Origin of the sequence: Stenotrophomonas sp. BIGb0135, from assembly GCF_024810105.1 — a bacterium.
GTDB classification, from domain to species: domain Bacteria; phylum Pseudomonadota; class Gammaproteobacteria; order Xanthomonadales; family Xanthomonadaceae; genus Stenotrophomonas; species Stenotrophomonas maltophilia_AB.
The window spans coordinates 1-113,231 of sequence record NZ_JANUDX010000010.1 but is presented as its reverse complement, the minus strand read 5'-3'; the positions used below and the strand labels follow the sequence as shown (position 1 = coordinate 113,231).

The following is a 113,231-nucleotide window of genomic DNA, read 5'->3' as shown; positions in this document are numbered from 1 at the left end:
CGCGATCGGCTGGCGGAACATCACCTGGTCCACCGACAGGGTGACCACGTAGCGGCCGGCATAGCGGCTGGCGCAGGCGTAGGCGACCTGGTCGAGCAGGCGCAGCACCGCCCCGCCGTGGACCTTGCCGGAGAAATTGGCCATCTCCGGCGACATCAGCACGGTCATGGACAGCTGGTTGGATTTGAATTCGGGCATGGGGGGAGTGTAGCGCCGGTAGGGCTGCAGGGAGACCCGACCGTTGGTCGGCTGGACGCACGCGACGGCCGACGCCAACCTGGGCTGATGCCAAAACGACGCCGGGCCGCGAAAGCGGTCCGTCCTGTTTTCTTCGATCATTGCCGCGCTGCGCGCGGCAAGCCGACCAACGGTCGGCTCTACCGGTAAGAGAAGGGCCGCCTTCGCGGCCGCGCCGCGATGGTGCCGATGCGCCGTGCAGGGGAAAGCATCGCCATGCGCCGTGGTGTTGCCGCCCAAACGACGATGGGCCGCCTTCGCGGCCGCGCCGCGATGGTGCCGATGCGCCGTGCAGGGGAACGCATCGCCATGCGCCGTGGTGTTGCCGCCCAAACGACGATGGGCCGCCTTCGCGGCCGCGCCGCGATGGTGCCGATGCGTCGTGCAGGGGAACGCATCACCATGCGCCGTTATGTTGCCGCCCAAACGACGATGGGCCGCTTTCGCGGCCCATCGGCTTTTCCGATCATTGCCAACCGGTAAGAACATGGGCCGCTTTCGCGGCCCATGTGTCTTATTTCAGCTTCGCATCCGCACGCAGGGCGGCGGCGCGATCGGTCTTCTCCCAGGAGAAGGCGGTCGCGTTGACGGTTTCGCCGGAACCGTTGAGGTAGCTGAAGTCCTTCGGCTTGCGGCCGAAGTGACCGTAGGCGGCGGTCTGCTGGTACATCGGGTGGATCAGGTCCAGCATCTTGATGATGCCGTACGGGCGCAGGTCGAAATGCTTGCGGATCAGCTTTTCGATCTTGTCATCGCTGATCTTGCCGGTGCCGAAGGTGGTGACCGAGATCGAGGTCGGCTCGGCCACGCCGATGGCGTAGGAGACCTGCACTTCGCAACGGTCGGCCAGGCCGGCCGCCACGACGTTCTTGGCGACGTAGCGCGCCGCGTAGGCAGCCGAACGGTCGACCTTGGACGGATCCTTGCCCGAGAACGCGCCACCACCGTGACGGGCCCAGCCGCCGTAGGTGTCGACGATGATCTTGCGGCCGGTCAGGCCGCAGTCGCCCACCGGGCCACCGATCTCGAACTTGCCGGTCGGGTTGATGTGGAACTTGGTGCCCTTGTGCAGCCACTTGGCCGGCAGCACCGGCTTGATGATCTCTTCGCGGACGGCCTCGATGAGGTCCTTCTGCTTCACGCCCGGGGCGTGCTGGGTGGAAAGCACCACCGCGTCGATGGCCGAGACCGCGCCGTTTTCATAGCGCAGGGTGACCTGGCTCTTGGCATCCGGGCGCAGCCAGGACAGCGGCGAGTTCTTCTTCTTGCGGATCTTGGCCTGCTGCTCGACCAGGCGGTGCGACAGGTGGATCGCGGCCGGCATGTAGCTGTCGGTCTCGTTGGTGGCATAGCCGAACATCAGGCCCTGGTCGCCAGCGCCCATTTCTTCGGGCTTCTTGCGGTCAACGCCCTGGGCGATGTGCGGGGACTGCTTGCCGATCAGGTTCAACACGCCGCAGGTGGCGCCGTCGAAGCCGACGTCGGAGCTGTCGTAGCCGATGTCCAGGATCACCTTGCGGGTCAAGGCCTCCAGGTCGATCCAGGCGCTGGTGGTGATTTCACCGGCCACGATCGCCACGCCGGTCTTGACCATGGTCTCGCAGGCAACGCGGGCGCGCTGGTCCTGGGCAAGGATCGCGTCCAGCACCGCATCGGAGATCTGGTCGGCAATCTTGTCCGGATGGCCTTCGGAGACCGATTCGGAGGTGAACAGGTAGCTGGACATCAGGCGTAATATCCTTTGATTCGGATGGAAAGATGGGCGCGAATGATACACGGCAACCCGCGCCGTTGCATTGTGCGCCAGCGCGAGTTGCCCGTGGTTAAGCCCGCGTGCCCGTCGCAGGGCCCGATGTGACGGGATTGGGGGCCAGGGTCACCGCCCAGTGTTCCACCAGCGTGACACTGGTCCGGCCAGCCGGGGCCGGCGAGCGTCATCGCGCTGTCGCCAAACCGCCATCGCCCTGCCTTGCCAGGCGCGCAGGCTTCGGCGCATCCGGGCGCCCGGCCCGGGGGAGCACGCCATGCAGCCGCCTGAGCAGCGCAATGCAGGACCGCGTGCCATGCACGCGGTGACCCGACTGTCGCCGTACCGCCGCGCCGTATTCCTGTCCGATGTGCACCTGGGCTCGCGCCACTGCCACGCCACCGAACTGGCGCGGTTCCTGGCCGACCTGCGCTGCGAACGCCTGTACCTGGTGGGCGACATCATCGACCTGTGGTGGATGGCGCACCGCCGGGCGAGCTGGCAACCGGCCCACAGCGAGGTGATCCAGGCCCTGCACGCACTGCGCGGCGCCGGCACCGAGATCATCTACATCCCCGGCAACCACGATGCATCGCTGCGCCAGGTATGCGGGCTGGTGCTGCCGGCCATGCAGGTACGCCGCCGTGCCATCCACGTCACCGCCGACGGGCGCCGGCTGCTGGTCGCCCACGGCGACGACTACGACGGCGTCACCCATTTCGGTGGCCTGCAGGAGCGGTTCGGCGACTGGCTGTATTACCGCATCCTCACCGGCAACCACCTGCTCAATGCCGTGCGGCGCCGGCTCGGGCGCCGGTACTGGTCGTTGTCGGCATTCCTCAAGAAGCGCAGCAGTGCCGCCGAGCGCTACATCGAGCGCTTCGTCCAGGCCGGGCTGGAGGATGTCCGCCGGCGTGGCCTGGATGGGATCGTCTGCGGGCACATCCATCGTGCCGCGCTGGTCGAGCGGGACGGGCTGGTCTACGCCAACGACGGCGACTGGGTGGAGAGCCTCACCGCGCTGGTCGAAGATCCCGATGGCCGCCTGCGGCTGCTCGACCACGGCGGTCGCACGCGGGTGGAGCTTCCGCCCGCGGTCGCCCGCGTGCCGCGCGCGGCCTGAGCGCGCCGCATCGCGCCTGCGCGGCTGCTAGCATCGGCCGATGGACTCCTTTACCCAGATCGTACTGGGCGGCGCTGTCGCCGCCGCCATCGCCCCGGCCGGCCACCGCCGCGCCGCCCTGCTGGCCGGTGCCGCACTTGGCACCCTGCCGGACCTGGACGCCCTGCTGCTCGGCTTCACCACCACCGATCCGTTGGCCCTGATGACCGAGCACCGCAGCTATAGCCACTCCCTGCTGGTGCTGCCCTGGGTCGCGGCACTGATCTGGTGGCTGTTCAAGCGGTTCGGCCATGGCCGGGTCGCGCAGGCGCCGGCGCGCTGGTTCTGGGCGATCCTGCTGGCCCTGGTCACCCACCCGCTGCTGGATGCCTTCACCGTGTACGGCACCCAGCTGTGGTGGCCGTTCACGCCCCCGCCGACCATGTGGTCCAGCGTCTTCATCATCGATCCGCTGTACACCGTGTGGCTGCTGCTGGCCTGCGTGGTGGCCTGGGTCGCCCGCGCGCGCCCGCTGGCGCAGAAGGCGCTGGTGGCCGGGCTGGTGCTCAGCTCCGGCTACCTGGGCTGGTCGCTGCTGGCCAAGCACACGGTCGAGCGCGACGCCGACCGCGCGCTGGCGGCGATGGGCCTGGGCGATGCGCCGCGGTTTTCGGTGGCCACCCCGTTCAACACGCTGCTGTGGCAGGTGGTGGCGATGACCCCCAGTGGCTATGTGATCGGCGAGCGCTCGCTGGTCGCCGATGACGGCCCGATGACCTTCGAGGGGCATCCGTCCAATGTGCAGGCCCTGCGCCAGGCGGCCGCGCTGCCGGCGGTGCAGCGGCTGGCGTGGTTCAACCGCGGCTTCATGCGCGCGCAGGTCGTGCAGGGCCAGTTGCAGCTCAGCGACCTGCGCATGGGGCTGGAACCGGACTACACCTTCACCTTCGCGGTGGCCCGGGCCGAGGGCGAGGGCTGGGTGGCGATCACGCCGCTTCAGCTGCGCCCAGCGTATGAAGGCGCGCAGGGCAGGGCGACACTGAAGCGCCGGTTCGCGGGACTGTGGCAGCGCATCTGGCACGCCCCGACCGCCACCGGGGTGATCGCACCGAAGGCAGGGCTGACGGAGGCACCGTGACCGAACGGTTCGAGATGGAGATCAATGGCACGCGTTATACGCGGCTGGCCGATGTGCCGCCGGAGTACCGCGCGTTGCTGGTGCACCTGGACCCGGCGCGGTCGGCCGAGCAGCCGGCGGTTCCGCTGCGCGAGATCCTGCACAAGGCCAAGGCGCAGCCTGATCGGGCGCGCCGGCAGCAGGTGGCGCTGGAGGCGCTGGCCAAGGTCGATCCTGCGCGGGCGCGGCGCCTGCAGAACACGCTCACCGAGCGCATCCAGCGGCCGGCGACCGGTACGCTGGAAGTGGGCACGCCGCCGAGCGCCCGCCCTCGCGACGCCGCCCGCCACAGCGCCGCCGGCATGACCGTGGCGCCGGGGGATCGCGGCGGGCTGGGGCTCTGGGTGGTGCTGGCGGGCGTGGTGGTCGCCACCGTCGTCGCCTGGATCATGCGCTAGCGGCGCAACCTCGCGCCCGCGTCTTCAATACACCGTCGCGCGTGCCTGCACGAAGGAGAAGAAGAACACCGCGTTGGGGTCGTTCTGCACCAGGCTGAACTCGCGACGCATGCCGTCCACGGTGTCCTGGTCGACCAGGCCCGCCTCCAGCAACGCATCGACCGCCGACAGCAGCAGCTGCTCCCAGAACGCGATCATGGTCTTGCGCCGGGCCGGCTCGCGGTTGTCCAGGTGGATGGTCTTGATCTCGGTGTGCACGTCGCGGAAGCCACCGGCCAGCAGCAGGTTGCCCAGCTTGGCGCCGACGAACGGGTCGCCGCCGTGGTCGTACTGGAAGTCGTTGAACGCCATCCAGTAGCGCCAGATGTGCGGCGAGTACGGATCGAGCAGGAACGAGGCGTTCATCACCTCGGTGATGTACACCGGCGAGCCCGGGGCCAGCACCCGGCGCACTTCGCTGAGTACGCGCGCCGGCGACGGCACGTGTTCCAGCACCCAGCAAAGGAAGGCCGAGTCGAACTGGCGCGCGCCGAACGGCAGGTCGCCGGCATCGGCCTGCAGCAGGGCGTAGCGCTCGCTGCACCAGGGGGTTTTTTCCAGGTTGCCGCGCGCGGTATCCAGCTGGGCCTGGCTCAGGTCCACCCCGGTGACATGCAGCTCGGGGAAGCGGCGCAGCAGGATCTCCGTCTGCGCACCCACGCCACTGCCCACCTCCAGCAGGCGCTGGGCACCGCTGTAGTCGATGCCACTGAAAATGCTCGATTCGAACAGGCGGGCCTGGGTCACCAGCCGGTGCTGCTCGGTACTGGAGAACCCATGCAGGTAGGTCGGGGCGGCGATCGGCGGGGTCATGGCAGTGGACTCAGGCAGCAGAGGACAGCGGCACGCCAGCGGCGAGCGCGTTGAAATAGTCGGTGGTCAGGGCGATCTGGCTGGCGGCATCGTCGGCGCGGTTGACCACCGCGCGGAAGGCCGCGTTTTCGGGGCGGTCCTTGGCGTACCAGCCCAGGTGCTTGCGCGCGATGCGCACGCCCTGCGGCTCGCCGTAGAAGTCGTGCAGCGCGTGCAGGTGGCCGAGCAGGATGTCGCGCACCTCCTGCAGCGACGGCGGCGCCAGCAGCGTGCCGGTGGCCAGGTAGTGCGCCACCTCGCGGAAGATCCACGGGCGTCCCTGCGCGGCACGGCCGATCATCACCGCGTCCACGCCGGTGACCGCCAGCACGTGGGCGGCCTTCTGCGGCGAGTCGATATCGCCATTGGCCAGCACGGGGATGCGCAGTGCCGCCTTGATCGCGGCGATGGTCTCGTACTCGGCCTGGCCGGTGTAGTGCTGGTCGCGGGTGCGCCCATGCACGGCGAGTGCGGCGATCCCGCTGTCCTCGGCGATGTGGGCGATGCGCGGGCCGTTGCGATGGTCGCAGTCCCAGCCGGTGCGGATCTTCAGCGTGACCGGTACATCCACCGCCGCGACCACGGCGCTGAGGATGCGGGCGACGAGGTCCTCATCGCGCATCAGCGCCGAGCCGGCCCAGGCGTTGCACACCTTCTTGGCTGGGCAGCCCATGTTGATGTCGATGATCTGCGCGCCATGATCGACGTTGTAGCGCGCCGCCTCGGCCAACTGCTGCGGCTCGGTGCCGGCGATCTGCACGCTGATCGGGTCCGGCTCACCGGCATGGTCCATGCGGTGCAGGGATTTGCGCGTGTTCCAGAAGCGCGGGTCGGAGATGGTCATCTCCGAGGCGGCCAGGCCCGCGCCCAGCCGCTTGCACAGCAGCCGGAAGGGCTTGTCGGTGACGCCGGCCATCGGCGCCAGCACCACGTTGGGCTGGATGTTGTAGGGGCCAATCTGCATGGGCGCATTGTAGAGCGCGCCGGCCGTGCCCAACGCGCGGGCGGGCACCCTGTTCAGGCCGATCCGGAAGGGCCTGATGCGCTACGGTCATGAGCATATGCTTGACCCTTGGTTCCACCGCCCCCAGTGACCGGGGATGCTGGGCAGTTGGCTGAGGGCCCGGTCGTGGTCAAGGCGCCGGGCCGCAGGCATAGGCCAGCACGGCCAGGTGCCGCCGTGGGTCCAGCCCGAGCAGGTCGAGTACGGCGGCATCCTCGAAGGAGCCGATCGCGCAGCCGGCGGCCTTCATCGCCGCCACTTCCTGCCCCAGCGCCCCCAGCCAGACCCCCGCCTCGATCAACACGAAGCGGCCACCGCGTTCACCGTACTTGGCCAGCGTGCCCGCCGGCTCGGCGATCAGGAACAGCACCGCCGCCGGCCGCTCCGGCCAGTCCACGCCGAGCAGCGTGGACAGCGCCGGCCACGCCGGGCACGGCGCCACCGGCACCAGGGCGTGTGCGAGCGGGTCGTACCAGTGGATGCCCTGCGCCGGGGTGGGCGCATCGTCGCTGGCGTACAGCGCGGCATAGGCCTGGATCGGGTACTTGGCCCCACCGGACGGCAGGCGCCGGGTGTCGCTGGCACCGGGGCGTGCGCGCAGCGGGGCCAGCACGCGCCCCAGCTCCTGCGCGCCCCAGCGTGCGTCCCCGAAACGGCGGCCACTGTGGCGCTGCGCCAGGGCGTCATCGGGGTGGACCGGGTCCGGCAGGGCGATGCCGCCGGCCGCATGCAACGGCCGCGGCGGCGAGCCAGCGCGTGCGGCATCGTCGGCGATGCGCGCGCGCATCACCTCGGCGCGCGCAGGGTTGAGTTCGCCGTTGTGCCAGAACAGATGGAACAACGGGGCATCCTGCCAGGGGGAAGGCGGTGACGGCATGCGGTCCTCGGGCATCAGCCCAATGGATGCGGGAAGGGATTGGGAAACGCACCGCCGTGCGGCACGCCGGGATAACGCCAGGCCACGTCCTGGCACCGGCCACCGAGGAACGGCGCGCGCTCGTCGGCATGCAGGCCACTGAGCTGTGGCGACAGCACCCGCATCACCCGCAATCCCGCCGCGGCCACGTCGGCGGTGGTCAACTCGCGGTAGTACAGCGCGATGCCGGCATGGCCGAGCCGCCGCCGCAGCGCATCCAGCTCGGCGATCGCGCGCTGCGCCGGCGGGCGCAGCGCGGCGTCGGGCGGCGGCAGGGTCAACGGGCTGGCGCCTGCATCCCGCAGCAGCGGCAGCTGCGGCCACAGGTCCGGGCGCAGGGTGTAGAACGCGGCATGTTCGTCGAAGCTGCGCAGCGCTGCCGGGTCGCGCGGCAGCCGGGCACTTTCGCGGCCACACAGATGCGCGGCGAAGGTCAGCGACTGCTGCCATTCCAGCAGCGCCTTGTGCAGCGCCTCGCCCGGATCGGCGCGGCAGGCGATGCCGAGTACATTGCGTGGGCGGCCGTCGAACGGGATGCCACCGGCGACCGCGATGACCGGGTGCGGGTTCCACTGCTGGGTCAGGTCGAAGGCCTGCAGTTCGCCACCGCGCGCGCTTGCGTGGGCATGCCATGGCGCCGGCAGGGCGATCCTCCGGCCGGCCACGCCATTGAGCCAGGTCACCGCCAGCGCATCGCGCTCGAGCAACTCCTGGGCGGCGCGCAGCAGCGCCAGCCACGCGCCATCACGGCCATCCCGCCAGGCGGCCAGCCCACTGGAGGTCGACGGCAGCCGCGCCTGGCCCCTGCGCGGCCCCAGTCCCACCAGTTCCTGCGGCACCCAAACCACCCGGTTGTCATCCAGCGCATGCACCGCGGCGAACAGATCGTCATCGCGTTCGGGCATCGGCCACGGAAAGCCGGGCGTCGCGCGTTGGTGTGCCGAGAACAGGGCGAACGTCGCTTCGTCCAGGCGTTGCGCGGGCGTCAGCGCATCACGGCGACGCACCTCGAGGCCCACCTGCGCCGCCGCCAGCCGCTCCAGCGCCTCGGCGACCGCGCCATCGGCGGCTGCATCGGCGTCCAGCGCGACCGCGCCTGACACCCCTTGCCAGGGGTTGGCCGGGTCGGCCGGGGTGGCGGCATTGTGGACCCGGCGTCCCTCGAACAACGGGCCGGTGTCATCACAGGGGTTGGCGTCGATCGCCTGCGCCGGGCGGACCAGCCCACAGCGCGGACGCGCCGCGCCATGCAGCAGGTGCGACGACAGCGTGGGGGTTTCCGGGTCCGCCGCGTCGGCGGCGGAGCGGCTCATTTCAAGACGCTCAGCCAGAGCATCATCTCGGCCGCGCCGACCACGAACAGGCCCAGCAGCAGCGCGATGCCGATGCCGATGCCGCGCCCGAGCGAACGCCCCGAGCGCTCGTAGATGAGTGCGTAGATCCCGACATACACCCCGACCGCGACGAACAGGCCGAATATCGGGTTGGCGATGCCCATGAAGAGGCCACCGCCGGCCGCCGCCAGCGGCAAGGCGAACAGCCCCAGCAGCACCCGGCTGGTGCGGCTCATCCCGGCTGCCGGCACTACATGGGCGGCGCTGTCGGAAAGGTCCGGATGCGCGGTGCTGGACGGGTCCGGCTGCGATCGAGGTTGCGGGGTGTCGTGGTCGGTGCCTGTCGGGGTGTCGACGGCGACGACCGGGGCGTGTGCGTCACTGCCGGCGGCCGCGGGCACAACCGGTTGCAGCCCGCCGAGCACCACCGCCGACAGCACCGAAGTGCCGAGCAGGGTGACGATGCAGGAACTGCAGGTGGTCGAGGTCGAGCCGCCGCCTGCCGCGGCAAGGTCCTGGCGCGAAGCACTGGCGTCGAACTGGTTGGGCAGGCGATACATACGGTCACTCCATTGACCGAGGCGGAAACGCCCGGCGCGTGGGCCACAGTATCACGGGCGCACGGCGTCCCAGGGCAACGACAGCGGCGCTGGCAAGGGTGCGTCGCCGCGCTGGCAGGCCGGGCACCACGGCAGCCGCAGCACCCGGTCGCGCTCGCCATGCAGGCGATGCAGGTCCAGCCAGACGGTGCGTTCGAAGTAGCCCAGCAACAGCTGGGGTTGATCCAGCAACGGCGCGACCAGTGCCGCGATCCGTGCCGGTTTCGCCGCGACCGCCGGCATCGCCGGCACTGCCGCCTCGCCCCATCGGCGCAGCACCCGGTTGCCCAGGCAATACACACAGGCACTCTGGCCCGGCACCACATAGGGCCCCAGCGCGAGCGTGTGGTGATAGCTCAGGTCCAGCAGCAGGTGCGGTTGGGTCGGCATCTGCGTGCGGTACCGGGTCAAGGCCGCTTCCCAGCCAAGCCCATGCCGGACCAGCACCAGCAGGTCGGCATCGGCGACGGCATCGACGCGCTGCAGCGCCGCGCCACCCTGCTGGTCGAACGCGTCGGCCAGGCCGGGCAGGGGATCGCCGAGCCAGTCCAGTGCATAGCGCCGCACCGCGGGCACTGCCTGCAACGGCACCAGCACGCCGAGGCGGATCAACTGGCGGACCGCGGAGCCGCAGTCGGCATCGTCCTGCAGGATCGCCAGGGTGTCGTCCTGCCAATGGCCGAGGATCCGCTCGACGGCTGTCGGCGTATCGGCCTCGTCGACCACGTACAGCTCGTCCGCGCCACCGGACACCAGCAACAGCTGACGCTGCGCATGGGTCTGCGAAAACAGGGCCCAGGCCGGATTGCGCGTCCAGCGCGGTTCGTCCGCCTGCGCCACTGCGTGTTCGGGACTGCCTGCTGCTGCCACTGCGTACGGTCCGTGTATCGGTTGAAACCCAAGAATAACGGCAAACAGGCGCGCCACGTTCTGCTACGGTGCGCGCGTGCGCACACTGCCTGTTGCCAACGTTCCGGTCACCCCGCCGCCCTGGCGCGAGGCGTTGCTGTGGATGCTGCTGCTCGGCGCGATGTTCATCCATGGCTACAGCTGGACCAACCAGTGGGCGGCAAGCCAGGCCCAGACCCATACCCTGCATGGTCGCTGGGATGATGCGATCCCGTTCTGGGCGTGGACCATCTGGCCCTACCTGGCGTTGAACCTGTTGTACCCGCTGACGTTCTTCATCTGCCCGACCCGGTCGGCTTTGCGCCGCCACGCGGTGGCCATCGCCCTGGTGCAGGCCGGCTGCATGCTTGCCTTCGTGTGCTGGCCAACCGGCAATATCCGTCACCTGCCGCAGCCGGACGGCGCCAGTGGATTGCTGTTCGCCCAGCTGCGCGCGTTCGAGGCGCCGTTCAACATGGCGCCGTCGCTGCATGCCGCGGTACTGGTGCTGGTCTGGCAGGCCTGGCGGCAGGTGCTGCGGACGGAGGCGGCGGCGCTGCGCTGGCTGTGGCACGGCGCCTGTGGCCTGATCCTGCTGTCGACCGTGACCACCTGGCAGCACGATCTGCTGGACGTGCTTGCGGGACTGTTGCTCGGTGCGCTGGCGGGGTGGATCGCGCGATCCGTGTGCAGGCCGCGCCGGCCAGTCGGCTGAGCTGCGCGGACGGCGATGAAGCAAAAAAAAGGCCAGCGCGAACGCTGGCCTCGCTATCCACGACGGTGACGCTTACTTGTTCTCGACATCACCCGGGGTGAAGTGCGGCATCGCCACGGCGGCGCCTTCCTTCTCGGTGGAGCGGCCCGCGAACTGGTTGGCAAAGCGCACGTGACGGATGAAGGCCGCCTCGCCGTCCTGCGCGATCGAGGCGCACAGCGCGCCGTTGAACGCGTCGCCGGCACCGGTGGTGTCCAGCACCTGTACCTGTTCGGCACCCACGCGGTAGTACGGCTGGGTGTCGCCGCGCAGGTTTTCCTCGGCATGCGAAACGAACACACCCACCGACCCCAGCGTGACCACCACCGTGCCGTTGCCGACCAGCTTGCGGCACAGCGCATGCAGGCTGGCACCGTCCAGGGCGGCGACGTCGTTGGCGTCCACGCGCTCACCGACATGGCGGCCGAGCAGGGCGGCGAACTCGGTCTCGTTCGGGGTCAGCACGTCGGCCAGCTTGAGCAGGCCGATGCTGGAGGGGGCGTCGGCCGGGGCGGCATTGAGCACGGTGGTGGCACCGGCCTCGCGGGCCAGCGCCAGCGCCGCTTCGATGGTTTCCACCGGGGACTCCAACTGCGCCAGCACCACCTTGGCGCGGCCCAGCAGCGCGCGCTGGGCCTGCACGAAGTCCAGGCTGAGCGCCGCGTTGGCACCGGGGCCGATCACGATCGTGTTGCGACCGCGGGCGTCCACGTAGATGCCGCCGGTGCCGGTCGGCTCGCTGCTGGCCTCGGCGGTCAGGGCGAAACCGTCCTGCTCGGCCAGGCCACGCGCCATCGCACCGCCGGCGTCGTCGCCGAGCGCGCACAGGAAGGTGGTCGCCGCACCGGCGCGGCGGGCAGCCACGGCCTGGTTGAAGCCCTTGCCGCCGGGGCCGGTGCTGTAGCGCCCGGCGATGGTCGCACCCGGGGCCGGGAGCGACTCGCAACGCCAGACATGATCCACGTTGAAGGAACCGACTACGACGACACTGCTACTCATAAAGACTGTTTCTCAAAGAACGGATATCAGCTGAAATGCGTCAGCACGCCGGCAATGGTCGCCGTCATGAAGGTGGCGATGGTACCGCCGAGCACGGCGCGCAGGCCGAACTTGGCCAGATCGTGGCGACGCTCGGGGGCCAGGCCACCAATACCACCGATCTGGATCGCGATGGAGCTGAAGTTGGCAAAACCGCACAGCGCGTAGGTCGCGACCAGGCGGCCTTCCTCGGACAGGGACACCCCCGGCACCTGGCCGTTGACGATCTCCGACAGCTTGGAATACGCCACGAACTCGTTGATGACCACCTTCTGGCCGATCAGCGAGCCCACGGTGTTGGCGTCGGCCCACGGGGTGCCGATCACCCAGGCGATCGGGGCCAGCACATAGCCGAAGATGGTCGACAGGTCGGTCGGGCGACCAATCATCGCCTGCAGGCCGCTTACTTCGCCCAGCCAGGTCAGCGGGGCGTTGAGCAGGGCGATCAGGGCGATGAAGGCCAGCAGCATCGCGCCGATGTTCAGCGCCAGCTTGAGGCCGTCGCCGGCGCCGGCGGCCGCCGCGTCGATGATGTTGCTGGAGGTCTTTTCCACTTCCATCTTGACCGTGCCGCGGGTCAGCGGGGTACCGGTCTCGGGCACCAGCAGCTTGGCCACCACCAGGGTCGCCGGCGCGGCCATGATGCTGGCCGCCAGCAGGTGCTTGGCGTAGAAGGCCTTCTGCACCGGGTCGTCGCCGCCGAGCATGCCCACGTAGGCAGCCAGCACGCCGCCGGCGATGTGCGCCATGCCGCCGATCATCATGGTGATCAGCTCGGACTGGGTCATCTTGGCGATGTACGGGCGCACCGTCAGCGGCGCCTCGGTCTGGCCGATGAACACACTGGCGCAGACGCTGGTGGTTTCCGCGCCGGACACGCGCATCACCTTGGTGATCGCCCAGGCCATGCCGCGCACGATCCCCTGCATCACGTTGAGGTGGTACATGACCCCCATCAACGCCGAGAAGAAGATGATCGTCGGCAGCACCTGGAAGGCGAAGATGAAACCGAACTTGCTGGTGTCCATCAGGCTGCCGAAGATGAAGGTCGAGCCGGCGTTGACGAACTCCAGGATCTTGACGAAGCCCTTGCCCAGCGCATCGAACACGTCGCGGCCACCGGGCACCAGCAGCACCACCGCGGCGAACGCGATCTGCAGGGCGATGCCGGTCACCACCAGGCGCCAGTCCACGGCGCGCTTGTTGTTCGAGAACAGCCAGGCGATGCCGATCAGCACTGCCAACCCGAACAGGCCGAAGCCAATCCTGCCCAAACCATCGACCATGAGACTTCCCTTGGGGCGCCGCGAAAAACGGGAAGCCTATAGCGGTGGCAGGGTCCGGGCAAGGAAAAGCAGCGTCCAGGTACCCATCGGCCGTGATCGGGCAAGTATCCACAAGGGTTCGCGCGGTCCAGCCGGCTACACTGACGGGCATCGTTCCGGCCCGGATGCGGGCCTGCAGCAGAGGAGAACCCCCATGCACTACCGGCGTCTTGGATCCACCGGCCTGAAGCTGTCGGCCTTGTCCTTCGGGGCCTGGGTCACCTTTGGCGACCAGATCGGCCGCGATGAGGCCCGCAACCTGATCGCCAGCGCCTGGGACCATGGCATCACCTTCTTCGACAATGCCGAAGGCTATGCGCGCGGCCGCGCCGAGCAGGTCATGGGCGATGTGATCGCCGACCTGCGCCTGCCCCGCGATGGCTTCTGCGTATCCAGCAAGGTGTTCTTCGGCGCCGTCGACGATCCGCGCCCCACCCAGCACGGGTTGTCGCGCAAGCATGTCACCGATGCCTGCCATGCCGCCCTCAAGCGGCTGCGGGTGGACTATCTGGACCTCTACTATTGCCACCGCCCGGATCCGGACACGCCCATCGCCGAGACCGTGCAGGCCATGGACACCCTGATCCGCCAGGGCAAGGTGCTGTACTGGGGCACGTCGGAATGGTCGGCCGCGCAGATCCAGGAAGCGGTGGCCATCGCCCGTGCCCAGCACCTGCACCTGCCCTCGATGGAGCAGCCGCAGTACAACCTGCTGCACCGCGAGCGGGTGGAGCGCGAGTACGCGTCGCTGTATGCCGACCCGGGCCTGGGCACCACGATCTGGTCGCCGCTGGCCTCTGGCCTGCTGACCGGCAAGTACAACGACGGCGTGGACGCGCAGTCGCGGCTCGGCCAGGGCCAGCTGGGCTGGCTCAAGGACCAGGTGCTGGGCGACCCGTCCGGCAACCGCCTCGACACCGTGCGACGCTACACCGCCCTGGCCGCCAGCCTCGGCGTGTCGCCGGCACAGCTGGCAATCGCCTGGTGCCTGCGCAACCCCAACGTCTCCAGCGTCATCCTCGGCGCAAGCCGGGTGGGGCAGCTGGAAGAGAACCTGGGCGCGCTGGACCTGCTTGAGCAGGTCGATGACGCCACGTGGCAGCAGGTCGACGCGATTTTCGCCTGACCGAAGGGGAGGGGGTGGACTGGGACCGGAACTGGAACTGGAACGGGAACGGGAACGGGTAGAGCCGAGCCATGCTCGGCTGCATGCCCCCCAGTCCCCCAGATCCCTCAGCCCCGCAACCCGGCAGCTCGGCAACCGGCAACCCGGTAATCCGGTAATCCGGTAATCCCGGCCATCCCGGCCCCGCAGCCGAGCATGGCTCGGCTCTACCGGGCGAGGGGTGTAGAGCCGAGCCATGCTCGGCTGCATGCCCCACAGACCCCCAGATCCCTCAGCCCCGCACCTCGGCAACCCGGTAATCGGCAACCCGGTAATCGGCAATCCGGTAATCCCGGCCCCGCAGCCGAGCATGGCTCGGCTCTACCGAGCGAGGGGTAGAGCCGAGCCATGCTCGGCTGCATGCCCCACAGTCCCCCAGATCCGTCCGCCCCACGCCTCGGCAACCCGGCAACCCGGTAATCGGCAATCCCGGTAATCGGCAATCCCGGCAACCCCGGCAATCCCGGCAATCCCGGCAATCCCGGCAATCCCGCCGCCGCAGCCGAGCATGGCTCGGCTCTACCGGGCGATCGGTGCTGCCTTCGCTGGCTTTTGATTGATGGCATCAATCGGAATAACGAAATCCATCATCAATTCCATCATTGAAGTTGAGAATGGTTGTTGATTGTCAACTGAGAATCATTATCATTTAAGTCGTCCCTCGCACGAGTCCAGACGATGAACACTCAAGCTGCTGTACTGCTGCGCCCCGAAACGCTGACCCTCCGCGACCGTCCGGTCCGCGTGGTCCCGCCCGAAGAAGTGATCGACAGCGAAGCCCTGCTCAAGGGCCGCCGCGAAATCCTGATCCAGCACGGCGACCGCTTCTATCGCCTGCGCCATACCAGCAACGACAAGCTGATCCTGACCAAGTAACGGCGCTGCCTCCCCCACGGGCGGGCCTGCCGTCGCGCCGCCGCGCGACCGCTGCCGTCCCGGGCCCCGCCTCGGTCCACCGCTCTCTCCCCCTCGACACGTCGCCGGCGACTTCGGTCCTCGACGCCGGTCGGGGGTCTCCTTCCGCGCCCAGCCGATCCCCGCCCCCCTCATGAAGATCCGTCCGAACGCCCTGAGCGCCGCCTTGTGGCTGGCGCTGCCCATGGCTGCCAGTGCCGCTGCCTCCGCCGCACCCGATGCCGCGCCCGACGCGCGCGAGTTCGACCGCGTGCAGGTCACCGCCACCCGCACCGAGCGCGCGCTCAGCGACGTGGCCGCCACCGTCGATGTGATCGACCGCGAGCAGCTCGACGATCACCTGGTGCGCGACATCAAGGACCTGGTCCGCTATGAGCCGGGCATTTCGGTCACCAGCAGCCCGGCCCGCTTCGGCTTGGGCGGCTTCCGCATCCGTGGCCTGGACGCCAACCGCGTGCTGATCCAGACCGACGGCATCGCCATGCCGAAGGCCTTCGCGATCGGCAGCTTCTCCGATGCCAACCGCAACTTCACCGACCTGGAGACGCTCAAGCGGGTCGAGATCGTGCGTGGCCCGGCCAGCGCCCTGTACGGCTCGGACGCGCTCGGGGGCGTGGTCGCCTTCGTCACCAAGGACCCGGCCGATTACCTCAGGGACGGCAAGGACAGCTACGTCGGCCTGAAATTCGGGTACGACGGCCAGTGGAAGGGCCTGTACGGCGGCGCCACCACCGCCTTCGGCGGCGAACGCTGGAGCGGCATGGTCAACATCAACCACCGCCAGGGCCAGGAAACCGAGAGCAACGGCGACGTGCGCAGCACCAACAGCACCCGCACCGCCGCCAACCCGCAGGACCGCGATGGCCGCAGCCTGCTCGGCAAGCTGGTCTTCGCGCCCAGCGAGGACCAGCGCTTCAAGCTGACCGTGGAAGGCAACGAAGACAGCGTGGACACCAACGTGTTGTCCTCGGTCGCGCCGACCACCGCGGCGCCGCCGTCGGCCACGACCACCACCGCGATGAAGGCGCACGACCACCAGACCCGCGCCCGCGTGTCGTTTGCCCACCAGATGGACAACCTCGGCCAGGCCTTCGCCGATGACCTGTCCTGGCAGATCTATCGCCAGGACAGCGAGACCACCCAGCGCACCGTCGAAGATCGTGGCCGCGGCGCGACCGCCAGCCTGCGCGATCGCACGTTCAACTTCGACCAGCGCGTGTACGGCCTGCAGGCCGTGCTGCACAAGGGCCTGCAGACCGGCACGGTCGAGCATGACCTGACCTACGGCGTCGAAGGCACCTGGACCGACACCCGGCAGAAGCGCGACGGTTACCAGGTATCGGCCAACGGCACGGTCAGCAGGACGATCCTGCCCGACACCTTCCCGGTCCGCGATTTCCCGATCAGCAAGACCACCGAGCTGGGCCTGTACGTGCAGGATGAAATGCGCTTCGCCGACGGCCGCGTGTCGCTGGTGCCGGGCGTGCGCGTGGACCACTACGAACTGCGCCCGGACGTGGACGGGATCTTCGGCACCGACAATCCGGGCGTGGCCGTGTCCGACCTGACCAAGACCAGCGTGTCGCCGAAGCTGGGCATGGTGTGGCGCTTCGCCGACCAGTGGTCGCTGTTCGCCGGGTACGCACACGGGTTCCGGTCGCCGCCGTACAACGACGTCAACCTGGGTTTCACCAACGTGATGTTCGGCTACACCGCCATCCCCAACCCGGACCTCAAGCCGGAAACCAGCGACGGCCTGGAACTGGGCGTGCGCTTCAGCAGCCCGGCCGCCTACGTCAGCGTGAGCGGCTACTACAACGACTACAAGGACTTCATCGAGTCCCAGCGCCAGGTCGGCATCAACAGCCAGGGCCTGATCGTGTTCCAGTCGCAGAACGTGGCCGATGCGGAGATCTACGGTGCAGAGCTGAAGGCCGGCGTGGATGTCGGCCAGCTGAGCAGCGCGCTGGAAGGCTGGTCGTTGAACAGCGCGGTGGCCTGGTCGCGGGGCCAGAACAAGACCGAGGACGTGCCGCTGGAGTCGATCGACCCGCTGCGCGCCACCGTCGGCATCGCCTTTGATCGCGACACCTGGGGCGTGGAACTGGCCGGCACCTTCGCCAGGCGCAAGGACCGCCTGCCGCCGGCTGTCGGTGCCAGCGCACCGTTCGCCCCGGCCGGTTACGGCGTGCTGGACCTGATGGCGCACTGGGAATTCGCCCCGGGCGCGAAGCTCAACGTGGGCGTATTCAACCTCGCCGACCGCACCTACATCGATTACTCGGCGATCACCACGGCGCTGGCCACCAACAGCACCGTGATCGACCGCTTCACCAACCCCGGCCGCACCGTGTCGGCCAATCTCTCCGTGAGCTGGTAGCCCTATGAGCCGCGCCCTGTCCGCATTGCGATCGACCGACCCGGCAGTATTTCCCGGTCGCCTTCCCACCGCGCGGCAGCTGGCGTCCCTGGGCACCGTGCTGTGCCTGTACCGCCCGGACAGCAGTGAACTGGGCGGCTGGAAACACGCCGTCTCCGCGCACGCCTGCCAGGGCATGGACAGCGAAGGCATCCGCGAGAGCCTGTGCTTCGCCGACGCGCGCGGCCGTTGCTGCTGGCGGCTGTACCTGCTGCCCGACAGCGATTTCCTGGCCTGGGACCGCCTGGTCTCGGCCTTCCCCGCGCGGCCGGAACCGGTCAACGACGGCGGCGTGGCCGAACGCCTGTGGCGCCGCCTGGCCACGCGCCTGGGCGCCGAACCGTGGCGGATGTGCGCCTTGCGGCTGCACGCAGGCGATGGCCAGGGGTTGTCGGCCAGCCTGGCCGCGTTGTCCTCGCTGGGGGCCAGTGCCGCGCGCCGCATCGCCCACGTCGAGGGCGCCGACGGCGAGCTGTGGATCGACGACTGCTGCTGCGCCTCGGCGGCACGCCTTGCGCCGCTGCGGCGTGATCCCACCGAGGCGCCGTGGGTGCGGTTGTGATCGGCCCCGGGATTCTTGATCGGCCAGCGATGGCCAGAACGTTCTGCACGCCACTCCTGAAGGAAACCAGATGACATTCCAGACCGCCAGCGTAGCGATCCTGCTTGCCAGCAGTGCGGCCGCCTACGCCCAGCCCTCCACGGTGCAGCGCGACCACGACAGCATCCTGGCGATGAAGGGGGAATACGTGGTCGATTTCGCCTTCGACGAAACCGTCCTGCTCAAGCCGGGTTACGAGCGTGCGCCGGCCGTGCGCAGCGGTGGCAACGAGGTGGTGATCGTGGTCGAGGACACGCCCACGCGCGTGGTGCTGCAGCACCTGCTGGTGGATGCCAAGAGCGGCCACGTCACCAAGCATTGGCGACAGGACTGGGTCTACCAGGCACCGAGCCGCTTCGAGTTCAGCGCCGACCAGACCTGGCAGGTGCGCGCCATCCCGGCCGCGGTCAATGCCGGCGCGTGGACCCAGTGCGTGTATGAAGTAAGCGACGCGCCGCGCTACTGCGGCACCGGCAAGTGGGCCTACGACCATGGCGTGGCCACCTGGACCAGCGACCTGAGCTGGCGCCCGCTGCCGCGTCGCGAGTACACCCGGCGCAGCGACTACAACGCGCTGGCGGTGATCAACCGGCACACCCTCACGCCCAACGGCTGGACCCACGAGCAGTTCAACACCAAGATCCTGCGCAATGCCGACGGCAGCCAGCAGGAAATCGCCCGCGAGTTCGGCTTCAACGATTACAACACAACCACCGAGGTCGACTTCAAACCCGCCTACGACTACTGGGCGGCAACGTCGGGCTACTGGGCCAAGGTGCGCCAGCGCTGGGACGGTTTCCTCGGCCAGGCCCCGGGCGTACACCTGAAGACCAAGCTGGACGGCATGGCGATGATCATCCCGTTGTTCACCCAGGCCCAGGACATCCAGGACGGCAAGCCGGTCAAGGACGCGAAGATCGACGCGGTGTTCAAAGAGTGGGTGGAGAAGGCGCCCGCCGACCCCGCCCGGTAGAGCCGAGCCACGCTCGGCTGCCAAAGCTGCAGGCCCGGTAGAGCCGAGCCATGCTCGGCTATCAAAGCTGCAGGCCGGGTAGAGCCGAGCCATGCTCGGCTGCTCTTCCTCGATCACCGCCGTAGCATCCGGCGAAAGAGGAACGTTGCTGCCGAGCATGGCTCGGCACTACCGAATCCGACGCACCCGCGCCCCACCGCATGGCTCGGCACCACCGCATCCGACGCACCCGCGACCCTTCGCGTGGCTCGGCCCTACCGAATCTGCAGGCCGGGTAGAGCCGAGCCATGCTCGGCTGCTCTTCCTCGATCACCGCCGTAGCGTCCGATGACAAAGGAACGTTGCTGCCGAGCATGGCTCGGCACTACCGAATCCGACGCACCCGCGCCCCACCGCGTGGGTCGGCACCACCGCATCCGATGCACCCGCGACCCACCGCGTGGGTCGGCCCGACGGAATCTGCAGGCCGGGTAGAGCCGAGCCATGCTCGGCTGCTCTTCCTCGATCACCGCCGTAGCGTCCGGCGAAAGAGGAACGTTGCTGCCGAGCATGGCTCGGCACTACCGAATCCGATGCACCCGCGACCCACCGCGTGGCTCGGCACCACCGCATCCGATGCACCCGCGCCCCACCGCATGGCTCGGCACCACCGCCTCCGACGCACCCGCGCCCCACCGCATGGCTCGGCCCTACCAAATCTGCAGGCCGGGTAGAGCCGAGCCATGCTCGGCTGCTCTTCCTCGATCACCGCCGTAGCATCCGGCGGAAGAGGAATGTTGCTGCCGAGCATGGCTCGGCACTACCGCATCCGATGCACCCGCGCCCCACCGCATGGCTCGGCCCGACGGAATCTGCAGGTCGGGTAGAGCCGAGCCATGCTCGGCTGCTCTTCCTCGATCACCGCCGTAGCGTCCGGCGACAGAGGAACGTTGCTGCCGAGCATGGCTCGGCACTACCGACGCTGACGCCCCGGCGCGCATCGCCCTCACACCTCGCGCAGTGCCAACGCCGGCGGCGTATGCAGGATGCGCCGCGTGCCCCACCAGCCGGCCAGCATGCTCAATGCAATCCCGATCGCGCCGCCGGCCAGCAACGGCGCCCACGGTGGGCTCAGCGTCAGCTCGAACACCTGCCGGGCCACCACGCTGCCCAACAGCGCCGCCGTGCCCACCGCCAGCAAGGCCGACAGCAGTCCCAGCGCACCGAACTCCACCAGCACCGCCCCGCGCAGCTGGGTGCGCGTGGCGCCCAGCGTGCGCAGCACCGCGCTGTCGTAACGGCGCTCGCCGGCGGTGGCCTGCAGCGCGGCCAACAGCACCAGCACGCCGGCGAGCAGGCTGAAGCCCATCACCAGCTGCACCGCCTGGGTCACCCGGTCGACCACCTCGCGCACCCGCTGCAGGATGCCGTCGATATCCAGCAGCGAGATGTTGGGCTGGTCGCGGGTCAGCGCCGCCAGCTGCGGTGCCTGCGCGCGCGGCAGGTGGAAGGCGGTGATCAGGTTGTACGGCGCATCACCCACCGCGCCTTCGTTGAGCAGCAGGAAGAAGTTGACCCGGAACGAATCCCAGTCGGCCTTGCGGATGCTGGTCACGGTGAAGCTGCGTTGCTGGTCGCCCATCTGCAGGGTCACCGTGTCGCCCAGCTTCATGCCGTAGCGCTCGGCCCAACCCTGTTCGATCGAGGCCTCCGCCGCGGTGCTGTCGGGCGTCCAGTAGCGACCGCTCAACAGGGTATTGGCCGGTGGGAAGTCATGCCGCCAGGAGAAATTGACCGGGCGGTTGGCGTCATCGTCATCGTTGCTGTTGTCTTCGCGTTGCTGGCGTTGCGGCGGACGGTCGTTGACCGCGAGCAGGCGCCCGGTGCTGAACGGCTCGATGCCCGGGGCCACCACCCCCAGCCCCTGCAGGGTGTTCAGCACCGTCGCGCGCTGCTCGGGCTGGATGTTCATCAGGAAGTAATTGGGCGTGTCCACCGGCAAGCGGTCGCGCCACTGCGCGAGCAGGCCCGGGCCGATCACCGACAGCAGCAACAGCGCGCACAGCGACAGCGACAGGCCCACCAGCTGCATCACCGCCAGCCCACGGCGGCGCGTAAGCGCGGCCAGGCCCAGCTTCCAGCGCCCGCGCAGGCGCGGTTGCAGGCCGCGCAGCAGCCACAGCAGCAGCGCGCCCAACGCCCCGGCCAGGGCCGCCAACGCGGCCAACCCGCCCAGCACCCAGGCCGCCAGCTTCACGTCGCCGGTGGCCTGCACGGTCAGCGCCACCGTGGCGGCCAGTGCGGCCAGGTAGACCAGCAGCGAGCTGGGCGGCATCGCCGCGAAACTGCGGTTGAGCACGCGCATCGGCGGTACCCGGCGCAGGCGCAACAGGGGCGGCAGGCCAAAGCCCAGCAGCAGGACCAGGCCGATCCCGGCGCCGGTCAGGGCCGGGGTGGCCTGCGGTAGCGGCAGCCGGTTGGGGATCAACCCGCCCAGTGCCTGCACCAGCCCGGCCTGGGCAGCCATGCCCAGCCCGATCCCGACCAGGCAGGCCGGCACCGCCAGCATGACCAGTTGCAGGGCCATCGCACTGAGGATGTCGCGCTGGCGTGCGCCCAGGCAGCGCAGGATGGCCACCTGGTCGATCCGGCGCAGGGCGAAGCGGTTGGCGGCCAGCGCGGTGGCCACGCCGGCCAGCAGCACCGCCAGCAGCGCCGCCAGCGACAGGAAGCGCCCGGCCAGGTCGAACGCACCGCGCACCCCACGCTGGGTGTCGGCGATGCCGACGATGCGGTAGCCCTTGGCCTGCGGTGCCAGCCACGCGCGGAAGTCGGCGATCGCGGCCGGTGGGCCGGCGAACATCATCCGGTAGGAGGCGCGGCTGCCCGGTCCGAGCAGGCCGGCCGCGTCGACGTCGGCGCGGTTGACCAGCAGCGGCGGCGACAACTGCATCAGCTCGCCGGAGGTATCCGGCTCGGCCTGCAGCACCCGGGTGACGGTGAGGCGGCCGGCACCGAACTCCAGCGCATCGCCCACCTTCAGGCCCAGCGCCTGCATCAGCCGGGGATCGGCATAGGCCTGGCCGGCGGGAGGCGTGGTCGCAGCCTCGGTGGCTCCCCCCTGCAGGCTGCGGTTCACCAGCAGCTGGCCACGCAGCGGGTAGCCTGCGCTGACCGCCTTGATGTTGGCCATCTGGCTGGCATCGCCATGGAACAGCACGCTGGGGAAGCTGACCATGCGCGTGTTGGCCAGCCCGCGTTCGCGCGCGGCCTCGGCGAAGGCGGCCGGGATGTCGTCGCGCGCGTTGAGCCCCAGGTCGCCGCCGAGCATCTCCGCGGCGCTGCCGGTCAAGGCCAGGGTGACCCGGTTGACCAGCGTGCCGACCGCGGTCATCACCGCCACGCCGAGCACCAGCGCGGCGAAGACGGTCAGCAGGTCACCGGCCAGGAACTCGCGGCGCAGCGCCCGCGCGGCATGCTTGACGACATTCATGCGGGCACGCCGGACGGGCTGTCGACCAGCCGGCCGCCGTCGAGGCGATAGACGCGCTCGCAGCGCTGCGCCAGGCGCAGGTCGTGGGTCACCAGCACCAGGGTGGTATCGCTGGTGGCGTTGAGCGCGAACAGCAGGTCGCTGATCTGCTGGCCGGTGGCCTGGTCCAGGCTCCCGGTGGGCTCATCGGCGAACAGGATCCGCGGCCGCGCCACGAACGCCCGCGCCAGGGCCACGCGCTGCTGTTCGCCGCCGGACAACTGGCGCGGGTAGTGGCGTGCCCGGTGGGTCAGCCCGACCTGCTCCAGCACCTCGCGCACCCGCGCCGGGTCCTCGCGCCCGGCCAGTTCCAGCGGCAGGGCGATGTTTTCTTCGGCGGTCAGCGCCGGCAGCAGGTGGAAGCTCTGGAACACGAAGCCCACCTCGCGCGCGCGCAGCTGGGCGCGCGCTTCCTCGTCGAGCGTGTTGAGGTCGGCCCCGGCCAGGGAGATCTGCCCGCGGCTGGGCAGGTCCAGTCCGGCCAGCAGGCCGAGCAGGGTGGTCTTGCCCGACCCGGAGGCACCGACGATGGCAATGCTCTCTCCTTCATGGACGGTCATGCCGATGTTGTCCAGTATGTGGACTTCACCCTCCGGGCCACGCGCGGATTTGCCCACATCCAGGGCGGCGATGGCGACGGGAGCGCTGCGGGGGGACGGGCTGTCGATGAGGATTCTCCAATGTACGCAACGATAGGGAAGGGACGCGCGGCCGCGATGGTGTGGCTGCTGGCATGGTTGCTGCTGGCGCCGGTGCTGGCCTGTGCCAAAGGTGCCGACACGCGCGCGGCGGTGCTGGTGGTGGGGGACAGCCTCAGTGCCGCCCACAATATCCCGGCCGAATCGGGCTGGGTGAACCTGCTTCAGCAGCGGGTTAAGCAACAGGTCAAGCCGGTGCCGACCATCGTCAACGCCAGCATCAGCGGCGAGACCAGCGCCGGGGCGCTGACCCGCCTGCCGGCGCTGCTGGCCAGGCACCAGCCCTCGGTGGTGGTGATCGAACTGGGGGGCAACGATGCGCTGCGCGGGCTCAACCCGGCGCAGTTGCGCGGCAACCTGGAAAAGATGATCGTGGCCAGCCAGAAGGCCGGGGCCAAGGTCCTGCTGCTGGGCATCGACGTGCCGCCGAACTACGGCCCGGCCTATCGCCAGCGCCTGAAGGAGGTGTATGCCGGGCTGGCCAGCCAGTACAAGGTGGCGCTGCTGCCGTTCTTGTTGGACGGGGTGGCGTTGCAGCCGGCGCTGATGCAGTCCGACGGCCTGCACCCCACCGCGGCGGCCCAGCCGAAGGTGCTGGACAACGTCTGGCCGCACCTAAAGCCCCTGCTCTGATCCGCGATTCGATTCCATGTGAGCTACTTCACACCGCCTCCACCGCCGATACGGCATGTTTCACAAAGCTGAAGAAAGAGGGAATCCCATGCGTCAGACAAAGGAGACCTCCGGCCTCGTGCTGGTGGTCGAGGACAACCGCAATATCTCCGAGATGATCGGCGAGTATCTGGAAGGCCGCGGGTTCGAGGTCGATTACGCCCAGGACGGGCTGGACGGCTATCGGCTGGCGGCGGAGAACAGTTATGACGTGGTGGTGCTGGACCTGATGCTGCCGCGACTGGACGGCATCGAAGTCTGCCGCCGGCTGCGCAATGACGCCCGCAAGTCGACCCCGGTGCTGATGCTGACCGCGCGCGACACGCTGGACGACAAGCTGACCGGCCTGGGCTTCGGCGCCGACGATTACCTGACCAAGCCGTTCGCGATCCAGGAGCTGGAGGCACGCCTGCGTGCGCTGATCCGCCGCGAGCGTCGCCAGGTCGGGTCGGAAGTGCTCAAGGTCGCCGACCTGGTGCTCGACCCGGTGAGCATGCGGGCCACCCGCGCCGGCACCGAGCTGCAGCTGTCGCCGATCGGCCTGCGCCTGTTGACGATCCTGATGCGCGAATCGCCGCGCGTGGTGACCCGCCAGGAAATCGAGCGCGAGATCTGGGGCAACGGGTTGCCGGATTCGGACACCCTGCGCAGCCATCTGTACAACCTGCGCAAAATCATCGACAAGCCGTTCGACCGTCCGCTGCTGCACACCGTGCAGAGTGCCGGCTACCGCATTGCCGATATCGCCCAGCCGATGAGCTGACGCGGATCCTCGTGGCAGGCGCATGAGCGGAGGGGTCCTGCGGGGCCCCGATCGAGACGACGGCCCGGCCCCTGCCGGGTCGTTGTCGTTTTTTGCACGATGGAATCACGGCGCGCTTTCCTATAATCGCCGCGAACCGCTCTGGATCCCGTAATGCCGCACGGTCTGCCGCGCAAGATACGCATCGTCTTCATCCTCCAAGCCGTGCTGGCCAGCCTGGGCATCCTGCTGGGCGCCTGGCTGGTGTCGCTGGTGATCAAGCACAGCCTGGTCAGCAGCGCGCTGAAGGAAGAGGCGGCGTACTACTGGCAGCTTTACGATGCCTCGCCGATGCAGCCGCCGCCGAACACGCAGAACATCCGCGGCTACCTGCTGGAGACCGGGCGCTCGCCGTTGAACCTGCCGGCCAACCTGCGCGCGCTGCCGCCGGGCTTCCATGAACTGAAGGCCGACGATCAGCTGGTGCTGGTGGATGCACGCCCGGAGGGGCGCTTGTACCTGGTGTTCCTGCGCTCGCGCGCAGAGATGCTGGCGTTCTGGTTCGGCATCGTGCCGGTGCTGCTGACCTTGCTGGCGGTGTACGGGGTCACGTGGATCACTTACCGGGCGTCGAAGCGGTTGGTGTCGCCGGTGAACTGGCTGGCGCGGCGGGTGTCGCGCTGGAACCCGGGGCATCCGGAGGCGTCCGACCTGGCCCCGGACAAGCTGCCGGCGGACATGCAGGGCGAGACCCGGCAGTTGGCGGCGGCGCTGCATTCGCTGGCCACCCGGGTGACCGCGCACGTGGCGCGCGAGCGCAACTTCACCCGCGATGCGAGCCACGAACTGCGCACGCCGCTGACGGTGATCCGGGTGGCCAGCGACATGGCGCTGGGCGATCACGAGTTGTCGCCGCGGCTGCAGCGCAGCCTCAACCGCATCCAGCGCGCGGGCCGGGACATGGAAGCGGTGATCGATGCGTTCCTGATCCTGGCGCGCGAGGCGGACGTGGAGCCGCAGGTCGAGCTGTTCGACGTCAACGAGATCGTGCGCTACGAGGTGGACAACGCACGCGAGCTGATGGCGGGGCGGCCGGTGGAGATTTTCCTGCACAGCGTGGGCCCGGTGCAGTTGCATGCGCCGCCGCGGGTGCTGCAGGTGGTGGTGAGCAATCTGCTGCGCAATGCCTGCAGCTACACCGACGAGGGGCGCATCGACGTGGATGTGCTGGAGGACCGCGTGGTGGTGCGCGATACGGGGATCGGCATGTCGGCCGAGGCGTTGAGCCGGGCGTTCGAGCCGTTCTACCGGGCCGAGCCGACGCGGCCGCAGGGCACGGGGCTGGGGTTGTCGATCGTGCGGCGGTTGTGCGACCGGTTCGGCTGGAAGGTAAGTCTGGACAGCGCGCTGGGGCAGGGCACGCAGGCGGCTGTGTTGTACCGGTAGGGAGAGCGTCAGGGCCACGGCGGAGGGTTCTGGCCGGGGGCCGCGGCCTCACCCACCCCGGCCACCCCTCGGCAAACCCGCGTCCGCCGTTGCCTCAATCGCACGTCACCTTCGGCGCCAACGCCTTCCGCCAGATCGCATACCCCTCTGGCGTCATGTGCAGCATGTCCTCGCGGAACAGCGCCGCGCGCGGCTGCGCATCGCTGCCCAGCATCGGCGTGTAGATATCCGTGTAGCCCGTGTTCGGCAGCGTGGCCAGCGCCGCCTTGATCATCGCGTTGGCCTCGTTGATCGCCGGCAGCAGGTTCGCGCGCGACGGACTGGGCTTGATCGAGATGTACTCCACCGTCGTCTCCGGCAGGTCGCGGTGCACCCGCTGCACGAACGCCAGCACATCGTCGCGCACCTGCACCGCGCTGCGGCCGCTGTTGAGATCGTTGTCGCCCGCGTAGAAGAACACCTTGCACGGCGCGTACGGCACCACGATCTGGCCCGCATACCAGGTGCTGTCACGCACCTCCGAACCGCCGAAGCCGCGGTTGAACACCGGCTGGCCGGGGAAGTCGGTGGCCAGCGTGTCCCACATCCGGATTGACGAACTGCCGATGAACTCGATGCCGCCGCGCGGTGGCGGGCTGGCTGCGTCGGCCTTGGCGAAGGCCGCCATGTCCTGCGCCCAGGCCACGTTGGATACCTGGGCCGGCACGTGCGGTGCGGGCGGCGGGGACAGGGCGGCGGCGGGCAGGGTGGCGCCCAGCGCCAGGGCCAGCAACAGGGGGCGGGTGCAGCGGTAACGCATCGGCAGGCTCCTCGGCTTGGCGCCATGTGCGGCGCCCGGATGGGGTGACGCCCCATCATAGAAGCTGCCACCGCCGCCTGCTTTACCCGCCGTGGCGGGCGCCCGGCGCTGCCCACCGGGCCCATTACCACGCCCGCCCGCCCGGCGCCTTCGACGATCCCCCGGCGGGCTTGTGGCAAAATGACGGATTGCCTGCCCATTCAGCCATGCCCATGACCCCTCGTCGCGCGCTGTTCCCCTCGTCCCGGCCCGCGCCGCAGCACGGAGCGTGCGTCCGTGGCTGATGAAATCGGGCACATGCCGCGCGGCCCCAAGCGCATCTTCAAGGCCGCGGTGTGGTCCTGGCAGGGCCTGCGGGCGGCCTGGCTGCATGAATCCTCGTTCCGCCTGGAGGTCTACCTGCTGGTGGTGCTGGCCCCGCTGGCGCTGTGGCTGGGCCAGACCCCGGTCGAGCGCGCGCTGATGATCGGCTCGATGCTGCTGGTGCTGGCCATGGAACTGGCCAACTCGGCCATCGAAGCGGTGATCGAACGCTATGGCAGCGAGTTCCACGAGATGGCTGGCCGCGCCAAGGACATGGGCTCGGCGGCGGTGTTCGTGCTGATGATGAATGTCCTGCTGTGCTGGGCCCTGGTCCTGCTGCCACGCCTTTTCTGAGCTGCCCCCGGCTCATTTCCCCTTGTAAGGATCCCCGTCCATGTCCCTTGAGTTGCTGTCCGACCCGAATGTCTGGTTGACCCTGTTCACGCTGAGCGCCCTGGAAATCGTGCTCGGCATCGACAACCTGGTCTTCATTTCCATCGCCGTGAGCAAGCTGCCCGAAGCGCGCCGTCCGTTCGCGCGCAAGCTCGGCATCGCGGTGGCCTGCATCACCCGCATCGCCCTGCTGGTGTCGCTGGCCTACCTGGCGCACATGGAAGCCAACCTGTTCACCGTGGCCGGCATCGGCATCTCCATCCGCGACCTGGTGCTGATCCTCGGCGGCCTGTTCCTGATCATCAAGGGCAGCATGGAAATCCGCGAGCTGATCACCGGCGGCGAAGACGAAGACCCCACCACCACCAAGGCCTCGGCGGTGTTCGGCATGGTGATCGCGCAGATCGCGGTGATCGACATCGTGTTCTCGCTGGATTCGGTGATCACCGCCGTCGGCATCGCCGACCACGTGCCGGTCATGGTCGCCGCGATCCTGCTGTCGGTCGCGGTCATGCTGCTGGCGGCCAACCCGCTGGGCCGCTTCATCGACGCCAACCCCACCGTGAAGATGCTGGCCCTGGCCTTCATCCTGCTGATCGGCGCGGTGCTGATCCTGGACGGCCTGGGCGTGCACGTGCCCAAGCCCTACATCTACGCCGCGATGGGCTTCTCGGTGCTGGTGGAATGGCTGAACCTGCTGATGCGCCGCCGCGCCGTCGAACACCACGTGCCGGGTGCCGGCAACTGGTAAGCGGAAGCGGCATCGCAGACGCGCTGTCGCCCCCGCGTTACTGCGCACACCACAGGCCCCTTTCAGCATCACCCAGGCCCCCGCCGCGTCGCGGCAGCCCCCTTGCCCAGGGGGCCCAGGTGGTAACGCGGGCTTTACCGCAAACGTGGCATGCTCCGGGTCCCGTCCATCGAGATCCGGAGCCGGCCATGCGATCGTTCTCCCGTTTGTTGCTGCTGGCCGTGCTGGCCTCCCTGCTGTCCGGTTGCGGCTACAACGCCATCCAGCAGAAGGATGAGCAGGTCAAGGCCGGTTGGGCCGAGGTGCTCAACCAGTACAAGCGCCGCGCCGACCTCATCCCCAACCTGGTGCAGACCGTGGAAGGCTATGCCAATCAGGAACGCCAGGTGCTCACCGACGTGACCAACGCGCGTTCGCGGGTCGGCCAGATCAACGTCAACGCCGATGACGCCGAATCGCTCAAGCAGTTCCAGCAGGCCCAGGGCGAACTGAGCGGGGCGCTGTCGCGGTTGCTGGTGGTCACCGAGAACTACCCGAACCTGAAGTCCGACCAGGGCTTCCGCGACCTGCAGGCACAGCTGGAAGGCACCGAGAACCGCATCACCGTCGCGCGTGGCCGCTACATCCAGATGGTGCAGGACTACAACACCTACATCCGTTCCTTCCCGACGCTGGTGACCGCGAAGATCTTCGGCTATGCGGTCAAGCCTAACTTCACCGTCGAGAACGAAGCGCAGATTTCACAGCCGCCGGCGGTGAAGTTCGGGTCGCAGGCACCGGCGCCGCAGCAGCAGCCGCAGCCCGCCCCGGCGCAGTGACCCGGTGAACATGCACCTGCTGCGTTCCGTGCTGCTGCTGTGCCTGTGCCTGGCGATGCCGGCCTGGGCGCAGACCGACGCGGCGATCCCCGCGCTGACCTCGCCGGTGGTCGATACCACCGGCACCCTGGACGCGGCGCAGCGCCAGGCATTGGAGGCCCAGGCGCTGGCGTTGCAGCAGCGCAAGGGCAGCCAGCTGCAGATTCTGATGGTGCCCAGCACCGCGCCGGAGACGATCGAGCAGTACACCCAGCGGGTGTTCGAGCAGTGGCAGATCGGACGCAAGGGGGTCGATGACGGTGTCCTGCTGGTGGTCGCCAAGGACGACCGGCGGGTTCGCATCGAGCCGGGCTACGGCCTGGAAGGCGCCATCCCCGATGCGATCGCCAACCGGGTCATCCAGGAATACCTGGCGCCGCGCTTCCGCGCCAACGATTACGCCGGTGGCCTGGCCGATGCCAGCGCCGCGCTGGTCAAGCTGATCGATGGCGAGGCGCTGCCTGCGCCGGTCAGCACGCATCGCGACGCCGCCCCGGCGGGCGGCAACTGGACGATGGCGCTGGGCATCGGGCTGTTCGCCGGCATGTTCCTGCGCGGCGTGCTGGGCTGGCTGCCGCGCCCGCTGCGCGCGCTGTTGAGCGGTGCCGGTGCGGGCCTGGCTGCATTCCTGTTCACCTCGCTGGTGGTCGCCAGTGGCGCGGCTGCCGTGGTGGGCCTGCTGGTAGGGCTGACGTCGGCCGGCCGCGGCGGCGCGTTCGCCCGAAGTGGCGGTTGGGGCGGCGGTGGGTGGGGCGGTGGCGGTTGGGGTGGTGGCGGAGGCGGAGGTTTCGGCGGCGGAGGCGGCTGGGGCGGTGGGGGTGGACGTTCGGGAGGCGGTGGCGCCTCGGGAGGCTGGTGATGCGTTGGTGGCGCCATCTCTTCTCACCGTCGGTCCGCCGCACCTTCCCGCCGGCACGGCTCCAGGCCATCACCGAGGCCATCACTGCCGGCGAGCGTCGCCACGGCGGCCAGGTGATGTTCGCGGTGGAAGCGGACCTGCCACTGGCCGCGCTGTGGCAGCGGGTCAGCCCCCGCCAGCGCGCCGAACATGCCTTCGCCCAGCTGCGCACCTGGGACACCGAGCGCAACAACGGGGTGCTGGTCTACCTGCTGCTGGCCGACCATGCCATCGAGCTGGTCGCCGACCGCGGCCTGCGCGGCAAGGTGGGGGAGGCGCAGTGGGCGGACATCTGCGCCCACATGCAGCAGCGGCTGCACGACGGTGCGTTGCAGGACGCGGTGCTGCTGGCCATCGAGGAAGTCTCCGACCTGCTGGCCGGGCACTATCCGCCCGTCCCGGGGTCCAAGGCCGATGACCTGCCCGATACGCCCCAACTGCTGGGTTGAGGCCGGGCTTAGAATACCCGCTGACCTGCAAGGCATCGCCCATGATCTATCTCCACGACATCGACCCTATCGCCCTTTCGCTCGGGCCGATCAAGGTGCATTGGTACGGCATCATGTATCTGCTCGGCTTCACCGCCGCCTGGTGGCTGGGGCGCAAGCGGATCGCCGCCGGGCGCCTGCCGGGGGTGGATGCCAACGGTTTCTCCGACCTGCTGTTCTACGCCATGCTCGGCGTGGTCGTGGGCGGTCGCGTGGGCTACATGCTGTTCTATGCGCTGTCGGACTTCCTGCACAACCCGCTGATCCTGTTCAAGGTCTGGGATGGCGGCATGAGCTTCCACGGCGGCCTGCTCGGCGTGCTGTTCGCCTCGTGGTACTGGTCGCGCAAGCACCGCCTGCACCTGTTCGACACCATCGATTTCATGGCCCCGCTGGTGCCGCTGGGGCTGGGGTTCGGCCGCATCGGCAACTTCATCGGCGCCGAACTGTGGGGCAAGTACACCGACGGCACCTGGGGCGTGGTGTTTCCCAGCGGCCTGCCGGAGCCGCTCACCCAGCTGGACATGACCATGCTGCGGGCGCAGTTCGCCACCGGCGCGCTCAACGAATACGCCCGCCATCCCTCGCAGCTGTATGAAGCGCTGCTGGAAGGCCTGGTCATGTTCGTGGTGCTGTGGACGGTGTCGGCCAAGCCGCGCCACCGCTATGTCATCGCTGGCTTGTTCGCGTTGATGTACGGCGCGTTCCGCTTCGCGGTGGAGTTCGTGCGCATGCCCGACAACGGCCTCTACGTCGCCTTCGGCTGGCTGACCAAGGGCCAGCTGCTGAGCCTGCCGCTGATCGCCTTCGGCCTGGTGCTGCTGGCGTTGTCGCGCCGCGCCCCGGTGCTGCAGCCGGTGCTGCCGGCGCAGCCCGCCGGAGCCCGCGCATGAAACCCTACCTGGACCTGCTGCAGCACGTGCTGGACCACGGCACGGATAAATCCGACCGCACCGGTACGGGCACCCGCAGCGTGTTCGGCTGGCAGATGCGCTTCAACCTCGGTGACGGCTTCCCGCTGGTCACCACCAAGAAGCTGCACCTGCGCTCGATCATCCATGAGCTGCTGTGGTTCCTGAAGGGCGATACCAACATCGGCTACCTCAAGGACCACCAGGTGCGGATCTGGGACGAGTGGGCCGATGCCAACGGCGACCTCGGCCCGATCTACGGCAAGCAGTGGCGCAGCTGGGCCACTGCAGACGGCGGCAGCATCGACCAGATGCAGTGGCTGGTGGAGGAGATCAAGCGCAACCCGGACTCGCGGCGGCTGGTGGTCAGTGCCTGGAACGTGGGGGAGCTGTCGCAGATGGCGTTGATGCCGTGCCACAACCTGTTCCAGTTCTACGTGGTCGACGGCAAGCTCAGCTGCCAGCTCTACCAGCGCAGCGGCGACATCTTCCTCGGCGTGCCGTTCAACATCGCCAGCTACGCGCTGCTCACCCACATGGTGGCGCAGGCCACCGGGCTGGGCGTGGGCGATTTCGTGCATACCCTCGGCGATGCGCACCTGTACTCGAATCATGTCGAGCAGGCCCGCGAGCAGCTCGCCCGTGAACCGCGCGCGCTGCCCACCCTGTGGTTGAACCCGGACGTGACCGATCTGTTCGGGTTCCAGTTCGATGACATCCGCATCGACGGCTACGATCCGCATCCGGCGATCAAGGCGCCGGTGGCGGTGTGAGCGCGATGAAGCTGTCGCTGATCGCCGCGCTCGACCACGACCATGGCATCGGCCATGACAACCAGCTGCCGTGGCAGCTGCCGGACGACCTCAAGCGCTTCAAGGCGCTGACCCTGGGCAAGCCGATCCTGATGGGACGCAGGACGGCCGAGTCGCTCGGCCGCGCGCTGCCCGGACGGCCCAACCTGGTGCTGACCCGCAGCGGGCAGGTGCCGTTCGCGGGCATGCAGGCGGTGGCGTCGATCGAACAGGCGCTGCAGTACGCCCGCGAGGCCGGCGCGGACGAGTTGTGCGTGATCGGCGGGGGCGAGATCTACCGGCTGGCGATGGCGCAGGCCACCGACCTGCACCTGACCTGGGTGGATACCACCGTGCAGGCCGACACCCACTTCCCGCCAGTGGCAATGGAGCAGTGGATCGAGGTCGCACGCGAACACCACCCCGCCGATGCGCGGCATGCGCTGGCGTTCGACTTCGTGGATTACCGCCGGCGCTGAGTGCGATGGCGGTGCGGGCTCAACCCCGCGGTTTGATCGCCAGCAGGGCAAGCGAGGCGGCCACCCGGGCCGGATCGGCGCCCTGTTGCAGCGCCTGGCGCAGGCAGGCCTGGTCCTGCGCGCCCAGCGCGGCGTGTTGCTGCAGCCCGGCGGCCGGGTCACGCGCGGGCGCCTGCAGCAGGGCCGACGGTTCGGCAAAGCGCTCGAACCACGGCAACAGGATGGTCGTCACGTAGCGCGCCAGGTCGGCATGGCATCGCGCCTCGCCGTCTCCGGAGGCCACGTTGAAGCGCAGGTGGAAGCGTGCATCACGCAGCACCAGCAGCGCATCGCGGGTGTCCGGACCGTTCAGGGCCAGCGCGGGGAAGTCGCTGTCCAGCACCCGGATGCCGGCCTGGAGCTGGATCTCGACCGTGTTGCGGATGCGTGCGCGGCCCGCGCCGTCGCGCTGTACGAAGACGAACGCGGCGGTATCGGCACGGCGCTGCACCCAGAGCGTCTTGCGGGTGCGCTCGAAGCCGGCGGGCGCCAGCAGCGCATCCACGCCGGCGTGGGCGCGTGCCAGCGCCGCGTTGACGTCGCCAAGGGAAGCCAGTTCGGGCATGCGGTTGCGTCCTTGCGGTTGCCGGCGCTCAGGCGGGCGGCCGGTAGTGGCCGATGATGGGGTGGGCGAACAGCAGGTCTTCTTCCTGCGTGCCGCGGGCGATGTTGTGCAGGATCAGCGGGGTGCCGTCGCCGCGCCGGCGGTCGGAGACGATGCCCACGTGCAGCAGGCCGCTGCCGGTGAGTTTCCAGGCCACGATATCGCCGGCGGCGAAGTCGGCCGGGTGCGCGGAGGCCGGTTGCTGCCAGCCCTGCCGCTCGAACCAGCGCATCAGGTTGGGGACGCGACGATGGTCGATGTTGCGGTCCGGCCGCGACAGGCCCCATAGCGCCGGGTAGGCATTGAAATGCCCACGCATGTCTTCGTGGATGCGCTGTTGCAGGTCCAGGCCCTGGCTGCGCAGGGCGCGCACGATCACGTCGGTGCACACGCCGCGGTCGAGCGCGACATCACCCCCGGGGTAGGCCAGCACGGTATACGCCGGGTCGTAGCGCAGGGTCTGCCCGACCTGGCTGCGCGCGGCGGCCACCAACGGGGGCGAGGGAAGGGCGGCGGCGCGCGTGACCGGGAGTGCCGCAGCGGGGCCGGTGGCCACCGCCGGGTCCGGCGCGCGTTGGCAGGCGATGCCCATGCTGGCCACAAGCGCCACGAGCAGCCAGCGCGCCGTCGCCGTCATGCGGGCGTGGGGGTGCTTCCGCCGTTGTCGCCGGCCGGCTCGGGGGCACGGCGCGGCTGCGGGTTGCGCGGTCCACGGTCGCGGCGCTGGCCTTGGCCCTGGCGCGGCGGCCGGGCGCTGCCCTCGCCCTCGGTGGCGGGGCGTCGCGCCGGCGGGCGCGGCGGCGTGACCGGCCGGGGCACGTCACGGCCGGGCACCTGCACCACGCGCAGTTCCTCGGTATCCAGCTGCAGCGCGGTCAGCTTGCCGCCCCAGACCGCGCCGGTGTCGATCGCGTGCACGCCCTGGGTGATGGTCAGCCCCAACGCGGACCAGTGGCCGCACACGATCTTCAGGTCGCGCTCGGCGCGGCCGGGCACTTCGAACCACGGGTACAGCCCCTGTTCCTGGGTGCCCGGTGTGCCCTTGTCCTCGATGCCGATCCGGCCACGCGGGGTGCAGTAACGCATGCGCGTGAACAGGTTGATGATCGCGCGCGAGCGGTCGTAGCCGGACAGCCCCGGCGACCAGCTTGGCTTGTCGCCGTACATGTTGCGGAACAGCTTGCGATAGCCGCTGCCGTGCAACTGCACCTCCACCTCGCGCGCATGCTTCTCGGCGAGCTGGGTGGTCCACTTGGGCGCCAGGCCGGCGTGGATCATCATCCAGCCCAGGTCGCGGTCGATATGCAGCAGCTTCTGCAGGCGCAGCCACTCCAGCAGCTCGTCGCGGTCCTCGGCCTGCACGATGCGCAGCAGGTCCGGGTTGACCTTGCGCTGCTCTTCCTCGGTGCGCGCACCGACGGCCAGCAGGCTCAGGTCGTGGTTGCCCAGCACCACCACGCTGCTCTCGCGCAACGAATGGACCAGGCGCAGGGTTTCCAGGGACTGGCCACCGCGGTTGACCAGGTCGCCGCAGAACCACAGCGTGTCCGCCGCCGGGTCGAAGCGGATTTTTTCCAGCAACCGCTGGGTGACGTCGTAGCAGCCCTGCAGGTCGCCGATGGCCCAGACACTCATGCGCGCGCCTCCATCAGTGCAGTGTGCGTGGAACGGTCAACACGAACGGCGCGATCGGTGCGGCGAACTCGGTGCCATCGTCGGCCACCATGTCGTAGTGCCCCTGCATCGTGCCGTGTTCGGTTTCCAGCATGACACCGGAGGTGTAACGGAAGTCTTCACCCGGGCGCAGTCGCGGCTGCTCGCCGATCACCCCGTCACCGTCCACATGTTCCGTGCGTCCATTGGCATCGGTGATGCGCCAGTGGCGCGCCACCAGGCGTGCAGCGACACGGCCGCCATTGTGGATGCGGATCGTGTAGGCGAACGCATAGCGCCCGTCCTCCGGCGTGGACTGGTCGTCGAGGAAACGCGGAGCGACCTCGACCGAGATCGCGTAGTGTGCAGCGTCGTTCATGCAGGCAGTTTAGAGAATGTCGTGCAGTTTGAGGTGAGCGCGCCCATCGATGACGCGCCCACGGCTGGGAATTCAGGCAGTTCTGCGTGCCAGCGGCCGGTCAAGGCCGCGTGGCGCGGCGTTCATCCCTGCGCCGGCGCATCGCCGTCGAGGCGGGGCACGTTGGCCAGTGCGATGAACTGCGCCACCTCCAACTGCTCGGCGCGCGCATCGCTGCGCACGCCGGCGGCCTCGAACTGCTCGGGCGTGCACACCCCGTTCAAGGCATTGCGCAGGGTCTTGCGGCGCTGGCCGAAGGCGGCCCGGACCACGTCGGCGAAACGCCTGCGGTCCACGATGCCGACCGTGGCCGGGTCGCGCGGGATCAACCGCACCACGGCCGAATCGACCTTCGGCGGCGGCCGGAAGGCGCCCGGCGGCACCACGAACAGCGCGGTGACCTTGCAGAACGCCTGCAGCATCACGCTCAGTCGGCCATAGACCTTGCTGCCCGGATCGGCGGCCATGCGGTCGACGACTTCCTTCTGCAGCATGAAGTGCATGTCGGTGATCACCGAGGCGTGGTCCAGCGCGTGGAACAGGATCGGCGAGGAGATGTTGTAGGGCAGGTTGCCGACCAGCCGGATCCGGCCGCCGGCGGCGAGTTCGGTGAAGTCCACCTGCAGCACGTCGCGGTGGATGATGGTCATCTCGCCCAGCGGCTCGGCGGCGGCGGCCAGCGGGCCGACCAGGTCGCGGTCGAACTCGATCACGGTCAGGCGCGGATGGCGGCGCAGCAGCGGCAGGGTGATGGCACCCTGGCCCGGGCCGATCTCGACCAGGCGGTCGTCGTCCTTCGGGTTGACCGCCAGCACGATCCTGTCGATATAGGTGCGGTCGGCCAGGAAGTGCTGGCCGAGCTGCTTTTTGGCCGGTCCGGTGAACCCGGCGGCGGAAGAAGAATACGGTGAAGTCATGGCACCAGTGTACGTTGCCGCGCCAGCCGGGCACACAGGCCGGTGGCAGCGAAGAGGCTGGACGGGTCGGCGACGCCGCGGCCGGCCAGGTCCAGCGCGGTGCCATGGTCGACCGCCACGCGCGGGTAGGGCAGGCCCAGGGTGATGTTGACCGCCTGCTCGAACCCGCTGTACTTGAGCACCGGCAGGCCCTGGTCGTGGTACATGGCCAGCACCGCGTCAACGCCGGCCAGCCTGGCCGGCAGGAAGGCGGTATCGGCCGGCAGCGGCCCGACCAGGTCCATGCCTTGCCCGCGCAGGCGGTCCAGCAGCGGAATGATCAGGTCCAGTTCTTCGCGGCCCAGGTGGCCGTCTTCGCCGGCATGGGGATTGAGCCCGAGCACGGCGATGCGTGGGGCGGCGATGCCGAACTGGCGCTGCATGGCGCTGTGCACGGTCCCCAGGGTGTGCGCCAGGCCCTCGGCGGTGATCGCGTCGGCGACGGCGCGCAACGGCAGGTGGGTGGTGGCCAGGGCCACCCGCACGATGTCGTTGGCCAGCATCATCACCACCGCCACCCCGGCTTGGTCGGCCAGCAGTTCGGTGGTGCCGCTGTAGGCGATCCCGCCCTGGTTGATGACGGCCTTGTGCACCGGCCCGGTCACCACCCCGTCCAGCTCGCCGGACAGGCAGGCCTGGCCGGCCTGCAACAGCGCGCCGATCACGGCGCCGGCGTTGGCCGGGTCCGCTTCGCCGAACCGGGAGGGGCGGGCATTGGGCACCGCGCGCAATCGCAGATCGCCCGGCTGGCGGGCGATGGCATCTTCAGGCAGGAGCTGCAGGGGCAGCGACAGCGCCGCGGCGGCGGCGTGCAGGGTATCGGGGTCGGCGAAAGCGAGCAGCCGGCAATCGGTGCGCGGCTGCTGGGCCAGGCGGACGCAGAGTTCAGGGCCGATCCCGGCGGGCTCGCCCGGTACCAGAGCGAGCTGCGGGATCATCGGCCAGACCTCAGGACTGCGGCGGCGGGGTGGTGGAGGTAGCGCCGTCGGCGTTGTCGGCGCCGGTGCGCAGATTCACATAGGCTTCGCCGCGCAGTTCCTGCAGGAAGCGGTTGTACTCTTCTTCCAGCTTGCGACGACCGATGGTCTCGCGGATCTGGGCGCGCTGGTTGTCGGTGGTGGCATCGGTCTGGCGCGTGGCAACGCGCTGCACGATGTGCCAGCCGGCATCGGTGCGGAACGGCTGGCTGACGCCGCCGTCGGCCACGCCGCTGACCTGCTTGCCGAAGTCCGGACCGAACGCGTCGGCCGGGAACCAGCCCAGATCGCCGCCCTGGCCCTTGCTGTTGGTGTCCTCGGAGGATTCCTTGGCCACTTCCTGGAAGTCGGCGCCGCCGGCGATGCGGGCACGCAGGGTGTCGATCTTGGCCTTGGCCGCGGCGTTGTCCTGCTGGTCGGTGACGCGCACCAGGATATGGCGGCCGTGGTACTCGGTGATGCTCTGGCCACCGGCGGCGGCGCTGGCATCGCGCACTTCCACCAGCTTGAGCAGCTGGAAGCCACTCGGGCCACGGATCGGGCCGACCACGTCGCCGGCCTTCATCTTGGTCATCATCTGCGCGAACGCGTTGGGGATTTCATCCAGCGAACGCCAGCCCAGGTCGCCGCCTTCCAGCGCGTTGGGGCTGTCGGAGTAGCGCACCGCGGCAGCGTTGAAGTCCAGCTCGTTCTTGTCCAGCAGTGCCTTGACGCCATCGGCCTTCTTCTGGCCGGTGCTGATCTGGTCAGCGGTGGCGCCTTCGGGCAGGGCGATCAGGATGTGCGCCAGGTGGTACTGGTTGCCCACGGTGGCCTGCTGCTTCAGCGCGGCATCCACTTCGCCCTCGCTGACGCTGATGCGGCTCTGCGCGAAGCTCTGGCGCAGGCGCTGCACGGTGATTTCATCGCGCACCGAGGCACGGAAATCGTTGAAATCGATGCCGTCGCGCGCCAGCCGCTGGCGCAGGGCGTCCAGGTTGGACCCGTTCTGCTGGGCGATCGTGTTCAGGGCCTGGTTGAGCTCCTGGTCACCGACCTTGATCCCGCTGCTCTCGGCGCGGGCCACCTGCAGCTTGACCAGCACCAGGCGCTCGAGCACCTGGCGGCTGAGTACCTCATCCGGCGGCAGCTGGTTCTCGCGGCCGGCGTACTGCGCCTTGATGTTCTGGATCGCGCGGTCCAGTTCGCTCTGCAGCACGACGTCCTCATCGACGATGGCGGCAATGCGATCCAGCGGCTGGCTCTGCTGCGCCAGCACCTGCAGCGGTGCGGAGACGGTGGACACCGCCAGCAGGGAAGCGAGTAGAACGGGAAGGGTCTTGGTCATGGGATCAGGTTCGGATCGTAGTCGTCGCGGTCAGCCCCGGTATTGCTGGGCGGCACGAGATAGAGGTCGTCTCGGTAGTAGCCGAGAATAGCACGGCGCAAGGTGCGGTCCGTGTTCTGGCCGATGGAGCTCAGGCCCTTGAGCACGAACTCGATCTGGAAGGAATTGTTCAGGTCTCCCTCGCGGTTGCGCACGTAGCGGCGGGCAATCGCGCGGACGGCCAGGCAGCAGCTGTCCCACTGCACGCCACCGATGATTTCCAGCGGCTTCTTGTCTTCGATGGAGTAGTAGTAGCGCCCCACCAGGCTCCAGCGCGGGCTCAGCGGGTACAGGAAGGACAGGTCGGCCTGCTTGAGCAGGTCGGTCCCATCGGGGTTGAGGCGGTGGCGGTAGGTGATGTTGACGATGCCGTCGTTGGACATCAGGTAGCGCGCACGCACGCTGGCCAGGTCCTCGCGCTTGTACTTGGGGTCCCACTGGTAGGTGGCGCCCAGGTTCCAGCGGTCGTTGATGGCGTAATTGGCATCGGCGATCCAGGCCGACTTGCCCTGTTCCACCGGCGACTGCGCGTTGTTGATGGTCACCCGCGAGTCGTCGAAGTACAGGATCTGGCCGATGCTGCCCGAGAAACGCTCCTTGCCGGTGGTCTGGTCGATGAAGCGGGTGCTCAGCGCCATGGTCAGCTGGTTGGCATCGTTCTGGCGGTCCGCGCCGGTATAGCGCGAATCGCGGAACAGCTGGCCCCAGCTGAAGGTGAAGTCGCGGGTATCGAAGATCGGCAGGTCGCTCTGGTCGCGATAGGGCGTGCGCAGGTAGAACAGGCGCGGCTCCAGCGTATGCAGGAACGACTTGCCGCCGATGGTGGTTTCGCGGTCGAAGAACATGCCCGCGTCCAGGCTGGCGATCGGCATGCTGCGGCTGGGCGAGGTGTTGCCGCGCAGCTGCTCCGGGGTGGCGTTGGCGATTTCCTCGGCAGTCATGTTCTGCAGGCGGATCTGGTCAGCCAGCCCACGGTCCAGTTCATAGCCGGTGTAGCGGTAGGCCAGGGTCGGGGTGACATACCAGGCCGCGCCACTGAAGGGCATGGACACATACGGTTTGATGTCCAGTCGCGAGCCACCGAACATCTCGGTGCGGGTCCCGTCGCGCACGTACTCGCCGTCGGCATCGACGATCTTGCCGTTGATGTCCTTGTGGGTGAAGCGCACGGCCTCGGCGTACACGCCGGTTTCCAGCCACGGCAGGACCGGCTTGTCCCAGGTGAAGAAGGCGCGCGGCTGGCGCGCGTAGGGCAGCGCGGCTTCGGTCAGGGTGTAGTCGGTCAGCTGCCAGTAGTCGGCCATCAGGCCGCCGGTCCAGTTTTCCCCGGTGCCGTAGATGCCCACCTGGCTCTGCAGGTTGGACGCGGTCACCCCGAGCAGGCGGTTGGCGAAGTCTTCGGTGTAGCGCTCGTCACTGACCCAGGCCAGGTTGGCGCGGGCCTGCCAGTGCGAATTGAGGTTGTGGTAGCCGCCGAACTCGAACTGGCCACGATCGCGATCGCGCAGCTTGTCGTTGGGCAGGTAGCTGGTTTCCAGCTCGCCGCGGCCACCGTCGTACAGATAGCGGAACTCGTTGGTCAACATCAGGCCGCGCTTGCTCATGTAGCGCGGGGTCAGGGTGTCGTCGTAGTTCGGCGCCAGGTTGAAGTAGATCGGCTGGGCATAGTCGAAGCCGTTGCGGCCGGACAGGCCGATCTGCGGGTAGAGCAGGCCGGTCTGGCGACGGTCGTCGATCGGGAACTTGAAGTACGGCGCCCACAGCACCGGCACGTTGCCGATCCGCAGCACCGCGTTGCGCGCGGTACCGAAGCCTTCGTCGTTGTCCACTTCGATCTGCGGCGCGGTCAGCTTCCAGACCGGCTGGGACGGGTCGCAGGTGGTGTAGGTGGAGCGGTGCATCTGCCCCACCGCGCCCTGCAGGTCGACCGATTCGGCCACGCCGTTGCCGCGGCGGGACACCAGCTGGTACTGGATGTCGCTGATCTTGTGGGTGTCCGCGTCCTGGTTGCCTTCGGCGCGCTTGGCCACCATCCGGATCGAGGAGTCCTGGTAGCGGACATTGCCCTCGGCGATGTAGTTGCCGCTCTCGGTGTCGAAGCTCAGGTGGTCGGTGCCCAGGAACTGGTCGCCGCGTTTGATCGCGACATTGCCCTGGTACTGCGGCACCGTGGTGGTGCCGAACAGCTGGTCCCCCTCGATGTCGGTGTCCTGCTGGTCGCGGGTGGCGGCAGCAGCCTTGTCGGCTTTGGGCGCATCGTCAAAGACTGGCAGGACGTCGGTGGCTGGGCACAGGCCCCAGTTCACCGGTTTGTCGTCGGCCAGGGCCGGCAGGCAGATGGCGATGCTCAGGGGGAGAGGCAGCAGGCGGAGGGCTCGGCGCACGCGGTAGTCGGATTCGGGCGAAAACGGATCGTAGCTTGCCCCATCCCTTGCATAGGGGCAATGAAGGCCTTGCCCGGGAAGAGGTTCAGGTTCATGCGCGGCCACCCACCGCGCCGTGGCTCAGCGCAGTTGGCCGACGTGGGCCACCGCGCATTCGGCCAGCGCCTGCAGGTCGTAACCGCCCTCCAGCATCGACACCACCCGGCCGCCGCCATGCCGGCGCACGAGGCCCCGCAGCTCGGCGGTGATCCAGGCGAAATCCTCGGTCTCCAGCATCAGGTCGGCCTGCGGATCGCGCAGATGTGCGTCGAACCCAGCCGAGATCAGCAGCAGCTGCGGGCGGAAGTCGTCGATGGCCGGCAGCATCTCGTCGGCCCAGGTGTTGCGGAAGCGGAAGCCGCCACTGCCGGGCGGCAGCAGGATGTTCATCAGGTTGCCCGCGCCGCGGTCGCGGCGCAGGCCCGAGTTCGGGAACAGCCCGGCCTGGTGGGTGCTGTAGTACGCCACGCCGGGGTCGGCCATGAAGATGTCCTGGGTGCCGTTGCCGTGGTGCACGTCGAAATCGACGATGGCAATGCGCTCCAGGCCATAGCGGTCGCGCGCATAGGCGGCGGCCACGGCGATGTTGTTGAACAGGCAGAAGCCCATCGCGGTGCTGGCCGTGGCGTGGTGGCCGGGCGGTCGCACCGCGCAGAACGCCACCGGGTCGTCACCGAGCATCACCGCATCCACGGCGGCCACGCCCGCGCCGGCGGCATGCAGGGCGGCACTGGCCGAGCCGGGCGAGGTCAGGGTGTCCATGTCGATCAGGCGCAGCGCATCGGTCTGCGGCTTGAGCACCAGGTCGATCAGTTCGCTGTCGTGGACCCGGGCCAGCTCGCCGAGCTTGGCCGCCGGCGCCTGGCGCCAGTCCAGCAGGTCGGGGAAGGCGGCCTGCAGCGCATCGAGCACCACCTGCAGGCGCTGCGGGGATTCAGGGTGGCCACGGCCGGGATCGTGTTGCAGACAGGCAGGGTGGGTGAAAACCAGCATGCGGGCAGGGGTTCCGGTGGGGTGGCAGGGCCGCTCAGGCGTGGCGGCGTTCGTGCCGCCACAGCACCTCGCCGTGGCCATCGGCCCGGGCCAGGACGCGGGCCAGCACGAACAGCAGGTCCGAGAGCCGGTTGAGGTAACCGATCGCCTCGGCGCGGACCGGCTCCAGCCGCGCCAGCGTCACCGTCTCGCGCTCGGCGCGGCGGACGATGGTGCGGGCCAGGTGGCAGCGGGCGGCCGCCTCGCCGCCGGCGGGCAGGATGAACTCCTTGAGCACCGGTAGATCGGCGTTGTACTGGTCCAGTTGGCGTTCCAGAGCCGTCACGTCGGCGGCCTGGATGGCGGCATGGCCGGGAATGCAGAGCTCGCCGCCGAGGTCGAACAGCTGGTGCTGCACGGTGGTGAGCAGGGCGCGCACGTCCTCGGGCAGGGTGACCGCCAGCAGCACGCCAAGCGCCGAGTTGGCCTCGTCCACGGTGCCGTACGCGTTGACCCGGGCCGCATCCTTGGGCACACGGCTGCCATCGCCCAGGCCGGTGCTGCCGTCATCGCCGGTGCGGGTATAGATGCGCGAAAGCCGGTTGCCCATGGCCGTGCGGACTCAGTGCAGTGCGTCGTGGCGGGCCTGCAGCAACTTGCCCACCTGCTCGGTGGCCAGTTGCATCGCCGCGGCCAGGCCGACATATATCGCCGCGGTACGCAGATAGGGCACGAACCAGTCACTGTAGTTCTTCAGCCAGCCGGCGACGCTCGGCTCGGCGACGCTGTCGCTGCTCCAGTAGAAGCCGCCCTGCGCGAACAGGTGGCACACCGCCACCGCCGCGACCAGCAGCACGCCCTTGCCCAGGGTGCCCCAGTTCGCGCCGTGATAGCCCTGGCCCAGCAGCATGCCGCCGGCCCACAGCGAGAAATACGCCGGCAGCAGCATCCAGGTGCCGGGCGAGACACAGTAATGCTGCAGGTACTGCTGCCCGCTGCTGCGGATCACCAGCACGTCGACCACGATCGCCAGCACCATCAGCAGCGGAAACGCCCAGCGGGTCCAGCTGCGCAGGTAGAAGCCGCCGATGAAGAACACGGCCCAGGACGCATCCGGGATCGCCATGAAATGGTTGACGCGGGTCGCAGCCATCAGCAGCGCGAGCACGGACAGGACGAAGGCGCGGTGGGCGGTGGTGGTCATGGTTGCCACGGGAAGGGGTTCAGCGTTCATTCTAGCGCCTGCTGCGGCAGGCCGCCGCACCCGCCCGCCACGGCCAACCGCTTATCATGGGCGGCATGAGTGAACGACATGATGTAGTGATCGTGGGCGGCGGGTTGGTCGGGGCCAGCCTGGCCATCGCGCTGGACCGCGCCGGGCGCGACGTCGGGCTGGTGGAAGCCACCCCGGCGGGCACGCTGCCGGCGGTGTTCGACCAGCGCAACCTCAGCTTCGCCGCGGCCACGGTCAACGCACTGACCGCCTTGGGCGTGATGCAGCTGCTGGCCACGGCCCCCGGTGCGATCCACCGCATCCATGTCAGCCGCGCCGGCGATTTCGGCCGCGTGCAGATGGACGCCGCGCAGTACCAGCGGCCGTGGTTCGGCCAGGTGGTGGTGGCGCGCGACTTCGGCAACGCGCTGGAAACCCGCCTGCAGGCGCTGGCCGGGCTGACCCGCTACCGTCCGGCGCGGTTCGTGCGCCTGGGCGATACGATCGACGGCTACCGCCAGGTGGTCATCGCCGATGAACACGGCGAGCGTTGCCTGCTGGCGCGCCTGGTGGTGGGCGCCGACGGCACCCGCAGCGGCGTGCGCGATGCGCTGGGCATCGCGGTGGACGAGCACGACTTCCTGCAGACCCTGTTCGTGGCCCGCGTGCGCAGTGCGCGCGCGCCGGATGGCACCGCCTACGAGCGTTTCACCGATACCGGCCCGACGGCGCTGCTGCCGCGTGGCGACCGCCACTATGGCGTGGTCCATGGCGTGGCCCGCGACGAGGCCGATGCGGTGCAGGCGCTGGACGAGACGGCATGGCTGCAGCGCCTGCAGGACGCGATCGGCTGGCGTGCCGGGCGTTTGCTGGACAGCGGGCCGCGCAGTGCCTATCCGCTGGTGCAGGTGCTCGCCCAGGCGCTGGTCGGCGAGCGCGCGGTGCTGCTCGGCAATGCCGCGCAGACCATCCACCCCCTGGGTGCACAAGGCTTCAACCTGGGCCTGCGCGATGCGCTGACCCTGGCCGAGCTGGTGGCCGCCGCGCAGGACCCGGGCAGCGACGCGCTGCTGCAGGCCCACGTGGCGCGCCGCAGCGAAGACCGCGAGCAGACCATTGCCTTCTCCGGCGGCCTGGCCCGGCTGACCAGCAACCCGGCGCCGCTGATGCGGCCGCTGCGCAGCCTCGGCCTGCTGGCCGCGCAGGCCACGCCGATGCAATCGATACTGGTCGGCGGCGCGATGGGCTTCCGTGGGCAGGTGCCCGCGCTGTGCCGTGGAGCCGGCGCATGAGCCGGCGCGCGCGCGATGTGATCGTGGTCGGTGGCGGCGTGGTCGGTGCGGCCTGCGCGCTGGCACTGGCCGATGCGGGGCTGGATGTCACCCTCGTCGAGGGGCGCGAACCGACGCCGTGGCAACCCCAACAAGCCGACCTGCGCGTCTACGCATTCGCCCCGGACAACGCGCAGTTGCTGGCCGCGCTCGGGGTGTGGCCGGCGGTCACCGCCGCGCGGGCCTGCGCCTACCGGCGCATGCGCGTGTGGGATGCGGCAGGCGGGGAGGAGCTGCGCTTCGACGCCGATACCCTCGGCCGCGAGCAGTTGGGCTGGATCGTGGAGAACGACCTGCTGGTGGACCGGCTGTGGGCCGCGTTGCCGGCGGCCGGCGTGCACCTGTGCTGTCCGGCGCGGGTCGAGGCGCTGGAGCAGGACGCCGATGGCGTGCGCCTGCGCCTGGACGATGGCCGGCGGCTGGAGGCTGGGCTGGCGATCGCTGCCGATGGCGCCGAGTCCACCCTGCGCCAGTTGGCTGGCCTGGCCGTCACGCGCCAGGACTACGGCCAGCGTGGCGTGGTCGCCTACGTGGACAGCGAGAAAGACAACGAAGCCACGGCATGGCAGCGGTTCCTGGTGACCGGGCCGCTGGCGGTGCTGCCGATCGGGCCGCGCCGCAGCTCGATCGTGTGGACCCTGCCCGATGCCGAAGCCGAGCGCGTGCTGGCATTGGACGAGGCGGCCTTCGGTCGCGAGCTGACCCTCGCCTTTGCCGGTCGCCTGGGCGCGATGACCCTGGCATCCAGGCGCGCCGCATTTCCCCTGCGTCGGCAGCTGGCCAGCGGCTACGTGGCCGGCCGTGTGCTGGCGCTGGGCGATGCCGCCCACGTGGTGCACCCGTTGGCCGGGCAGGGGGTCAACCTCGGCCTGCGCGATGTCGCTGCGCTACGGACGATGGTGCTGGCCGCGCAGCAGCGCCGGCAGGACTGGATGTCGCCGCATCGGCTGCAGCGCTGGGCCCGCGAGCGCCGCAGCGAAAACACCGTGGCTGCGTACAGCTTCGATGCGATCAACACGGTCTTCTCCAACGACGAGATGCACCTGACCCTGGCCCGCGGCCGCGTGCTGGGCTGCGCGGGCAAGCTGCCTCCGCTGGTATCGATGTTCTGGAAGCGCGCCGCCGGGGTGTAGTGCCGGGCGGTGCCCGGCGCCTTCAATCCACCAGCCAACCGGCCAGGTCGGCCCGATCCAGCCTGCCGCGCCGCTTCACGTCGAGCGCGGTGAACTCATCGGCCAGCGCCGGGTTGGCCTGGGCCTCGGCGCGGCTGATGACGCCATCGCCGTCCACGTCCAGCGCACTGAACGCAAACCGGTAGTGCCCGACCACGCTTACCGGCTGCACCGAGCGCACCGTCACCTGCGCTTCGCCCGCGGCGGCGGGCAGGGTCACCTGGTCGGTGACGCGGCCTTCCGACAGCGCCTGCGTGCGCACGCTGGCCGGAACCTCGCGGAGCGGTTCGCTGATCGCTGGCGAGGGCGTGTGAACCTGTGCCGTGGCGAAGACCGGTAGCAGGCACAGCAGCAGGACCGGGGCAGGGCGACGTCGCATGGACACTCCGTTCTTTGACGTGGGGGGAGCGCCGGGCATGGCCCGGCGCTGCCGGTGTGGTGCGTGGATCAGCGCAGCGGCGAGGCCAGCACCGTGATTTCTTCGCGGTCGTGGTACAGCTGCTTGGCACGCAGCACCAGCGGCTTGCCGGCCTGTTCCTGGAACAGGTCCAGGCACAGGCGGGTTTCGTCCCAGCGCTTCTTCATCGGCAATTTGAGATTGAAGATCGCATGCTTGCACCAGCCCTCGCGGAACCAGGTGGCCATGCGCTCGGCCACGCGACGCGGCTGTTCGACCATGTCGCAGACCATCCAGTCCAGCGGCGTCTCCGGCTGCCAATGGAAGCCATCGGCACGCAGGTGCTCGACCAGTCCCGTCTCCAGCACGTGCTCGCGCAGCGGGCCGTTGTCCACGCTGATCACCCGCAGGTGCTGGCGGGTCAACACCCAGGTCCAGCCGCCGGGGGCGGCGCCAAGGTCGGCCGCGCGCATGCCCGGCTTGACCAGCAGTTCGCGCTCGTCCGGGGTCAGCAGGGTCAGCAGGGCCTCATCCAGCTTCAATGCCGAGCGCGATGGCGCGTCGGGCAGCAGCTTCAGGCGCGGAATGCCCAGGGCCCAGGGCGCGCTGTCGCGGGTATCGGCCACGCAGACGAAGGCGTGGCGGCCACCGACGAACACGATGTGCAGGCGCGGCAGCGCGGTGTTGGGCTTGTCGGTGAGCAGCCCGGCCTTGCGCAGCGCCGGGCGCAGCGCATTGCCGAACGCGCGGGCCAGGCCGGCCAGTGGCTTGCCTTCGTCCGAATCGGGGTGCTCCACCCACATGTCACCGAAGCGTTGCTGGCCCTGCAGCGCGGCGACGATCGGGGTGATCCGGTCGGCCGCATCCAGCTGCGGCAGTTCGGCCAGTACCACCATCTTCTGGCGGGCGAAGATCAACGAACGCCACGGCAGCGCCTTGGACAGCGCGGCGCCTTCCTCCGTGGCGAACAGCACGTAGCCATCGTTGCGCTGGGTGCGTGCGTAACCGGCGATGCCGGCATAGGCGGCACGCTCGGTCAGCTCACCGGCCAGTTCCGGCTCGAAGCCCTGGCGGCAGAGACATAGCAGGCCGGTCATGCGCGTGCGCCCGAGGCGCGGCGGTCAGTAATGCGCACCGTTGGTCTCCCCGTAACGGCGCAGCACCGCGCGCGCTGCATCGCGCTCGATGTCGCGCACGACCTCGATGCCGCGCGCGTTGAGTTCACCGATCCAGTCGGTCGGCAGCGGGCCTTCGTCGAACGGCGTGAGTTCTTCCACGTCCTGTGCACTGGCCCCGATCAGCAGGCGGTCGATGCCGGCCCAGATGGTGGCGCCATAGCACTGGCAGCAGGGCTGGGAGGACGTGGCCAGGGTGATCGGGCTCAGCACATCGTTCAGGCGCGGGGTCTGCAGGCGCTGCTGGGCCAGCATGTAGGCCATGTTTTCGGCATGCGCCAGCGACGTGGTGTGCGGGACCACGCGGTTGACGCCGGCGGCGATGATGCGGTCGTCCGGGCCGAACACCACCGCGCCGAACGGGCCGCCGGTCTGCGCCTCGACATTCAGGCGCGACAGCTCGATCGCCAGCGCGACCTTGTCGGCATCACCGGGATAGGCACGGCCGAGGTCGACATGGTCGTGGATCCAGGCGGGCAGGGTGAGATGGACTTGCGCGTACAGCATCGGGGCGTAAACCTCTTCAAAAAGGGTACAGGCCGCACGTCCACGCAAGGCGTGGACGCTGTTGCCGGCCTGGTGAAACCCGGCCGGCTTACGCCGACCAGGTATCGCGCAGGGTCACGCTGCGGTTGAACACCGGCGTGGCGGCGGTGTGGTCGCGGCGGTCGGCGACGAAATAGCCGGTGCGTTCGAACTGGAACGACTGCTCCGGTGCCGCGCTGGCCGCGGCCGGCTCGACATAGCCGGTGACGGTGCGGCGCGACGCGGGGTTGAGGTAATCGCGGTAGGTCTTGCCCTCGGACTCATCATCCGGGTTGGGCACCGAGAACAGGCGGTCATACAGGCGGATCTCGGCCGGCACCGCATGCACCGCACTCACCCAGTGGATGGTGCCCTTGACCTTGCGGTTGGCGCCTTCCATGCCCGGGCGCGATTCCGGGTCCAGCCAGCCGTGCAGCGCGATGATGGTGCCATCGGCGTCCTTGACCACCTCGTCGCAGCGGATGATGCCGGCGCCGCGCAGGCGCACTTCGCCGCCCGGGACCAGGCGCTTCCAGCCCTTCGGCGGGACCTCGGCGAAGTCCTCGCGTTCGATCCACAGTTCACGGGCGAACGGCACCTCGCGGGTCCCGAACGCCTCGTCCTTGGGATGGTTGGAGAACGTCAGCGTTTCTTCGTGGCCCTCGGGCAGATTGGTCAGTACCAGCTTGATCGGATCGACCACCGCCATGCGGCGCGCGGCGGCACTGTCAAGGTCCTCGCGCAGGGCGCCTTCGAGCACGCTGAAATCGATCAGCGAGTTCTGCTTGCTGATGCCCACGCGTTCGGCAAACAGGCGCATCGCCGCCGGGGTGTAGCCGCGCCGACGCAGGCCCTGCAGGGTCGGCATGCGCGGATCTTCCCAGCCATCCACCAGCTGCTCGGTGACCAGCGCCATCAGCTTGCGCTTGCTCATCACCGTGTAGTTGATGTTCAACCGCGAGAATTCGATCTGGCGCGGCTTGGCCGCTTCGCGCGGCAGGCCGCGCTCGACCAGCGGGGCGGTCAGCGCGTCGTCGTGGGCGAAATCGACGTTGTCCACGCACCAGTCGTACAGCGGGCGATGGTCCTCGAACTCCAGCGTGCACAGCGAGTGGGTGATGCCTTCCAGCGAATCGCCCAGGGCATGGGCGAAGTCGTACATCGGGTAGATCGGCCACGCATTGCCGGTGTTCTGGTGCTCGACGTGCTTGATCCGGTACAGCGCCGGGTCGCGCAGGTTGATGTTGCCGCTGGCCATGTCGATCTTCGCGCGCACGGTGCGCGCACCGTCGGGGAACTCGCCGGCGCGCATGCGCGCGAACAGGTCCAGGTTTTCTTCCACGCTGCGATCGCGGTACGGCGACGGGCGGCCCGGCTCGGTCAGGGTGCCGCGGTAGGCGCGCACTTCCTCGGCCGACAGGTCGCACACGTAGGCCTTGCCATCGGCGATCAGCTTCTGCGCCGCCAGATAGTAGGCATCGAAGTAATCCGAGGCGTGGCGCAGCTCGTTCCATTCAAAGCCCAGCCAGCGCACGTCGTCCTGGATCGCGGCGACGTACTCGGGGTCTTCCTTGGCCGGGTTGGTGTCGTCGAAGCGCAGGTTGCACACCCCGCCGAACTCCCCGGCGATGCCGAAGTTCAGGCAGATCGACTTGGCATGGCCGATGTGCAGGTAGCCGTTGGGCTCGGGCGGGAAGCGCGTCTTGATCGCGGCATGCTTGCCGGCGGCCAGGTCCTCGCGGACGATCTGACGGATGAAGTCCCGTTTTTCCTGGGTTTCCGGAAGGGCGTCGGTGGGGGCGGCGGTAGGCTCGGACATGATGCGCGGTCGCAGTCTAAAAGGCAGAAAGACCAACAGTTTAGCCTGTCGGGGGCGCGTCATCGCATTCGCGCTGTCGCCCTGCGCGTTGCTGCGCGGATCGCGGGCCCGCCTCACCCCTAGACCCCCGAGCCTCCGGCGCCACCCCGGCGCTGCGGGGGCAGGGCGGTCGCTGGTCTTGCCGGTAGCGCCGGCGGTTGGCCGCCTCCAGGCACGGTGCGATGTCCGTGCGGCCGGCCTACCCCCGGCCCCGGCGGGGCGGGCCTCCGGGTCGGTACCCCTTCAGCCCCCGGGCGTATGCTGGGCCGACGCCTTCCCGGAGCCCGCCCATGCACGTGATTTACCAGGCCGACAACCTGTTCGACGCCCATCTGGTCAAGCATGCGCTGGAGGATGCCGGGATCCCGGCGTTCGTGTTCGGCGAGTCGCTGCTGGGCGGGATGGGCGAGCTGCCGCTGTTCGGGGTGTTGCGGGTCTGCGTGCCGGACCTGGCCCGGCCAGACGCCGAGGGCATCGTCGCCGGGCTGGACTTGGGCGGGGGCACCGACGACCCCATATTCGACGGAGATGAAAGCGCCGGCCTGTTGCCGGCCTAGGAGACTGCCATGTTGGGAATCGCCAAGGGCTTGTTGGGCATCGGCGCCTTCAAGCAACGCCTGCCACGCCCCGACGAGGCGCTGCCGGGCCGCGCGCACGCGCTGCCGCTGCATAACCAGCACTACGTCAACAGCCACCCGCTCAAGGACGGCTTCGCCGGCCTGCAGCGCATCCGCTTCGCCATGGGCTGCTTCTGGGGCGCCGAACGCAAGTTCTGGACCCTCCCGGGCGTCTACACCACCTCCGTCGGCTACGCCGGTGGCGTCACCCCGAACCCCACCTACGAAGAAGTCTGCTCGGGCCTGACCGGGCATACCGAGATCGTCGAGGTGGTGTTCGACCCGGCGGTCGTCTCCCTGGCCACGCTCCTGCAGGTGTTCTGGGAAAACCACGACCCCACCCAGGGCATGCGCCAGGGCAACGACACCGGCACCCAGTACCGCTCGGCCATCCACGCCACCAGCCAGGCCCAGTTCGATGCCGCCATCGCCAGCCGCGACGCCTACCAGCAGCGCCTGACCGACGCCGGCCACGGGACCATCACCACCGACATCGCCTTCCCGGCCCCCGAGTACTACTACGCCGAGGATTACCACCAGCAGTACCTGGCCAAAAACCCCAACGGCTACTGCGGCATCGGCGGCACCGGCGTCAGCTGCCCGATCGGCGTGGATGCCTGAACCGGCGGTGGGGGAGCGCCGAGCCACGCTCGGCTGCTTCCCCACCCACGCACCCCTGCCGACCCATCGGCCGGGCTGCGCCCGGCCAGCCGAGCATGGCTCGGCTCTACCGGTTACCCATGGCCCCAGGCGGTTTAGCCACACGCCCCGGTCAGGCGGTTAGCCAAACGTCCCAGCCGAGCGGTTCACCCAGACGCGCGGCTGTCATGCACGCTGACGGGGAGGTGTCGGCCGCTGTGCCCAAGGTCTCGATGCGCGCATGCAGATGGGGGCCCGCGTCCCCGCGCCCCAGCCAGGCGGTTTACCCAAGCGCTCCCAGCCAGGCGGTTTACCCACGCGCCCCCAGCCCGGCGGTTTACCCAAACGTTCCAGCCAGGCGGTTTACCCAAACGTCCCGATCAGGCGGTTGACGCCCCATGCAAGCGGCCCACCCAAACGCCCTGGCAGTCCCGCTTTCCCAAACGCCCCGGCCAACTGTCGAGGGGGCGGTGTGGGGGGGATGGCGGGACCGTCATGCGCCATGGATGGCGCATGCGAGCCTCCACGGACGGATTCACGGCGTGTCCCGCCATCCCCCCCACGCCGACCCCAACAAGTCGACAGTGAGCGGTTGCGGTTGCGGTTGCCGTCGCCGTTGAAGTCGCCGTTGAAGTAGCAGTTGAAGTCGCCGTTGAAGTCGCAGTCGCAGTCAAACGTGCAGCGGCCCGAAAAAACAAAAAGCCCCGCAATGCGGGGCTTCTTACTGTCCAGACCACGCGAACCGCTTACAGCCGCTCGCGAATCGTCTGGCGCAGTGCTTCCAGATCCTTGGCGAACGCATCGATCCCCGTCGCCAGCTTCTCCGTTGCCATCGCATCGGCCGCCAGATCGCTGGCGAAACGCTCGGCATCGATCGGCGTCACCGCCACCTCTTCAGCCGCACCGGCCACCAGCTTGCGCGGCAGCTCGCCGTGGTCGGCATCCAGCTTCTCCAGCAGGTCCGGCGAAATGGTCAGCCGATCGCAACCGGCCAGCGCCTCGATCTGCGCGGTGGAGCGGAACGATGCGCCCATCACCACCGTCGGCGAACCGCGACGCTTGAACTCCGCATAGACCCCGCGCACGAACACCACGCCCGGATCCGCATCGATATCGGCCGGCGCCTGCCCATGGGCCACGTACCAGTCCAGGATCCGCCCCACGAACGGCGAAATCAGGAACGCCCCCGCCTCACTGCAGGCCAGCGCCTGCGTCGGATTGAAGATCAACGTCAGATTGCAGTCGATACCCTCCGCCTGCAGCACCCGCGCCGCCTCCACGCCTTCCCACGTCGCCGCGATCTTGATCAGCACCTTGCTGCGCGGCACGCCGGCTGCCTCGTACATTGCGATGAACTGGCGCGCCTTGGCCACCGTCGCCGCCGTATCGTGCGCCTGGTCCGCATCCACCTCCGTCGACACCCGGCCCGGCACCAGCGTGCTCAGCAGCGTGCCCACGCCCACCGTCAGCCGATCGGCCACCGCGTGCACGATCGTCTCGCGCTCGCCGGACTGCTCGCGGCCCCACGCAAGTTCCTTCTCGATCAGGTCCGCATACACCGGCAGGTCCAACGCCTTCTTCACCAGGGTCGGATTGGTCGTGCAGTCGACCGGCTTCAGGCGCTTGATCGCCTCGTAATCGCCGGTATCGGCCACCACGACGGAAAGGTCGCGCAACTGGGTGAGCTTGGACGGAGAAACGGTGTTCATTGCGACTCCTGGTACGAAACGGGGAGCCTGCCCGGTGGCAGGCGGGAATCAGGGGTGGGGCTGGTTGTGGACGGCCGTCACGCGAAGGCGCAGCTTGCGGCCACCCGGTGCATCCCAATCCATGGTCTGGCCAACGGCCAGGCCCAGCAGCGCGGTGCCCACCGGCGCAAGGATCGACACCTTGCCCTGCTCGACATCGGCTTCGCGCGGGTAGACCAGCGTCAGCACGTGCTTCTCGTTCTGCAGCTCATCTTCGCATTCCACCCGCGAATGCATCATGACGATGCCGTCGGGCATCTCGTCCGGCGCCACCACGGTGGCCCGATTCAGTTCCTTGGCCAGTGCCTGCGCCGCGGGGGTCTGGCTGACCGCCGGGGCGTCGAGCATGGCGTCCAGCCGATCCATGTCGTGGCTGGAAACGATGATGGACGGGGGCAGCCCGCTGGAAGTGGACATGTAAAGCTCCTTGCGATTGATGATGGCCCATGCAAAAGGCGGCACCTGCTGGCGCCGCCTGGGTTCTATTGTGCTGCCTATCGAAGGCGGATGCGACCCGGGCCGCATCGCGCACGATGCGGCCGGTTCAGTGTCTACACCGACGGGGCGATCAGGCGGCGCCGCGCGCCGCGTGGCCGACGTCCGAATCGCTGTTTTCCAGCGCGAACAGCCCTTCCGGAAGGCGCTTGAACTGCTGCGCCAACTGCTGCAGGAAACCGGTCATCGCCGAACTGCGCCGCCATGCCATCGCGATGCGTCGGCTGGGGCGGTCATCGCCCTGGAAATCGAGCAGGCGGATGTTCTCCGAACGCGGCACCGGCGGCTTCACCGACAGGGTCGGCAGCAGGGTGATGCCCACGTCCGCGGCCACCATCTGGCGCAGCGTTTCCAGGCTGGTGGCACGGAATTCGGACTTCTCATTGGCACCGAACAGCCGGCACACCGCCAGCGCCTGGTCACGCAGGCAGTGGCCATCCTCGAGCAGCAGCAGCTTCTGGGCGGACAGCTCCTGCACGTCCAGATGATGGCGCCTGGCCAGCGGATGCTGCCCCGAGACGGCCAGCAGGAACGGCTCCTCGAACAGGAACTCGGCGTGCAGCTGGTCGTCTTCGAGCGGCAGGGCCAGCAGTGCCGCATCCAGCTTGCCCTCGCGCAGGCGCGCGAGCAGCTCGTCGCTCTTCTCCTCCACCAGCAACAGCTCCAGCTGCGGGAAGCGCTCGCGGATGTTGGGGATCACATGCGGCAACAGGTACGGCCCCAGCGTGGGGAAGATCCCCAGCCGCACCGTCCCGGCTTCCGGGTCGCGACTGCGTCGGGCAGCTTCTTTCATCTGCTCGACTTCAGCCACGATCGTGCGCGCACGCGCCGCCGCCTCGACCCCGGCCGGGGTCAGCATCACTTTGCGTGGCGCGCGCTCGACCAGGGGCAGGCCAAGCTCGTCCTCCAGCTTGCGGATCTGGGTGGACAGCGTGGGCTGGCTGACGAAGCATGCGGCCGCAGCGCGGCCGAAGTGCCGGTGGTCGGCCAGCGCCACCAGATATTTCAGATCACGTAGGTTCATTTCCTTGGACCTCTACACGGTAATGGACCGGGTGACGGCGTGGCTTACCCAGCAGGTGGGTCCCGGCGAACCGGGACCCTTACGTTTCAGGCAGCTTCGGCGACAACGCCGCTGCTCTTGGGAACGGATGTACGGATCAGGTGATCGAAAGCGCTCAGTGCGGCGGTCGAACCGGCGCCCATCGCGATGATGATCTGCTTGTAGGGAACGGTCGTGCAATCGCCCGCCGCGAACACGCCCGGGACATTGGTCTGGCCGCGGTCGTCGATCACGATCTCGCCACGCGGCGACAACGCCACCGCTCCCTTCAACCACTCGGTATTGGGCAGCAACCCGATCTGCACGAAGATCCCTTCGAGCTCGACCCGGTGCGCATCGCCACCGACGCGGTCCTGGTAGACCAGCCCCGTCACCTTCTGGCCATCGCCCAGCACTTCCTGGGTGAGGGCGCTGGTGATGATGGTGACGTTGCCCAGGCTGCGCAGCTTCTTCTGCAGCACTTCATCGGCCCGGAGTGTGTCATCAAATTCCAGAAGGGTCACATGCGTCACAATTCCGGCCAGGTCGATCGCCGCCTCGACGCCCGAGTTGCCGCCGCCGATCACCGCCACCCGCTTGCCCTTGAACAGCGGCCCATCGCAGTGCGGGCAATAGGCCACGCCCTTGTTGCGGTACTGCTCTTCGCCGGGGACGTTCATCTGGCGCCAGCGCGCGCCGGTGGACAGGATCACCGAGCGCGACTTCAGCACCGCCCCGTTTTCCAGGGTGATCCCGACCAGGCCGTCATCACCGGCCGGGGTCAGCGCGCTGGCACGCTGCAGGTTCATGATGTCCACCTCGTACTCGCGCACGTGCTGTTCCAGCGCGGTGGCGAGCTTGGGGCCTTCGGTTTCCTTGACCGAGATGAAGTTCTCGATCGCCATGGTGTCCAGCACCTGCCCGCCGAACCGCTCGGCGGCCACGCCGGTGCGGATGCCCTTGCGCGCGGCGTAGATCGCCGCTGCCGCGCCGGCCGGGCCGCCGCCGATCACCAGCACGTCGAACGGCGCCTTGGCCGCGATCCTGGCCGCGTCGCGCTTGGCCGAGCCGGTGTCCAGCTTGGCCACGATCTGCTCCAGGGTCATGCGGCCTTGGTCGAACATCTCGCCGTTGAGGTAGACGGTGGGCACCGACATGATCTGGCGCGCTTCCACTTCGGCCGGGAACAGGCCGCCGTCGATCGCCACGTGCTGGATGCGCGGGTTGAGCACCGCGGCCAGGTTCAGCGCCTGGACCACGTCCGGGCAGTTCTGGCAGGACAGCGAGAAGTACGTTTCGAACTTCAGCTCGCCCTCCAGGCCCTGCACCTGCTCGATCAGCTCGGCGGTCGCCTTGGACGGGTGCCCGCCCACCTGAAGCAGCGCCAGCACCAGCGAGGTGAATTCGTGGCCCATCGGCAGCCCGGCGAACGCCAGGTGGATGTCCTGGCCCGGGGTGGTCAGCGCAAACGAGGGGGTGCGCTCGGCGCCGTCGCGGCGCACGTCCAGGCTGATCTGCGCCGACAGCGACACCAGCGTGTTCAGCAGCTCCAGCATCTCCTGCGACTTGGCGCCGTCATCCGCGTGCGCCGTGATCTGGATCGGACGGGTGACGCGTTCCAGATAGGTCTTGAGCTGGGACTGGAGGTTGGCATCCAACATCGAAAAACTCCTTGATTCAGGCAAGGGGACAGCGTCGACGTCACCCGAAGGTACATCTGCGCGGCGTGGGGGTGAACCCAAGCCGGCGCGCAGGCACCGGCTTGGGTTCACCCCCACTCCCGTCGAAACGGGAGTGGGGATGGGGACGGCTTAGATCTTGCCGACCAGGTCCAGCGACGGGGTCAGGGTCTTCTCGCCTTCCTTCCACTTGGCCGGGCAGACCTGGTTCGGGTTGGCGGCGGTGAACTGGGCAGCCTTCAGCTTGCGCAGGGTCTCGGACACGTCACGGGCGATCTCGTTGGAGTGGATCTCCAGGGTCTTGATCACGCCTTCCGGGTTGATGATGAAGGTACCGCGCAGGGCCAGGCCTTCTTCTTCAATGTGCACGCCGAAGGCGCGGGTCAGCTGGTGGGTCGGGTCGCCGACCAGCGGGAACTGGGCCTTGCCGACGGCCGGCGAGGTTTCGTGCCACACCTTGTGCGAGAAATGGGTGTCGGTGGTGACGATGTAGACCTCGGCGCCGGCCTTCTGGAACTCGGCGTAATGGTCGGCGGCGTCTTCGATCTCGGTCGGGCAGTTGAAGGTGAACGCGGCCGGCATGAAGATCAGCACGGACCACTGGCCCTTCAGGGTGCTGTCGGAAACCTTGATGAACTCGCCGTTCTGGTAGGCGTTGGCTTCGAACGGCTTGATCTGCGTATTGATGAGCGACATCGTTTTTCCTCTTGGTGAAGGGGGTGGGTGAAGCGACCGATACAGATTAGCGGCTCCATTCCCATAAGGACAATCCATTGATTGCATCTATACGATAGATGGAGTCTATCAAAAGGTGATTGTGCAGGGATGAATACCTTGCCAATAGGCGTGCGCAGCCCTTGTGCCGCAAGGCATTGCCGGACCTGGGGCCTCAAATGGGTGATAGCCACCGCTTATCCGTCGGGTCGACTGGCTGAACGGAAACCTGTCCACGTCCTCCCCGCCACCTCGGCACAGCCCGAATCGCGATAGGCCGCAATGCAGGTCATTAAGCGGCGCAATTCCTCCCATCAATCGCCTGGCGGTCGTTGGCAGCCCATTACCAGGCGAGCGGGCCCTGCGGCCCGGTGCTCTACACTTCCCGGCCCGTTTCCCGCCCCGCCACCATGACTGCTGCCCCCCGTGACGTCCGCCAGCTGCTTGCCGATGCCGCCGCCGCCCTGCCCGGGGTGGAAGGTCGCCACGAGGCCGAGCTGCTGTTGCTGCACGTGCTGGGGCGGGAGCGCAGCTGGCTGTTCGCCCATGCCACCGATGCAGTCGGCGAGGCCGACGCGGCGCGCTTTGCCGGTCTGCTGGCGCGGCGCGTGGCGGGCGAACCGGTGGCCTACCTGGTGGGCAGTCGCGGCTTCTGGACCCTGGACCTGGCGGTCAACCCCGCCACGCTGATCCCGCGCCCGGAAACCGAGCTGCTGGTCGAGCTGGCGCTGGCGCGGCTGCCGCTGGACACCCCGCTGGCGGTGGCCGACCTGGGCACCGGCAGCGGGGCGATCGCATTGGCCCTGGCCAGTGAGCGGCCCCGCGCCACGCTGATCGCCACCGATGTCAGCAGCGCCGCGCTGAGCGTCGCGCGCGGCAATGCGCTGCGCAACGACGTGGCCAATGTCAGCTTCCGCCAGGGTGCGTGGTTCGAGCCGTTGCAGGGCGAGGTCTTCGACCTCATCGCCAGCAACCCGCCCTATATCGCCAGCGACGATCCCCACCTGCAGCAGGGCGACCTCCGCCATGAGCCCCCGGGTGCGCTGGCGTCGGGGCTGGACGGGCTGGATGACATCCGCTGCATTGTTGCCGCGGCGCCGGGTCACCTGGTGGCGCAGGGGTGGCTGCTGATCGAACACGGCTGGGACCAGGGCGCGGCGATCCGCGCGCTGTTCGAACAGGCCGGGTTCGAGCAGGTCCACACCGAACGCGACCTCGAACAACGCGAGCGGGTGACGCGCGGCTGTCTGCCAGGCGTGCGCTGACGCTGCCTGAAACATCGCGCGGGTAGAATGGCGGTCCACTCGAAAGGAAGCGCCATGACCCCTGCCAGCCCCTCTGTATCCAACGCGCAGTTGCAGTCCCATGAATTCCTGGCCGACATGGTCGAGGACGCGTATTTTCCGCCGGCGCTGGTGGCCCAAGGCCAGCAGATCCTGCTGCGCCTGTGCGAACGCATCGAGCGCGAACGCCCGGCCGACGCTGCCGCGCTGATGGCGCTCACCCATGCGGCCACGCTGGAATTCAACGTGCTCGGCGAAGCGTTCGAAGCGCAGGACAGCGAGCTGGAAACCGCCGCGCGCGAGAACATCGGCGCTGATTTCGAGCTGATCGCGCAGAGTTATGGTTTCGACGTGGACGTGGACGAGCTGACCAGCCCGCGCGAGCGGTGAATCCGTTCACCGCACCTGTTCCCATCAACGGAGTTCCTGCCATGCGTACGCTGTATCCCGCCCTCACCCCCTACGACGTCGGCACCTTGAAGGTGGATGGCCGCCACACGATGTATGTCGAGCAATGCGGCAATCCCGAGGGCAAGCCGGTGGTGCTGCTGCACGGTGGCCCGGGCGGTGGCTGCAGCGAGAAAATGCGCCAGTTCCATGACCCGGCCAAGTACCGCATCATCCTGTTCGACCAGCGTGGCGCCGGGCGCTCCACCCCGCACGCGGACCTGGTGGACAACACGACCTGGGACCTGGTCGCCGACATCGAGAAACTGCGCGAGCACCTCAAGGTGGACCGCTGGCAGGTGTTCGGTGGCAGCTGGGGCTCCACCCTGGCGCTGGCGTACGCCCAGACCCATCCGCAGCGCGTGACCGAGCTGGTGCTGCGCGGCATCTTCATGCTGCGCCGCTGGGAGCTGGAGTGGTTCTACCAGGAGGGCGCCAACCGGCTCTTCCCGGATGCGTGGGAGCATTACCTCGCGCCGATCCCGGCAGTGGAGCGGCACGACCTGATCTCGGCCTTCCACCGCCGCCTGACCAGTGACGACGAAGCCACCCGCCTGGCTGCGGCCAAGGCCTGGAGCGTGTGGGAAGGGGCGACCAGTTTCCTGCATGTGGACGACGACTTCGTCAACAGCCACCAGGACCCGCAATTCGCGCTGGCGTTCGCCCGCATCGAGAACCACTACTTCGTCAACGGCGGGTTCTTCGAGGTGGAAGAACAGCTGCTGCGCGACGCGCACCGCATCGCCGACATCCCCGGCGTGATCGTGCACGGCCGCTACGACGTGGTGTGCCCGCTGCAGAGCGCGTGGGAACTCCACAAGGCGTGGCCGGCGTCGACGCTGGAGATCAGCCCGGCCTCGGGCCACTCGGCGTTCGAGGCCGAGAACGTGGACGCACTGGTGCGAGCCACGGATCGCTTCGCGGGTTGATCCCAACGTGCCGACCCTCGGTCGGCACCTACCACTGGCCGGCCAGCAACGCGTCGGCCAGCACCTTCAGCTTCGGCGAGGCCTGGCGCGAAGGCGGATACACCAGCGACAACGCGCGGCTGCGGCCTTCAAACGGCTGCAGCACGCGTTGCAGGCGGCCGTCGGCGAGCGCGTCGGCCACCGCGAAATCCATCACCTGCACGATGCCGACGCCGGCCAGCGCGCCTTCCACCAGCGGGTCGCCGCTGTCGAACACCATCCGTGCCGGGGGCGTGACGTCGCGCAGCCCATCTCCGTCGCGGAACTGCCAGTCCACCAGCCGTCCGCTGCGCAGGTTGCGCACCGCCAGGCAGGTATGGTCCTGCAGCGCATCGACCGTGGCCGGCGCGCCGTGACGGGCGATGTAGTCCGGCGAAGCCACGGTGACCCAGTGCAGCGGCCGCAGCGGCCGCGCCACCATGCGCACGTCGCTGATCGGCCCGGTGCGCAGGGCCGCGTCGAAGCCTTCCTCGACCAGATCGACCAGGCGGTCGTTGAGCACCAGCTCGAACTGCAACTGCGGGTGCACGGCCATCAACTGCCCGGCCAGCGGCACCAGCACCTTGCGCCCGAACATCGATGGCGCGGTCAGCTTCAGCACGCCCGACGGCGTGCAGGGGCGATCGCCCAGTCGCCGTTCGGCATCTTCCAGCCCGCACAGCAGGGGCGTGCAGTGATCGACGAACTGGCGGCCGTCCGGGGTCAGGCTGACGTTGCGGGTGTTGCGATGGAGAAGGCGCACGCCCAGCTCGGCCTCCAGCCGGCCGATCGCCCGTGACAGCCCGGACTGGCTGAGGCCCAGTTGCCCGGCGGCCACGGTGAAACTGCGCGCTTCGGCGACCTGCACCAGCATGCGCACGGCATTGAGATCCATGATGGCGTCCGATTGATGCGGAAATGCATGACAGAAATCGAAGTATCCGGGTTTATTTGTATGGCGTCATCAATGAGACTGCCCGCCTTCCCCTCGTCCGCATCGGCATGACCCACTCCCCGCATTCCTTCCCGCCCCGGCTGGCGTTGACCCTGTTGGCCATGGCCCAGCTGATCATCGCGCTGGACGCCACCATCATCTTCGTCGCCCTGCATGAGATGGGCGTGCAGCTGCAGATCAACGCGCAGCAACTGCAGTGGATCGTCAGCGGCTACACCGTGGCCTTCGGCGGTTGCCTGCTGCTGGGCGGGCGCGCGGCCGACCTGCTCGGCCGCCGCCGGGTCTACCGGCTGGGCATGGCGCTGTTCGCGCTGGCCTCGCTGGTGGGCGGCTTCAGCAACAGCGCCTGGCTGCTGATCGGCGCGCGCGCGGTGCAGGGCATCGGCGCGGCGTTGCTGTTCCCGGCCACGCTGTCGCTGATCAACACGCTGTATGCCGAAGGCGCGCCGCGCAACCGCGCGCTGGCGATCTGGTCGATGGCCAGCGCCGGCGGGCTGGCGCTGGGCACGCTGCTGGGCGGCGTGCTCACCCAGAGCTTTGGCTGGTCCTCGGTGCTGCTGGTGATCGTGCCGTTCGCCGGTGCGTGCGCGGTGCTGGGTGGCTGGTGGTTGCCGCGCGATCCGGCACGCCAGTCCGGGCGCTCGTTCGACCTGGCCGGCTGCCTCACCGTCACCCTCGGCGGCAGCCTGCTGGTCACCACGCTGGTGCAGGGGCCGGAGTGGGGCTGGTTGGCGCCGCGCACGCTGGGCTGCCTGGTGGTGTCGGCGCTGCTGCTGGCCGCCTTCGTGCAGATCGAGCAGCGCAGCCGCGACCCGCTGATGCAGTTCGCGCTGCTGCGCCTGCGCAGCCTGCGCGCGGCCATGCTGCTGACCATGGTGTTCATGAGCAGCTTCGGCGTGCAGTACTACTTCCTGGCGCTGTATTTCCAGGATGGCTACGGCTGGAGCGCGCTGCAGGCCGGGCTGGCGTTCCTGCCGCCGACGCTGGTGTGCACGTTCGGCATCCGGATCACCGAGCGCATGCTTGCCCGGCGTTCGCCGCGCCAGGTGCTGGCACTGGGCATGGCAGCCGGCGCGGTCGGCATCGCCGCGGTCGCGCTGGCACTGCCGTTTGGCGCCACCTACTGGGCGCTGCTGCCGGGCATCGTGGTGCTGAGCATCGGCCAGGGCATGACTTGGACGGCGATGTGGATCGTGGCCGGGCAGGGCGTGCCGGCGGCGCAGCAGGGCGTGGCCTCGGGCATGGCCGCCACCGCGCAGCAGATCGGCGGCGCGCTGGGCCTGGCGGTGCTGGTGATGCTGGCCAATACCGGGCGCGGTGTGCATGCGGCCGGCAGCAGTCCCGAAGCGCTGCAGGGGCTGGTCAACGCGCAGTACGGGGCGGCGGTGTTCGCGCTGCTCGGGGTGGGCGTGGCGCTGTGGTTGCGGCCGCAGGAGGACGATGCGGCGCTGGCGGCAGTGGGGGTTGGCGAAAGATAGGGCGATCGCACACGGCGTGGGTCGCACCAGGAAGGACTGCGTGCAGCCGAGCAACGGTCGGCCCTACCATGGGGGGTTTCCGGTGCGGCACTGACGTCGATGGCTGAACTTCTTACCCTGTGCCAGGCCCTTGAGGCCATCGCGGCCTGCCACGATGATCGCGATGTGTGGGACCGCTACGGCTGGGTCTACGCAACCGACGGCGATGAGCAGGAGGCGATGTTCTGGCTGTCCGGCCACGACGTCGAGGATGACGATCCCGCCGTGCAGGCCTTTGTCGCCGAGCATGGCCTGAGCCCGTATCTGGAAGCGGCCACCTTCGCCGATGTGCTGGAGGTACAGAAGCGCCAGCGTCCCCTGTCCACGTTGGACGCGTATGCGCACGCGCTGGCGTACTACAGCGAGTACGACGCCTTCGCGCAGGTGGCGGGCATCGAGGAAGCATTGGATGAGGCGCCGGCCGAGGAGCAGCAGGCGGCGCGCGCGCTGGGCGTGGGGCGCGGCATCTTCGCCGCGTTCGACGTGGTGCTGGCGCAATGCCCGGAAACGAGGGTCAAGGACGCGGCCCGCCTTGTCGCTGGCGTGCTGGAGGTTGCGGTGGGCCAGGCGCTGCCGTTGTGCCGTGCACTGCCACTGGAACTGGGGCGCGATCTGCAACGCACGCGTGCCGCGGCCATCGTTGCCGACTTCCAGGCGCTGGGTATCGGCCCGGAGGTACGCGGCTACCGCGCATTTCCGTGGATGGCGGCGCCTGCGCTGTAGGGGGCTGCGGTTGCCGGCCAGCGGCCGGCACGACCGGGTAGGTGGGCGCCGGGACTACGGGGGCGGGAATGCGTCCAGCTGCGGCTGCAGCGCAGTGAATATCCGCGCCAGTCGTTGCGCCCACGCCTGCTGGCCGGCCGCATCGGCGATGAGGTCCTGGCGGATCTCCAGCTCCACATGCACCAGCCCGCGGCCTTCGCCATGTACCGGCACGGCATAGTCGCTGGTACTGCTGACGGCATAGGGCTGGTTGTCGCCGACGACCAGGTCGCCCTCATCGCGCAGCGCCTGCAGCAGCACGCGCGCGAAGCGGGTATCGCGGTGATACAGCACGCCGGCATGCCACGGCCGCGCGGCGTCGTTCATGACCGGGGTGAAGCTGTGCATCATCACCAGCAGCGTCGGCCGGGCCTGCGCCTGGCGGGCATCCAGCTCGGCGTCGATGCGGGCATGGTAGGGCGCGTGGATCGCGTCGATGCGTTGCTGTCGCTGCAGCGGTGACAGCGCCTGGTTGCCGGGCACCAGCGTGCGGTCGCTGGTCTCCGGCATCAGCGTGGGCGACGCCAGCGGCCGGTTGCAGTCGATCACCAGCCGCGAATAGGTCTGGGTGATCGCCCATGCGTCGAGCAGGCGTGCCAGCGCAACGGTGACGCCGGCGATGCCGATGTCCCAGCCGATGTGCCGGTCCAGTTCGGCCTGCGGCAGGCCCAGGCTGGCCAGCCCTGCCGGCACCTGCTGGCCGGCGTGGTCGGCGATCAATACGTACGACGAACGCCCCTGTGGCTGGTGCACCACGAAGGGCGCCGGGTCGGGCGGCCCCAGCAGGGCGCCGGCGGCCGTCGCGTGGGCGAGCGAATCAGCCACGCGGGGTGCCGTCCAGGTGGTGCTCGATCATCCACAGCCCGGCCCACAGCTTGGCGTCCAGCTCGTAGCCCTGGCCGATCTTCTCCACCAGCCATGCAGCGGCGCGGGCGCGCGGGACTTCGTGCACGGTGATGTTCTCGCTGGCATCGCCGCCGCCGTCGCCCACCTTGCGCAGGCCGGTGGCGCGCACGAAGGCGATCTTTTCGCTGCTCGCACCCGACGAGGTCGGGCCGATCATCAGTACCTCGGCGTGCGCGGCGGTCCAGCCGGTTTCCTCCTCCAGCTCGCGCACCGCCGATACCTCGATCGACTCGCCGGCGTCGATGTCGCCGACCAGGCCGGCCGGCATCTCGATGGTGTTGGCCTGCAGCGGCACCCGGAACTGTTCCACGAACAGCACGTTGTCCTCCGGGGTGACCGCGATGATGATCGCGGCCAGGCCACCGGCGTGGGTGCGTTCGCTGTACTCCCACGTGCCGCGCACGACCATGCGCTGGTACTTGCCTTCGTAGACGATCCTGGGGGCTTGGGTGTTGGGGCTCATGCGAACTCGCTGGCAACGGAAGGGGAATCGGGCAGGCCGGCCGCGCTGAACAGTCGGCGTCGGGTCAACGGCCCGAACCGCAGTGCATCGCACAGGCCCTGCAGCATCTGCGGGTCGGCGCTGCCGCGGCTGAAATCGGCGTCGGCCACGTCCAGCGGCGCATCCAGCGCGATGGTGGTCAATTGCCGCCACAGCAGGGCGTGCTCGCGCTGTTCGCGCAACCGTACCGCCATCTGCGCGGCGCCGCGCAGGCGCAGGAAGGGCACTTCGTCCAGGCGCTCGAACAGCACGTCCATGCTGCCGAAATGCGCCAGCAGCACGGCTGCCGACTTGGCGCCCACGCCGGTCACGCCGGGAATGTTGTCCACCGCATCGCCGCACAGCGCCAGGTAATCGGCGATCTGGTGCGCATGCACGCCATGCCGCGCCTTGACCCCGGCCATGCCCCAGCGCTGGTTGCGCGCGTAGTCCCACTGCTCGTCGTGCTCGAACAGCAGTTGGGACAGGTCCTTGTCGGCGGAGATGATCACCCCGCGCATACCGGCGTCGCGGCGCGCATGCAGGGCGCTGCCGATCAGGTCGTCGGCTTCGTATTCGGCGTGGGCCAGCACCGGCAGGCCCAGGGCGAGGCACAGCGCCTTGCAGTGTGCGAACTGGCGGCGCAGGGCGTCCGGGGCCGGATCGCGGTTGGCCTTGTAGGCGGCATACAGGCGGTGGCGGAAGCAGCTGTCCAAGGCCTCATCGAAGGCGATGGCGATGTGCCGCGGGCGCTCGCGCTCCAGCAGGTCCAGCAGGAACCGGGCGAAGCCGTGCACCGCGTTGGTCGGCCAGCCCTGCTGGTCCTGGAACTCATCGGGCATCGAGTGCCAGGCGCGGAACACGTACAGACTGGCATCGACCAGGTACAGCGGCGGGCGCGGCGTGACGCCGGGTGCGGCAGGCAGAGTCACCTCAGCCCACCCAGTCCTGCAGCAGCGCCGCCGGATCCGGGCGCTCGCGCTCGGGGGCCTCGGTGCGCGGGGTGCCGATATGGATGAAGCCGGCGATCCGCTCGTCCCCGGCCAGGCCCAGATGGGCGCGCACGGCGGGATCGAAGGCCATCCACGCGGTCAGCCACTGCGCGCCAAAGCCCAGTGCCTGCGCCGCCTGCAGCAGCGCAAAGCACACGCAGCCGGCGGTCATCAGCTGTTCTTCTTCGGGCACCTTGGGGTTGGGGCGCGGCCGGGCCACCACGGTGATGACCAACGGGGCATGCGAAAAACGCAGCCGGTCCTTTTCCAACTGGGCGGCCGACACGTTCGGATCGCGTTCGCGGCTGCGCTGGACCAGGTACTCGCCCAGACTGTGACGTGCATCGCCAGCGATCCGCAGGAAACGGAACGGCACCAGCTTGCCGTGGTCGGGCACGCGCACCGCAGAGGTGAGCATCCGCAACAGGGTGTCCGGGTCCGGCCCGGGCTCGCCCAATTGCCTGGACGGTAAGGAGCGGCGGGCGTCCAGGGCTTGCAACGCGGGGGAGTCGGGCATGGGGTCTCGATCAGATGTCACGGTCGAACAAGTATAGTCGCGGCAGTTTGTGACGCGGCTCGGGGCCATCTCCGGGTCATTTGCGACAAAGCGTGATGAACATCACTTAATCAACGGCATTCCTTCACGTGGCTGTACTCGCTTCCCAAGGACGCTGGCCTTACGATACAAGGCCTGCCGGCACCCGGTCATGAGGTTCAACGTGCGGACTGTTTCGCTGTCCCTGACCGGTCGGCTGGCCTGGTATGCGGATGCGGGTGCCTGGGGGGTGCCGGTGTTCATCGATTCCACGTTGCATTCTGTACCTGCGAAGCTGGGGAGCCTTTTCGCATGATCGCCACGCCCATTCCATCGGGGCAGCCAGGCCGCGACCCGGCCCTGTTGAGGCAGGCCCGCGACGCCGCGTTGCCGGCGCTTGCCGAGTCGTTTGCAACGGTCCTGGCGCGCTTCGATGACGTGCTGTTCGACCGTGCCGGCACCGCTGGCGCGTCGCAGCTGCTGTTCCTGGATGGCATGCGCGAACTGCGCCGCCGCCGCGAGGACATCGTGCGCGGCTTCCGCGGCCACCTGCTCGAGGCGTGGGATGCGCTGGAGCGCGGCCAGCCGGCCTCGGCCGAGGCCACCCTGGCCGGGCAGATCGAGGACGGGCTGAGCCTGGTGCCCGAGCACGTGCTGGAATCGCGCTTGGCGGTCCGCAACTTCGCCACGGTGCTGCTGCGCGACTGGAAGCCGGTGCTGTCGCGGCTGGACCGACGCCTGGGCTGGATCGCCGGCGGGCTGGAACTCAACGCCGACAGCAACCCGATCAGCCCCGAACACATCGGCGTGGCCATCCATGAGGCCTTCGCCGACTGTGAACTGGCTCCGGAAGTGCGGCTGGTGCTGATCAAGCTGTGCGAGCGCGACCTGCACGCCCCGATCGGCAAGCGGTACGAGGCCCTGGACGAGCAGCTGGCCGCCGCCGGGGTGATGCCGCAGATGGCCGCGCCGCGCCGCGCGGCGCCGCGCCCGCCGTCCCCGCGCCATGAACTGGACGACCTGGTCGACGCGCTGGATCCCGAATCGCTGGGCGGTGCCGACGATGCCGCCGCCCCGGCCTGGGCGCGGCGCTTCGCCGACCGCTGGGCCGAGAGCCGCGGGCGCATCCAGTCCTCCCAGCAGGGCCAGGCGGTGGCCGATGCCGCCGACGGCATGAGCAACAACCAGGGCATGCTGCTGGAAGCCCTGCACGAACTGCTGCAGCAGACCCGCCACGTGCGCGAGGACGCGACCTCCGCGGCCAGCGTCGCGGTCGGCCAGCAGCGCCCCTTGAGCCAGCGCGAGATGATGTCGGTGCTGTCGCTGCTGCAGGCCACCCCAAGTGCGACCCTGCGCGCGGCGATCGGCGAAGACGGCGAGTCGCTGGCGCAGCGGCTGAAGAGCGAAGTACTGTCCGGTGCCACCCGCCTCGGCGTGGACCCGGCGCAGGCGCGGCTGGACCCGCAGGACGAAGATGCGATCGACCTGGTCGGCATGCTGTTCGACGTGATGCTGGACGAGCGTGACCTGGAAGGCCGCTCTCGTGAGCTGATCGGCCGCCTGGTGGTGCCCTTCGTCAAGGTCGCCATGCTCGACCGCCGCATGTTCGTGCAGAAGACCCACCCGGCGCGCAAGCTGCTCAACTCGCTGGCCGAAGCCTGCGAAGGCAACACCGGCGAAAGCCAGGCCGAGCGCGTGCTGATGGGCAAGGTCGAGGAGATCATCGAGCGGCTGGTCGCCGAGTTCAACGAGAACCTGGCGATCTTCCTCACCCTCGAAGAAGAATTCCGCGACTTCCTCACCCAGCACCGCCGCCGCATCGAAATCGCCGAGCGCCGTGCGGCCGAGACCCAGCGCGGCCAGGAAAAGCTGGAAATGGCCCGCACCCGTTCGGCCGCCGAGCTCGACCGGCGCATCGCCGATGCCACGCTGCCGCAGGCCATCGGCGAGTTCCTGCGCCAGCCGTGGCAGCACCACCTCACCCTGACCGTGCTGCGCGAAGGCGAAGACGGTGCCTCGGTGGGCGAAGCGCTGGCACTGGCCGACGGCATGCTGGAGGAAGTGGCCGAAGCGCGCCGGCAGATCGTCGGCAAACCATGGCTGCAGGCGTGGCACCCGGCCCTGCGCAAGGTATTTGCCAGCGTGGGCGTGCACGCCGACGCCGCCACCGGTGCGATCGACGCCCTGCACGACACCCTGCAGGCCATCGCCGAATCGCGTCCGGAGCTGGAACGCGCGCTGCCCGAATTGCCGCAGGTGGTCCTGCCCGCGCCGCCGACGCAGGAAAGCGCTGCGGTGGAGCTGGGCAGCAAGGTGGACGTGAGCGATTTCGACAACGCCGATGCCGACCGTTTCCGCGGCCTGGAGATCGGCAGTTGGCTGGATTTCGTCGACAAGGACGGCAAGGTCCAGGCCGGCAAGCTGTCCTGGGTGAGCCCGATTTCCTCGCGCCTGCTGTTCGTCAATCGGCGGGGCGTGCGCTTCTGCGTGGCCTCGGCGGAAGAACTGGCGGTGATGGTGCGGCTGGGTCGCCTGCGCGCGCATATCGACGACGGTGCCTTCGACAGTGCGATGCAGGGCGTGATCGATCGGCTGGACAACAAGAACGCTACGGTGCATTGAACGCCTTGAGCGCTGGATGCGGTTGAATTGAAACGCCGGGCAGTGCCCGGCGTTTTTGGTTTCTTATGACCTCGTCTGGCTGGAGCTGGAGGTGGTCGTCACTTGGGGACGTCGGAAAATCTGGGCTGTCCGAGGGTGTAACGGATGCCGGGCACAGCCGACCGATCGACGCCAGTTTCTGTGGGCACCAGCCCGCGCCAATGCGATGACTGGATCGCCTCGGCGGACGTTGCGTATCAATACGCTTCCATGGAGGGATTACTTGATGGAGTGCAGCTCTTCGCGACTCGGCTGCGCGTTGTCTGTGGGGCTTGCGGTGTTTGGCTTGGCTGCCTGGATTGAGCTCAATCAGCTGCCCGCTGATGTCGAGAGTGGTCCGAGAATCTTAGTCCTGGGTTATGGATGTCATCGATGACCTGATCCAGGCGGACGGCGCGTTGGCCTGGCGCGTGATCGATGGGATCAGGCGGATAAACGGAAGTGACAGGGTTTTGGCCAGTCTTGCGGCAGGGCCGCTTGAGGATTTTCTCGTCGCCCATGGAGACGATTGCACCTCTGGAATTGAGGCGCTGGCTCGACATGATGTCCAGTTGGGGAGGCTGCTTCTTGGTGTGGCAGGGCCGGATGAGTGAGGCGCTATGGGCGCGGATCCAATCGATTTCGCTAACTGGCCGTTGAGTTGAATATCTACATTGCCGGCAGGGAGGATGGAGATTTCGTGCGATAAGCGAGTCGAATGGAGGCGCTCGCAGGAAATGCCACACCCTGGCCCAGCGTGCAGTCCTCGGATAGCACAGCCGTCGACCTTGGCCCGTACCCGGGGGCGTAAGGTACGATCCCCCCACACTCTGCTGATCGTCGGGGACATGCCATGGCTGTCGATGTGCTGGTGGTACGGGAACGCGGGCCGGGCGAGCGACGCGTGGCGATGACGCCGGAAACGGCGCGCAAGCTGTCCGCCTTGGGCGCGACGGTATGGTTCGAGCCCGCCGCCGGACAGGCCGCCGGGTTTCCTGATCAAGCGTATCTGGACGTCGGCGCGCAGTTGGCCGACGACGCACGTCTGGCCCTGGCCGACATCGTGCTGTGCGTGCAACCGCCGGACAATGCGCGGTTGGCCCAGCTCAAATCCGGCGCCAGCCTGGTGGGCATGCTGCACCCGCAGGCCGATGCCGAACGCGCCGGGTTGATCCAGTCGCGCGGGCTGCAGGCCTTCCCGCTGGAACGCCTGCCGCGCACCACCCGCGCCCAGTCGATGGACGTGCTGAGTTCGCAGGCCGGCATGGCCGGTTACAAGGCCACGCTGATCGCCGCGCAGCGCGCCCCGCGCTTCTTCCCGATGCTGACCACGGCTGCCGGCACCATTCGTCCGTCGCGGGTGCTGGTGGTCGGGGCCGGTGTGGCCGGCTTGCAGGCCATCGCCACCGCACGCCGGCTGGGCGCGCAGGTGGAGGGCTTCGACGTGCGGCCGGAGACCCGCGAGCAGATCGAATCGCTGGGCGGCAAGTTCCTCGACCTGGGCGTGAGCGCGGTCGGCGAGGGCGGCTATGCGCGGCCGCTGACCGAGGAAGAGCGCGCCGAGCAGCAGCGTCGGCTCGGCGAGCACCTGCGCCTGGTCGATGTGGTGATCTGCACCGCGGCGGTGCCCGGGCGGCCGGCGCCGAAGATCGTCACCACGGCGATGGTGCAGGGCATGAAGCCGGGCAGCGTGATCGTCGACCTGGCCGCCGAGACCGGTGGCAACTGCGAGGCGACCCGGCCGGGGGAGGTGGTGGACGTCAATGGGGTCACCATCGACGGGCCGCTCGACCTGGCCAGCCTGGGCGCGGTGCACGCCAGCGAGATGTACGCGCGCAACCTGTACAACTTCGTCGCGCTGTTCCTGAAGGACGGGGCGATCGGTTTCGACTGGGACGACGAACTGCTGGCCAGGACCCGCTGGGTGGCCGGCGGTTGAGGGAGAAGCAGCCACGCATGGCGTGGCGCTACCGGGTTTCTGCTGGCATTACCGGGTCGCTGCCACCACACGCGTGGTGGCACGCCCGCGCCAACGCCGTCAGCGCTTCGGCGGCGGGGTGTCCTTGGCCGGATTGGCCTTGAGCCAGTCCTGGCGCTGCTCGGGCGTCATCTTCGACCAGCGCTCGCGCAGCTCGTCGCGCTGGGCCGGGGTCAGCCCGCGCATCTGCGAGAACAGCGCACGCGCCTGTTCGCGCTGTTCCGGGCTCATGTTCTCGAAGCGGTGCCGACCGCGCCGGGCCAGCTCGCGCTGTTCGGGGGTCATGCTCTGCCAGCGCTGGCCGTGCTGGAGCATGCGCTCGCGCTGCGGGGGCGGAGCATCGTTCCAGCGGTCGCGCACGGGCGCGATCAGCGCCTCGCGCTGCTGCGGGGTGAGGCGCTCCCAGTCGGGCAGGGGCGCACTCTGTGCCCAGCCGGCCGTGCTTGCCGACAGCAGGGCCAGCGCCAGGATCAGTCGCGGTGTCATGTTCACTCCATTGCCAGGTCGGTCGTGCCCAGCCACACGTACAGGTCGGGATTCTCGTCCAGCACGTCGCTGCTGTCATCCACCGTGGGGGCGGCCGTGGGCGCAGCCGGCGTGGTCGGCGGGTTGACGGTGAAACTGTAGCCCAGGGCCAGGGCGGCCACGGCCGAGCAGGCGGTGGCCATCCACCAGCCGTGCGCCCGCGTATGTCGCGGCGCGGCAGCGCTGCGTGCGCTGCGCAGGCGGGCCAGCGTCGCCGGTGAGAGCTGCTGCAGGGCCTGTGCATGCAGCGCGCGCAGGGCGGTGTCATCGTGGATGGGCGGGGTGACGGGGCGGCTCACAGTTCGATCTCCAGGTGCTGCTGCAGCGCTTGTCGGGCGCGCGAAAGATGGGTTTTGACCGCGCCCTCGCTGCAGCCCATGGCCTTGGCGGTGGTGGCGCCGTCCAGCTGCTGCAGTACCCGCAGGGTGAAAGCTTCGCGCTGGCGCGCCGGCAGTTCGCGCAGCGCCTGTACCAGTTGCGCGTACTGCTCGCGCTGCTCGTGCGCTTGCGCCGGGCCGGGCGCGGAATCGGCCCAGTCGATGTCATGGTCGCCGCCTTCCTCGTCGCTGCTGCGCCAGAAGCGCAGGCGGAAGCCGCGTCGGCGCTGCAGGTCGACCACGCGCCGGCGCAGGATGCTCCAGAACAACGGCGCCCACTCGGCGGCCGGCTTGTCCTGGTAGGACAGCATGCGCAGCATGGCGTCCTGCACCGCGTCCAGCGCATCGTCGCGTTGGCGCAGGCCGGCCTCGGCGAAGCGGAAGGCGCGCGGGCCGATCCCGGCCAGGAACGCGTCCAGCGACACCGGCAACGCGGCGTCGGCCTGGTCGGGCAGTGTCTGCAAGGTAGGGCTCACCAGCACAGGGTAGCGCTCGCGCAGGGGGATACGGTGAGAACGCCCCGGCGGCCGATCGGTTGACCGGCCTGCAGAACGGTTCAGCGCATGGTTATGATGGGGGGACGGGATCACCGCCTGGGAGAGTGACTGCAATGAGCGACGGGTTCGTGGCGTTGTACATCTTCATGCTGGCTGCGATCGCCGGCCACGTGATCATTTCACGGGTGCCGGTGATCCTGCATACCCCCCTGATGTCCGGCTCCAACTTCATCCACGGCATCGTGCTGATCGGGGCGATGGTGGTGCTGGGGCACGCGCAGACCCCGCTGGAGAAGATCATCGGCTTCATCGCCGTGGTGCTCGGCGCGGGCAACGCGGCGGGCGGCTACGTGGTGACCGAGCGCATGCTGGACATGTTCAAGCCCAGCGCCAGGCGCGACGCCGGGGAGAAGTCGCCTTGAACGTGAGCACCGCGCAACTGCTGCAGTGGCTGGTGCAGGTGAGCTATCTGGTGGCCGCCACCCTGTTCCTGCTCGGCCTGCAGCGCATGGCCTCGCCGATGACCGCGCGCAGCGGCATCCGCTGGGCCGGGCTGGGCATGCTGATCGCCACGGTGGCCACGTTCTTCCTGCCCGAACTGCACAACATCCCGCTGATCCTGGCGGCGGTGGCGATCGGCACCGGCGTGGCGTGGTGGTCGGCCAAGCGCGTGGCGATCACCGACATGCCGCAGATGGTGGCCCTGTACAACGGCATGGGCGGCGGCTCGGCGGCGGCGATCGGTGCGGTCGAGCTGCTGCGCTTCTCGTTCCTGGCCAACCGCGATACCACCCATTGGAGCGAACAGGCGCTGGCCGACCTGGCCGCACGCCAGCCGTCGGCCACCGTGTTGGCCTTGGCGGTGATCGGCTCGGCGATCGGCGCGGTCTCGCTGTCCGGCTCGATCATCGCCTGGGCCAAGCTGGATGGTCGCCTGGACCGCCGCGTCACCTTCCCGGGGCAACAGGCATTCAATCTGCTGGTCGCACTGGCGATGGTGGTGCTGGGGGTCTGGGCGGCGGTCACCCTGAGCCCGGTGGCGATCATCAGCTTCTTCGTGGTGGCGCTGGCGCTGGGCGTGCTGATGACGCTGCCGATCGGCGGCGCCGACATGCCGGTAGTGATCTCGCTGTACAACGCGTTCACCGGCCTGGCGGTGGCCTTCGAAGGCTACGTGCTGGGCAACGAGGCCTTGATCATCGCCGGCATGATGGTCGGCGCGGCCGGCATCCTGCTGACCCGGTTGATGGCCAAGGCGATGAACCGGCCGATCAGCGGCGTGCTGTTCTCCAACTTCGGCGGCGGCGGCGTGGCGCAGGAAATCAGCGGCGCGCAGAAGCCGATCGAGGCCAGCGACGTGGCCGCGATGCTGGCCTTCGCCGAGCGCGTGGTCATCGTGCCCGGCTACGGCATGGCGGTGGCCCAGGCCCAGCACAAGGTGTGGGAGCTGGCCCAGCGCCTGCTCGACCGCGGCATCAAGGTGAAGTTCGCCATCCACCCGGTCGCCGGGCGCATGCCCGGGCACATGAACGTGCTGCTCGCCGAGGCCGGCGTGCCCTACGACCTGATCGCCGACATGGACGACATCAACCCGGAGTTCCCCAACACCGACGTGGTGCTGGTGATCGGCGCCAACGACGTGGTCAACCCGGTCGCACGCACCGACCCGGCCAGCCCGATCTACGGCATGCCGATCCTGGACGTGGTCAACGCCCGCAACGTGGTGGTGATCAAGCGCGGCAAGGGCACCGGTTTTGCCGGCATCGAGAATGCGCTGTTCTACGCCGACAACGCGCGCATGTTTTACGGCGATGGTGCCGGCGCGGCCAGCGCGCTGGTCAGTGAGCTGAAGGCGCTCGACGGCGGTCATTGAGGTCGCCGCAGGACGGGCACTACCGACTACGTCTCCGACGCGTCGCCCTCTGGGTCAGGGGGCGACGCCGAAGGTGCGGGGGGCTGGAGGGGCGAGGCCGCGGGGGGTATCCCTGTGCGAGGCACACCGAAGGATGGGGGGCGCCAACGCGCAAGCGCTACCGCGCCAGCCACCCGCCCACGACCAGGGCCACCAGCACCCACAGCGCCTCGGCGACCCCGTTGGCCAGCCCGAACAGGGTCCAGGCCATGAACGGGCCCATCCGCAACGCTGAATCCCACGGCGCCAGGCCCATCGAGCCGCCGACGTAGGCCGACGCGATGCCCCAGTTGGCCGCCACCACCACCAGCAGGGTGCCGACCAGGGTCACCGCAACCCGCGCCGAGCCGGCAGGGAAGCGGCTCAGGCGCAGCATGAACACGATCTCCAGGGCCGCCAGGACCGCCATCCAGCCGGTCTGGCGGCCACTGAGGAGGGCAATGAACACCCAGGCCAAGGTGGCCGTGGCAACGCCAATCAGCAACATCGGGGGCCAGAGCCAGTGATGGCCGCGGGCAGGCACGGAGGTGGGCGTCATGCAATCTTCCTGTGAGAGGCCACAGGATACCGACTTGCGCGGTGACCGGCGCGTTGGCGGCCACTGGGCTAAAATGGTCGCCTTGCGGGAATTGGCCGCGACCCCCATATCGATCCACATGTACTCCCGTAGCAGTGAACCCGTCCACTTCGAACGCGACTGCGAGGCCGTCATGGTCCCGCAGGGCGAAACGGTCACGCTGCCCGCCGGCAGCTATGGCTACATCACCCAGGCCCTGGGTGGGAGCTATACCGTGTTCGTCGAAGGCAATCTGTTCCGCATCGCCGGCAAGGACGGCGACGCCATCGGCAAGGAACCGCCGCCGGCGCTGGAACTGCCCGACAACGCCTCCGATGAAGAAGTCGAAAAGCTGGTGTGGCAGCAGCTGCGCACCTGTTTCGATCCCGAGATCCCGGTCAACGTGGTCGAGCTGGGCCTGGTCTACGAGGTGGAGATCAAGCACCTGGATGCGGGCCAGCGCGAGATCGACGTGAAGATGACCCTGACCGCACCCGGCTGCGGCATGGGCGAAATCCTGGTCGACGACGTGCGCAGCAAGCTGGAAATGATCCCGACGGTGGCCGAGGCCGACGTCGAGCTGGTGTTCGACCCGCCGTGGAACCAGCACATGATGTCCGAAGCGGCCCGGCTCGAGACCGGCATGCTGTAATGGCCGGCTGCGGCACGCCGCCGCGGCCAGCGTTCCCCGTAACCAGAACAGGAAATATCCGGTGTCCCAGTCTTCCGTGAGCTTCAACACCACCCGTTCCGCCACGCCGCGCAGCAGCGAGGAGCGCGAGCGCATCCTGGCCGCGCCGGGCTTTGGGCTGCACTTCACCGACCACATGGTGGAAGTGCGCTGGGACAAGGACACCGGCTGGCACAACGCGACTGTGCGCCCGTACGGCCCGCTGCAGCTGGACCCGGCCGCCGCGGTGCTGCATTACGGCCAGGAAATCTTCGAAGGCATCAAGGCCTATCGCCACGCCGACGGCTCGATCTGGACCTTCCGCCCGGACGCCAACGGCCGTCGCCTGCAGCGTTCGGCGCAGCGCCTGGCGCTGCCGGAGCTGCCGGTGGACATCTTCGTCGAATCGCTCAAGCAGTTGATCGCCGTGGACGCCAGCTGGGTGCCGTCGGCCGACGAATCCAGCCTGTACTTCCGTCCGTTCATGATCGGCGATGAAGCCTTCCTCGGCGTGCGCGGCGCGCACAAGGCCGGCTACTACGTGATCGCCAGCCCGGCGGGCCCGTACTTCGCCAAGGGCGTGGCCCCGGTGTCGATCTGGCTGTCCACCGAGTACGCGCGTGCGGCCAAGGGCGGCACCGGCGCGGCCAAGTGCGGTGGCAACTATGCCGCCTCGCTGCTGCCGCAGCAGAAGGCGCAGGCGCAGGGCTGCTCGCAGGTGCTGTTCCTGGACCCGGTCGAGGGCAAGTACCTGGAAGAACTGGGCGGCATGAATGTGTTCCTGGTCTACAAGGACGGCACCCTGGTGACCCCGGCGCTGTCGGGCAGCATCCTGGAGGGCATCACCCGCGAGAGCATCCTGCAGCTGGCCCGCGACCGGGGCATGAAGGTCGAGGAGCGCAAGGTCACCATCGATGAGTGGAAGCAGGGCGTGGCCTCCGGCGACATCGCCGAAGTGTTCGCCTGCGGTACCGCCGCGGTGGTCACCCCGATCGGCCAGCTCAAGGGCGAGGGGTTCTCGGTGGGCGACCTCAATGCGCCGGCCGGCGAGGTAACGATGTCGCTGCGCAAGGAACTGACCGACATCCAGTACGGCCGCCTGCCGGACCGGCATGGCTGGTTGGTGCGCCTGGACGCGTAAGCGCGCCCGCGCCTCCGCGCCGCAGCAACGCAGAAACCCGCCTGGGGACAGGCGGGTTTTTTCATGCACGTCGGTCTGACGGTGGTGATGTCCAGCGGTGGCAACACCGTGAAGCCCCCGACGCGCAAGGGCTGTCCGGGAATTGACGGCAAAGACAGCCGAAAAAGACTTCGGATGACGCGGGTTGACCGGTTCGGAAACGCGAAGTTCCTTCACTTTCACAAACCTTCGACACGAGAAGTCTCAGATCCGACATTTCATGTCGCTGAAGTGCGGCTGAAACATTGTTGATCGCGCATCAAGCCACTAGCGTCGGCAGGGTCGGTTGATTTCAGGGGAACCGATCCACCCACCGGCTCCGATCCGCGCCATCGCCATCAACAGCCCCCGGATCGGGACTGGACATTCAGCCGCGTTCGCGGCATCCACTGTCTGAAAGGGAAATCCGATGTCTCATGATTCGCAACCCCGTTTGCGTCAACGTGCATTGGTTGTACTGGGCGCGTCCGTACTCTCGACCCTGCTGTTGGCCGCCCCGGCGTTTGCCGGCGATGTGCAGCTGAGCGGCCTGTCGTCGGCCCCGACGCACGAGCGCTTCATCGTCAAGTACAAGGACGGCGCCAGTCTGGTCGCCACGCCGACCGCGTTGGCCAGCTCGCTGAAGGCTGCTGCGGCGGCGGTGCCGGCTGCGCAGGGTCGCGCGCTGGGCCTGCAGAAGCTGCGCCAACTGGCCATCGGCCCGACCGTGGTCAAGGCGGACCGTCCGCTGGATGCCGCCGAAGCGGAGCTGCTGATGCGTCGCCTGGCCGCCGACCCGAACGTGGAATACGTTGAAGTCGATCAGCTGATGCACGCCACGCTGGTGCCCAACGACACGCGGTTGTCCGAGCAGTGGGGTTTCGGCACCAGCAATGCCTCGATCAATGTGCGTCCGGCCTGGGACAAGGCGACCGGTACCGGCGTGGTCCTGGCGGTGATCGATACCGGCATCACCAACCACCCCGATCTGAACGCCAACATCCTGCCCGGCTACGATTTCATCAGTGACGCGGCGATGGCGCGCGACGGCGGCGGCCGCGACAACAACCCCAACGATGAAGGCGACTGGTACGCCGCCAACGAGTGCGGTTCGGGCATCCCGGCCTCCAACTCGAGCTGGCACGGTACCCACGTGGCCGGCACCATCGCGGCGGTAACCAACAACAGCACCGGCGTGGCCGGTACCGCCTTCAATGCCAAGGTCGTGCCGGTGCGCGTGCTCGGCAAGTGCGGCGGCTACACCTCCGATATCGCCGATGCGATCGTGTGGGCCTCCGGCGGCACCGTCAGCGGCGTGCCGGCCAATGCAAACCCGGCCGAAGTGATCAACATGTCACTCGGCGGCACTGGCACCTGCTCGACCACGTACCAGAATGCGATCAACGGCGCGGTCTCGCGTGGCACCACCGTGGTGGTGGCCGCCGGCAACAGCAACGCCAATGTGTCCACGTCGGTGCCGGCCAACTGCGCCAACGTGATCGCGGTCGCCGCGACCACCTCGGCCGGTGCGCGCGCCAGCTTCTCCAACTACGGCGCGGGCATCGATATCTCGGCACCGGGCCAGGCGATCCTGTCCACCCTCAACAGCGGCACCACGGTGCCGGGCACGGCGTCCTACGCGTCCTACAACGGCACCTCGATGGCGGCGCCGCACGTGGCCGGCGTGGTCGCGCTGGTGCAGTCGGTGGCACCGACCGCGCTGACCCCGGCGGCGGTGGAAACGCTGCTCAAGAACACCGCACGGGCCTTGCCGGGCGCATGCAGCGGCGGTTGCGGTGCGGGCATCGTGGACGCGGATGCGGCGGTCACGGCGGCGCTGGGCGGGACCAACCCGAACCCGGGCACGGGCACTGTGCTGCAGAACAACGTGCCGGTCACCGGGCTGGGCGCGGCCAGCGGGGCGTCGCTGTCCTACACGGTCACGGTGCCGTCGGGCAGTTCGCAGCTGAAGGTGAGCATCGCCGGCGGCAGCGGTGATGCCGATCTGTACCTGCGCTCGGGCAGTGCCCCGACCGACAGCGCCTACAACTGCCGCCCGTACCTGAGCGGCAACAACGAGACCTGCACGATCACTTCACCGGCGGCCGGTACCTGGTACGTGCGGGTGAAGGGCTATTCGACCTTCTCCGGGGTCACCCTGACCGCGCAGTACTGAGCCCAGATCCCTCTCCAATGGGCACGCCCCGGTTTCGGCCGGGGCGTTTTTTTTTGGGATGGTTTTTTTTAGAAGCTAAAAGCCGAAGCCGAAGCCGAAGCCGAAGCCGAAGCAGGATCAACGGCCGCGAGTTCGTGCCTGGTCTGGCTTGGGCAGGTACGGGTGGGTTGGCGGGACACGCCGCAAGTACGTCCGTGTAGGCTCGCATGCGCCATCCATGGCGCATGACGGTCCCGCCAACCCACCCGTACCCACCCTTTGACAGGGTGCTGGTGCGCAGTGAAAGAGCGGAAGCGGAAGCGGGAAGCGGGAGCGGGAAGCGGGAAGACGAAAGCGGCGGCGCCGGCGTTGTTTTGCCCGCATTGCTTCCACGGCTACCAGCCAACTGTCGAGGGTGGGGGTGTGTGAGGTTGCGGGACCGTCGTGCGCCATGGAGGGCGCACGCGAGCCTCCACGGACGGATCTACGGCGTGTCCCGCACTCTCACACACCCCCGCCCAGCCCAGGACGCTCGAGGCGTGCGGCTTTTAGAAGCCGCAGCCGATCAGGCTTCTTCAAACCGGTTGGCGGCCACGTTCTTGCGCACGTGTTCGGGATTCCAGATGCGGCCGTTCATGGCGATGTACACGCCGCTGGCCAGCGACTGCACCGCGCCGATCGCGCAGCCGATGTTGAACTCCGCGTCCGAGCCGCGGAAACGCGCCGGGCTCAGTGCGCCGGTCATCACGATCGTTTTGTCGGCGATCGACTTCAGTACCTGCCCGGTCTGCACCATCGAATCGGTGCCGTGGGTGACGAGTACGTGGCGGGTGGGCTGCGCGGCGATGGTCGCGCGGATCAGTTCGCGGTCGTCGTCGGTGATGTGCAGCGAGTCCTTGCGCAGGATCGGGATGACGTTGAAACGGAAGGTCACGCCCAGCTCGCGCAGGATCATCCCGATCTGCGGATCGCCGATCTGGTAGTCCGACTTGTCGTCGAAGTAGATCTTGTCGATCGTGCCACCGGTGGTGATGATCAGTAGTTCTTCCATTGCGGGCATCCTGGATAGCGGTCAGAACCGCGCGGGCAACCCGCGCCGGGATGCAGATGATACGGCCGCTGGCGCCGCCCCGCAGCCGTAGCGACGCGTCGGTTCAGCGCTTGCCGAAGCGGCGGCGCAGGCCCGGCGTGCTCGCCACCCCGATCACCGCCAGGGCCAACAGCAGCTCGGCCCACGCCCAGCCGGCGGTTTCCGGGTGGCTCCAGGCACTCATCACCCCGTGGCTGAACCAGAACAGCGCCAGCACCCCGGCCCAGAAGGCCGCCTTGCCGCGCCGCAGCCACACGCCCAGGGCAAGCAGCAGCGGCGGCAGCGTGAACACCAGTTGCGTGGCCAGCCAGTGCCTGTCGTGGGCGAACCACAGCGCATACACCGCGGCCAGCGCGATCAGCAGCAGGGCCAGTGCCGCATCCTGGGCGCGACCCTTCATGCCAGCCGCCGCGCGATGTCGGCCACACGCCGGCCCAATGCGCGCGCCAGGATCGCCTCGTCCTCGCTCGGCACCGGGTTGTCGTCGGCACCGGCCACATGGCTGGCGCCGTACGGGGTGCCCCCGGTGGTGGTGTGGCTCAGGGCCGGCTCGGTGAAGGGAATGCCCACGATCAGGCAGCCGTGGTGCAGCAGCGGCACCTGCATCGACAGCAGGGTCGATTCCTGCCCCCCGTGCAGCGATGCGGTGGAGGTGAAGACCGCCGCCGGCTTGCCGGCCAGGGTGCCATTGACCCATTCGGCGCCCAGCCCGTCCAGGAAATGCTTGACCGGCGCGGCCATGTTGCCGAAGCGGGTCGGGCTGCCCAGGATCAGGCCGTCGCATTCGGCAAGATCGCCGATCTCCACGTAGGGGGCGCCGTCCTCGGGCACGGGCGGGCGGGCAGTCTGCGTCACCGCCGCCACCGGCGGCACCGTACGCAAGCGCGCGCTCATGCCCGGCACCTCGCCGATGCCGCGCGCGATCTGGCGGGCCAGCCGGGCCACCGATCCGCCACGGCTGTAGTACAGCACCAGGATTTCCGCCATCGCGCCTTCATCTCATCATCGGGACCAGTGGCCAGTATGGCGATGCGATGCGGTCCCGCACACCCCTCTTCAGGTACCCTTGCGCCGATGGAACCCCTCGACACCGTCAATCTCTGGATGGAGCGCGTGCGCGACCGCGCCCGTGCCGCCAGCTTCGGTCGCTTCCTGTGGCGGCGCTTCCTCGACGACCGCCTGTTCCAGGCGGCCGCCTCGCTGGCCTACACCACCGTGTTCGCGCTGGTGCCGCTGGCCATCGTGGTGTTCGGCGTGCTGTCGGCCTTCCCGGTGTTCGACCGCTGGAGCGACCAGCTCAGCGACTACGTGTTCTCCAACTTCGTGCCCAATGCCGCGCGCGCAGCGGAGGGCTACCTGCGGCAGTTCTCGGCCAGCGCCGGCCAGCTCACCGCCGCCGGTTTCATCGCGCTGGTGGTCTCGCTGTTGATCACCCTCAACAGCGTGGAGCAGACCTTCAACCAGATCTGGCGGGTCAGTTCGGCGCGGCCCACGCTGACCCGCTTCCTGGTCTACTGGACCGTACTGACCCTGGGCGCCATGCTGGCGGCCGCCTCGCTGGCCGTATCGGCGCGGGTGTTCGCGCTGCCGCTGTTCGGTACCAGCGAAGGCCGCTGGCTGGCCAATTTCTCGCTGACCGTGGCGCCGTTCCTGATCGAGTTCGTGTGCATCATGCTGGTCTACCGGGTGGTGCCGCACCACGTGGTGAAGTGGCGCCATGCCATTCCCGGCGCGATCCTGGCCGCGGTCATGCTGGAACTGGTGAAGTGGGGCATGGGCGCCTACCTGGGCAGCTTCCAGTCCTACCAGAAGCTGTACGGCACGGTCGCCTTCGTGCCGATCCTGCTGCTGTGGATCTACCTGTGCTGGGTATCGGTGTTGCTGGGGGCCTCGCTGGCGTCCTCGATCGCCGCCTTCCGCTACCAGCCGGCCGATCTGCGCCTGCCCACCGGCTACGAGATCTACGGCCTGCTGCGCCTGATCGGGCGTTTCCAGCAGGCGCGCCGCGACGGGCGCAGTCTGGACGATGACGAGATCCTGCGCCTGGAGCCGATGCTGACCGACTCGCTGCTGCAGACCATGCTCTGCGACCTCGAAGCGATCCGCGTGGTACGCCGCGACGAACGCGGCGAGTGGCTGCTGGCGCGCGACCTGGACAAGCTCACCCTGGCCGACCTCTACGAAACCACGCAGATGCGCATCCCGATCCGCGAGGCCTACCTGCCGTACCGCGACGACAGCCTCGGCCAGGCCTCGGTGCTGGCGCTGGACGCCCTGCGGCTACCGCTGCGCGAACTGCTCAAGCGTCGCGTCAGCGACATCTACACCCTTCCCGGAGACACACCATGACCGCCAAGCCGCTGCTGCTGGCCGTGGGCCTGCTGGCCCTGGCCGCCTGCAACAAGCCCGCCACTCCTCCCCAGGCGGCTGCGCCGGCACCTGCCGCGGCCCCGGCAGTCGTCGCCGCGCCCCAGGCCCCGGCGGCGGCTGACGCCGCACCGACCGACCGCAAGACCGTCGAACGCCCGACCCTGACGCTGCCGGCGCTGGATGGCAGCACCTACGACCTGGCCGCGCATCGCGGCAAGTGGGTGGTGGTCAACTTCTGGGCGACCTGGTGCGCGCCGTGCCGCAAGGAAATGCCGGAACTGTCGGCCCTGCATGCGATGCGCAGCGAGATCGAGGTGGTCGGCCTGGCCTACGAGGACATCGAACCGGCCGAGATGAAGGCTTTCCTCGACAAGCGCCCGGTGACCTATCCGATCGTGATCGTGGACACCTACAACCCGCCGGAGGACTTCGCCATCCCGCGCGGGCTGCCGCTGACCTACCTGATCGCACCGGACGGCAAGGTCGCCAAGGAATTCCTCGGCCCGGTCACCGCGCACGACATCGAAACCCGGATCGCGCAGGGCGGCTGACGCCGCCCCGGGGTCATTCGGCCAGCGGATACGGCTCGATCGGTTTCAACGCATCGAAGTGTTCCTTGTGCAGCTTGCCCTTCAACGGCGGCAGCGCCAGCTCCGGTTCGTCCACGCGGGTGTCGGGCAGGCGATCGAGCAGGTTGCGGATCAGTCCCAGCCGACCGCGCTTCTGGTCGTTGAAATCCACCAGCGTCCACGGCGCTTCGTCGCGGTGGGTGGCGCGCAGCATCGCCTCGCGCGCCTCGGTGTAGGCGCTGTACTTGCTGCGTGATTTCAGGTCCACCGGGGACAGCTTCCAGCCCTTGAGCGGGTCGACGTGGCGCTCGGCGAAGCGCTTTTCCTGTTGTGCCTGGTCCACGCTGAGCCAGTACTTGAACAGCAGGATGCCGTCATCGATCAGCAGCTTCTCGAACACCGGGGCCTGCGCCAGGAACGCGTGGTACTCGTTCTCGCTGCAGTACCCCATCACGTGTTCGACGCCGGCGCGGTTGTACCAGCTGCGGTCCATCAGCACGATCTCGCCGGCAGCCGGCAGGTGCGCCACGTAGCGCTGGAAATACCACTGGGTGCTCTCGCGGTCGGTCGGCTTGGGCAGCGCCACCACCCTGCACTGGCGCGGGTTGAGGTGTTCGGCGATGGCCTGGATGGCACCGCCCTTGCCGGCGGTGTCGCGGCCTTCGAACAGCACCAGCACGCGCTGGCCGGTGTGCTGGGCCCAGCGCGCCATGGCGATGAGTTCCAGCTGCATCGGCTCCAGCAGGGCCTGGTACTCCTTGCGTTTGAGCTTGCCCATCGGCGTGCCTCGGTCGTTCACGGGAAAGCCCGAGCCTAGCGCAGCGGTGGGTCAGGGCGTGTGTGCGCCCTGCCAGCCACGTTCGCGCGCCATCGCCTCGACCGCGTCGGTGAGGTCGCTGGCAAAGCCGGCCATGTCGAACAGCCCGCTGTCCACCCGGCGCTGGGCCAGTTCCGCGCGCAGTGCCCGCAGCGCCGGCGGGTCGTTGCCGAGTGCGATGGCGGTGGCGACGAACGACGCGTCATCGGCAACGTTCAACCGTGCCAGGCCGAGGTGATGGTTGAGGCTGCCGGCGACGCGCGAGGCAAAGGTCGCCCCCGGGCAGGTCAGCACCGGGCAGCCGGCCCACACCGCATCCGATGCAGTGGTGTGGGCGTTGTAGGGGTGGGTGTCCAGGAACAGGTCGGCATGCTGGTAGCGCGCGAGGTACGCCGGGTGCGGCGCCTTGGGCATGAACACCAGCCGTGCCGGATCCAGCCGGGCCTGGCGCGCCGCACCGCGCAGGCGCCCATCGGCGTTGCCCGGGCCGGACAGCAACCACAGCACGCTGCCGGGCACGCCGTGCAGCACCGCGAACAGGCGCTGCACGCTGCGTGGATTGAGCTTGTAACTGTTGTTGAAGCAGCACAGCACCACGCCGCTGGCCGGCAGCCCGCAGGCCTCGCGCGAGGCCGGCGGTTGCAGCACGCGGGTGGTGTCCGAGGGCTGGAACGCACGCGGCAGCCGGCGCACGGTCTCGCTGAAGCCGGCCTCCAGCGCGGGTGGCAGGACGAACGCGTCCGCCAGCACGTGGTCCATCCATGCCGCGCCGGAGGTGCCGGGATAGGCCAGCCAGTTCACCTGCACCGGCGCCGGGCGCATCGCCAGCACCTGCGGGGTGCCGCCGCCGCCCCAGCCGCGCAGGTCGAACAGCACATCGATGCCGGCGGCGCGGATGCCCTCGGCGATGCGCTGGTGCGGTTGCGCGCTGACGTCATGCCATTGGGTGGCGGCCGCGTGCAGGCGGCTGCGGATGTCGCTGCCATCATCGCCATTGAGGGCGAACAGGTGCAGGTCCAGCGTGCCCAGCGCGCGCAGCTGCTCGAACAACGCCACGGTCAGCAGCCCGGTCGGATGGGCGCCGAAGCCGTTGGACAGGAAGCCCACGCGCAGGCGGCCCTGGGGGCGCACCGTGGCGGCGGGCAGCGGCCGCACGCCGGCGGCAATGGCGGCCGCGCGTTGCCGCGCGCAGGCCAGCTGTTCGGCCGCGCTGCTGTCTTCGCTGAGGAAGGCGAACGGCTCGACGGCCGCTTGGCCGCGGGCGATGGCCTGCCGCACCTGCGCCGACAGCCGCTCGATATCCCGCCAGTCGCACAGCCGGCGCTGCCAGTTGAGCAGCTGCGCGGTGATGTAGGGCTCGGCCGGCAGCAGCGTGTGCGCGTGGCGATACGCGTCGGCGGCCGCTTCGGGCTGGCCGGCGTCTTCCAGCGCATGGCCCAGCCACAGCGCGATACCCGGATGTTGCGGGGCCAGGTCGGCGGCCTGGCGCAGCGCGGTGGCGGCCTCGGCATGGCGGCCCTGCATCCAGCGCGCGCGGCCCAGCCGGGCCAGCGCTTCGGGGTGCTGCGGGCGCAGTTGCAAGGCGCGCGCGGCGGCCTGCTCGCCGGCCAGCACATCGCCGGCTTCCAGTTCCGCGTCGGCCAGCATCACCCAGGCGATGAAGTCGGCTGGCTGGCGTTGCACCGCCAGTCGCAGCTGCTGCCGATCCGGCTCCATGCTCAGGTGCCTGCCGCCAACTGCGCCAGTTCGTCGGCCTGGTGTTCGTGGATCAGCCGTTCGACCAGGGTGTCCAGCTCGCCGGCGATGATGTTGGGCAGGTCGTACAGGGTGAGGCCCTCCACGCGGTGGTCGGTGATCCGGCCCTGCGGGAAGCTGTAGGTGCGGATGCGCTGGCTGCGGTCGCCACTGCCCACCTGCAGGCGGCGGCTCTCGGCGGTGGCGGCGGCCTGCTTGCCGCGCTCGGCATCCAGCAGCTGCGCCTTCAGGCGCTTCATCGCCTTGTCGCGGTTGGCGTGCTGGCTGCGTTCGGTCTGGCATTCCACCACCACCCCCGACGGCACGTGGGTGATGCGGATGGCCGATTCGGTCTTGTTGACGTGCTGGCCACCGGCGCCGGAGGAGCGGAACGTATCCACCTTCAGGTCGGCCGGGTTGATGACGATTTCATCGACCTCGTCGGCCTCGGGGATGATCGCCACGGTGGCCGCCGAGGTATGGATGCGGCCCTGCGATTCGGTGGCCGGCACGCGCTGCACGCGGTGCGTGCCCGACTCGAACTTCAGCTTGGAATAGGCACCACGGCCGACCACCCGGGCCACGATTTCCTTGTAGCCGCCGTGTTCGCCGGGGCTGTCCGACTCGACCTCCACCTTCCAGCCCTGGCGCTCGGCGTAGCGGGCGTACATGCGGAACAGGTCGCCGGCGAAGATCGCCGCTTCGTCGCCGCCGGTGCCGGCGCGCACTTCCAGGAACAGGTTGCCGTCGTCGCGCGGATCGCGCGGCACCAGCAGCAGGGCCAGCTCCTGGTCCAGGTGCTGCAGTCGCTGCTGGGCGGCGGTGATTTCCTCTTCCGCCAGCTCGCGCAGGTCCGGATCGTTGCGCATCGCTTCGGCGGCGGCCAGGTCGGCCAGCGCACGGGCTTCATCGGCCAGCGCGGTGGCGATCGGCTGCAGCTGCGCGAATTCGCGCGAGAACGCGCGAAAACGGTCGTTGTCGCCGACCACGGCAGGGTCGGCAAGCAGGCGTTCGAGTTCTTCGCGGCGTTCGGCCAGCGCTTCCAGCTTACGGCGCAGGGTCGGCGTCATCAGTCTTCACGGCAGGATGTTGGTAACCCGGCTTGGCCGGGAACAGGCGCTCGGCGGCGCGGGTCAATTCAGTATCGCCGGTCAGCGCGGCCGCGCGCAGCGCGGCGGTAGGCGGGTGCAGCAGCCGGTTGGTCAGGCCATGCGCCAGCAGCTCCAGCACTTCCTCCGGCGATTTGCCGTGGGCCAGTTGCTGCCGGGCCTTGTCCAGCATTTCCACGCGGGTCGCTTCGCCATAGGCGCGCAGCTGCCGCAACGGGGCCTGGTGCGCGCTGGCCTGCAGCGTTTCCACGAAACGGGCCACCTGCAGCTCGATGATCGCTTCGGCCTCGGCGGCGGCCTCGCGGCGGCTGCGGCGGTTGTCCTCGACCGCGCGCTCCAGGTCGTCCACGGTGTACAGGAAGGCGTCCTGCAGCTCGCCGACGCCCGCCTCGATGTCACGCGGCACGGCCAGGTCGAACAGCAGCATCGGCTTGTGCTTGCGGGTCTTCAGCGCAGCCGCGACATGCGCCCGGGCGATGACCGGCTCGCGTGCCGCGGTGGCCGAGAACACCACGTCGGCCTCGCCCAGGTGGCGCTCCAGCTCGGTCAGCGGCAATGCCACGCCGCCATGGCGGCTGGCCAGGTCCTGCGCATGGGCGAGGGTGCGGTTGGCCACCAGCAGGCGGCGCACCTTGCCTTCGCTCAGGTGCCGGGCGGCCAGCTCGATGGTCTCGCCGGCGCCCACCAGCAGCACCGTGGAGTCTTCCAGGCGGGCGAAGGAGTTCTGCGCCAGGCGCACCGCGGTGGAGGCCACCGACACCGGGTTGGCGCCCACCCGGGTATCGGTGCGGGCGCGCTTGGCCACCGAGAAGGTCTGCTGGAACAGCCGGTCCAGGCGTTGACCGAGCAGGCCGTGGTCGCGCGCGGTCGCCCACGCGTCCTTGACCTGGCCCAGGATCTGCGGCTCGCCCAGCACCATGGAATCCAGCCCGGTGGCCACCCGGAACAGGTGGCGCACCGCGTCGGCGTCGGCGTGCTGGTAAAGGTAGCCGTGCAGCCCGCCGGCATGGGACTCCAGCCACTGCGCCAAGGCCTCGCCCGATTCGGCCACCGCGTACAGCTCGGTGCGGTTGCAGGTGGACAGCAGCACCGCCTCGGCTACCTGCGGCGTATCGCGCAACGACGCCAATGCCTGGGGCAGGGCGTCGCCGCCAAAGGAGGCGCGTTCGCGCAGTTCCACTGGCGCGGTCTGGTGATTCAGTCCGAGCACCCACAGGGTCATTGTTCAGTTGCTTGCGATAAGCTGCTGGCCATTCAAGTCGTCATTTTAAGGCCAGAAGCCCCCGATGCCCGCATTGATTCGCATCTCCAGCGTTCTGTTGCTGTCCCTGTCCGCGGCCAGCGCCCTGGCGGCCCCCGCCACGACGCCCGTCGCGCCTGCCCCCGGCAAGGCCAAGGTGGCCGAAACCGCGCCCCTCACCCCGGTGATGGCGGGCGAGTTCGCCCTGCAGGCCGGCAAGCTCGGTGACGCCGCGCGCTGGTACCTGGAGGCAGCCGAGGCCGGCACCGACGATGCCGGGCTGGCCGAGCGCGCCACCCGCATCGCCATGCTGGCCAACGATGACACCCGTGCCGCGCGCGCGCTGGCGCTGTGGGAGAAACGCGCCCCGCGTACGCTGGCCATGCGCAGCGCGGCCGCCGCGCTGGACATGCGCCAGGCCGATGTGAAGGCTGCGCGCACCGAACTGGGCGTGATGCTCAAGGACCCGGACCCGCGCGGCTGGAAGTTCGCCATCGCCGCGCTGATCGGGGGCGGTCGCGATCCCGCCATCCCGGCGCAGGTGCTGGGCGGGCTGGTGGACGACAACGCCATCCCCGACCAACTCGAGGTCTGGCAGGAGCTGGGCCGGCTGGCCATGCGCATGGACCGGCCCGACCTGGCCAAGCGCATGGTCGATGAAGTCGTCAAACGCTTCCCCAATGAGCCGCGCGTGGCGCTGTTGAATGCCAGCCAGCTGGCCCAGGCCGGCAAGGAAGACGAGGCCCGCGCCCTGCTGGTGGGCGTGGAGCCCAAGAGCCGCCAGGACCCGGAACTGCGCAATGCACTGGCCATCGCCTACGACAGCATGGGCGATGCCCGTTCGGCCGCGCGCGTGCTGGCGGTCGGCCCGCAGGACGTGCAGACCTGGGGCATGCGCGCCTCGCTGCTGGCCAAGCAGAAGGACGATGTCGCGCTGCTGGCCCTTTATACCGAACTGTCCAAACAGGCGGCCAAGCCGGACTCGGCCCAGCGCCTGCTGCTCGGCAAGATCGCCGAATACCTCAAGCGCCCGGCCGAGGCGGTGGACTGGTATCACAGCGTGCCCGGCGGCGAGGAGCTGGATGAGGCGCGCCTGCGCGCGGCCAACGCCCAGTACGATGCCGGTCGCCCGGACAAGGCCTTCGCCGAAGTGCATGCGATCCAGTCCGATGCCAGCGTCGACGACGAAGCGCGCCGCGACGCTTACCTGCTGGAGGCCGAGCTGCGCCAGCGCGGTGATGACCTGCCGGGTGAACTGGACGCGCTCGCACGCGGCCTGGCCGCCTACCCGGATGAGAGCGCCCTGCTGTATGCCCGCGCGCTGGCCTGGGAACGGCGCGACGACGTCCCGCGCGCCGAGGCCGACCTGCGCAAGATCCTGGTGACCGAGCCGGAAAACGTGGCCGCCTTGAATGCGCTGGGCTACACCCTGGCCGACCGCACCCAGCGTTACCAGGAAGCCCTGGAACTGATCGATCGCGCCCGCGTCGCCGAGCCGGACAACGCGGCCATCGTCGACAGCTACGGCTGGGTGCTCTACCGGCTGGGCCGCAATGAAGAAGCGCTGGTGCAACTGCGCCGCGCCTGGACCTTGGCCAAGGATGCCGAGATCGCCGCGCATGTCGGCGAAGTCCTGTGGGTGCTGGGACGCAAGGACGAGGCGCGGCGCTTCTTCGACGAGGCACGCAAGCTGGACCCTGACAACCGCGCCCTGCAGCGCGTGATCGAGAAGCACGGCGTATGAAGGTGACCCTGTTCAAGGCCGGCACCGCGCTGGCGATGGCCTTGGCGTTGGCTGGCTGCGTGTCGCTGGACGAGCGCAAGGCACCGGCCGCGCCGGCGGTGGTCAGCACCGTGTCTGCCGCGGCGGAGCGGGCGGAAGCGGCCCGCGTGGCCGCCGTTCGCGCGCAGTCGCAGTGGGCGTTCCAGGGCCGGGTCGCGGTCAACAAGGGCCGCAATGGCGGCAACGGCCGGATCGACTGGCAGCAGCAGGACCGCCAGTACGAGGTCGAGCTGAGCGCGCCGGTAACCCGGCAAAGCTGGAAGCTCACCGGCGACAGCCACCACGAGGGCGGGCGCCTGGAAGGCATGGAGGGCGGCACCCGCGAGGGCGAGGACGCCCAGCAGCTCCTGCTCGAGGCCACCGGCTGGGACATCCCGGTCAACCAGTTGCCCGACTGGGTGCGCGGCCTGGTCGCCGGCGACGCCGCCGCGGCCGCGCGCATCGAGCGCGACGGCGAGGGCCGCCCGCGCCGGGTCGAGCAGATGGGCTGGCAGGTCCAGTACCTGGATTGGTTCCCGGCCGAGGGCGATCGCCCGGTGCTGCCGCGCCGGATCGAGGCGGTCAACGGGGATGCCAAGGTGCGCCTGGTGGTCGACAGCTGGGTGCTGGGCAGCCCATGAGTGGCACGGACCTGAACGCGGGCTGGTCGACATGGCCGGCCCCGGCCAAGCTGAACCTGTTCCTGCACATCACCGGCCGGCGCGCCGACGGTTACCACCAGCTGCAGACCGTGTTCCGGCTGCTGGACTGGGGCGACCGGATCGGCCTGCGGGTGCGGGAGGATGGCGTGATTCACCGCGACGGACCGTCCGTGGCGGGCGTGGACGCGGCCGACGACCTGGCCGTGCGTGCCGCCGTGCTATTGAAAAATGCTGCCAATGTCGCCCAAGGCGCTGACATCCGCGTCGAAAAGGTGATTCCGGCCGGCGGTGGGTTCGGCGGCGGTTCCTCCGACGCCGCGACCGTCCTGGTGGGTCTCAACATGCTGTGGAACGCCGGTCTGGACGTGGATGCGCTGGCGGCATTGGGCCTGCAACTGGGCGCGGACGTGCCGGTGTTCGTACGCGGCCACAACGCCTGGGCCGAAGGCGTGGGCGAGCAGCTCACGGCAATCGCGCTGGCGCCGGCCTGGTTCGTGCTCGCCGATCCGGGCGTGCACGTGCCCACCCCGCGACTTTTTGCAGATCCGGATTTGACGCGAGACGCCCCAGTGGCGAAAATAGCGGACTTCGCTTCCGGGTCTTTGCTCGGGAATGCGTTCGAGCCGGTACTGCGCCGCCGCGAGCCTGCCGTAGAGGTAGTGCTTGCAACGTTGAGCAGGATCGGCCGGGCACGACTCACCGGGTCGGGAAGCGGTTGTTTCGTCGAGTTCGCCACGCGCGCTGCTGCAGAGCAGGGCCTGGCGCGGTTGCCGAAGGAACTGCGGGCATGGGTGGCTGCGGGCGTGGAGCGTTCGCCGTTGCTCGATGTACTCGAGCGTTATTGATTTTGATGCAGGGGCGTCGCCAAGAGGCCCAAGGCACCAGGTTTTGATCCTGGCATTCGGAGGTTCGAATCCTCCCGCCCCTGCCACTAGCGGATGTCAGCCGCGTTCCCATGCGCATGCCTGCGCGGGCACGGCCGATGTCTCGCGGTGTTGTCACCGCAGACACTCCAGGGTGCCGGCGGCCGAGTTCTCCAATCGCTCCCGCCCGAGACCGTCATGATGCAAGATCACCCCAACCTGCTGGTATTTTCCGGCAACGCCAACAAGCGCCTTGCGCAGAGCATCTGCAAGGAACTGGGGGTGCGGCCTGGCAAGGCGTTGGTGTCGCGCTTCTCCGATGGTGAAGTGCAGGTCGAGATCGAAGAAAACGTCCGCAAGCAGGACGTGTTCGTGATCCAGCCGACCTGCGCGCCCAGCGCGGAAAACCTGATGGAGCTGCTGGTGCTGATCGATGCGCTCAAGCGCGCCTCGGTCAACAGCGTCACCGCGGTGGTGCCGTATTTCGGCTACTCGCGCCAGGATCGCCGCATGCGCTCCTCGCGCGTGCCGATCACCGCCAAGGTGGCCGCCAAGATGTTCAGCGCCGTCGGCGCCGACCGGGTACTGACGGTGGATCTGCATGCCGACCAGATCCAGGGCTTCTTCGACATGCCGGTGGACAACGTGTATGCCTCGCCGCTGCTGCTCGCCGATATCTGGCGCGCTTACGGCACCGAGAACCTGATCGTGGTGTCGCCGGACGTGGGTGGCGTGGTGCGTGCGCGTGCGGTGGCCAAGCGGCTGGACGATGCCGACCTGGCGATCATCGACAAGCGCCGGCCGCGCGCGAACGTCTCCACCGTGATGAACATCATCGGTGACGTCGAAGGCAAGACCTGCGTGATGGTCGATGACATCGTCGACACCGCCGGCACCCTGTGTGCGGCTGCCGCAGCGCTGAAGGCGCGCGGCGCCCTCAAGGTGGCCGCGTACTGCACCCACGCCGTGCTCTCGGGCCCGGCGGTGGACAACATCAACAACTCCCAGCTCGACGAGCTGGTGGTGACCGACACCATCCCGCTGCGTGAAGAGGCGCGGGTGTGCAGCAAGATCCGCCAGCTCAGCGTGGCGGAGATGCTGGCCGAGACGATGCGCCGCATCGCCTTCGGCGAGTCGGTCAGCTCGCTGTACGTGGATTGATTTTTTCCGGCCACCGGCAACGGTGACCGGGTCCCGGGTACGTCTGGTCGCGGACGTGCCCTCAATCGCCAAGCCCTCCGGCAAGGCATCAACTGGTAGTAAATACAATGTCCAAGACCCATGAAATCAAGGTCACCGCTCGTGACGTGCAGGGCAAGGGTGCGAGCCGCCGCCTGCGTCACGCCGGCGTGATCCCGGCCGTCGTGTACGGCGGCGAAGCCGCGCCGATCAACATCAACCTGGACCACAACCAGATCTGGCTGGCCCAGCAGAACGAGTGGTTCTACTCGTCCATCCTGGACCTGAACCTGGACGGCCAGGTCACCAAGGTGCTGCTGCGTGACATGCAGCGCCATCCGTTCAAGCAGCTGATCATCCACCTGGATTTCCTGCGCGTGAACGAGAACGAGGCCCTGACCGCCAACGTCCCGCTGCACTTCGTCAACGAAGACACCTCGCCGGCTGGCAAGGCTGCTGACGTCGTGGTCACCCACGAACTGAAGGAAGTGACCGTTTCCTGCCTGCCGAAGGACCTGCCGGAGTCGATCGACGTCGACCTGGGCGAGCTGAAGGCTGGCGACGTGATCTACCTGTCGGACATCAAGCTGCCGAAGGGCGTTGAAATCCCGGCCCTGGCCCAGGGCAAGGACCATGACGACGCGATCGTCACCGCCAAGCACGGCAAGGAAGACGCTGCCGACGAAGCACCGGCTGCCGAGTAAGCGATTGCGGCGCCTGTCCCCCGGGGCAGGCGCCGTTTCTGTATGTGCCGGCACAGGGCCGGTACCGACGAAGAAGAGTGATGACAGGATTGCGATTGATCGTTGGTCTGGGCAACCCCGGACCCGAGCACGCCCAGACCCGGCACAATGCCGGGTTTCGTTTCATTGACGCCCTGGTCGCACAGGCCGGCGCGCGCTGGAGCGTGGACAGCAAGCTGTTCGGTGAGACCGCCAAGGTCGATATCGCCGGGCAGGCGGTGTGGCTGCTCAAGCCCGCCACCTTCATGAATCTCAGTGGCAAGTCGGTCACTGCCGCGCAGCGTTTCTGGAAGATCGAGCCGGAAGAAACCTTGCTGGCGCACGACGAACTGGACCTGCCGCCCGGCGTGGCACGGCTCAAGTTCGACGGCGGCCACGGCGGCCAGAACGGCCTGCGCGACACCATCCGCCTGCTGGGCCATGGCAGGTTCCACCGCCTGCGCATCGGCATCGGCCATCCCGGTCACAAGGACCGCGTGGTGCCGTGGGTGCTGGGCCGCGCGAGCAAGGATGACGATGTGCTGATCGGCCAGGCCATCGACGATGCGATCGACGTGCTGCCACTGGCAGTAGGCGGCGATTACAGTGAGGCGATGAAGCGCCTGCACACCCCGAAATAACCACGGTGTACCGACCCACGGTCGGTACCTACCACCCCCAGAGGCTGTCAAAGATGGGTATCAAATGCGGCATCGTCGGTCTGCCCAACGTCGGCAAATCGACCCTGTTCAACGCGCTGACCAAGGCGGGCATCGCCGCGGCCAACTTCCCGTTCTGCACGATTGAACCGAACGTCGGCATCGTGCCGGTGCCGGATCCGCGCCTGAACGAGCTGGCCGCGATCATCAACCCGCAGAAGGTCATCCCGACCGCGGTGGAGTTCGTCGACATCGCCGGCCTCGTTGCCGGTGCCGCCAGCGGGGAAGGCCTGGGCAACAAGTTCCTGGCCCACATCCGCGAAGTGGATGCGATCACCCACGTGGTGCGCTGCTTCGAGAACGCCGACGTCATCCACGTCAACAACAAGGTCGACCCGATCTCGGATATCGACACCATCGATACCGAGCTGGCCCTGGCCGATCTGGACAGCGTCGAGAAGGCGTTGAACCGCGCCGAACGCGCCGCCAAGGGCGGCGACAAGGAAGCGGCCGCGCGCAAGCCGGTGCTGGCCAAGCTGCAGGCCGCCCTGGCCGACGGCAAGGCCGGCCGCAGTGCCGGCCTGGACGAGGAAGAGAAGGCCCTGGTCCGCGACCTGTTCCTGCTCACCCTCAAGCCGGTGATGTACATCGCCAACGTGCTGGAAGACGGCTTCGAGAACAACCCGCACCTGGACGCGGTGCGCGCCCGCGCCGCCACCGAAGGCGCGCAGGTGGTGCCGGTGTCGGCGGCGATCGAGGAAGAGCTGTCCCAGCTCGACGACGAAGACCGCGACACCTTCCTGGCCGATCTCGGCCTGTCCGAGCCGGGCTTGAACCGCGTGATCTACGCCGCGTACCAGCTGTTGGGCCTGCAGACCTACTTCACCGCGGGCGTGAAGGAAGTCCGTGCCTGGACCGTGCGCAAGGGCGCCACCGCCCCGCAGGCGGCCGCGGTGATCCACACCGACTTCGAGAAGGGCTTCATCCGCGCCGAAACCATCGCGTACGACGACTTCATCAAGTACAAGGGCGAAGCCGGTGCCAAGGAAGCCGGGCGCCTGCGCCTGGAAGGCAAGGAATACCGCGTCCAGGAAGGCGACATCCTGCACTTCCGCTTCAACGTCTGATCGCATCGCCGGTCGATGCCCGCAACGCCCCGCCTTGAGCGGGGCGTTTGCGTTTGTGGCGCGCGATGCCCTGCGCTGGATAAAAAATCACCACTGCGGAAAACGCCCGGCAGGTGGGACTCTGCGCCACTTGTCCACAACAAATGCCCATCGCTCTCCACGCCCCATGTGGAAAACCCCGCCCGGTAGTGCCGACCGTTGGCCGGCAACCACGCGATGCTCCGCCGCAGACGAACTGGACAATAATTGACCAGACGTGGAAACCCTTGCCACGTACCGCTTACGCACGGTTGTCCACAACAAACCCCCACCGCTTTGCACGCATGCTGTGGAAAACCGCATCCACGCCTGGACAAAAAAACGCCACGCCCCGAAAACGTTGGCGTGGCTGGCTTGCACCGACTTGTCCACATCAAACCCCCACGGCTTTCCACGCGCGATGTGGAAAAGCCGGTCGGGGGCGTTCGGCGTTGTGCCGCGCCGACCTTAGGCCGGCACCACCGGTGGCGCCCGCTTCCGGCCACATGGCCGGAAGCGGGCACGTCCTCACCAGCGGTAGGAAACGCCCAGCTGCGCGCTGGTATCGCGGTAACCCTGGCTGCCGGTCTGATGACCCAACTCGCCCCAGCCGCGCCAGCCACCGGCAAGGTTTACCTGCACGCCTGCCTTGGCCTCGTAGATGTCATCGGGCAGGTCGCGGCGGATCGACACGCCGTCCACCGCGATTGCCGACGCAGTGCCGCCGGACCACCAGTTGATCGCGACGAACGGATGCACATTGCCCTGCCGCTGGGTCAGCGCACGGGTATACAGGCGCGCCCCCAGCCTGGTGCTGGTGCCACCGGCGCGACGGCTTTCCACCTGCGTGCCATTGGCTTCGATGACCTGGTCGGCGTCGTAATGGTTGTGGACGACCTGCAACTGCGGTTCCAGGTACAGGCCGCGATCGGCGTTGCGCTGCAGCGGCAGGACGTAGCCCGCTTCCACCGAGCCACTCCAGTTGCGCGAACGATAGCGTTCCTCGGCCAGCCCCTCACCCTGCACCCGGTTGCGGAAGCGGCTGTACTGCACCCAGCTGTCCACATACGCGCCGCGCTGCATGTCGGCATCCTGCAGCCAGGTACCGTACGCGCCGACGCTGCTACCGGTGACCACGCCGCGCGCGGTGTACCCGGTCACCGTCGATACGGCATCACTACTGGCGCGCCCGTGGCCTCCCATCAGCCCCAGTTGCAGCTGGCCGCCCGCATTGGCGGCAAGGTCGTGGCCAACGCCGACCATCAGGTTGTCGACGCGGCTGTCCACGCGGATCTGCTCGCCGCCGGCGTGGCGGTCCAGGTGGCCGCTGCGTACACGTGCCCACGCCAGCGCGCCGCGCGACCCAGCGGCGTCGACACGGGTACCCGGATCGCCGGCACGGTCGTGCAGGCTCTGCTGGAACATGCGCAGGGCGGCCGACTGGTTGGCCAGATAGATGGCCGGCTCCGGGCGTTCGACCTTGGGGCCCGGATCCACCGGATCAAGCGGATCGACCGGATCGACCGGGTCCGGCGTTGCGGGATCCACCGGGTCGACCGGCGCCACCGGATCGACTGGATCGACTGGATCGACTGGATCGACTGGATCGACCGGTGGATCCACCGGCGCCACATATTCCGAGCGCAGGTACCAGTTGCCGTCATCCGGCGTGCGCACCCCGCCCTTGTACAGGAAGTAGTCGTAGGCACCGGCCACGGCGCGGCCCTGCAGCGCGAACTGCGCGTCGGACTGGCCGGCCACGCTGATCAGGCGGATACCTTCGCTGGTGAGCGCCCCGGCGCCACCGGCATTGTCCACCCGCACGGTCGCGGTGCCGCTGCTGTTGCCCTGGATCACCAGCGCATCGCCCGCCGAGCCGTCATCGCCCAGCTGGCGATTCATCACCCACGTGCCGCCATTGCCGACGTAGTCGCCGGTGATGGTCAAGGTCTTGAAATCGCCTTGCGTGGGTGCGACGAACGCAATGGTGCCCGCGTGCTGCAGCGTACCCACGGTGGAGTCGCCGCGCAGGTTCCAGCGGCTGCTGTCATCGAGCGACAGCGACGCCACGTGGAAGCCGCTGTCGCCGCGCAAGGCGCCGGTCAGCACGCTGGCGTTGGCCAGCGTCATCTCCACGTTGGCGGTGGCGCTGTCCACCACGACATCGCCGGTCAGGCGGCTGTTGTCGGCGTTGAAAAGAATGTCGGAGGTCGCCACCGAGCTGCCATCGGTGAACACGGTATCGCTGACCCGCAACAGCCGGCCATCGTCCACGCTGCCGGCCTGTCGCGCGACCACGTCGGTGTTGACGAGCGTCAGCGCGTGATTGCTGCCCTGCAGCCACAGCGCGGGACCGTCTTCGGTCTGCAGCTGGCTGTTGTTGAAGGTCAGGCGGTCCCAGTGCGGGCCGAACACGGTGATGTAGGAGCGGTAGGCACCGCTGCCTGCGCCCTTGGCATGGATGCTCAGGGTGTCCGCAGTGAGCTGTGCGGTGTTCATCTGCACGATGCCGAACGCCGCATTGCCCAGCACGGTGATGTGGCCGCCCTCGAGCTGCGCGTCGGCCGTGCTGCCGCCCAGGAACACGCCGCCACCGCCGTTGCCGTAGGTGGTGATGTCCAAGCCCTTGGCGCGGATGCGCGAATACGCCGTGGGCGGATTGCTGCCCGACGCACGCAGGCCGTAGACGCCGTCACCGTGTGTGTCGATGCTGCCGCCGGTTATTGTCGCGGTGCCGCCCCAGACGTCCACGCCATGGCCATAGCCGTTGGTGCCATAGGTGCTGATCACCGTATCGGTCAGATCGGCCAACGAGGCGGCGCTGGACAACCACAGCCCCGACTGGCCATCGCGCACGGTGAAATGTGCGCCGTTGGCGCTGAGCTTGCCCCAGTCGTTGACGTTGACGCCGTAGCCGCCGGTGGTCTCGAACGTTCCGCCGGTTATCTCGGCCGATGCGTAAATCCCCTTGGTCCGGTTGCCGAGCAGGCGGATGCTGCCGCCGTTGGTGGTGGCGCTGCCGCCGTTGATGCGCAGCAGGCCACCTTCGCTGATGTCGAAGTAGCCGTTGACCACGTCCACATCGGTCAGCGACAGCACGCTGCCGGTGCCGCTGGACGACAGGCGGCCGCTGTAACCGTTGTTGCCCGGGGCAAAACTGAGCTGCAGCGATTCCATCGCCAGCAGCGCGCCGCCTTCGGCATACACCGCGCTGTTGCCACCGTTGTTGATCTCGGTGCCGGTGACGTGCAGCTCGCTGCCGCTGCCGGTGGCGTACAGCGCATGCCCGCCGCTGCTGACGCGGCCGCCGGTCAGCCAGACCTTGCCGCCGCTGGTGGCATTGACCGTGCCGTAACCGGAGCCGTTGCGATATGCATCGATGACCAGGTTGTTGGCGCGGATCACGCTGCCCGCGCCGCTGGCATTCAAGGCATAGCCTACGCTGGCGCTACCGTCGCCCAGTTGGATGTGGCCGCCCTCGATCTGCACGCTGCCGCCGGCCAGGACACCGATTCCGCTGCCATTGCCGGTCACGCGCAGGTCCAGGTCGGTGGCGTGCAGCGTGGCGTCCCGACCGGTTACGGTCACCGCGTAGCTGCTGCCGGTGTGCAGCACGCTGTCACCGCTGGCCAGGTCGAGCGACTCGCCTGCGTTGACCGTGATCGGCGCGGTGTAGTCCAGCGCGCTGGCAGGCAGGGCCGCCAGCAGTGCCGCGCCGAGCGCGATCCGGGTCGGCAGTCCGGCGCGGACCGCGGGCGTCGTCACGGACACCGTGCCACGCTGCCGTGCAAGTTCGGACACCACCTTGCAGCGTCCATTCACGGGGTCCCGCACCAACCGGTAGATTCTGTTCATCCTGCTTCTTCTCGTCGCAAGGCAGCCGCCCGGCGTGGGCCAGACGGATCTGCAGACCATGTCGATCGCCGTCGGCGACCACCGTCGCGGCGTCAACGGCACAGGCCGGCAACGCCGCATGGCGACAAGGCGCGGGGGGAGGGGGCAGATGGCAGCGCCATCGCCGCGACACGCGGGGGCGTGCATCTGGGGCGTCCTTGAAGCCATACCGGCGCGACCACTGCGCTGCCGGTATGCACAGGCTAGGCAGTGGCCGCCACGGGCGACATCAGGCGATCCCTAAAATGGGCGGCGGCCGGCGGCGTGGTTGGCCCGGCAGTCAGTGAACGCGGCAGGCGGCCGCGTTCACTGACTGCCCCGGGCAGGCCCTGCGCCTGCTCAGTTGAACAGGTCCGAGGACAGGCAGAAGGTGATCAGCTCCTGGTCGGTCTTGACGCCGAGCTTGCGCATCGCGTTGACCTTCTGGGTGCTGACGGTCTTGCCGCTGCGGTTCAGGCGCCTGGCGATGTCGCCCACGCTCTGGCCGTTGGCGAACAGCCGGATCACCTCGAACTCGCGCGGGGACAGCAGCGAGGCCGAAGAGGCGTCGCCGGCCTCGGGCAGGGCCTCCTCGCGGGGCAGGTCCGGCGAGCGGTACACGCGCTGGGCCAGCAACGCGGACAGGGCCACGTTGAGTTCCTTGAGGTCCCCGCTCTTGCGCACCACGCCGCTGGCGCCGGCCCGGTACATCTCGGCGATGATCGACGGATTGGAGACCATGGTCAGAATCAACACCTGCACATCGGGGAAGTTGCGCAGCAGGTAGGAGATCAGCTTGATGCCATCGCCGAGGGCGTCATCGCCGGGCATGTTGTAGTCGGTGATGACGATGTCCGGTGCCAGCGTCTGCATCAACTCGACCAGCGCCGCCGGGCTCTGCGCCTGGCCGACCACCTCCAGGCGCGAGTCGCCGTCGATGACATCGCGGATGCCAGCCAGCACGATCGGGTGGTCATCGGCAATGACGATCTTGGTCTTCATGCGTGTTCTCGGCACCGGCAGGAGCAAAACTCAGGGAACATCGGTGGCCTCCGGCGGCGAGCGTTCCAGCCGCACCAGCGCCCGTTCCAGTTCAACCAGGAAGGCCTCCGCTGCCGCGCTGCACGCCATTACCGTTGCGCCGGCGGCGATTCTATCTTCGATCACCTGGGCGACGTCGACCAGGCGTTGCGCCGAGACCATCACCAACGCCCCGCGGATGCGATGCAGCATCTGCCGCACCTCGTTGGCCTGGTTGCGTTCAACGGCCGCAGACAGACCCTGCAGGTCGCTGCGCATGGTGGTAAGGAACAGCGCGCGCAGGTGGTCGGAGACGACAAGCGTATCGACCGGCACATCGCGGGGCGGTGAAAGGTCCACCGCGGTCGGGGCGATCGGTCCGGCCAACCCACTGAGCTGGCGGTACAGCGCCTGCAGCGAGATCGGCTTGACCAGGCAACTGTCCATGCCGGCGCTACGACAGCGCTCGCGCTCTTCCGGTGCGGCATTGGCGGTGGCGCCGATGATCGGCACGCGCACGCCGTCCGCACGCAGCCGGCGGGTGAGGGCATAGCCATCGATGTGCGGCATGTTAACGTCGGTAAGCACCGCGTCGAAGCGGCGTTGTGCCCAGTAGCCCAGTGCTTCGTCGCCATCGCTGGCCACCACCGCATGGCAGCCCAGCTGTTCCAGCTGTTCGCGCAGGATCATCTGGTTGATCGGGTTGTCCTCGGCGACCAGGACGTGCAGCCCGAGCCGACGGAACTGCGGCGCCGCGGTCGGCGCCTGCCGAGGCGCATCGCCCCCCATCGCCATCAGCAGTGCGTCCACCATGGCATCCAGGTTGTGCATGGACACCTCCCAGCGCCCGTCGATCCGCTCGGGATGGTCACCACCATCGGTCCTGGCCACCACGTGCGGCCCGCTCCAGCCCGGGTCGTGTTCGTCCAGCAGCACGTCCAGCAAGGGGGTATGCGTGCTGAAGTTCTGCGCCGATTCGCTGTGGTAGACCTGTGCGGCAGCGCCACGCTGACGCAGGCGCTCGCACAGGTTGTCGGCCAGTTCGCGCGATGGCGAGCGCACGTAGACCACGTCGTGCCCGTCGAAGCCCGGACGCTGCTCGGCGAGGGCGGGGCTTTCGTCCAGCGGCAGGTCGAAGCTGAAACTGCTGCCCAGCCCGCTGTCGCTGACCACCCGCAGTTCACCGCCCATCAACTCCACCAGGTGCGCGCTGATCGCCAGCCCCAGGCCAGTGCCGCGCATGGCATCGGTGCCCGGATTGGCCTGGTAGAACGGCTCGAACAGCCGCGCCTGGTGTTCCTGCTGGATGCCGATGCCGGTGTCGGCCACCTGCCAGCTCAGCCGCGGCAATGCCCCTGTCGCGTCCACCGCACGCAGGCGCACGACGATACGGCCGGCGTCGGTGAACTTGATCGCGTTGCTGATCAGGTTGTTGAGCACCTGCCGGATGCGCGCGGCATCGCCGATCACCAATGCCGGCACATTGCCGTCGATGCAGGCATACAGCTGCAGGCGCTTGCGCGTGGCCGAACCGGCATACGAGCGCAGTACTTCCTCGGTCAATCCGGCCGGACAGAACGCGACCGGTTCCAGCACCAGCTGCCCGGCCTCGGCCTTGGATACGTCCAGGATGTCGCTGATCAACTGCATCAGCGTGGAGGAAGAGCGCTGGATGGTGCCCACGTATTCCTGCTGGCGGCTGTCCAGCGGGGTCAGTCCGAGCAGCTCCAGCGTGCCCAGCACACCGTACAGCGGCGTGCGGATTTCATGGCTCATGGTGGCCAGGAACAGGCTCTTGGCCCGGTTGGCCTGGTCGGCGGCCACGCGCGCCTGCTGCAGCACCCGCTCGGCGTCGTGCTGGGCGGTGAGGTCGATGAACAGGCACAGCATCACCGGCTCGCGGCGGTAGCGTGCAGCGGTGACGGTCACCAGGAGGTGGCGTCCGTCGGGCGTGGTGTAGGGCCGCGTGGCCGGGCGCTGGGTCTCCGCGTCGGCCCACGCATCGTCGCGCCAGCCGCCATGCCAGCCGGGTGCGTCGGGCGACTCGCCCAGCCAGTTGCGCGCCAGGGCATTCTCCAGGATCACCTGGCCGTCGCGCTGGCGCAGCAGACACAGACCGATGGGGGCCGCGTCCAGCACGGTGCGGCTGAACGCTTCGCTCTCCAGCAGACGCTCATGATTCTCGCGCAGCGGGACCAGCACCGAGCGCCGATAGCTGCGCAGCACCAGCACGCCCCCCAGCGCCAGCAGCAGCGCGGCGATCACGCTGCCGATCAGCGGCCCGCGGGGATGGCTGAGAAGACGCGCCCAGCGCACCTGGTACACGGCCTGCCAGCCGTCGCTGGTTCGCATGCGGTAGACCACGCCGTCACGGGTGAAGCTGCGCTGCGCGCCGCTGCCCTCCAGGTGTGGGCCGTGCACCGGTCGACCGTTAGGGTCGATGATGGACAACTGGTCGTAGATCGTCTCGCCCAGCAGCTGACGACGGTCGTCCAGGCGCGTCAGGTCCAGCAGGCAGGCGATCGCCGGCATGGCCCGGGCGTCCGTATCGCCCCACGCGCCGATGTCCTGCGGTGCCTGCGCGATCGACAGCAGGCGGTTGTTGCCATCGCCGGGATCGCGCTGGAACCAGCGCACATCGCCACGCTGCAGCGAGACACTGGCTGCCACCGCGTGGATGTAGTTCAGGAGCGCCTGCATCGATGCCGAGGCGGGCCGCACCGGATCGATGTCGTCCACCGTGAGCGGCACCAGCAATCCCGCCGTGCCTTCGCCGCTGACCAGCAGGCAGCGCGGCGAGGGGTACAGCGATTCCGCCCAGAACGCGCCGTAGAAGCCCGAGAATCGCCCGCCCAGCGCCGATGCCGTGGGCGGTGGCGGCGTCTGGTCGTGCAGTACCGAGAACGGGATATAGGCCCGTGCCGGATTGGCGGCCTCCACGCTGCCCGACAGTGGCTGGCCGTGGACGGTTCCCGGTGGACCGCCGGGCAGCGCTGCCCGCTCGTGATCATGGGCGCGCCAGCGCCGCATGAAGCGCTCCTGTTCCTGCAGCGCGCCATCCAGGCGGCGGAAGTGGAACTCGATCTTGTCCTGTTCTTCGCGCAGCAACTGCAGCGTGGTCGACAGCACCAGCCCGGCCTGGATCGTGGCCAGGACGATCACGCCGATCAGCAGCGCATGGACGCGCAGCGAACGGCGGGCGAGCTGGCGGATGGGTGCGGCCTCGGGCATGGAATCCCCTTCTGGTGGTGGCAGCGTAGCGCGGGGGCAGCGCGATGCTGCATGCCCCCGCGATCGTCGACCGCTGCGTCCGGATGCGCAAGGATGCGGGGCCGCGCTGGATGGCGTGGTGAATGCCGGCCGGCAAAGGCTCAGCGCGTGGCGCGGGTGTCCGGGTGGCCCAGGTCGGTGTGCCGGTGCGCGGCCTTTTCCTGGTCCAGCAATGCACCAAAGGTTTCGGCGGGAATCGCGCGCGAAATCAGGAACCCTTGGACCTGGTTGCAGCCCAGCCTGCGCAGGGTGGCCAGCTCGGCATCGGTCTCCACCCCCTCGGCGACGATGTTCAGGCCCAGCTTGCTGCCCAGCGCGATCACCGTGGCCAGCGCGCTGTGCAGCGCCGGGTCGCGCGCGCAGCCGCGCACCAGCGCACGGTCGATCTTGACCTCGGTGAAGGGGGTGCTGACCAGGTTGTGCACCGAGCTCAGGCCCTGGCCGAAATCGTCCTGGGCCAGCCCGAAGCCCTTCATGCGCAACCGGCAGGCGCCAGCGTAGTAGTCGCTGACGTGGTGGGTGGTGCTGCTTTCCATCAGCTCGAAGCACAGATCGGCGGGAACACCGCCATGCGTGAGGGTCAGCTCCAGCAGTTCATCGGGCAGGCTGCTGCGCTCCAGCAGGTGCGGCGGCAGGTTGATCGACACCGGGATACGGAAGCCCTGTTCGCGCCAACGCGCCTGTGCCTGCACGCTGGCTTTGAGAATATGCCGCAGCAGCGCCGGCTCCAGTCCATGCTGTTGGATCAGCGGCAGGAAGCGACCGGCCTGCAGCGTGCCGTGCTCGGGATGACGCCAGCGCACCAGCGCCTCGGCGGCCACCACCAGGCCCGAGTCCAGCGACTTCTTCGGCTGGAACCAGGCGGTGATCTGGCCCCCGCTGATCGCCTCGCACAGGCGCTCGCGGCTGGCCACGATCGGCGCCTCGGCCGCTGTGCTCGCCGGCGCGGCGTCGGCGCTCGCCAGTTCAAGCTGGGCCAGCAGTTCGCCGACGTCGGCGGGGGCGACGGGCTTGGGCAGGATACCGAGCACGGTGATGCCCAGCGATTCGGCCATGAGGCGTGCCGAGGCCATCATCCGTTGCGACGCCGAACTGACCAGCGCCAGCATCGGCCGATGCTCCTGCGCGGCCAGCGCCTGGATGAACTGGATGCCATCCACGCCCGGCATCATCAGGTCGGTCACGACCAGGTCGTAGCGGCGCCAGTGGCACATCTCCACCGCATGCGCCGCATCACCGCAGGTGTCGGTGGCGATGCCGGGCGCGGCATTGAACATGTTGGCCAGGAAGCCGCGCTGGAACGGCTGGTCTTCCAGGATCAGTACACGGTGGTTGCTCACGTCGGGGCTCCTGCGGTCAATCCGCCCAGCGCATGGCGGAGGGTGCCGATGTCGATCGGCTTCACCAGGTAATCGGTCATGCCGCCGGCCAGGCAGCGCTCGCGTTCTTCGGGGGTGGCATTGGCGGTGGCGCCGATCACCGGCATCGCATGGCCATGCTGACGCAGGTGCCGGGCCAGCGCGTGGCCGCCCAGGCCGGGCATGTTGATGTCGGTCAGCACCACGTCGAACACCTCGGCAGTGCAGCGGGCCAGCGCTTCATGCCCGTCGCAGGCGGTGACCACGCTGCAGCCCAGCGTCTCCAGCTGTTCCTTCAGGATCAGCCGGTTGATCGGGTTGTCCTCGGCCACCAGCACGTGCAGCCCCAGGGACGCGCGCGGGGCACGCGTTGCCAGGGCCGGTGGTGCCTGGTTGCCCTGCTGCAGGCGGAACACCGCATCGGCGATGGCCCGGATGCTGAGCGTGGTGACCGTCAACTGGTCCGGCTGCGTCGGGTCCTCGCAGACCGGGTCGCCGGCATCAGCCAGTGCGACCACCCGCGGGCCGGGCCATTCAATCGGCGTCATGTCGCGCGGATCGCTGTCCACCAGGATCGCGCCCGGCTCTCTGGGCACCGGCAGGTCGGCATTGTAGCGGCGCGCGCTGGCGCCCCAGCGCTGCAGCCATTGGCACGCGCTGTCGGTGAGCTCGGCCAGGGCGGCGCGCACGTAGACGGGCGGGTGGGGGAGCAGGTGCGGGCCATCGGTACACGCGTCGGCATCGGCCAACACGCCTGCGTCGACGCCCAGCGGCAGGATCACGGTGAAGCTGCTGCCGAGCCCGGGCTCGCTGACCAGGCGCATCTCGCCGTTCATCAGCCGCACCAGATGGTCGCTGATCGACAGCCCCAGTCCGGTGCCGTCGGCGCGACCATGGCCGCTGGCCTGTCGGAAGGGCTCGAACAGCCGCGCATGCTCGGCGGCGGCGATCCCGATGCCGGTATCGGTGACCTGCCAGCTCACCGTGGCGGTGCCGCCTTCGCACGCGAGCAGCTTCACCCGCAGCACGATGCGGCCGCTGTCGGTGAACTTGATCGCGTTGCTGAGCAGGTTGCCCAGTACCTGGCGGATGCGGTCGGCATCGCCGGCCACCTGCGCGGGCAGGCGCGGATCGGTGCAGACCACGATCTGCAGCTGCTTGCGGGCGGCAGCGGCCGCATAGGCGCGCAGCGTGGTTTCGGCCAGGTCCAGCGGCGAAAAGGTGGAACTGGCCAGGGTGAGCTGGCCCGACTCGATCTTGGAGACATCGAGGATGTCGCTGATCAGTTGCAGCAGCACCGACGAGGAGTGCTGGATCGTCTTGAGATACTGCGCCTGGCGTGGATCCAAGGCGGTGTTGCCCAGCAGTTCAAGCGTGCCGAGCACGCCGTACAACGGCGTGCGGATCTCATGGCTCATGGTCGCCACGAACGCGCTCTTGGCCTGGCTGGCCTCGTCGGCGGCCTGCTTGGCCGCCGACAGCGCCGCCTGGATCTGGCGGTGCCGGCTGATGTCGTTGAACACGCACAGCAGCACGTCGTCGCCGTGGTACCGCGTGGATGCGTACAGCACTTGTAATTGACGGCCATCGGCGGTGGTGAAGTCGACCGCGCGGCGGCCGCGCGCAGTGCATTGGGCAAGGTCACCGGTGCGACGCCACGCCCCGGTCCAGTCGCCGGTGCCGGTATCGCGGCCCAGCCAGTCCCGCGCGAGCTGGTTTTCCAGCATCACCCGGGCATCGTGGCAGCGCAGCACGCACATGCCCACCGGCGCCATTTCGATCACCGTGCTGCCAAAATCGACGCTCTCCAGCAGCTGAAGGTGCTGGCGATGGGCCGGCTGGATGAGTTGGCGGTCGATACGTCGGATCAGCAGCCGCAACGCCGCGATCGCGGCAAGGCATACCAGCAGCGACACCGTGATGTGCACGGCCATGTCGCGCAGCAGCAGCGACGAGGGAAGGTGGTAGACAAGCCGCCAGCCGTCCTGGCCGATGCTCTTGACCAGGGCCAGCCCCTTGGGCAGCCCGTGTGCCCAGACGAAGGCGAAGGCATCCGTGTGCTGGCCGCGCAGCCAGGTCATGGGCGGATCGGTGGCCGATGGGCTGGACAGCACCGGCTGTCCGCGCTGGTCCAGCAGCAGGAACTCGCCGATGCCCTTGCCGTTGACCGTGCGTGCCACCGCCGCCGGGTCCAGCGCCAACACCAGCCAATGGGCCGGGTCAGGGCCGTCCTCGGCTGCGCGATACAGGTAGACGCCGCCCTCCGGCCGGCGTGAGGGCAGCCAGTACACCTCGGTACCGGGTGCGGCGCGGGCGGCGTGTGTGCGCAGCGCTGGCGCGGTCAGTTCGTCCGGCGGCGGTGTCGCCGGCGTGTGCCGACCCTGCAGCCACTGCCGCGGCGCCTGCGGATCGTTGCTCACGTGGACCAGGCGGGCGCCGAAGTCGGCCAGGGTCTGCTCGGCGCGCGCGGACAGCAGCAGACTGAGCTGCCGGCCGTCGTGGCCCATCCCCAGCGGCAGCCGCCGTATCTCGCTGTCTTCGCCATCATCCGGCCGGGCAGGGGCGGTCGCGGCCCGCGGCGATTCCACCACCGAATCCACCAGATAGTTCAACAGCGCTTCCCGATGGTCGAAATACACCTGCGCACGGTAGGCGGCAGCGTTCATGTCGCGGCGATGCACGGACACATCCTCGCTCAGCTGTGCCAGCAGGTAGAACCCGGCCGTGCCCAGCAGGCAGAACAGCACGCACAGCGACAACCAGCGCAGCAGCACGTTGGCCGCCACGACCGGGGCGTCAAGGGTGGAACGTCGGGGCAGGAGACGATGCATGCGCGCATGCTAGGAAGCGCGGCTGCCCGGGCACATCAGCCGATCCCTAAAACCGGCGCTGTCGGGATCGCCCGACGGACGCCGTTCAGCTGGATGAAAACGGACGGGCCCGCACAGTGGCGGGCCCGTCCGGTGCTGCGTGCAGGGGGCCGCTTACAGCGCGCTGCCACCAAACTTGTGCGTGTACTGCAGGTTCACCGTCCGGCCCACGGTATCGAACCAGGACACGTCGTAGTACGGATACGACGTATACGTCACGTCCTTGGGCGGCATCTTGTTGGCCACGTTCACCACCGACAACGACAGGCGCGAGTGGTCGTCGAACCGGTACTGCAGCGACACGTTGTAGCGGTACGTGGCGCCGATCCAGGGGCTGTCGCCGCTGTCCGGGTCGAAGCTCTGGTCGTAGCTGTCGTAGGTCGGCAGCCTGCCCAGCCGCGAGCCGTACACGGTGGCCGACCAGGCCTCCTTCTCCCAGGTGATGCTCGCGCTGGTCTTGGTGCGCGGGATGTCGAAGCCGCTGTTGACCGCGAACTGGTCTTCCACCACATCGCCCTCGAACTGCTGGAAGTCGTGCGTCTTCACCCAGGTGTGGTTGCCACTCAGGATGAAGTCGCCCACCCCGGTGCTCAGCCGGTAACGCAGGCCCACATCGATGCCACGGGTGGTCTCGCGCGCAATGTTGATCGGGTTGACGTGCACCCCGTACAGGCGGCCATCGCTGGTGCGGCTGACGCGGCTGATCGCATCGACACAGGTCGGCGAGTTGGCATCGGCGTTGCCCAGCCGGCACGCCGCTTCATCGCGCAGGATGGTGCCCACGTCCATGTCCTGCACCTGGTCGCGCATGTCGATGTCGAACCAGTCCACCGACAGGTCCAGCCCGATCGCCGGCGACCAGACGAAGCCGGCACTCCAGGACGTGCTGGTCTCCGGATCGAGCTTGCGGTTGCCTTCGCGCGTGCGGATCAGGTTTTCCTCGTAATCCGAGCAGTCCTCGGCCTGGTCCAGCTGGCAGGTGTAGTAGTCGTTGTTGCTGGTCTCGTCGTTGCCCGGGCCGGCATACACGTAATGCAGGTCCGGCGCGCGGAACGCGGTGCCGTAGGAACCGCGCACCAGCAGGGTGTCGATCGGGCGCCATTCGATGCCGCCGCTCCAGGTCGCCTTGCCGATGCTGTTGCCCGAATAGCGGTACTGGTCGTAGCGACCGGCCACGCTCACGTTGAGGGTGTCGTGCAGCGGCAGGCGCAGCTCGGCGGCGGTGGCCCAGCGGTTGCGGCTGCCGTGGCCGTCCGAATCCTTCCAGCTGTAGTAGTAGTACTCGGTCGCCAGCGGATCGGGATTGAGCGCGTAGGACTGGTTGCCGAACTCGGCAGTGGCGGCGAAGCCGGCCTTGCCGCCGGGCAGCGAGAACAGCTCGCCGTTGGTCAGGGTCAGCGCGGCGGTATCGGTGCGCGACTTCGGGGTGTAGGTGGTCTTCGCGGCGATCGCATCGTATTCGCTGCGGCTCAGCGGCCGGTACAGGCGCGCCGGGTCGGCATTGAAGACCGGGAACACGTTGTCGTCGTCATCGGTGTACTCGCCCAGCTGCTCGCCCAGGAACAGCGCGTTGGCCTTGGCGGCGATGATCTGCGGCCAGCGGATCGACGACTGGTACTGCGAGTGGCTCAGCGACGCCTCGTAGTCCCAGTTCGCGTCCAGGCTGCCCTTGAAGCCGGTGGTGACGCTGAAGGTCTTCTGCGTGCTGCGGATCATGCCGTTGCGCAGCCCGCCCATTTCTTCCGGCGAGAACTGGCGCTGCCAGAACTCCACCTGGTCGGTGGCCTGGTTGTAGAAATAGCCGTCCTCGTTGCCGTCGGCGGCCATCCGGCCCCACTGGGTCACATCGCGCATCAGCGCGATGTCGTGGTAGCCCATCTGCACATCGGCGAACCAGCTGGCGCCGTTGTCGAAGGCATAGTTCAGCGAGGCGTAGCCGTTCACGCCACGGCGCTTGCTGAGGATCGTGCCGTAGCCGATCGACCTGTCGCTGCCGCAGTAGAAGCCGTAGCGCGCGCGCTCGGCATAGCCGGTGCTGCCGCGGTTCTGGCCGGCCAGCGCGTCGCAGGTGGCCTGGCCCGGGTCGAGGTAGTCGTCGTTGTAGTCGGTGCGCAGGTAGGCGCGCCGCGCCGCGCGGGCGCTCTCGGTCGGTGCGTCCAGGGTGGAGTCCTGCTGGCCGCGCTCATACGCCCACAGCGGGGTCTGCGACTGCAGTTCCAGGCTGTACACCGCGCTGAAGCGGCCGGCGTCGAAGCCACTGGCCAGGCTGATATCGAAGGAATCGGCGCCGCCTTCGGTGGCCGTGCCCATGCGCACGTCCACGGTGGTGCCATCGACATGCTTCTTCAGGATGAAGTTGACCACGCCGGCGATCGCATCCGAGCCATAGATCGCCGAAGCGCTGCCGGTCAGCACTTCGATCCGCTCGATCATCCCGATCGGGATGTTGGAGACATCGGTGAAGTTGCTGCGGCCCTGGAACGGCATCGGGAAGTCGGCGATGCGGCGGCCGTTGACCAGCACCAGGGTGTGGTTCGGGCCCAGCCCGCGCAGGTCCACCTGCTGCGCACCCGGGGAGAAGTCGGCGCCGCTGGAGGACTGCTGGCTCTGGGTCTCACCGCCGTTCTGGGTCATCGAGCGCAACACGTCCGGCACGCTGGTGAAGCCGCTGGCCTGGATCTGCTCGGCGGTGATCACCGTGACCGGGGCCGGGCCTTCCACCTGCGCGCGCGGAATCCGCGAGCCGGTGACCTGCACCGTGTCCAGCTGCTGCACTCCGGAAGCGGCCGGAGACTGTGCGCCCGCGGTCGCGGCCACACCCATCAACGCCAGCTGGATCGACCACGCCATCGCCTGTTTACGCATGAGAATTCTCGAGAAGAAAGAGTCGGCCTCGAGGGAGGCCCGTCCCCCATTCACATTTCGCGAATGGACGGCGCGCATTTAACGCCTTTTTTACGGGGTTGACCACTGCCATGTTCTCTGGCAAAGAGTGAAAGCGGTTCCACCCCGATTTCATTCAGGGAGATCTACGTGCACAAGGCTTTCCGCCGGTTCGGCCGGACCCTCGGCCTGCTGCTCACCGCCGCGCTGCTGCCCGTCCACGCCCAGTCCCTGCAGGACCCCGGCTTCCGCTATTACGAGGTCGGCGACCTGGACGCCGCGCCGGCCCTGCACACCGAGCCGGCGATGATGCTGATGGGCGGTGGCGAGTGGGTGCCCGCCGCCTTCCAGTGGTGGCTGCAGCGTGCCGGGCATGGCCGCGTGGTGATCCTGCGCGCCTCCGGTGCCGACGACCTGCAGGACCGCCTGTACCGCGACATCGGCGGGGCCGCGTCGGTGCAGACCCTGGTGTTCGACAGTCGCCGCGCCGCCGAGGACCCGGCGGTGCTGCGGGTGGTGGCCGCGGCCGATGCGATCTTCATCGCCGGTGGCGACCAGTCGCGCTACATCCGCTTCTGGAAGGGCACCGCGCTCAACGACGCGCTCAACGCGCACGTGCGCGCCGGCCGGCCGATCGCCGGCACCAGCGCCGGCCTGGCCATCCTGGGCGGTTACAGCTACGGCGCCCTGGACGGTGGCAGCGTCACCTCCGAACGCGCGCTGCGCGACCCGATGGGCAGCGCGGTCACCCTGGACAACGATTTCCTGGCCATGCCCTACCTGGCCAACGTCATCACCGACACCCACTTCGGCAAGCGCGATCGGCTGGGCCGGCTGATCGTGTTCGTCGCCCGCGCCGCCCAGCAGGCCGGCCGCGTGGACATGGTCGGCATCGGCGTGGACGAGGACACCGCGCTATGCGTGGAGGCCGATGGCCGCGGGCGCGTGCTCAGCAATGACGAGGGCTACGCCTGGCTGGTCATGCCGCGGCATACCGCCGAGCGCCTGCGTGACGGCGAGCCACTGGACTTCCACGCGATCCCGGTCACCGGGGTCGGCAGCGGCAGCCTGCTGCACCTGGACGGGTTCCGCGTAGAGGATGCCGCGTTCCGGATGACCGCCGATATCCGCGAGGGAGGCCTGGAACTGGCGCCAGGCCCGTAGGTCCACGCCGGGCGTGGAGGCGTCTGGCGTGGCGCGGAGCCAGCGTCATGGGGGTGTCCTGGGAGCGGCGCAGGGGGTCTGGCCGCGCATGCCATGATGGCGCCCTGTCCCCGACGCGGTGCCTGCCCATGTCACGTCCTGCTGGTGTGTTGTTGACGTTGTGCCTGTCCATGCCGTTGCTGGCTGCCGGCGCCGAACCGGTCCTGGTCCTGCACGGCGGGGCGGGCGTGGAGCGCAAGGATCTGTCCCCGGCCGAAGAAACGGCCGCGCGCGCCGCCCTGCGCCAGGCGCTGCTCAGCGGCCACCGGGCGCTGGCCGCCGGCAAGCCGGCGCTGGAGGCGGTGACCGCCGCGATCACCGTGCTGGAGGACGATCCCACCTTCAACGCCGGCAAGGGTGCCGTGTTCACCCACGACGGGCGCAACGAACTCGATGCCTCCCTGATGGATGGCGCCAGCCTGAAGGCCGGTGCGGTGGCCGGCGTGCAGCGCGTGCGCAATCCGATCCTGCTGGCCGAGGCGGTCATGCAGCATTCGCCGCACGTGATGATGGTGGGGCAGGGCGCGGAGGCGTTTGCCGCGACCCAGGGCATTTCCCTGGTCGATCCGTCCTACTTCCGCACCGAGAAGCGCTGGCAGCAGTTGCAGCGCGCATTGAAGGAGGAGGCCGCTGGCCAGGCCCATGCGGACCTGGAGACCGCGCGGCACTTCGGCACGGTCGGTGCCGTCGCCCTGGACGCGCAGGGCCATCTCGCCGCCGGCACCTCCACCGGTGGCATGACCAACAAGCGCTACGGCCGGGTCGGCGATTCCCCCATCATCGGCGCCGGCACCTATGCCAACGCCACCTGTGCGGTGTCGGGTACCGGCTGGGGCGAGTACTACATCCGCACCGCAGCGGCGTACGACATCTGCGCGCGCATGCAGTACCTCAAGCAGGGCCCGGTCGAAGCCGGCCGCGCGGTGATCAACGAGCGCATTCCCGCCCTTGGCGGCGATGGCGGGGCGATCGTGCTCTCCGCCGATGGCCGCGCCGCGACGCCGTTCAACACGCAGGGCATGTATCGCGGCTGGATCGGCGCCGATGGCGTGCCTCACGTGGCGATCTTCGCCGACGAGCCGCTGCCGCTTCCTGGCCAATAGCCTGCGCCCACAAGGCAAATTGCGATTCGCGTGAAAAAGTTGAAAAAGAGTGTTGACAGAACCCGTCTTCACCCCCAAAATTCACGGCTCTTCCACCCCACACCGAAAACGCTTCGGCGCCACGGGACAGGGTGGTAAGGAGGGATACCCAAGCGGCCAACGGGGGCAGACTGTAAATCTGCTGGCTTACGCCTTCGGTGGTTCGAATCCACCTCCCTCCACCAGTTTCATGTTGTGGCAAGAGCTTCCGATGCGGGAGTAGTTCAATGGTAGAACCTCAGCCTTCCAAGCTGATGGTGCGGGTTCGATCCCCGTCTCCCGCTCCATTGAATGAGTTTGAATATATTCAAATTCGTGCCATAATTCAAAACTCGCTCACGTAGCTCAGTCGGTAGAGCACCTCCTTGGTAAGGAGGAGGTCGAAGGTTCGATTCCTTTCGTGAGCACCATCTAAGTGCCACCATTCAGACGATTTCGAGATAAGCAGCCATGGCCAAGGGTAAGTTCGAGCGCACCAAGCCGCACGTCAACGTCGGCACCATCGGTCACGTCGACCACGGCAAGACCACGCTGACCGCCGCACTGACCAAGATCGGTGCTGAGCGCTTCGGTGGCGAGTTCAAGGATTACTCCGCGATCGACGCCGCGCCGGAAGAAAAGGCCCGTGGCATCACGATCTCGACCGCGCACGTCGAATACGAATCCACCGAGCGTCATTACGCCCACGTGGATTGCCCGGGCCATGCTGACTACGTCAAGAACATGATCACCGGTGCTGCCCAGATGGACGGCGCGATCCTGGTCTGCTCGGCCGCTGACGGCCCGATGCCGCAGACCCGCGAGCACATCCTGCTGTCGCGCCAGGTCGGCGTGCCGTACATCGTCGTGTTCCTGAACAAGGCCGACATGGTGGACGACGCCGAGCTGCTGGAACTGGTCGAAATGGAAGTCCGCGAGCTGCTGAGCAAGTACGACTTCCCGGGCGACGACACCCCGATCATCGCGGGTTCGGCCCGTCTGGCGCTGGAAGGCGACCAGAGCGACATCGGCGTGCCGGCCGTGATCAAGCTGGTCGAAGCCCTCGACAGCTGGATTCCGACCCCGGAGCGCGACATCGACAAGCCGTTCCTGATGCCGGTGGAAGACGTGTTCTCGATCTCGGGCCGCGGCACCGTGGTGACCGGTCGTATCGAGCGCGGCGT

At 68.7% G+C, this 113,231-nt stretch carries 105 protein-coding genes and 4 tRNA genes (1 of these 109 running past the window's edge); 54 read left to right on the top strand and 55 right to left on the bottom strand.

From position 1 onward, the window contains the following. Positions 1-198 carry the 5' portion of an acyl-CoA thioesterase gene (locus tag M2421_RS17645; RefSeq protein WP_256774928.1) on the bottom strand. It extends 303 nt beyond the left edge of the window, so only the first 198 of its 501 coding nucleotides appear in the window; its start codon is at positions 196-198; the stop codon falls past the left edge of the window. 219 nt (positions 199-417) lie between these two features. Between M2421_RS17645 and M2421_RS17640 the strand changes: the two genes are divergently transcribed. Continuing rightward, positions 418-720, top strand: a complete 303-nt coding sequence (locus M2421_RS17640; protein ID WP_259209178.1) for a hypothetical protein — start codon at positions 418-420, stop codon at positions 718-720. 31 nt (positions 721-751) lie between these two features. Here the strand turns inward: M2421_RS17640 and metK are convergent, their stop codons facing one another. After that, positions 752-1,963 (bottom strand): methionine adenosyltransferase, encoded by a 1,212-nt coding sequence (gene metK, locus M2421_RS17635; protein ID WP_259209175.1) that lies wholly within the window; start codon positions 1,961-1,963, stop codon positions 752-754. 337 nt (positions 1,964-2,300) lie between these two features. Here metK and M2421_RS17630 point away from each other — a divergent pair, with 337 nt between their 5' ends. From M2421_RS17630 to M2421_RS17620, 3 genes are read left to right on the top strand one after another with little or no spacing between them, the layout of a single operon-like run. After that, positions 2,301-3,107 (top strand): UDP-2,3-diacylglucosamine diphosphatase, encoded by an 807-nt coding sequence (locus M2421_RS17630; protein WP_259209173.1) that lies wholly within the window; start codon positions 2,301-2,303, stop codon positions 3,105-3,107. Between the two features lie 40 nt (positions 3,108-3,147). Further along, on the top strand, positions 3,148-4,224 hold the full coding sequence (locus tag M2421_RS17625; protein ID WP_259209172.1) for a metal-dependent hydrolase: 1,077 nt from the start codon (positions 3,148-3,150) through the stop codon (positions 4,222-4,224). Next, positions 4,221-4,661: a hypothetical protein gene (locus M2421_RS17620; RefSeq protein ID WP_259209171.1), complete on the top strand. Its 441-nt coding sequence runs from the start codon at positions 4,221-4,223 to the stop codon at positions 4,659-4,661. The genes M2421_RS17625 and M2421_RS17620 overlap by 4 nt, the downstream gene beginning before the upstream one ends. A gap of 24 nt (positions 4,662-4,685) precedes the next feature. On the opposite strand, the gene M2421_RS17615 is transcribed toward M2421_RS17620, so the two are convergent. From M2421_RS17615 to M2421_RS17590, 6 genes are all read right to left on the bottom strand, one after another. Continuing rightward, positions 4,686-5,513, bottom strand: coding sequence for a methyltransferase domain-containing protein (locus M2421_RS17615; RefSeq protein ID WP_259209169.1), 828 nt, complete (start codon positions 5,511-5,513; stop codon positions 4,686-4,688). Between the two features lie 10 nt (positions 5,514-5,523). After that, positions 5,524-6,516: a tRNA dihydrouridine synthase DusB gene (dusB, locus tag M2421_RS17610; protein WP_259209168.1), complete on the bottom strand. Its 993-nt coding sequence runs from the start codon at positions 6,514-6,516 to the stop codon at positions 5,524-5,526. A gap of 169 nt (positions 6,517-6,685) precedes the next feature. Next, a complete protein-coding gene (locus M2421_RS17605; RefSeq protein WP_259209166.1) occupies positions 6,686-7,396 on the bottom strand; it encodes a SagB/ThcOx family dehydrogenase in 711 nt (236 codons plus the stop codon). Between the two features lie 50 nt (positions 7,397-7,446). After that, entirely contained in the window at positions 7,447-8,784 is a 1,338-nt protein-coding gene (locus M2421_RS17600; protein WP_259209164.1) for a YcaO-like family protein, read from the bottom strand. Further along, positions 8,781-9,365, bottom strand: a complete 585-nt coding sequence (locus tag M2421_RS17595) for a hypothetical protein (protein WP_259209162.1) — start codon at positions 9,363-9,365, stop codon at positions 8,781-8,783. The genes M2421_RS17600 and M2421_RS17595 overlap by 4 nt, the downstream gene beginning before the upstream one ends. A 51-nt stretch (positions 9,366-9,416) precedes the next feature. Then, positions 9,417-10,274 (bottom strand): hypothetical protein, encoded by an 858-nt coding sequence (locus M2421_RS17590; protein ID WP_259209160.1) that lies wholly within the window; start codon positions 10,272-10,274, stop codon positions 9,417-9,419. 76 nt (positions 10,275-10,350) lie between these two features. On the opposite strand from M2421_RS17590, the gene M2421_RS17585 reads away from it, so the two are divergent. Then, positions 10,351-11,007: a hypothetical protein gene (locus M2421_RS17585; protein ID WP_259209159.1), complete on the top strand. Its 657-nt coding sequence runs from the start codon at positions 10,351-10,353 to the stop codon at positions 11,005-11,007. A gap of 72 nt (positions 11,008-11,079) precedes the next feature. On the opposite strand, the gene M2421_RS17580 is transcribed toward M2421_RS17585, so the two are convergent. Both M2421_RS17580 and M2421_RS17575 read right to left on the bottom strand, forming a co-directional pair. After that, the gene (locus tag M2421_RS17580) at positions 11,080-12,045 is read right to left on the bottom strand and encodes a ribokinase (protein ID WP_259209157.1); all 966 of its coding nucleotides are present in this window, start codon (positions 12,043-12,045) and stop codon (positions 11,080-11,082) included. 26 nt (positions 12,046-12,071) lie between these two features. After that, positions 12,072-13,370 (bottom strand): nucleoside transporter C-terminal domain-containing protein, encoded by a 1,299-nt coding sequence (locus M2421_RS17575; protein WP_259209156.1) that lies wholly within the window; start codon positions 13,368-13,370, stop codon positions 12,072-12,074. Positions 13,371-13,563: 193 nt separating this feature from the next. Between M2421_RS17575 and M2421_RS17570 the strand changes: the two genes are divergently transcribed. The 5 genes from M2421_RS17570 (at position 13,564) to M2421_RS17550 (ending at position 19,482) form a co-directional block, all read left to right on the top strand. Beyond that, positions 13,564-14,535: an aldo/keto reductase gene (locus tag M2421_RS17570; protein WP_259209155.1), complete on the top strand. Its 972-nt coding sequence runs from the start codon at positions 13,564-13,566 to the stop codon at positions 14,533-14,535. A gap of 717 nt (positions 14,536-15,252) precedes the next feature. After that, entirely contained in the window at positions 15,253-15,450 is a 198-nt protein-coding gene (locus tag M2421_RS17565) for a hemin uptake protein HemP (RefSeq protein WP_019182448.1), read from the top strand. Positions 15,451-15,661: 211 nt separating this feature from the next. Next, on the top strand, positions 15,662-17,869 hold the full coding sequence (locus M2421_RS17560; RefSeq protein WP_259209311.1) for a TonB-dependent hemoglobin/transferrin/lactoferrin family receptor: 2,208 nt from the start codon (positions 15,662-15,664) through the stop codon (positions 17,867-17,869). Between the two features lie 4 nt (positions 17,870-17,873). Next, positions 17,874-18,470 carry a Hemin transport protein gene (locus M2421_RS17555; protein WP_259209152.1) on the top strand — a complete coding sequence of 199 codons (597 nt, stop codon included), beginning with the start codon at positions 17,874-17,876 and terminating at the stop codon, positions 18,468-18,470. 70 nt (positions 18,471-18,540) lie between these two features. Continuing rightward, positions 18,541-19,482, top strand: a complete 942-nt coding sequence (locus tag M2421_RS17550) for a DUF6607 family protein (protein ID WP_259209150.1) — start codon at positions 18,541-18,543, stop codon at positions 19,480-19,482. 985 nt (positions 19,483-20,467) lie between these two features. Here the strand turns inward: M2421_RS17550 and M2421_RS17545 are convergent. Then, positions 20,468-22,954: an FtsX-like permease family protein gene (locus M2421_RS17545; protein ID WP_259209149.1), complete on the bottom strand. Its 2,487-nt coding sequence runs from the start codon at positions 22,952-22,954 to the stop codon at positions 20,468-20,470. Further along, a complete protein-coding gene (locus tag M2421_RS17540; protein ID WP_259209146.1) occupies positions 22,951-23,553 on the bottom strand; it encodes an ATP-binding cassette domain-containing protein in 603 nt (200 codons plus the stop codon). Before M2421_RS17540 ends, M2421_RS17545 begins: the two co-directional genes overlap by 4 nt. A 120-nt stretch (positions 23,554-23,673) precedes the next feature. Here M2421_RS17540 and M2421_RS17535 point away from each other — a divergent pair, with 120 nt between their 5' ends. The 3 genes from M2421_RS17535 to M2421_RS17525 all read left to right on the top strand — a co-directional run bounded on the left by M2421_RS17535 (position 23,674) and on the right by M2421_RS17525 (position 26,551). After that, entirely contained in the window at positions 23,674-24,324 is a 651-nt protein-coding gene (locus M2421_RS17535; RefSeq protein ID WP_259209144.1) for an arylesterase, read from the top strand. A gap of 88 nt (positions 24,325-24,412) precedes the next feature. Further along, positions 24,413-25,126, top strand: coding sequence for a response regulator transcription factor (locus M2421_RS17530; RefSeq protein ID WP_019182442.1), 714 nt, complete (start codon positions 24,413-24,415; stop codon positions 25,124-25,126). Between the two features lie 153 nt (positions 25,127-25,279). After that, positions 25,280-26,551 carry a HAMP domain-containing sensor histidine kinase gene (locus tag M2421_RS17525; protein WP_259209137.1) on the top strand — a complete coding sequence of 424 codons (1,272 nt, stop codon included), beginning with the start codon at positions 25,280-25,282 and terminating at the stop codon, positions 26,549-26,551. Between the two features lie 94 nt (positions 26,552-26,645). Here M2421_RS17525 and M2421_RS17520 read toward each other — a convergent pair whose 3' ends face one another. Beyond that, positions 26,646-27,350 carry an SGNH/GDSL hydrolase family protein gene (locus tag M2421_RS17520; RefSeq protein WP_259209135.1) on the bottom strand — a complete coding sequence of 235 codons (705 nt, stop codon included), beginning with the start codon at positions 27,348-27,350 and terminating at the stop codon, positions 26,646-26,648. Between the two features lie 276 nt (positions 27,351-27,626). Between M2421_RS17520 and M2421_RS17515 the strand changes: the two genes are divergently transcribed. The 8 genes from M2421_RS17515 (at position 27,627) to M2421_RS17480 (ending at position 33,221) form a co-directional block, all read left to right on the top strand. Continuing rightward, positions 27,627-28,007 carry a diacylglycerol kinase gene (locus M2421_RS17515; RefSeq protein ID WP_259209133.1) on the top strand — a complete coding sequence of 127 codons (381 nt, stop codon included), beginning with the start codon at positions 27,627-27,629 and terminating at the stop codon, positions 28,005-28,007. A gap of 40 nt (positions 28,008-28,047) precedes the next feature. Next, a complete protein-coding gene (locus tag M2421_RS17510) occupies positions 28,048-28,797 on the top strand; it encodes a TerC family protein (RefSeq protein ID WP_259209130.1) in 750 nt (249 codons plus the stop codon). Positions 28,798-28,985: 188 nt separating this feature from the next. After that, a complete protein-coding gene (locus M2421_RS17505; protein WP_259209128.1) occupies positions 28,986-29,615 on the top strand; it encodes a LemA family protein in 630 nt (209 codons plus the stop codon). A 4-nt stretch (positions 29,616-29,619) separates the two neighbouring features. Next, a complete protein-coding gene (locus M2421_RS17500; protein WP_259209126.1) occupies positions 29,620-30,513 on the top strand; it encodes a TPM domain-containing protein in 894 nt (297 codons plus the stop codon). After that, positions 30,513-31,001, top strand: coding sequence for a TPM domain-containing protein (locus tag M2421_RS17495; RefSeq protein WP_259209125.1), 489 nt, complete (start codon positions 30,513-30,515; stop codon positions 30,999-31,001). The genes M2421_RS17500 and M2421_RS17495 overlap by 1 nt, the downstream gene beginning before the upstream one ends. Before the next feature lie 41 nt (positions 31,002-31,042). After that, a complete protein-coding gene (gene lgt, locus M2421_RS17490; protein ID WP_259209123.1) occupies positions 31,043-31,933 on the top strand; it encodes a prolipoprotein diacylglyceryl transferase in 891 nt (296 codons plus the stop codon). Then, positions 31,930-32,724, top strand: a complete 795-nt coding sequence (locus M2421_RS17485; protein WP_259209122.1) for a thymidylate synthase — start codon at positions 31,930-31,932, stop codon at positions 32,722-32,724. The genes lgt and M2421_RS17485 overlap by 4 nt, the downstream gene beginning before the upstream one ends. Before the next feature lie 5 nt (positions 32,725-32,729). Continuing rightward, the gene (locus tag M2421_RS17480; RefSeq protein ID WP_259209309.1) at positions 32,730-33,221 is read left to right on the top strand and encodes a dihydrofolate reductase; all 492 of its coding nucleotides are present in this window, start codon (positions 32,730-32,732) and stop codon (positions 33,219-33,221) included. Positions 33,222-33,240: 19 nt separating this feature from the next. On the opposite strand, the gene M2421_RS17475 is transcribed toward M2421_RS17480, so the two are convergent. From M2421_RS17475 to M2421_RS17425, 11 genes are all read right to left on the bottom strand, one after another. Next, positions 33,241-33,825, bottom strand: coding sequence for a hypothetical protein (locus M2421_RS17475; protein ID WP_259209118.1), 585 nt, complete (start codon positions 33,823-33,825; stop codon positions 33,241-33,243). Between the two features lie 28 nt (positions 33,826-33,853). Beyond that, positions 33,854-34,501, bottom strand: coding sequence for a DUF1287 domain-containing protein (locus M2421_RS17470; RefSeq protein ID WP_259209116.1), 648 nt, complete (start codon positions 34,499-34,501; stop codon positions 33,854-33,856). Next, positions 34,498-35,499 carry a symmetrical bis(5'-nucleosyl)-tetraphosphatase gene (locus tag M2421_RS17465; RefSeq protein ID WP_259209114.1) on the bottom strand — a complete coding sequence of 334 codons (1,002 nt, stop codon included), beginning with the start codon at positions 35,497-35,499 and terminating at the stop codon, positions 34,498-34,500. The genes M2421_RS17470 and M2421_RS17465 overlap by 4 nt, the downstream gene beginning before the upstream one ends. Positions 35,500-35,512: 13 nt before the next feature. Next, positions 35,513-35,896 carry a Co2+/Mg2+ efflux protein ApaG gene (gene apaG / locus M2421_RS17460; RefSeq protein WP_259209111.1) on the bottom strand — a complete coding sequence of 128 codons (384 nt, stop codon included), beginning with the start codon at positions 35,894-35,896 and terminating at the stop codon, positions 35,513-35,515. Between the two features lie 122 nt (positions 35,897-36,018). Next, complete coding sequence (gene rsmA / locus M2421_RS17455) at positions 36,019-36,852, bottom strand: 16S rRNA (adenine(1518)-N(6)/adenine(1519)-N(6))-dimethyltransferase RsmA (RefSeq protein WP_259209108.1); 834 nt, start codon at positions 36,850-36,852, stop codon at positions 36,019-36,021. Further along, on the bottom strand, positions 36,849-37,829 hold the full coding sequence (pdxA, locus tag M2421_RS17450; RefSeq protein ID WP_259209106.1) for a 4-hydroxythreonine-4-phosphate dehydrogenase PdxA: 981 nt from the start codon (positions 37,827-37,829) through the stop codon (positions 36,849-36,851). Before pdxA ends, rsmA begins: the two co-directional genes overlap by 4 nt. 10 nt (positions 37,830-37,839) lie before the next feature. Beyond that, positions 37,840-39,195 (bottom strand): peptidylprolyl isomerase, encoded by a 1,356-nt coding sequence (locus M2421_RS17445; RefSeq protein WP_259209104.1) that lies wholly within the window; start codon positions 39,193-39,195, stop codon positions 37,840-37,842. After that, positions 39,192-41,618 (bottom strand): LPS-assembly protein LptD, encoded by a 2,427-nt coding sequence (gene lptD / locus M2421_RS17440; RefSeq protein ID WP_259209101.1) that lies wholly within the window; start codon positions 41,616-41,618, stop codon positions 39,192-39,194. The genes M2421_RS17445 and lptD overlap by 4 nt, the downstream gene beginning before the upstream one ends. 120 nt (positions 41,619-41,738) lie before the next feature. Continuing rightward, complete coding sequence (locus M2421_RS17435) at positions 41,739-42,650, bottom strand: histone deacetylase family protein (RefSeq protein ID WP_259209100.1); 912 nt, start codon at positions 42,648-42,650, stop codon at positions 41,739-41,741. 34 nt (positions 42,651-42,684) lie between these two features. Beyond that, positions 42,685-43,239: a cob(I)yrinic acid a,c-diamide adenosyltransferase gene (locus tag M2421_RS17430; RefSeq protein WP_259209097.1), complete on the bottom strand. Its 555-nt coding sequence runs from the start codon at positions 43,237-43,239 to the stop codon at positions 42,685-42,687. Between the two features lie 12 nt (positions 43,240-43,251). After that, on the bottom strand, positions 43,252-43,833 hold the full coding sequence (locus M2421_RS17425) for a hypothetical protein (RefSeq protein WP_259209095.1): 582 nt from the start codon (positions 43,831-43,833) through the stop codon (positions 43,252-43,254). Between the two features lie 95 nt (positions 43,834-43,928). Between M2421_RS17425 and ubiH the strand changes: the two genes are divergently transcribed. Then, positions 43,929-45,134 carry a 2-octaprenyl-6-methoxyphenyl hydroxylase gene (gene ubiH, locus M2421_RS17420; RefSeq protein ID WP_259209094.1) on the top strand — a complete coding sequence of 402 codons (1,206 nt, stop codon included), beginning with the start codon at positions 43,929-43,931 and terminating at the stop codon, positions 45,132-45,134. Further along, a complete protein-coding gene (locus tag M2421_RS17415) occupies positions 45,131-46,306 on the top strand; it encodes a UbiH/UbiF family hydroxylase (protein ID WP_259209092.1) in 1,176 nt (391 codons plus the stop codon). The genes ubiH and M2421_RS17415 overlap by 4 nt, the downstream gene beginning before the upstream one ends. A 22-nt stretch (positions 46,307-46,328) precedes the next feature. Here the strand turns inward: M2421_RS17415 and M2421_RS17410 are convergent, their stop codons facing one another. The 4 genes from M2421_RS17410 to M2421_RS17395 form a co-directional block, all read right to left on the bottom strand. After that, positions 46,329-46,724 carry an EF-hand domain-containing protein gene (locus tag M2421_RS17410; RefSeq protein ID WP_259209090.1) on the bottom strand — a complete coding sequence of 132 codons (396 nt, stop codon included), beginning with the start codon at positions 46,722-46,724 and terminating at the stop codon, positions 46,329-46,331. A 68-nt stretch (positions 46,725-46,792) separates the two neighbouring features. Next, positions 46,793-47,839, bottom strand: a complete 1,047-nt coding sequence (rlmM, locus tag M2421_RS17405; RefSeq protein WP_259209087.1) for a 23S rRNA (cytidine(2498)-2'-O)-methyltransferase RlmM — start codon at positions 47,837-47,839, stop codon at positions 46,793-46,795. Between the two features lie 24 nt (positions 47,840-47,863). Further along, a complete protein-coding gene (locus M2421_RS17400) occupies positions 47,864-48,424 on the bottom strand; it encodes a nucleoside deaminase (protein WP_259209086.1) in 561 nt (186 codons plus the stop codon). Positions 48,425-48,512: 88 nt separating this feature from the next. Continuing rightward, a complete protein-coding gene (locus M2421_RS17395) occupies positions 48,513-50,261 on the bottom strand; it encodes a glutamine--tRNA ligase/YqeY domain fusion protein (protein ID WP_259209084.1) in 1,749 nt (582 codons plus the stop codon). Positions 50,262-50,590: 329 nt separating this feature from the next. Between M2421_RS17395 and M2421_RS17390 the strand changes: the two genes are divergently transcribed. Together M2421_RS17390 and msrA are read left to right on the top strand one after the other, a co-directional pair. Then, the gene (locus tag M2421_RS17390; RefSeq protein WP_259209082.1) at positions 50,591-50,857 is read left to right on the top strand and encodes a DUF2007 domain-containing protein; all 267 of its coding nucleotides are present in this window, start codon (positions 50,591-50,593) and stop codon (positions 50,855-50,857) included. A gap of 30 nt (positions 50,858-50,887) precedes the next feature. Beyond that, positions 50,888-51,538, top strand: coding sequence for a peptide-methionine (S)-S-oxide reductase MsrA (msrA, locus tag M2421_RS17385; protein WP_259209307.1), 651 nt, complete (start codon positions 50,888-50,890; stop codon positions 51,536-51,538). Between the two features lie 764 nt (positions 51,539-52,302). On the opposite strand, the gene M2421_RS17380 is transcribed toward msrA, so the two are convergent. The 5 genes from M2421_RS17380 to ahpC form a co-directional block, all read right to left on the bottom strand. Then, positions 52,303-53,265, bottom strand: a complete 963-nt coding sequence (locus M2421_RS17380) for a transaldolase (protein WP_259209079.1) — start codon at positions 53,263-53,265, stop codon at positions 52,303-52,305. A gap of 48 nt (positions 53,266-53,313) precedes the next feature. Beyond that, positions 53,314-53,721: a nucleoside diphosphate kinase regulator gene (rnk, locus tag M2421_RS17375; protein WP_259209077.1), complete on the bottom strand. Its 408-nt coding sequence runs from the start codon at positions 53,719-53,721 to the stop codon at positions 53,314-53,316. Positions 53,722-53,872: 151 nt separating this feature from the next. Continuing rightward, positions 53,873-54,823, bottom strand: coding sequence for a DNA-binding transcriptional regulator OxyR (gene oxyR / locus M2421_RS17370; protein WP_259209076.1), 951 nt, complete (start codon positions 54,821-54,823; stop codon positions 53,873-53,875). 86 nt (positions 54,824-54,909) lie between these two features. Then, complete coding sequence (gene ahpF / locus M2421_RS17365; protein WP_259209074.1) at positions 54,910-56,502, bottom strand: alkyl hydroperoxide reductase subunit F; 1,593 nt, start codon at positions 56,500-56,502, stop codon at positions 54,910-54,912. 150 nt (positions 56,503-56,652) lie between these two features. Continuing rightward, positions 56,653-57,216, bottom strand: coding sequence for an alkyl hydroperoxide reductase subunit C (ahpC, locus tag M2421_RS17360; RefSeq protein ID WP_038690387.1), 564 nt, complete (start codon positions 57,214-57,216; stop codon positions 56,653-56,655). A gap of 428 nt (positions 57,217-57,644) precedes the next feature. Here ahpC and prmC point away from each other — a divergent pair, with 428 nt between their 5' ends. The 3 genes from prmC to pip are packed head-to-tail and all read left to right on the top strand — an operon-like array spanning position 57,645 to position 59,893. Beyond that, positions 57,645-58,499 carry a peptide chain release factor N(5)-glutamine methyltransferase gene (gene prmC, locus M2421_RS17355; RefSeq protein WP_259209071.1) on the top strand — a complete coding sequence of 285 codons (855 nt, stop codon included), beginning with the start codon at positions 57,645-57,647 and terminating at the stop codon, positions 58,497-58,499. A gap of 54 nt (positions 58,500-58,553) precedes the next feature. Further along, the gene (locus M2421_RS17350) at positions 58,554-58,907 is read left to right on the top strand and encodes a DUF5713 family protein (RefSeq protein WP_259209069.1); all 354 of its coding nucleotides are present in this window, start codon (positions 58,554-58,556) and stop codon (positions 58,905-58,907) included. Between the two features lie 41 nt (positions 58,908-58,948). Then, a complete protein-coding gene (gene pip / locus M2421_RS17345; RefSeq protein WP_259209067.1) occupies positions 58,949-59,893 on the top strand; it encodes a prolyl aminopeptidase in 945 nt (314 codons plus the stop codon). A gap of 28 nt (positions 59,894-59,921) precedes the next feature. Here the strand turns inward: pip and M2421_RS17340 are convergent, their stop codons facing one another. Then, positions 59,922-60,806 (bottom strand): LysR family transcriptional regulator, encoded by an 885-nt coding sequence (locus M2421_RS17340; RefSeq protein WP_259209065.1) that lies wholly within the window; start codon positions 60,804-60,806, stop codon positions 59,922-59,924. Between the two features lie 107 nt (positions 60,807-60,913). Between M2421_RS17340 and M2421_RS17335 the strand changes: the two genes are divergently transcribed. Further along, entirely contained in the window at positions 60,914-62,344 is a 1,431-nt protein-coding gene (locus M2421_RS17335; RefSeq protein ID WP_259209064.1) for an MFS transporter, read from the top strand. A gap of 99 nt (positions 62,345-62,443) precedes the next feature. Next, complete coding sequence (locus M2421_RS17330; RefSeq protein ID WP_259209062.1) at positions 62,444-63,106, top strand: hypothetical protein; 663 nt, start codon at positions 62,444-62,446, stop codon at positions 63,104-63,106. A 54-nt stretch (positions 63,107-63,160) separates the two neighbouring features. Here M2421_RS17330 and M2421_RS17325 read toward each other — a convergent pair whose 3' ends face one another. From M2421_RS17325 to M2421_RS17310, 4 genes are read right to left on the bottom strand one after another with little or no spacing between them, the layout of a single operon-like run. Then, a complete protein-coding gene (locus M2421_RS17325; protein ID WP_259209059.1) occupies positions 63,161-63,970 on the bottom strand; it encodes an N-formylglutamate amidohydrolase in 810 nt (269 codons plus the stop codon). Next, a complete protein-coding gene (locus M2421_RS17320; protein WP_259209056.1) occupies positions 63,963-64,514 on the bottom strand; it encodes an NUDIX hydrolase in 552 nt (183 codons plus the stop codon). The genes M2421_RS17325 and M2421_RS17320 overlap by 8 nt, the downstream gene beginning before the upstream one ends. Continuing rightward, a complete protein-coding gene (locus M2421_RS17315) occupies positions 64,511-65,464 on the bottom strand; it encodes a 5'-3' exonuclease H3TH domain-containing protein (RefSeq protein ID WP_259209054.1) in 954 nt (317 codons plus the stop codon). The genes M2421_RS17320 and M2421_RS17315 overlap by 4 nt, the downstream gene beginning before the upstream one ends. A gap of 1 nt (position 65,465) precedes the next feature. After that, complete coding sequence (locus tag M2421_RS17310; protein ID WP_259209052.1) at positions 65,466-66,041, bottom strand: nitroreductase; 576 nt, start codon at positions 66,039-66,041, stop codon at positions 65,466-65,468. A 330-nt stretch (positions 66,042-66,371) separates the two neighbouring features. Here M2421_RS17310 and M2421_RS17305 point away from each other — a divergent pair, with 330 nt between their 5' ends. From M2421_RS17305 to M2421_RS17295, 3 genes are all read left to right on the top strand, one after another. Then, positions 66,372-68,681 (top strand): DUF1631 domain-containing protein, encoded by a 2,310-nt coding sequence (locus tag M2421_RS17305; RefSeq protein ID WP_259209049.1) that lies wholly within the window; start codon positions 66,372-66,374, stop codon positions 68,679-68,681. 398 nt (positions 68,682-69,079) lie between these two features. Beyond that, positions 69,080-69,313 (top strand): DUF6869 domain-containing protein, encoded by a 234-nt coding sequence (locus M2421_RS17300; RefSeq protein ID WP_259209047.1) that lies wholly within the window; start codon positions 69,080-69,082, stop codon positions 69,311-69,313. A gap of 239 nt (positions 69,314-69,552) precedes the next feature. Continuing rightward, positions 69,553-70,638 carry an NAD(P) transhydrogenase subunit alpha gene (locus M2421_RS17295; protein ID WP_259209046.1) on the top strand — a complete coding sequence of 362 codons (1,086 nt, stop codon included), beginning with the start codon at positions 69,553-69,555 and terminating at the stop codon, positions 70,636-70,638. Between the two features lie 99 nt (positions 70,639-70,737). Here the strand turns inward: M2421_RS17295 and M2421_RS17290 are convergent, their stop codons facing one another. From M2421_RS17290 to M2421_RS17280, 3 genes are read right to left on the bottom strand one after another with little or no spacing between them, the layout of a single operon-like run. Then, the gene (locus M2421_RS17290) at positions 70,738-71,163 is read right to left on the bottom strand and encodes a DUF3106 domain-containing protein (RefSeq protein WP_259209045.1); all 426 of its coding nucleotides are present in this window, start codon (positions 71,161-71,163) and stop codon (positions 70,738-70,740) included. 2 nt (positions 71,164-71,165) lie between these two features. Then, complete coding sequence (locus M2421_RS17285; protein WP_259209043.1) at positions 71,166-71,501, bottom strand: hypothetical protein; 336 nt, start codon at positions 71,499-71,501, stop codon at positions 71,166-71,168. Beyond that, positions 71,498-72,055: an RNA polymerase sigma factor gene (locus tag M2421_RS17280; RefSeq protein ID WP_259209041.1), complete on the bottom strand. Its 558-nt coding sequence runs from the start codon at positions 72,053-72,055 to the stop codon at positions 71,498-71,500. Before M2421_RS17280 ends, M2421_RS17285 begins: the two co-directional genes overlap by 4 nt. A gap of 134 nt (positions 72,056-72,189) precedes the next feature. Here M2421_RS17280 and M2421_RS17275 point away from each other — a divergent pair, with 134 nt between their 5' ends. Both M2421_RS17275 and M2421_RS17270 read left to right on the top strand, forming a co-directional pair. Beyond that, positions 72,190-72,498 (top strand): NAD(P) transhydrogenase subunit alpha, encoded by a 309-nt coding sequence (locus tag M2421_RS17275; protein ID WP_259209039.1) that lies wholly within the window; start codon positions 72,190-72,192, stop codon positions 72,496-72,498. Continuing rightward, positions 72,495-73,949, top strand: coding sequence for an NAD(P)(+) transhydrogenase (Re/Si-specific) subunit beta (locus M2421_RS17270; RefSeq protein ID WP_259209037.1), 1,455 nt, complete (start codon positions 72,495-72,497; stop codon positions 73,947-73,949). Before M2421_RS17275 ends, M2421_RS17270 begins: the two co-directional genes overlap by 4 nt. 157 nt (positions 73,950-74,106) lie before the next feature. Here the strand turns inward: M2421_RS17270 and M2421_RS17265 are convergent, their stop codons facing one another. Beyond that, the gene (locus tag M2421_RS17265) at positions 74,107-74,526 is read right to left on the bottom strand and encodes a hypothetical protein (protein ID WP_259209035.1); all 420 of its coding nucleotides are present in this window, start codon (positions 74,524-74,526) and stop codon (positions 74,107-74,109) included. Positions 74,527-74,644: 118 nt separating this feature from the next. Between M2421_RS17265 and sufT the strand changes: the two genes are divergently transcribed. From sufT to M2421_RS17250, 3 genes are all read left to right on the top strand, one after another. Further along, complete coding sequence (sufT, locus tag M2421_RS17260) at positions 74,645-75,196, top strand: putative Fe-S cluster assembly protein SufT (RefSeq protein ID WP_259209034.1); 552 nt, start codon at positions 74,645-74,647, stop codon at positions 75,194-75,196. A 61-nt stretch (positions 75,197-75,257) separates the two neighbouring features. Next, positions 75,258-76,355 (top strand): branched-chain amino acid aminotransferase, encoded by a 1,098-nt coding sequence (locus M2421_RS17255; RefSeq protein ID WP_259209032.1) that lies wholly within the window; start codon positions 75,258-75,260, stop codon positions 76,353-76,355. Positions 76,356-76,803: 448 nt separating this feature from the next. Next, positions 76,804-78,549: a S8 family peptidase gene (locus tag M2421_RS17250; protein WP_259209031.1), complete on the top strand. Its 1,746-nt coding sequence runs from the start codon at positions 76,804-76,806 to the stop codon at positions 78,547-78,549. Between the two features lie 544 nt (positions 78,550-79,093). Here M2421_RS17250 and M2421_RS17245 read toward each other — a convergent pair. The 3 genes from M2421_RS17245 to wrbA all read right to left on the bottom strand — a co-directional run bounded on the left by M2421_RS17245 (position 79,094) and on the right by wrbA (position 80,605). Continuing rightward, positions 79,094-79,579: an asparaginase domain-containing protein gene (locus M2421_RS17245; RefSeq protein ID WP_259209029.1), complete on the bottom strand. Its 486-nt coding sequence runs from the start codon at positions 79,577-79,579 to the stop codon at positions 79,094-79,096. 103 nt (positions 79,580-79,682) lie between these two features. Further along, positions 79,683-80,018 (bottom strand): DUF2069 domain-containing protein, encoded by a 336-nt coding sequence (locus M2421_RS17240; RefSeq protein WP_259209024.1) that lies wholly within the window; start codon positions 80,016-80,018, stop codon positions 79,683-79,685. Further along, positions 80,015-80,605, bottom strand: coding sequence for an NAD(P)H:quinone oxidoreductase (gene wrbA / locus M2421_RS17235; RefSeq protein WP_259209022.1), 591 nt, complete (start codon positions 80,603-80,605; stop codon positions 80,015-80,017). The genes M2421_RS17240 and wrbA overlap by 4 nt, the downstream gene beginning before the upstream one ends. Before the next feature lie 87 nt (positions 80,606-80,692). On the opposite strand from wrbA, the gene M2421_RS17230 reads away from it, so the two are divergent. Continuing rightward, positions 80,693-81,967 (top strand): YihY family inner membrane protein, encoded by a 1,275-nt coding sequence (locus M2421_RS17230; RefSeq protein WP_259209021.1) that lies wholly within the window; start codon positions 80,693-80,695, stop codon positions 81,965-81,967. Beyond that, positions 81,964-82,539: a TlpA disulfide reductase family protein gene (locus M2421_RS17225; RefSeq protein WP_259209016.1), complete on the top strand. Its 576-nt coding sequence runs from the start codon at positions 81,964-81,966 to the stop codon at positions 82,537-82,539. Before M2421_RS17230 ends, M2421_RS17225 begins: the two co-directional genes overlap by 4 nt. A 13-nt stretch (positions 82,540-82,552) precedes the next feature. Here M2421_RS17225 and ppk2 read toward each other — a convergent pair whose 3' ends face one another. Genes ppk2 through hemA form a run of 4 tightly spaced genes read right to left on the bottom strand, consistent with a single transcriptional unit; the run spans position 82,553 to position 87,439 of the window. Further along, entirely contained in the window at positions 82,553-83,335 is a 783-nt protein-coding gene (gene ppk2, locus M2421_RS17220) for a polyphosphate kinase 2 (RefSeq protein ID WP_259209304.1), read from the bottom strand. Between the two features lie 51 nt (positions 83,336-83,386). Further along, positions 83,387-85,090 (bottom strand): tetratricopeptide repeat protein, encoded by a 1,704-nt coding sequence (locus M2421_RS17215; RefSeq protein WP_259209014.1) that lies wholly within the window; start codon positions 85,088-85,090, stop codon positions 83,387-83,389. Between the two features lie 2 nt (positions 85,091-85,092). Continuing rightward, positions 85,093-86,178 carry a peptide chain release factor 1 gene (prfA, locus tag M2421_RS17210; protein WP_259209013.1) on the bottom strand — a complete coding sequence of 362 codons (1,086 nt, stop codon included), beginning with the start codon at positions 86,176-86,178 and terminating at the stop codon, positions 85,093-85,095. Next, positions 86,156-87,439 (bottom strand): glutamyl-tRNA reductase, encoded by a 1,284-nt coding sequence (hemA, locus tag M2421_RS17205; RefSeq protein WP_259209011.1) that lies wholly within the window; start codon positions 87,437-87,439, stop codon positions 86,156-86,158. Before hemA ends, prfA begins: the two co-directional genes overlap by 23 nt. Positions 87,440-87,503: 64 nt before the next feature. On the opposite strand from hemA, the gene M2421_RS17200 reads away from it, so the two are divergent. The 8 genes from M2421_RS17200 to ychF all read left to right on the top strand — a co-directional run bounded on the left by M2421_RS17200 (position 87,504) and on the right by ychF (position 94,431). Beyond that, a complete protein-coding gene (locus M2421_RS17200) occupies positions 87,504-89,201 on the top strand; it encodes a tetratricopeptide repeat protein (protein WP_259209009.1) in 1,698 nt (565 codons plus the stop codon). After that, positions 89,198-89,860, top strand: coding sequence for a lipoprotein insertase outer membrane protein LolB (gene lolB, locus M2421_RS17195; RefSeq protein WP_259209006.1), 663 nt, complete (start codon positions 89,198-89,200; stop codon positions 89,858-89,860). The genes M2421_RS17200 and lolB overlap by 4 nt, the downstream gene beginning before the upstream one ends. Then, the gene (ispE, locus tag M2421_RS17190; RefSeq protein ID WP_259209004.1) at positions 89,857-90,726 is read left to right on the top strand and encodes a 4-(cytidine 5'-diphospho)-2-C-methyl-D-erythritol kinase; all 870 of its coding nucleotides are present in this window, start codon (positions 89,857-89,859) and stop codon (positions 90,724-90,726) included. Before lolB ends, ispE begins: the two co-directional genes overlap by 4 nt. A gap of 9 nt (positions 90,727-90,735) precedes the next feature. Next, positions 90,736-90,812, top strand: a tRNA-Gln gene (locus M2421_RS17185). A gap of 133 nt (positions 90,813-90,945) precedes the next feature. Beyond that, entirely contained in the window at positions 90,946-91,905 is a 960-nt protein-coding gene (locus M2421_RS17180) for a ribose-phosphate diphosphokinase (protein WP_038692467.1), read from the top strand. Between the two features lie 107 nt (positions 91,906-92,012). Beyond that, complete coding sequence (locus M2421_RS17175) at positions 92,013-92,627, top strand: 50S ribosomal protein L25/general stress protein Ctc (RefSeq protein ID WP_259208999.1); 615 nt, start codon at positions 92,013-92,015, stop codon at positions 92,625-92,627. 80 nt (positions 92,628-92,707) lie between these two features. Further along, complete coding sequence (pth, locus tag M2421_RS17170; protein ID WP_259208997.1) at positions 92,708-93,286, top strand: aminoacyl-tRNA hydrolase; 579 nt, start codon at positions 92,708-92,710, stop codon at positions 93,284-93,286. 53 nt (positions 93,287-93,339) lie between these two features. Continuing rightward, positions 93,340-94,431, top strand: coding sequence for a redox-regulated ATPase YchF (gene ychF / locus M2421_RS17165; RefSeq protein WP_259208995.1), 1,092 nt, complete (start codon positions 93,340-93,342; stop codon positions 94,429-94,431). Positions 94,432-94,977: 546 nt separating this feature from the next. On the opposite strand, the gene M2421_RS17160 is transcribed toward ychF, so the two are convergent. The 6 genes from M2421_RS17160 to M2421_RS17135 form a co-directional block, all read right to left on the bottom strand. Further along, positions 94,978-98,304, bottom strand: a complete 3,327-nt coding sequence (locus M2421_RS17160; RefSeq protein ID WP_259208993.1) for an autotransporter outer membrane beta-barrel domain-containing protein — start codon at positions 98,302-98,304, stop codon at positions 94,978-94,980. A 378-nt stretch (positions 98,305-98,682) separates the two neighbouring features. Further along, positions 98,683-99,324 (bottom strand): response regulator transcription factor, encoded by a 642-nt coding sequence (locus tag M2421_RS17155; RefSeq protein WP_259208992.1) that lies wholly within the window; start codon positions 99,322-99,324, stop codon positions 98,683-98,685. Between the two features lie 30 nt (positions 99,325-99,354). After that, positions 99,355-102,573 carry a hybrid sensor histidine kinase/response regulator gene (locus M2421_RS17150; protein WP_259208990.1) on the bottom strand — a complete coding sequence of 1,073 codons (3,219 nt, stop codon included), beginning with the start codon at positions 102,571-102,573 and terminating at the stop codon, positions 99,355-99,357. Between the two features lie 140 nt (positions 102,574-102,713). After that, the gene (locus M2421_RS17145; protein WP_259208988.1) at positions 102,714-103,952 is read right to left on the bottom strand and encodes an EAL domain-containing response regulator; all 1,239 of its coding nucleotides are present in this window, start codon (positions 103,950-103,952) and stop codon (positions 102,714-102,716) included. Continuing rightward, complete coding sequence (locus M2421_RS17140; protein ID WP_259208987.1) at positions 103,949-106,801, bottom strand: response regulator; 2,853 nt, start codon at positions 106,799-106,801, stop codon at positions 103,949-103,951. The genes M2421_RS17145 and M2421_RS17140 overlap by 4 nt, the downstream gene beginning before the upstream one ends. 153 nt (positions 106,802-106,954) lie before the next feature. Continuing rightward, positions 106,955-109,705 carry a TonB-dependent receptor gene (locus M2421_RS17135; RefSeq protein ID WP_259208985.1) on the bottom strand — a complete coding sequence of 917 codons (2,751 nt, stop codon included), beginning with the start codon at positions 109,703-109,705 and terminating at the stop codon, positions 106,955-106,957. Positions 109,706-109,912: 207 nt separating this feature from the next. Here M2421_RS17135 and M2421_RS17130 point away from each other — a divergent pair, with 207 nt between their 5' ends. From M2421_RS17130 to M2421_RS17105, 6 genes are all read left to right on the top strand, one after another. Then, the gene (locus tag M2421_RS17130) at positions 109,913-110,887 is read left to right on the top strand and encodes a cyanophycinase (protein ID WP_259209302.1); all 975 of its coding nucleotides are present in this window, start codon (positions 109,913-109,915) and stop codon (positions 110,885-110,887) included. Between the two features lie 128 nt (positions 110,888-111,015). Beyond that, on the top strand, positions 111,016-112,029 hold the full coding sequence (locus M2421_RS17125) for an isoaspartyl peptidase/L-asparaginase (protein ID WP_259208983.1): 1,014 nt from the start codon (positions 111,016-111,018) through the stop codon (positions 112,027-112,029). 138 nt (positions 112,030-112,167) lie between these two features. Further along, a tRNA-Tyr gene (locus M2421_RS17120) sits at positions 112,168-112,253 on the top strand. Between the two features lie 28 nt (positions 112,254-112,281). Next, positions 112,282-112,355, top strand: a tRNA-Gly gene (locus M2421_RS17115). A gap of 47 nt (positions 112,356-112,402) precedes the next feature. Beyond that, positions 112,403-112,478: transfer RNA gene (locus M2421_RS17110), tRNA-Thr, on the top strand. Between the two features lie 40 nt (positions 112,479-112,518). Next, a partial coding sequence (locus M2421_RS17105; RefSeq protein WP_259208982.1) for a GTP-binding protein occupies positions 112,519-113,231 on the top strand: 713 nt, incomplete at its 3' end.

Bases quoted from the DNA above. Each gene is read 5' to 3' on its own strand.
- M2421_RS17550 (WP_259209150.1), top strand. From the start codon at position 18,541: ATGACATTCCAGACCGCCAGCGTAGCGATCCTGCTTGCCAGCAGTGCG.
- M2421_RS17530 (WP_019182442.1), top strand. From the start codon at position 24,413: ATGCGTCAGACAAAGGAGACCTCCGGCCTCGTGCTGGTGGTCGAGGAC.
- M2421_RS17245 (WP_259209029.1), bottom strand. From the start codon at position 79,579: ATGGAAGAACTACTGATCATCACCACCGGTGGCACGATCGACAAGATC.
- metK (WP_259209175.1), bottom strand. From the start codon at position 1,963: ATGTCCAGCTACCTGTTCACCTCCGAATCGGTCTCCGAAGGCCATCCG.
- M2421_RS17520 (WP_259209135.1), bottom strand. From the start codon at position 27,350: ATGCGTTACCGCTGCACCCGCCCCCTGTTGCTGGCCCTGGCGCTGGGC.
- pdxA (WP_259209106.1), bottom strand. From the start codon at position 37,829: ATGATCCCGCAGCTCGCTCTGGTACCGGGCGAGCCCGCCGGGATCGGC.
- M2421_RS17480 (WP_259209309.1), top strand. From the start codon at position 32,730: ATGAAGCTGTCGCTGATCGCCGCGCTCGACCACGACCATGGCATCGGC.
- M2421_RS17390 (WP_259209082.1), top strand. From the start codon at position 50,591: ATGCACGTGATTTACCAGGCCGACAACCTGTTCGACGCCCATCTGGTC.
- M2421_RS17465 (WP_259209114.1), bottom strand. From the start codon at position 35,499: ATGAGTGTCTGGGCCATCGGCGACCTGCAGGGCTGCTACGACGTCACC.
- M2421_RS17425 (WP_259209095.1), bottom strand. From the start codon at position 43,833: ATGACCACCACCGCCCACCGCGCCTTCGTCCTGTCCGTGCTCGCGCTG.
- M2421_RS17510 (WP_259209130.1), top strand. From the start codon at position 28,048: ATGTCCCTTGAGTTGCTGTCCGACCCGAATGTCTGGTTGACCCTGTTC.
- M2421_RS17640 (WP_259209178.1), top strand. From the start codon at position 418: ATGGTGCCGATGCGCCGTGCAGGGGAAAGCATCGCCATGCGCCGTGGT.
- M2421_RS17335 (WP_259209064.1), top strand. From the start codon at position 60,914: ATGACCCACTCCCCGCATTCCTTCCCGCCCCGGCTGGCGTTGACCCTG.
- lolB (WP_259209006.1), top strand. From the start codon at position 89,198: ATGAAGGTGACCCTGTTCAAGGCCGGCACCGCGCTGGCGATGGCCTTG.
- M2421_RS17150 (WP_259208990.1), bottom strand. From the start codon at position 102,573: ATGCCCGAGGCCGCACCCATCCGCCAGCTCGCCCGCCGTTCGCTGCGC.
- M2421_RS17330 (WP_259209062.1), top strand. From the start codon at position 62,444: ATGGCTGAACTTCTTACCCTGTGCCAGGCCCTTGAGGCCATCGCGGCC.
- M2421_RS17155 (WP_259208992.1), bottom strand. From the start codon at position 99,324: ATGAAGACCAAGATCGTCATTGCCGATGACCACCCGATCGTGCTGGCT.
- M2421_RS17630 (WP_259209173.1), top strand. From the start codon at position 2,301: ATGCACGCGGTGACCCGACTGTCGCCGTACCGCCGCGCCGTATTCCTG.
- M2421_RS17430 (WP_259209097.1), bottom strand. From the start codon at position 43,239: ATGGGCAACCGGCTTTCGCGCATCTATACCCGCACCGGCGATGACGGC.
- sufT (WP_259209034.1), top strand. From the start codon at position 74,645: ATGTACTCCCGTAGCAGTGAACCCGTCCACTTCGAACGCGACTGCGAG.
- M2421_RS17250 (WP_259209031.1), top strand. From the start codon at position 76,804: ATGTCTCATGATTCGCAACCCCGTTTGCGTCAACGTGCATTGGTTGTA.
- M2421_RS17225 (WP_259209016.1), top strand. From the start codon at position 81,964: ATGACCGCCAAGCCGCTGCTGCTGGCCGTGGGCCTGCTGGCCCTGGCC.
- ispE (WP_259209004.1), top strand. From the start codon at position 89,857: ATGAGTGGCACGGACCTGAACGCGGGCTGGTCGACATGGCCGGCCCCG.
- M2421_RS17240 (WP_259209024.1), bottom strand. From the start codon at position 80,018: ATGAAGGGTCGCGCCCAGGATGCGGCACTGGCCCTGCTGCTGATCGCG.
- M2421_RS17600 (WP_259209164.1), bottom strand. From the start codon at position 8,784: ATGAGCCGCTCCGCCGCCGACGCGGCGGACCCGGAAACCCCCACGCTG.
- hemA (WP_259209011.1), bottom strand. From the start codon at position 87,439: ATGACCCTGTGGGTGCTCGGACTGAATCACCAGACCGCGCCAGTGGAA.
- ahpC (WP_038690387.1), bottom strand. From the start codon at position 57,216: ATGTCGCTCATCAATACGCAGATCAAGCCGTTCGAAGCCAACGCCTAC.
- M2421_RS17475 (WP_259209118.1), bottom strand. From the start codon at position 33,825: ATGCCCGAACTGGCTTCCCTTGGCGACGTCAACGCGGCGCTGGCACGC.
- M2421_RS17445 (WP_259209104.1), bottom strand. From the start codon at position 39,195: ATGACCAAGACCCTTCCCGTTCTACTCGCTTCCCTGCTGGCGGTGTCC.
- M2421_RS17625 (WP_259209172.1), top strand. From the start codon at position 3,148: ATGGACTCCTTTACCCAGATCGTACTGGGCGGCGCTGTCGCCGCCGCC.
- M2421_RS17535 (WP_259209144.1), top strand. From the start codon at position 23,674: ATGTACGCAACGATAGGGAAGGGACGCGCGGCCGCGATGGTGTGGCTG.
- M2421_RS17265 (WP_259209035.1), bottom strand. From the start codon at position 74,526: ATGACGCCCACCTCCGTGCCTGCCCGCGGCCATCACTGGCTCTGGCCC.
- M2421_RS17140 (WP_259208987.1), bottom strand. From the start codon at position 106,801: ATGCATCGTCTCCTGCCCCGACGTTCCACCCTTGACGCCCCGGTCGTG.
- M2421_RS17410 (WP_259209090.1), bottom strand. From the start codon at position 46,724: ATGCGACGTCGCCCTGCCCCGGTCCTGCTGCTGTGCCTGCTACCGGTC.
- M2421_RS17305 (WP_259209049.1), top strand. From the start codon at position 66,372: ATGATCGCCACGCCCATTCCATCGGGGCAGCCAGGCCGCGACCCGGCC.
- M2421_RS17570 (WP_259209155.1), top strand. From the start codon at position 13,564: ATGCACTACCGGCGTCTTGGATCCACCGGCCTGAAGCTGTCGGCCTTG.
- rnk (WP_259209077.1), bottom strand. From the start codon at position 53,721: ATGTCCACTTCCAGCGGGCTGCCCCCGTCCATCATCGTTTCCAGCCAC.
- M2421_RS17415 (WP_259209092.1), top strand. From the start codon at position 45,131: ATGAGCCGGCGCGCGCGCGATGTGATCGTGGTCGGTGGCGGCGTGGTC.
- M2421_RS17540 (WP_259209146.1), bottom strand. From the start codon at position 23,553: ATGACCGTCCATGAAGGAGAGAGCATTGCCATCGTCGGTGCCTCCGGG.
- rsmA (WP_259209108.1), bottom strand. From the start codon at position 36,852: ATGACTTCACCGTATTCTTCTTCCGCCGCCGGGTTCACCGGACCGGCC.
- ppk2 (WP_259209304.1), bottom strand. From the start codon at position 83,335: ATGGGCAAGCTCAAACGCAAGGAGTACCAGGCCCTGCTGGAGCCGATG.
- dusB (WP_259209168.1), bottom strand. From the start codon at position 6,516: ATGCAGATTGGCCCCTACAACATCCAGCCCAACGTGGTGCTGGCGCCG.
- M2421_RS17545 (WP_259209149.1), bottom strand. From the start codon at position 22,954: ATGAATGTCGTCAAGCATGCCGCGCGGGCGCTGCGCCGCGAGTTCCTG.
- M2421_RS17135 (WP_259208985.1), bottom strand. From the start codon at position 109,705: ATGCGTAAACAGGCGATGGCGTGGTCGATCCAGCTGGCGTTGATGGGT.
- M2421_RS17555 (WP_259209152.1), top strand. From the start codon at position 17,874: ATGAGCCGCGCCCTGTCCGCATTGCGATCGACCGACCCGGCAGTATTT.
- M2421_RS17380 (WP_259209079.1), bottom strand. From the start codon at position 53,265: ATGAACACCGTTTCTCCGTCCAAGCTCACCCAGTTGCGCGACCTTTCC.
- wrbA (WP_259209022.1), bottom strand. From the start codon at position 80,605: ATGGCGGAAATCCTGGTGCTGTACTACAGCCGTGGCGGATCGGTGGCC.
- M2421_RS17395 (WP_259209084.1), bottom strand. From the start codon at position 50,261: ATGTCCGAGCCTACCGCCGCCCCCACCGACGCCCTTCCGGAAACCCAG.
- ychF (WP_259208995.1), top strand. From the start codon at position 93,340: ATGGGTATCAAATGCGGCATCGTCGGTCTGCCCAACGTCGGCAAATCG.
- apaG (WP_259209111.1), bottom strand. From the start codon at position 35,896: ATGAACGACGCTGCACACTACGCGATCTCGGTCGAGGTCGCTCCGCGT.
- M2421_RS17180 (WP_038692467.1), top strand. From the start codon at position 90,946: ATGCAAGATCACCCCAACCTGCTGGTATTTTCCGGCAACGCCAACAAG.
- M2421_RS17580 (WP_259209157.1), bottom strand. From the start codon at position 12,045: ATGAGTAGCAGTGTCGTCGTAGTCGGTTCCTTCAACGTGGATCATGTC.
- M2421_RS17290 (WP_259209045.1), bottom strand. From the start codon at position 71,163: ATGACACCGCGACTGATCCTGGCGCTGGCCCTGCTGTCGGCAAGCACG.
- M2421_RS17310 (WP_259209052.1), bottom strand. From the start codon at position 66,041: ATGCCCGACTCCCCCGCGTTGCAAGCCCTGGACGCCCGCCGCTCCTTA.
- M2421_RS17160 (WP_259208993.1), bottom strand. From the start codon at position 98,304: ATGAACAGAATCTACCGGTTGGTGCGGGACCCCGTGAATGGACGCTGC.
- lgt (WP_259209123.1), top strand. From the start codon at position 31,043: ATGATCTATCTCCACGACATCGACCCTATCGCCCTTTCGCTCGGGCCG.
- pip (WP_259209067.1), top strand. From the start codon at position 58,949: ATGCGTACGCTGTATCCCGCCCTCACCCCCTACGACGTCGGCACCTTG.
- M2421_RS17275 (WP_259209039.1), top strand. From the start codon at position 72,190: ATGAGCGACGGGTTCGTGGCGTTGTACATCTTCATGCTGGCTGCGATC.
- M2421_RS17350 (WP_259209069.1), top strand. From the start codon at position 58,554: ATGACCCCTGCCAGCCCCTCTGTATCCAACGCGCAGTTGCAGTCCCAT.
- M2421_RS17525 (WP_259209137.1), top strand. From the start codon at position 25,280: ATGCCGCACGGTCTGCCGCGCAAGATACGCATCGTCTTCATCCTCCAA.
- M2421_RS17320 (WP_259209056.1), bottom strand. From the start codon at position 64,514: ATGAGCCCCAACACCCAAGCCCCCAGGATCGTCTACGAAGGCAAGTAC.
- oxyR (WP_259209076.1), bottom strand. From the start codon at position 54,823: ATGAACCTACGTGATCTGAAATATCTGGTGGCGCTGGCCGACCACCGG.
- M2421_RS17340 (WP_259209065.1), bottom strand. From the start codon at position 60,806: ATGGATCTCAATGCCGTGCGCATGCTGGTGCAGGTCGCCGAAGCGCGC.
- prmC (WP_259209071.1), top strand. From the start codon at position 57,645: ATGACTGCTGCCCCCCGTGACGTCCGCCAGCTGCTTGCCGATGCCGCC.
- rlmM (WP_259209087.1), bottom strand. From the start codon at position 47,839: ATGACCGGCCTGCTATGTCTCTGCCGCCAGGGCTTCGAGCCGGAACTG.
- M2421_RS17565 (WP_019182448.1), top strand. From the start codon at position 15,253: ATGAACACTCAAGCTGCTGTACTGCTGCGCCCCGAAACGCTGACCCTC.
- pth (WP_259208997.1), top strand. From the start codon at position 92,708: ATGACAGGATTGCGATTGATCGTTGGTCTGGGCAACCCCGGACCCGAG.
- M2421_RS17295 (WP_259209046.1), top strand. From the start codon at position 69,553: ATGGCTGTCGATGTGCTGGTGGTACGGGAACGCGGGCCGGGCGAGCGA.
- ahpF (WP_259209074.1), bottom strand. From the start codon at position 56,502: ATGTTGGATGCCAACCTCCAGTCCCAGCTCAAGACCTATCTGGAACGC.
- M2421_RS17200 (WP_259209009.1), top strand. From the start codon at position 87,504: ATGCCCGCATTGATTCGCATCTCCAGCGTTCTGTTGCTGTCCCTGTCC.
- M2421_RS17400 (WP_259209086.1), bottom strand. From the start codon at position 48,424: ATGCTGTACGCGCAAGTCCATCTCACCCTGCCCGCCTGGATCCACGAC.
- M2421_RS17435 (WP_259209100.1), bottom strand. From the start codon at position 42,650: ATGCTGGTTTTCACCCACCCTGCCTGTCTGCAACACGATCCCGGCCGT.
- M2421_RS17230 (WP_259209021.1), top strand. From the start codon at position 80,693: ATGGAACCCCTCGACACCGTCAATCTCTGGATGGAGCGCGTGCGCGAC.
- prfA (WP_259209013.1), bottom strand. From the start codon at position 86,178: ATGACGCCGACCCTGCGCCGTAAGCTGGAAGCGCTGGCCGAACGCCGC.
- M2421_RS17505 (WP_259209128.1), top strand. From the start codon at position 28,986: ATGCGATCGTTCTCCCGTTTGTTGCTGCTGGCCGTGCTGGCCTCCCTG.
- M2421_RS17615 (WP_259209169.1), bottom strand. From the start codon at position 5,513: ATGACCCCGCCGATCGCCGCCCCGACCTACCTGCATGGGTTCTCCAGT.
- M2421_RS17215 (WP_259209014.1), bottom strand. From the start codon at position 85,090: ATGGAGCCGGATCGGCAGCAGCTGCGACTGGCGGTGCAACGCCAGCCA.
- M2421_RS17125 (WP_259208983.1), top strand. From the start codon at position 111,016: ATGTCACGTCCTGCTGGTGTGTTGTTGACGTTGTGCCTGTCCATGCCG.
- M2421_RS17495 (WP_259209125.1), top strand. From the start codon at position 30,513: ATGCGTTGGTGGCGCCATCTCTTCTCACCGTCGGTCCGCCGCACCTTC.
- M2421_RS17485 (WP_259209122.1), top strand. From the start codon at position 31,930: ATGAAACCCTACCTGGACCTGCTGCAGCACGTGCTGGACCACGGCACG.
- M2421_RS17575 (WP_259209156.1), bottom strand. From the start codon at position 13,370: ATGGTCGATGGTTTGGGCAGGATTGGCTTCGGCCTGTTCGGGTTGGCA.
- M2421_RS17300 (WP_259209047.1), top strand. From the start codon at position 69,080: ATGGATGTCATCGATGACCTGATCCAGGCGGACGGCGCGTTGGCCTGG.
- M2421_RS17470 (WP_259209116.1), bottom strand. From the start codon at position 34,501: ATGACGGCGACGGCGCGCTGGCTGCTCGTGGCGCTTGTGGCCAGCATG.
- ubiH (WP_259209094.1), top strand. From the start codon at position 43,929: ATGAGTGAACGACATGATGTAGTGATCGTGGGCGGCGGGTTGGTCGGG.
- M2421_RS17175 (WP_259208999.1), top strand. From the start codon at position 92,013: ATGTCCAAGACCCATGAAATCAAGGTCACCGCTCGTGACGTGCAGGGC.
- M2421_RS17595 (WP_259209162.1), bottom strand. From the start codon at position 9,365: ATGTATCGCCTGCCCAACCAGTTCGACGCCAGTGCTTCGCGCCAGGAC.